General features: G+C 66.5%; 120 protein-coding genes and 1 other RNA gene (2 of these 121 running past the window's edge). 37 read left to right on the top strand and 84 right to left on the bottom strand.

The window, feature by feature from the left end:
* The 6 genes in view from VQ065_RS15105 to VQ065_RS15080 are tightly spaced (at most 42 nt apart) and all read left to right on the top strand, a layout consistent with a single transcriptional unit that may run on beyond the window.
* Positions 1 to 717, top strand: the 3' end of a protein-coding gene (locus VQ065_RS15105) for a TonB-dependent receptor (RefSeq protein ID WP_003088172.1). It extends 1,698 nt beyond the left edge of the window; only the last 717 of its 2,415 coding nucleotides appear in the window; the start codon falls outside the window, past its left edge; its stop codon occupies positions 715 to 717.
* Positions 718 to 757: 40 nt separating this feature from the next.
* Complete coding sequence (locus VQ065_RS15100; RefSeq protein WP_003088170.1) at positions 758 to 1,909, top strand: PepSY-associated TM helix domain-containing protein; 1,152 nt, start codon at positions 758 to 760, stop codon at positions 1,907 to 1,909.
* Positions 1,906 to 2,094, top strand: coding sequence for a hypothetical protein (locus VQ065_RS15095; RefSeq protein ID WP_003088166.1), 189 nt, complete (start codon positions 1,906 to 1,908; stop codon positions 2,092 to 2,094). Before VQ065_RS15100 ends, VQ065_RS15095 begins: the two co-directional genes overlap by 4 nt.
* Before the next feature lies 1 nt (position 2,095).
* Entirely contained in the window at positions 2,096 to 3,307 is a 1,212-nt protein-coding gene (locus VQ065_RS15090) for an MFS transporter (RefSeq protein ID WP_014603727.1), read from the top strand.
* Positions 3,304 to 4,944, top strand: a complete 1,641-nt coding sequence (locus VQ065_RS15085) for an alpha/beta hydrolase family protein (RefSeq protein ID WP_003088160.1) — start codon at positions 3,304 to 3,306, stop codon at positions 4,942 to 4,944. Before VQ065_RS15090 ends, VQ065_RS15085 begins: the two co-directional genes overlap by 4 nt.
* A gap of 42 nt (positions 4,945 to 4,986) precedes the next feature.
* Complete coding sequence (locus VQ065_RS15080) at positions 4,987 to 5,523, top strand: HIT family protein (RefSeq protein WP_003088158.1); 537 nt, start codon at positions 4,987 to 4,989, stop codon at positions 5,521 to 5,523.
* 116 nt (positions 5,524 to 5,639) lie between these two features.
* Here the strand turns inward: VQ065_RS15080 and VQ065_RS15075 are convergent, their stop codons facing one another.
* The 55 genes from VQ065_RS15075 to VQ065_RS14810 all read right to left on the bottom strand — a co-directional run bounded on the left by VQ065_RS15075 (position 5,640) and on the right by VQ065_RS14810 (position 41,174).
* Positions 5,640 to 5,864 carry a DUF7364 domain-containing protein gene (locus tag VQ065_RS15075; RefSeq protein WP_015649550.1) on the bottom strand — a complete coding sequence of 75 codons (225 nt, stop codon included), beginning with the start codon at positions 5,862 to 5,864 and terminating at the stop codon, positions 5,640 to 5,642.
* Positions 5,865 to 5,942: 78 nt separating this feature from the next.
* Entirely contained in the window at positions 5,943 to 6,230 is a 288-nt protein-coding gene (locus VQ065_RS15070; RefSeq protein ID WP_021204930.1) for a hypothetical protein, read from the bottom strand.
* A complete protein-coding gene (locus VQ065_RS15065) occupies positions 6,227 to 7,375 on the bottom strand; it encodes a hypothetical protein (RefSeq protein WP_021204931.1) in 1,149 nt (382 codons plus the stop codon). Before VQ065_RS15065 ends, VQ065_RS15070 begins: the two co-directional genes overlap by 4 nt.
* A complete protein-coding gene (locus VQ065_RS15060) occupies positions 7,372 to 9,579 on the bottom strand; it encodes a phage tail protein (RefSeq protein ID WP_126117184.1) in 2,208 nt (735 codons plus the stop codon). Before VQ065_RS15060 ends, VQ065_RS15065 begins: the two co-directional genes overlap by 4 nt.
* On the bottom strand, positions 9,569 to 9,787 hold the full coding sequence (locus tag VQ065_RS15055; protein ID WP_119566247.1) for a hypothetical protein: 219 nt from the start codon (positions 9,785 to 9,787) through the stop codon (positions 9,569 to 9,571). The genes VQ065_RS15060 and VQ065_RS15055 overlap by 11 nt, the downstream gene beginning before the upstream one ends.
* Complete coding sequence (locus VQ065_RS15050) at positions 9,784 to 10,023, bottom strand: hypothetical protein (RefSeq protein ID WP_003094581.1); 240 nt, start codon at positions 10,021 to 10,023, stop codon at positions 9,784 to 9,786. The genes VQ065_RS15055 and VQ065_RS15050 overlap by 4 nt, the downstream gene beginning before the upstream one ends.
* An 8-nt stretch (positions 10,024 to 10,031) precedes the next feature.
* The gene (locus tag VQ065_RS15045; protein WP_340080421.1) at positions 10,032 to 10,853 is read right to left on the bottom strand and encodes a phage BR0599 family protein; all 822 of its coding nucleotides are present in this window, start codon (positions 10,851 to 10,853) and stop codon (positions 10,032 to 10,034) included.
* Positions 10,843 to 12,546, bottom strand: coding sequence for a hypothetical protein (locus VQ065_RS15040; RefSeq protein ID WP_015994828.1), 1,704 nt, complete (start codon positions 12,544 to 12,546; stop codon positions 10,843 to 10,845). The genes VQ065_RS15045 and VQ065_RS15040 overlap by 11 nt, the downstream gene beginning before the upstream one ends.
* Positions 12,546 to 13,469, bottom strand: coding sequence for a hypothetical protein (locus VQ065_RS15035; protein WP_015994827.1), 924 nt, complete (start codon positions 13,467 to 13,469; stop codon positions 12,546 to 12,548). The genes VQ065_RS15040 and VQ065_RS15035 overlap by 1 nt, the downstream gene beginning before the upstream one ends.
* 1 nt (position 13,470) lies before the next feature.
* Entirely contained in the window at positions 13,471 to 14,427 is a 957-nt protein-coding gene (locus VQ065_RS15030; RefSeq protein WP_015994826.1) for a hypothetical protein, read from the bottom strand.
* 7 nt (positions 14,428 to 14,434) lie between these two features.
* Positions 14,435 to 17,992 (bottom strand): phage tail tape measure protein, encoded by a 3,558-nt coding sequence (locus VQ065_RS15025; protein WP_015994825.1) that lies wholly within the window; start codon positions 17,990 to 17,992, stop codon positions 14,435 to 14,437.
* 2 nt (positions 17,993 to 17,994) lie between these two features.
* Positions 17,995 to 18,123: a hypothetical protein gene (locus VQ065_RS15020; RefSeq protein ID WP_015972878.1), complete on the bottom strand. Its 129-nt coding sequence runs from the start codon at positions 18,121 to 18,123 to the stop codon at positions 17,995 to 17,997.
* Positions 18,123 to 18,608 (bottom strand): DUF6631 family protein, encoded by a 486-nt coding sequence (locus tag VQ065_RS15015; protein WP_015994832.1) that lies wholly within the window; start codon positions 18,606 to 18,608, stop codon positions 18,123 to 18,125. The genes VQ065_RS15020 and VQ065_RS15015 overlap by 1 nt, the downstream gene beginning before the upstream one ends.
* 3 nt (positions 18,609 to 18,611) lie before the next feature.
* Positions 18,612 to 19,382, bottom strand: a complete 771-nt coding sequence (locus VQ065_RS15010) for a phage tail tube protein (protein ID WP_003137261.1) — start codon at positions 19,380 to 19,382, stop codon at positions 18,612 to 18,614.
* A 32-nt stretch (positions 19,383 to 19,414) separates the two neighbouring features.
* On the bottom strand, positions 19,415 to 19,594 hold the full coding sequence (locus VQ065_RS15005; RefSeq protein WP_003099460.1) for a DUF7210 family protein: 180 nt from the start codon (positions 19,592 to 19,594) through the stop codon (positions 19,415 to 19,417).
* Positions 19,582 to 20,061, bottom strand: coding sequence for a phage tail terminator protein (locus VQ065_RS15000; RefSeq protein WP_012613797.1), 480 nt, complete (start codon positions 20,059 to 20,061; stop codon positions 19,582 to 19,584). The genes VQ065_RS15005 and VQ065_RS15000 overlap by 13 nt, the downstream gene beginning before the upstream one ends.
* A complete protein-coding gene (locus tag VQ065_RS14995; RefSeq protein WP_015972874.1) occupies positions 20,058 to 20,474 on the bottom strand; it encodes a gp436 family protein in 417 nt (138 codons plus the stop codon). The genes VQ065_RS15000 and VQ065_RS14995 overlap by 4 nt, the downstream gene beginning before the upstream one ends.
* Positions 20,471 to 20,647 carry a hypothetical protein gene (locus VQ065_RS14990; protein WP_012613796.1) on the bottom strand — a complete coding sequence of 59 codons (177 nt, stop codon included), beginning with the start codon at positions 20,645 to 20,647 and terminating at the stop codon, positions 20,471 to 20,473. The genes VQ065_RS14995 and VQ065_RS14990 overlap by 4 nt, the downstream gene beginning before the upstream one ends.
* Positions 20,648 to 20,709: 62 nt before the next feature.
* The gene (locus VQ065_RS14985) at positions 20,710 to 21,012 is read right to left on the bottom strand and encodes an HI1506-related protein (RefSeq protein ID WP_015994824.1); all 303 of its coding nucleotides are present in this window, start codon (positions 21,010 to 21,012) and stop codon (positions 20,710 to 20,712) included.
* Positions 21,013 to 21,023: 11 nt separating this feature from the next.
* Complete coding sequence (locus VQ065_RS14980) at positions 21,024 to 21,932, bottom strand: Mu-like prophage major head subunit gpT family protein (RefSeq protein ID WP_015994823.1); 909 nt, start codon at positions 21,930 to 21,932, stop codon at positions 21,024 to 21,026.
* Positions 21,933 to 21,959: 27 nt separating this feature from the next.
* Positions 21,960 to 22,358 (bottom strand): hypothetical protein, encoded by a 399-nt coding sequence (locus VQ065_RS14975; RefSeq protein WP_012613793.1) that lies wholly within the window; start codon positions 22,356 to 22,358, stop codon positions 21,960 to 21,962.
* A gap of 9 nt (positions 22,359 to 22,367) precedes the next feature.
* Positions 22,368 to 23,474, bottom strand: coding sequence for a phage protease (locus tag VQ065_RS14970; protein WP_340080420.1), 1,107 nt, complete (start codon positions 23,472 to 23,474; stop codon positions 22,368 to 22,370).
* A gap of 219 nt (positions 23,475 to 23,693) precedes the next feature.
* On the bottom strand, positions 23,694 to 23,915 hold the full coding sequence (locus tag VQ065_RS14965; protein ID WP_031757297.1) for a winged helix-turn-helix domain-containing protein: 222 nt from the start codon (positions 23,913 to 23,915) through the stop codon (positions 23,694 to 23,696).
* Positions 23,905 to 24,180, bottom strand: coding sequence for an anti-CRISPR protein AcrF2 (acrF2, locus tag VQ065_RS14960; RefSeq protein WP_015994820.1), 276 nt, complete (start codon positions 24,178 to 24,180; stop codon positions 23,905 to 23,907). Before acrF2 ends, VQ065_RS14965 begins: the two co-directional genes overlap by 11 nt.
* A 130-nt stretch (positions 24,181 to 24,310) precedes the next feature.
* Positions 24,311 to 24,778, bottom strand: coding sequence for a phage virion morphogenesis protein (locus VQ065_RS14955; protein ID WP_015994819.1), 468 nt, complete (start codon positions 24,776 to 24,778; stop codon positions 24,311 to 24,313).
* Complete coding sequence (locus tag VQ065_RS14950) at positions 24,778 to 26,064, bottom strand: phage head morphogenesis protein (protein WP_015994818.1); 1,287 nt, start codon at positions 26,062 to 26,064, stop codon at positions 24,778 to 24,780. Before VQ065_RS14950 ends, VQ065_RS14955 begins: the two co-directional genes overlap by 1 nt.
* On the bottom strand, positions 26,064 to 27,650 hold the full coding sequence (locus VQ065_RS14945) for a DUF935 domain-containing protein (RefSeq protein WP_050396497.1): 1,587 nt from the start codon (positions 27,648 to 27,650) through the stop codon (positions 26,064 to 26,066). Before VQ065_RS14945 ends, VQ065_RS14950 begins: the two co-directional genes overlap by 1 nt.
* 11 nt (positions 27,651 to 27,661) lie before the next feature.
* Complete coding sequence (locus VQ065_RS14940; protein WP_124197820.1) at positions 27,662 to 29,437, bottom strand: hypothetical protein; 1,776 nt, start codon at positions 29,435 to 29,437, stop codon at positions 27,662 to 27,664.
* Positions 29,434 to 29,934, bottom strand: coding sequence for a DUF1804 family protein (locus VQ065_RS14935; RefSeq protein WP_015649660.1), 501 nt, complete (start codon positions 29,932 to 29,934; stop codon positions 29,434 to 29,436). Before VQ065_RS14935 ends, VQ065_RS14940 begins: the two co-directional genes overlap by 4 nt.
* Positions 29,935 to 29,942: 8 nt before the next feature.
* On the bottom strand, positions 29,943 to 30,131 hold the full coding sequence (locus VQ065_RS14930; protein ID WP_003094538.1) for a hypothetical protein: 189 nt from the start codon (positions 30,129 to 30,131) through the stop codon (positions 29,943 to 29,945).
* A 4-nt stretch (positions 30,132 to 30,135) separates the two neighbouring features.
* Complete coding sequence (locus tag VQ065_RS31985; RefSeq protein WP_418346330.1) at positions 30,136 to 30,306, bottom strand: hypothetical protein; 171 nt, start codon at positions 30,304 to 30,306, stop codon at positions 30,136 to 30,138.
* Positions 30,242 to 30,643, bottom strand: a complete 402-nt coding sequence (locus VQ065_RS14925) for a hypothetical protein (RefSeq protein ID WP_034065288.1) — start codon at positions 30,641 to 30,643, stop codon at positions 30,242 to 30,244. The genes VQ065_RS31985 and VQ065_RS14925 overlap by 65 nt, the downstream gene beginning before the upstream one ends.
* On the bottom strand, positions 30,640 to 30,882 hold the full coding sequence (locus tag VQ065_RS14920) for a hypothetical protein (protein WP_126117228.1): 243 nt from the start codon (positions 30,880 to 30,882) through the stop codon (positions 30,640 to 30,642). The genes VQ065_RS14925 and VQ065_RS14920 overlap by 4 nt, the downstream gene beginning before the upstream one ends.
* A complete protein-coding gene (locus tag VQ065_RS14915) occupies positions 30,882 to 31,298 on the bottom strand; it encodes a structural protein (protein WP_034051401.1) in 417 nt (138 codons plus the stop codon). The genes VQ065_RS14920 and VQ065_RS14915 overlap by 1 nt, the downstream gene beginning before the upstream one ends.
* Entirely contained in the window at positions 31,298 to 31,768 is a 471-nt protein-coding gene (locus VQ065_RS14910) for a hypothetical protein (protein ID WP_015649662.1), read from the bottom strand. Before VQ065_RS14910 ends, VQ065_RS14915 begins: the two co-directional genes overlap by 1 nt.
* Positions 31,713 to 32,060 (bottom strand): hypothetical protein, encoded by a 348-nt coding sequence (locus VQ065_RS14905; RefSeq protein ID WP_031670563.1) that lies wholly within the window; start codon positions 32,058 to 32,060, stop codon positions 31,713 to 31,715. Before VQ065_RS14905 ends, VQ065_RS14910 begins: the two co-directional genes overlap by 56 nt.
* Before the next feature lie 103 nt (positions 32,061 to 32,163).
* Positions 32,164 to 32,613 (bottom strand): Mor transcription activator family protein, encoded by a 450-nt coding sequence (locus VQ065_RS14900; protein ID WP_031670562.1) that lies wholly within the window; start codon positions 32,611 to 32,613, stop codon positions 32,164 to 32,166.
* Positions 32,600 to 33,007: a gp16 family protein gene (locus VQ065_RS14895; protein WP_003099430.1), complete on the bottom strand. Its 408-nt coding sequence runs from the start codon at positions 33,005 to 33,007 to the stop codon at positions 32,600 to 32,602. The genes VQ065_RS14900 and VQ065_RS14895 overlap by 14 nt, the downstream gene beginning before the upstream one ends.
* On the bottom strand, positions 33,004 to 33,300 hold the full coding sequence (locus tag VQ065_RS14890; protein WP_003099427.1) for a hypothetical protein: 297 nt from the start codon (positions 33,298 to 33,300) through the stop codon (positions 33,004 to 33,006). The genes VQ065_RS14895 and VQ065_RS14890 overlap by 4 nt, the downstream gene beginning before the upstream one ends.
* An RNA gene (locus VQ065_RS14885) (hammerhead ribozyme type II) lies at positions 33,301 to 33,372 on the bottom strand.
* Positions 33,371 to 33,640: a hypothetical protein gene (locus VQ065_RS14880; RefSeq protein ID WP_317938079.1), complete on the bottom strand. Its 270-nt coding sequence runs from the start codon at positions 33,638 to 33,640 to the stop codon at positions 33,371 to 33,373. The genes VQ065_RS14885 and VQ065_RS14880 overlap by 2 nt, the downstream gene beginning before the upstream one ends.
* Before the next feature lie 2 nt (positions 33,641 to 33,642).
* Entirely contained in the window at positions 33,643 to 33,849 is a 207-nt protein-coding gene (locus VQ065_RS14875) for a hypothetical protein (protein WP_003094506.1), read from the bottom strand.
* 1 nt (position 33,850) lies between these two features.
* Positions 33,851 to 34,132: a hypothetical protein gene (locus VQ065_RS14870; protein ID WP_003094504.1), complete on the bottom strand. Its 282-nt coding sequence runs from the start codon at positions 34,130 to 34,132 to the stop codon at positions 33,851 to 33,853.
* Between the two features lie 2 nt (positions 34,133 to 34,134).
* Positions 34,135 to 34,443 carry a hypothetical protein gene (locus VQ065_RS14865; protein ID WP_003094501.1) on the bottom strand — a complete coding sequence of 103 codons (309 nt, stop codon included), beginning with the start codon at positions 34,441 to 34,443 and terminating at the stop codon, positions 34,135 to 34,137.
* A gap of 1 nt (position 34,444) precedes the next feature.
* Positions 34,445 to 34,648: a hypothetical protein gene (locus VQ065_RS14860; protein WP_003099420.1), complete on the bottom strand. Its 204-nt coding sequence runs from the start codon at positions 34,646 to 34,648 to the stop codon at positions 34,445 to 34,447.
* The gene (locus VQ065_RS14855; RefSeq protein ID WP_016068554.1) at positions 34,648 to 35,166 is read right to left on the bottom strand and encodes a host-nuclease inhibitor Gam family protein; all 519 of its coding nucleotides are present in this window, start codon (positions 35,164 to 35,166) and stop codon (positions 34,648 to 34,650) included. Before VQ065_RS14855 ends, VQ065_RS14860 begins: the two co-directional genes overlap by 1 nt.
* A 16-nt stretch (positions 35,167 to 35,182) precedes the next feature.
* Positions 35,183 to 35,494 (bottom strand): hypothetical protein, encoded by a 312-nt coding sequence (locus tag VQ065_RS14850; RefSeq protein WP_020750458.1) that lies wholly within the window; start codon positions 35,492 to 35,494, stop codon positions 35,183 to 35,185.
* The gene (locus VQ065_RS14845) at positions 35,457 to 35,870 is read right to left on the bottom strand and encodes a hypothetical protein (RefSeq protein WP_012613773.1); all 414 of its coding nucleotides are present in this window, start codon (positions 35,868 to 35,870) and stop codon (positions 35,457 to 35,459) included. Before VQ065_RS14845 ends, VQ065_RS14850 begins: the two co-directional genes overlap by 38 nt.
* Positions 35,871 to 35,970: 100 nt before the next feature.
* Positions 35,971 to 36,606 (bottom strand): hypothetical protein, encoded by a 636-nt coding sequence (locus VQ065_RS14840; RefSeq protein ID WP_003099411.1) that lies wholly within the window; start codon positions 36,604 to 36,606, stop codon positions 35,971 to 35,973.
* Positions 36,607 to 36,677: 71 nt separating this feature from the next.
* A complete protein-coding gene (locus VQ065_RS14835) occupies positions 36,678 to 37,343 on the bottom strand; it encodes a hypothetical protein (protein WP_034004924.1) in 666 nt (221 codons plus the stop codon).
* The gene (locus VQ065_RS14830; RefSeq protein WP_010791922.1) at positions 37,340 to 38,092 is read right to left on the bottom strand and encodes an AAA family ATPase; all 753 of its coding nucleotides are present in this window, start codon (positions 38,090 to 38,092) and stop codon (positions 37,340 to 37,342) included. Before VQ065_RS14830 ends, VQ065_RS14835 begins: the two co-directional genes overlap by 4 nt.
* Positions 38,093 to 38,106: 14 nt before the next feature.
* Positions 38,107 to 40,179, bottom strand: a complete 2,073-nt coding sequence (locus tag VQ065_RS14825; protein WP_340080419.1) for a DNA-binding protein — start codon at positions 40,177 to 40,179, stop codon at positions 38,107 to 38,109.
* Positions 40,172 to 40,381 carry a hypothetical protein gene (locus VQ065_RS14820; protein ID WP_015649674.1) on the bottom strand — a complete coding sequence of 70 codons (210 nt, stop codon included), beginning with the start codon at positions 40,379 to 40,381 and terminating at the stop codon, positions 40,172 to 40,174. Before VQ065_RS14820 ends, VQ065_RS14825 begins: the two co-directional genes overlap by 8 nt.
* On the bottom strand, positions 40,381 to 40,815 hold the full coding sequence (locus VQ065_RS14815) for a hypothetical protein (RefSeq protein WP_015649675.1): 435 nt from the start codon (positions 40,813 to 40,815) through the stop codon (positions 40,381 to 40,383). The genes VQ065_RS14820 and VQ065_RS14815 overlap by 1 nt, the downstream gene beginning before the upstream one ends.
* Before the next feature lie 2 nt (positions 40,816 to 40,817).
* Positions 40,818 to 41,174: a helix-turn-helix domain-containing protein gene (locus VQ065_RS14810; protein ID WP_015649676.1), complete on the bottom strand. Its 357-nt coding sequence runs from the start codon at positions 41,172 to 41,174 to the stop codon at positions 40,818 to 40,820.
* A gap of 183 nt (positions 41,175 to 41,357) precedes the next feature.
* On the opposite strand from VQ065_RS14810, the gene VQ065_RS14805 reads away from it, so the two are divergent.
* Positions 41,358 to 42,068, top strand: coding sequence for an XRE family transcriptional regulator (locus VQ065_RS14805; protein WP_223193921.1), 711 nt, complete (start codon positions 41,358 to 41,360; stop codon positions 42,066 to 42,068).
* 291 nt (positions 42,069 to 42,359) lie between these two features.
* On the opposite strand, the gene phzG is transcribed toward VQ065_RS14805, so the two are convergent.
* The 8 genes from phzG to qscR all read right to left on the bottom strand — a co-directional run bounded on the left by phzG (position 42,360) and on the right by qscR (position 49,827).
* A complete protein-coding gene (phzG, locus tag VQ065_RS14800; RefSeq protein ID WP_123186623.1) occupies positions 42,360 to 43,004 on the bottom strand; it encodes a phenazine biosynthesis FMN-dependent oxidase PhzG in 645 nt (214 codons plus the stop codon).
* Positions 43,005 to 43,029: 25 nt separating this feature from the next.
* On the bottom strand, positions 43,030 to 43,866 hold the full coding sequence (phzF, locus tag VQ065_RS14795; protein WP_003093628.1) for a phenazine biosynthesis protein PhzF: 837 nt from the start codon (positions 43,864 to 43,866) through the stop codon (positions 43,030 to 43,032).
* Positions 43,867 to 43,879: 13 nt separating this feature from the next.
* Positions 43,880 to 45,763 carry a phenazine biosynthesis protein PhzE gene (gene phzE / locus VQ065_RS14790; RefSeq protein ID WP_003117653.1) on the bottom strand — a complete coding sequence of 628 codons (1,884 nt, stop codon included), beginning with the start codon at positions 45,761 to 45,763 and terminating at the stop codon, positions 43,880 to 43,882.
* A complete protein-coding gene (gene phzD / locus VQ065_RS14785; protein ID WP_003093625.1) occupies positions 45,760 to 46,383 on the bottom strand; it encodes a phenazine biosynthesis protein PhzD in 624 nt (207 codons plus the stop codon). The genes phzE and phzD overlap by 4 nt, the downstream gene beginning before the upstream one ends.
* Positions 46,380 to 47,597: a phenazine biosynthesis protein PhzC gene (gene phzC, locus VQ065_RS14780; RefSeq protein WP_003093621.1), complete on the bottom strand. Its 1,218-nt coding sequence runs from the start codon at positions 47,595 to 47,597 to the stop codon at positions 46,380 to 46,382. The genes phzD and phzC overlap by 4 nt, the downstream gene beginning before the upstream one ends.
* A 23-nt stretch (positions 47,598 to 47,620) precedes the next feature.
* The gene (gene phzB, locus VQ065_RS14775; protein ID WP_014603724.1) at positions 47,621 to 48,109 is read right to left on the bottom strand and encodes a phenazine biosynthesis protein PhzB; all 489 of its coding nucleotides are present in this window, start codon (positions 48,107 to 48,109) and stop codon (positions 47,621 to 47,623) included.
* Between the two features lie 35 nt (positions 48,110 to 48,144).
* Complete coding sequence (gene phzA, locus VQ065_RS14770; protein WP_003117657.1) at positions 48,145 to 48,633, bottom strand: phenazine biosynthesis protein PhzA; 489 nt, start codon at positions 48,631 to 48,633, stop codon at positions 48,145 to 48,147.
* Between the two features lie 480 nt (positions 48,634 to 49,113).
* Positions 49,114 to 49,827: a quorum-sensing transcriptional repressor QscR gene (gene qscR / locus VQ065_RS14765; RefSeq protein WP_003118960.1), complete on the bottom strand. Its 714-nt coding sequence runs from the start codon at positions 49,825 to 49,827 to the stop codon at positions 49,114 to 49,116.
* A 761-nt stretch (positions 49,828 to 50,588) separates the two neighbouring features.
* Here qscR and VQ065_RS14760 point away from each other — a divergent pair.
* The 8 genes from VQ065_RS14760 to VQ065_RS14725 all read left to right on the top strand — a co-directional run bounded on the left by VQ065_RS14760 (position 50,589) and on the right by VQ065_RS14725 (position 58,751).
* On the top strand, positions 50,589 to 51,356 hold the full coding sequence (locus VQ065_RS14760; RefSeq protein WP_003102692.1) for a sterol desaturase family protein: 768 nt from the start codon (positions 50,589 to 50,591) through the stop codon (positions 51,354 to 51,356).
* A 5-nt stretch (positions 51,357 to 51,361) separates the two neighbouring features.
* The gene (locus tag VQ065_RS14755; protein WP_003088150.1) at positions 51,362 to 52,531 is read left to right on the top strand and encodes a hypothetical protein; all 1,170 of its coding nucleotides are present in this window, start codon (positions 51,362 to 51,364) and stop codon (positions 52,529 to 52,531) included.
* A gap of 18 nt (positions 52,532 to 52,549) precedes the next feature.
* Positions 52,550 to 53,824: a fatty acid desaturase gene (locus VQ065_RS14750; protein WP_003088148.1), complete on the top strand. Its 1,275-nt coding sequence runs from the start codon at positions 52,550 to 52,552 to the stop codon at positions 53,822 to 53,824.
* A 16-nt stretch (positions 53,825 to 53,840) separates the two neighbouring features.
* Positions 53,841 to 54,464, top strand: a complete 624-nt coding sequence (locus VQ065_RS14745) for a 2OG-Fe(II) oxygenase (RefSeq protein WP_003088147.1) — start codon at positions 53,841 to 53,843, stop codon at positions 54,462 to 54,464.
* 25 nt (positions 54,465 to 54,489) lie between these two features.
* Positions 54,490 to 56,919: a penicillin acylase family protein gene (locus VQ065_RS14740; protein ID WP_003088146.1), complete on the top strand. Its 2,430-nt coding sequence runs from the start codon at positions 54,490 to 54,492 to the stop codon at positions 56,917 to 56,919.
* The gene (locus VQ065_RS14735) at positions 56,916 to 57,653 is read left to right on the top strand and encodes a hypothetical protein (RefSeq protein ID WP_003088145.1); all 738 of its coding nucleotides are present in this window, start codon (positions 56,916 to 56,918) and stop codon (positions 57,651 to 57,653) included. The genes VQ065_RS14740 and VQ065_RS14735 overlap by 4 nt, the downstream gene beginning before the upstream one ends.
* Entirely contained in the window at positions 57,650 to 58,039 is a 390-nt protein-coding gene (locus VQ065_RS14730; protein WP_003088144.1) for a hypothetical protein, read from the top strand. The genes VQ065_RS14735 and VQ065_RS14730 overlap by 4 nt, the downstream gene beginning before the upstream one ends.
* Before the next feature lie 88 nt (positions 58,040 to 58,127).
* Entirely contained in the window at positions 58,128 to 58,751 is a 624-nt protein-coding gene (locus VQ065_RS14725; protein ID WP_003088140.1) for a glutathione S-transferase family protein, read from the top strand.
* A gap of 13 nt (positions 58,752 to 58,764) precedes the next feature.
* Here the strand turns inward: VQ065_RS14725 and VQ065_RS14720 are convergent, their stop codons facing one another.
* Positions 58,765 to 59,151, bottom strand: a complete 387-nt coding sequence (locus VQ065_RS14720) for a hypothetical protein (RefSeq protein WP_003115740.1) — start codon at positions 59,149 to 59,151, stop codon at positions 58,765 to 58,767.
* A 165-nt stretch (positions 59,152 to 59,316) separates the two neighbouring features.
* Here VQ065_RS14720 and VQ065_RS14715 point away from each other — a divergent pair, with 165 nt between their 5' ends.
* From VQ065_RS14715 to VQ065_RS14705, 3 genes are all read left to right on the top strand, one after another.
* Entirely contained in the window at positions 59,317 to 59,604 is a 288-nt protein-coding gene (locus VQ065_RS14715; RefSeq protein ID WP_003088136.1) for a hypothetical protein, read from the top strand.
* Between the two features lie 373 nt (positions 59,605 to 59,977).
* Positions 59,978 to 61,387 carry an alpha/beta fold hydrolase gene (locus VQ065_RS14710; protein WP_003088133.1) on the top strand — a complete coding sequence of 470 codons (1,410 nt, stop codon included), beginning with the start codon at positions 59,978 to 59,980 and terminating at the stop codon, positions 61,385 to 61,387.
* Positions 61,371 to 62,039 carry a hypothetical protein gene (locus VQ065_RS14705; protein WP_003088131.1) on the top strand — a complete coding sequence of 223 codons (669 nt, stop codon included), beginning with the start codon at positions 61,371 to 61,373 and terminating at the stop codon, positions 62,037 to 62,039. The genes VQ065_RS14710 and VQ065_RS14705 overlap by 17 nt, the downstream gene beginning before the upstream one ends.
* Positions 62,040 to 62,042: 3 nt before the next feature.
* Here the strand turns inward: VQ065_RS14705 and VQ065_RS14700 are convergent, their stop codons facing one another.
* Positions 62,043 to 64,406, bottom strand: a complete 2,364-nt coding sequence (locus VQ065_RS14700) for a DNA polymerase II (RefSeq protein ID WP_340080524.1) — start codon at positions 64,404 to 64,406, stop codon at positions 62,043 to 62,045.
* 68 nt (positions 64,407 to 64,474) lie between these two features.
* The gene (locus tag VQ065_RS14695) at positions 64,475 to 65,008 is read right to left on the bottom strand and encodes a GNAT family N-acetyltransferase (RefSeq protein ID WP_003088128.1); all 534 of its coding nucleotides are present in this window, start codon (positions 65,006 to 65,008) and stop codon (positions 64,475 to 64,477) included.
* An 85-nt stretch (positions 65,009 to 65,093) separates the two neighbouring features.
* Here VQ065_RS14695 and VQ065_RS14690 point away from each other — a divergent pair, with 85 nt between their 5' ends.
* Entirely contained in the window at positions 65,094 to 65,645 is a 552-nt protein-coding gene (locus VQ065_RS14690) for a helix-turn-helix domain-containing protein (protein WP_023098678.1), read from the top strand.
* Here VQ065_RS14690 and ndhC read toward each other — a convergent pair.
* Positions 65,642 to 66,040: an NADH-quinone oxidoreductase subunit A gene (gene ndhC, locus VQ065_RS14685; protein ID WP_003088123.1), complete on the bottom strand. Its 399-nt coding sequence runs from the start codon at positions 66,038 to 66,040 to the stop codon at positions 65,642 to 65,644. The two genes, VQ065_RS14690 and ndhC, sit on opposite strands and share 4 nt — an antisense overlap.
* Positions 66,041 to 66,052: 12 nt before the next feature.
* Complete coding sequence (locus VQ065_RS14680; protein WP_003102734.1) at positions 66,053 to 66,376, bottom strand: DMT family transporter; 324 nt, start codon at positions 66,374 to 66,376, stop codon at positions 66,053 to 66,055.
* Between the two features lie 330 nt (positions 66,377 to 66,706).
* On the opposite strand from VQ065_RS14680, the gene VQ065_RS14675 reads away from it, so the two are divergent.
* From VQ065_RS14675 to VQ065_RS14660, 4 genes are all read left to right on the top strand, one after another.
* Positions 66,707 to 67,168, top strand: coding sequence for a (2Fe-2S)-binding protein (locus VQ065_RS14675; protein WP_003088117.1), 462 nt, complete (start codon positions 66,707 to 66,709; stop codon positions 67,166 to 67,168).
* Between the two features lie 4 nt (positions 67,169 to 67,172).
* Positions 67,173 to 69,368 (top strand): xanthine dehydrogenase family protein molybdopterin-binding subunit, encoded by a 2,196-nt coding sequence (locus tag VQ065_RS14670; protein WP_003088114.1) that lies wholly within the window; start codon positions 67,173 to 67,175, stop codon positions 69,366 to 69,368.
* Positions 69,369 to 69,525: 157 nt separating this feature from the next.
* Positions 69,526 to 70,080, top strand: a complete 555-nt coding sequence (locus tag VQ065_RS14665) for a helix-turn-helix domain-containing protein (protein WP_003088112.1) — start codon at positions 69,526 to 69,528, stop codon at positions 70,078 to 70,080.
* A gap of 88 nt (positions 70,081 to 70,168) precedes the next feature.
* The gene (locus VQ065_RS14660) at positions 70,169 to 70,747 is read left to right on the top strand and encodes an HD domain-containing protein (RefSeq protein WP_003088107.1); all 579 of its coding nucleotides are present in this window, start codon (positions 70,169 to 70,171) and stop codon (positions 70,745 to 70,747) included.
* A gap of 108 nt (positions 70,748 to 70,855) precedes the next feature.
* On the opposite strand, the gene VQ065_RS14655 is transcribed toward VQ065_RS14660, so the two are convergent.
* Genes VQ065_RS14655 through VQ065_RS14640 form a run of 4 tightly spaced genes read right to left on the bottom strand, consistent with a single transcriptional unit; the run spans position 70,856 to position 81,623 of the window.
* A complete protein-coding gene (locus tag VQ065_RS14655) occupies positions 70,856 to 72,043 on the bottom strand; it encodes an HlyD family efflux transporter periplasmic adaptor subunit (RefSeq protein WP_003088106.1) in 1,188 nt (395 codons plus the stop codon).
* The gene (locus tag VQ065_RS14650) at positions 72,033 to 74,204 is read right to left on the bottom strand and encodes a type I secretion system permease/ATPase (RefSeq protein WP_003088105.1); all 2,172 of its coding nucleotides are present in this window, start codon (positions 74,202 to 74,204) and stop codon (positions 72,033 to 72,035) included. Before VQ065_RS14650 ends, VQ065_RS14655 begins: the two co-directional genes overlap by 11 nt.
* On the bottom strand, positions 74,194 to 75,471 hold the full coding sequence (locus tag VQ065_RS14645) for a TolC family protein (RefSeq protein WP_003088104.1): 1,278 nt from the start codon (positions 75,469 to 75,471) through the stop codon (positions 74,194 to 74,196). The genes VQ065_RS14650 and VQ065_RS14645 overlap by 11 nt, the downstream gene beginning before the upstream one ends.
* A complete protein-coding gene (locus tag VQ065_RS14640) occupies positions 75,471 to 81,623 on the bottom strand; it encodes an Ig-like domain-containing protein (protein ID WP_003088102.1) in 6,153 nt (2,050 codons plus the stop codon). The genes VQ065_RS14645 and VQ065_RS14640 overlap by 1 nt, the downstream gene beginning before the upstream one ends.
* 500 nt (positions 81,624 to 82,123) lie before the next feature.
* Here VQ065_RS14640 and VQ065_RS14635 point away from each other — a divergent pair, with 500 nt between their 5' ends.
* Entirely contained in the window at positions 82,124 to 83,146 is a 1,023-nt protein-coding gene (locus VQ065_RS14635) for a transporter (protein ID WP_003088098.1), read from the top strand.
* A 60-nt stretch (positions 83,147 to 83,206) separates the two neighbouring features.
* Positions 83,207 to 83,998 carry an EcsC family protein gene (locus VQ065_RS14630; protein ID WP_003106675.1) on the top strand — a complete coding sequence of 264 codons (792 nt, stop codon included), beginning with the start codon at positions 83,207 to 83,209 and terminating at the stop codon, positions 83,996 to 83,998.
* Between the two features lie 126 nt (positions 83,999 to 84,124).
* On the opposite strand, the gene lasA is transcribed toward VQ065_RS14630, so the two are convergent.
* From lasA to fan1, 8 genes are all read right to left on the bottom strand, one after another.
* The gene (gene lasA, locus VQ065_RS14625; RefSeq protein ID WP_003088096.1) at positions 84,125 to 85,381 is read right to left on the bottom strand and encodes an elastinolytic metalloprotease LasA; all 1,257 of its coding nucleotides are present in this window, start codon (positions 85,379 to 85,381) and stop codon (positions 84,125 to 84,127) included.
* A 283-nt stretch (positions 85,382 to 85,664) separates the two neighbouring features.
* Complete coding sequence (locus VQ065_RS14620; RefSeq protein ID WP_003088094.1) at positions 85,665 to 86,090, bottom strand: hypothetical protein; 426 nt, start codon at positions 86,088 to 86,090, stop codon at positions 85,665 to 85,667.
* A 282-nt stretch (positions 86,091 to 86,372) separates the two neighbouring features.
* The gene (gene acpP, locus VQ065_RS14615) at positions 86,373 to 86,612 is read right to left on the bottom strand and encodes an acyl carrier protein (RefSeq protein WP_003132735.1); all 240 of its coding nucleotides are present in this window, start codon (positions 86,610 to 86,612) and stop codon (positions 86,373 to 86,375) included.
* A gap of 167 nt (positions 86,613 to 86,779) precedes the next feature.
* Positions 86,780 to 89,110, bottom strand: coding sequence for a type II secretion system secretin GspD (gene gspD, locus VQ065_RS14610; RefSeq protein WP_003088091.1), 2,331 nt, complete (start codon positions 89,108 to 89,110; stop codon positions 86,780 to 86,782).
* The gene (locus tag VQ065_RS14605; RefSeq protein WP_003113617.1) at positions 89,097 to 89,624 is read right to left on the bottom strand and encodes a type VI pilus biosynthesis protein; all 528 of its coding nucleotides are present in this window, start codon (positions 89,622 to 89,624) and stop codon (positions 89,097 to 89,099) included. The genes gspD and VQ065_RS14605 overlap by 14 nt, the downstream gene beginning before the upstream one ends.
* Before the next feature lie 141 nt (positions 89,625 to 89,765).
* Complete coding sequence (locus VQ065_RS14600; protein ID WP_003088087.1) at positions 89,766 to 89,975, bottom strand: hypothetical protein; 210 nt, start codon at positions 89,973 to 89,975, stop codon at positions 89,766 to 89,768.
* Positions 89,976 to 90,064: 89 nt separating this feature from the next.
* Positions 90,065 to 92,341 carry an ATP-dependent DNA helicase gene (locus VQ065_RS14595; protein ID WP_003088085.1) on the bottom strand — a complete coding sequence of 759 codons (2,277 nt, stop codon included), beginning with the start codon at positions 92,339 to 92,341 and terminating at the stop codon, positions 90,065 to 90,067.
* The gene (gene fan1 / locus VQ065_RS14590; protein ID WP_003088082.1) at positions 92,334 to 94,013 is read right to left on the bottom strand and encodes a nuclease Fan1; all 1,680 of its coding nucleotides are present in this window, start codon (positions 94,011 to 94,013) and stop codon (positions 92,334 to 92,336) included. Before fan1 ends, VQ065_RS14595 begins: the two co-directional genes overlap by 8 nt.
* Positions 94,014 to 94,146: 133 nt before the next feature.
* On the opposite strand from fan1, the gene VQ065_RS14585 reads away from it, so the two are divergent.
* The 4 genes from VQ065_RS14585 (at position 94,147) to modC (ending at position 97,454) form a co-directional block, all read left to right on the top strand.
* Entirely contained in the window at positions 94,147 to 94,797 is a 651-nt protein-coding gene (locus VQ065_RS14585) for a TetR/AcrR family transcriptional regulator (RefSeq protein WP_003088072.1), read from the top strand.
* 115 nt (positions 94,798 to 94,912) lie between these two features.
* Complete coding sequence (modA, locus tag VQ065_RS14580) at positions 94,913 to 95,668, top strand: molybdate ABC transporter substrate-binding protein (protein ID WP_003088070.1); 756 nt, start codon at positions 94,913 to 94,915, stop codon at positions 95,666 to 95,668.
* 12 nt (positions 95,669 to 95,680) lie between these two features.
* Positions 95,681 to 96,367: a molybdate ABC transporter permease subunit gene (gene modB / locus VQ065_RS14575; RefSeq protein WP_003088068.1), complete on the top strand. Its 687-nt coding sequence runs from the start codon at positions 95,681 to 95,683 to the stop codon at positions 96,365 to 96,367.
* Between the two features lies 1 nt (position 96,368).
* Positions 96,369 to 97,454 carry a molybdenum ABC transporter ATP-binding protein gene (modC, locus tag VQ065_RS14570; RefSeq protein ID WP_003088065.1) on the top strand — a complete coding sequence of 362 codons (1,086 nt, stop codon included), beginning with the start codon at positions 96,369 to 96,371 and terminating at the stop codon, positions 97,452 to 97,454.
* Positions 97,455 to 97,475: 21 nt separating this feature from the next.
* Here modC and VQ065_RS14565 read toward each other — a convergent pair whose 3' ends face one another.
* Positions 97,476 to 98,303 (bottom strand): class I SAM-dependent methyltransferase, encoded by an 828-nt coding sequence (locus tag VQ065_RS14565; RefSeq protein WP_003088063.1) that lies wholly within the window; start codon positions 98,301 to 98,303, stop codon positions 97,476 to 97,478.
* An 85-nt stretch (positions 98,304 to 98,388) separates the two neighbouring features.
* Here VQ065_RS14565 and VQ065_RS14560 point away from each other — a divergent pair, with 85 nt between their 5' ends.
* Positions 98,389 to 99,276 (top strand): LysR family transcriptional regulator, encoded by an 888-nt coding sequence (locus VQ065_RS14560; protein WP_003088060.1) that lies wholly within the window; start codon positions 98,389 to 98,391, stop codon positions 99,274 to 99,276.
* Between the two features lie 8 nt (positions 99,277 to 99,284).
* Positions 99,285 to 100,106, top strand: coding sequence for an aminoglycoside phosphotransferase family protein (locus tag VQ065_RS14555; RefSeq protein WP_003088058.1), 822 nt, complete (start codon positions 99,285 to 99,287; stop codon positions 100,104 to 100,106).
* Here the strand turns inward: VQ065_RS14555 and VQ065_RS14550 are convergent, their stop codons facing one another.
* Complete coding sequence (locus VQ065_RS14550) at positions 100,107 to 101,561, bottom strand: TrkH family potassium uptake protein (protein ID WP_003088056.1); 1,455 nt, start codon at positions 101,559 to 101,561, stop codon at positions 100,107 to 100,109.
* A 177-nt stretch (positions 101,562 to 101,738) separates the two neighbouring features.
* Here VQ065_RS14550 and VQ065_RS14545 point away from each other — a divergent pair, with 177 nt between their 5' ends.
* The 4 genes from VQ065_RS14545 (at position 101,739) to VQ065_RS14530 (ending at position 105,924) form a co-directional block, all read left to right on the top strand.
* Positions 101,739 to 102,662: a DUF808 domain-containing protein gene (locus VQ065_RS14545; protein ID WP_003088054.1), complete on the top strand. Its 924-nt coding sequence runs from the start codon at positions 101,739 to 101,741 to the stop codon at positions 102,660 to 102,662.
* Between the two features lie 346 nt (positions 102,663 to 103,008).
* The gene (gene ccoN / locus VQ065_RS14540; protein ID WP_003088051.1) at positions 103,009 to 104,451 is read left to right on the top strand and encodes a cytochrome-c oxidase, cbb3-type subunit I; all 1,443 of its coding nucleotides are present in this window, start codon (positions 103,009 to 103,011) and stop codon (positions 104,449 to 104,451) included.
* A 2-nt stretch (positions 104,452 to 104,453) separates the two neighbouring features.
* The gene (locus VQ065_RS14535; RefSeq protein WP_003088050.1) at positions 104,454 to 104,675 is read left to right on the top strand and encodes a hypothetical protein; all 222 of its coding nucleotides are present in this window, start codon (positions 104,454 to 104,456) and stop codon (positions 104,673 to 104,675) included.
* A 91-nt stretch (positions 104,676 to 104,766) separates the two neighbouring features.
* Complete coding sequence (locus VQ065_RS14530; protein ID WP_003088049.1) at positions 104,767 to 105,924, top strand: CBS domain-containing protein; 1,158 nt, start codon at positions 104,767 to 104,769, stop codon at positions 105,922 to 105,924.
* On the opposite strand, the gene VQ065_RS14525 is transcribed toward VQ065_RS14530, so the two are convergent.
* Positions 105,912 to 106,775, bottom strand: a complete 864-nt coding sequence (locus VQ065_RS14525) for a LysR family transcriptional regulator (protein ID WP_003088048.1) — start codon at positions 106,773 to 106,775, stop codon at positions 105,912 to 105,914. The two genes, VQ065_RS14530 and VQ065_RS14525, sit on opposite strands and share 13 nt — an antisense overlap.
* A gap of 284 nt (positions 106,776 to 107,059) precedes the next feature.
* On the opposite strand from VQ065_RS14525, the gene VQ065_RS14520 reads away from it, so the two are divergent.
* The gene (locus VQ065_RS14520) at positions 107,060 to 107,335 is read left to right on the top strand and encodes a hypothetical protein (protein ID WP_003098204.1); all 276 of its coding nucleotides are present in this window, start codon (positions 107,060 to 107,062) and stop codon (positions 107,333 to 107,335) included.
* 49 nt (positions 107,336 to 107,384) lie between these two features.
* Here VQ065_RS14520 and VQ065_RS14515 read toward each other — a convergent pair whose 3' ends face one another.
* Entirely contained in the window at positions 107,385 to 108,590 is a 1,206-nt protein-coding gene (locus VQ065_RS14515; RefSeq protein ID WP_340080415.1) for a GGDEF domain-containing protein, read from the bottom strand.
* A 248-nt stretch (positions 108,591 to 108,838) separates the two neighbouring features.
* On the opposite strand from VQ065_RS14515, the gene VQ065_RS14510 reads away from it, so the two are divergent.
* Positions 108,839 to 108,874 carry the 5' end (the start) of a GlxA family transcriptional regulator gene (locus VQ065_RS14510; protein WP_003088040.1) on the top strand. The gene runs 969 nt beyond the window's last position, so the window shows 36 of its 1,005 coding nt (coding positions 1-36); its start codon is at positions 108,839 to 108,841; its stop codon lies off the right edge, out of view.

The raw sequence follows: 108,874 nt of genomic DNA, 5'->3' as shown, positions 1-108,874 counted from the left end.
CGGCACGTGTGGACGCCGATGGCCAGCGTGCTGGTCAAGCCGCTGCAGGACCTGTCGCTGTACGCCAACTACATCCAGGGCCTCAGCCAGGGCGAGGCGGCGCCGATGACCGCGGCCAACGCCGGCCAGGTGCTGGCACCATACAAGGCCGAGCAATACGAGATCGGCGCCAAGTACGACCTGGGCGGCTTCACCACCACCCTGGCGCTGTTCGAGATCAGGAAACCGAACGCCTATACCGACGCCAGCAACGTCTTCCGCGCCGACGGCGAGCAACGCAACCGCGGCGTGGAGCTGAGCCTCTATGGCGAACCCCTGGACGGCGTGCGGGTGATGGCCGGCGCCACCTACATCAAGCCCGAGCAGAACAAGACCGGCGACCCTGCCAGCGAAGGCAAGGACGCGCCCGGCGTGGCCCGTCGCCAGGCCAACCTGGGGGTCAGCTGGGACACCCCGTTCGTCGACGGACTGACCCTCGACAGCCGCTGGATCTACACCGGCTCGGCCTATGTGGACAGCGCCAACGCCCTCTCCGTGCCGCACTGGAACCGCGTCGACCTCGGCGCCGCCTACGCCTTCCAGGTCGCCGGCAAGCCGCTGGTGGCGCGCGCCAACCTGGAGAACGCGCTGGGCAAGGACTACTGGACCGCAGCCAACGGCTACCTGTCGATCAGCTCGCCGCGCACCCTTTCCCTTTCCCTCACGGCGGACTTCTGAGTCCGCCCCACCATAACCAGAAACCGCCGATGACCAGCCTATGACCGCGAAAACCCTGCGCACCTGGTACCTGGTGCACAAATGGACCAGCCTGATCTCCACGATCTTCCTGCTGATGCTTTGCCTCACCGGGTTGCCGCTGATCTTCCACGAGGAGATCGAGCACTACTTCGAGCCGCATCCGCAGCTCGAGCCGCTCACCGCCGAGTCGCCGCGCATCGACTACGACGACGTGATCGCCCGCGCCCTGGCCGCCCGGCCGGGCGAAGTGGTGCGCTTCCTGGTATTCGAAAAGGACGACCCGCTGGGCCTGGTGATCAGCGCGCCGAGCCTGGTACCGCCGCCGGAGAACGGCCACATGCAGCCGTTCGACGCGCGTACCGGGGAATTCTTCGACGCGCTGCCGCCGCCGGGCGGCTTCATGTACCTGATGCTGAAGCTGCACACCGACCTGTTCCTCGGCCTGCCCGGCTACCTGTTCCTCGGCCTGATGGGCCTGCTGCTGGTGGCCTCGCTGGTGTCCGGGGTGGTGGTATACACGCCGTTCATGCGCAAGCTGGACTTCGCCACGGTACGCGCCGAACGCAGCCGTCGTCTGAAGTGGCTGGACCTGCACAACCTGCTGGGCATCGTCACCCTGTCCTGGGTACTGGTGGTCGGCGTGACCGGGGTGATCAACACCCTGGCCCTGCCGATCCTGATGCTCTGGCAAGGCGGGCAGTTGGCGGAAATGACCGCGCCCTACAAGGACGCGCCACCGCTACAGCGCCTCGGCTCGCTCGACGCGGCCCTGGCCACGGCACGCCGGGCGGCGCCGGACATGGAGGTCAGCTTCGTCGGCTTCCCCGGCACCCAGTTCAGCAGCCAGCATCACTATGCGGTGTTCATGCGCGGCAACACGCCGCTCACCGAGCGCCTGCTGAAGCCGGCACTGATCGACGCGCAGAGCGGCGAACTCACCGACATGCGCGAGATGCCGCTGTACGTGAAGACGCTCCTGCTGTCGCAGCCGCTGCACTTTGGCGACTACGGCGGCATGCCGCTGAAGATCGTCTGGGCGCTGCTCGACCTCGTCAGCATCGTCATCCTCGCCAGCGGTCTCTACCTCTGGCTCGGCCGACGCAAGACGCCATTGGAGAAGCGCCTGGCGGAACTGCCGGACGGCAGCCTGGCGACGGAGGGCAAGGCATGAGGCGCGGTCTCTGGATGATCTTCCGCTGGCCCCTGCTACTGGCCCTGCTCGGCCTCTTCGGGCTGCTCTCGGCGCTGCTCGGCGACGGCCTCTACGACCTGCTCTCCTGGCTCGCCCTGGGCACTCCGCTGGTGCTGGTCGGCTGGGTCTGGCTGCGCCTGCCGCGAACCCGAAGGAACCCCTGAGATGACCACCTCGCCGCCCTCCACCAACACCCTGGACCTGCGTCCGCTGATGTTCGAGACCTTCGTCTGCACCCTCGCGGTGATGTCCTTCGTCGCCCTGGTCGGCCCGCTCGCCCGCAAGCTCGGCCTGGCGCCCTGGCAGGCCGGCGCCGCGGTGACCGTCGGCGGCATCGCCTGGATGCTCGCGGCGCGGCCCTGGGGCATCGCCAGCGACCGGCATGGGCGACGGCGGATACTGCTCGGCGGGCTGGCCGGCTTCGTCCTCTCCTACGCCTCGCTCTGCCTGTTCATCGTGCTCGCCCTGCACTGGACGTTGCCGACCCTGCTCGCCTTCGCCGGTATCGTTCTCCTGCGCGGCCTCGCCGGCGGTTTCTACGCCGCGGTGCCAGCCTGCACGGCGGCACTGGTGGCCGATCACGTCGAGGCGCAACGACGCGCCGCGGCGCTGGCCGGACTCGGCGCGGCCAGCGCGATAGGCATGGTGATCGGGCCGGGGCTGGCCGGACTGCTGGCGACTCACGGGTTGGTCCTGCCGTTGCTGGTCACCGGCGCGCTGCCCCTGGTCGCCCTGCTGGCGCTCTGGCGCTGGCTGCCGCGCGAGGAGCGTCGCCAGCCGAACCGCGGCGCCGCCCTGGCGATCGGCGACCGCCGCCTGCGGCGGCCGCTGGCGGTGGGCTTCGTGGCGATGTTCAGCGTCACCGTGGCGCAGATCACCGTGGGCTTCTTCGCCCTCGACCGGCTGCGCCTGGATTCCGCCGACGCCGCGCGGGTGGCCGGCATCGCCCTGACCGCCGTGGGCGTCGCGCTGATCCTGGCCCAGCTCCTGGTGCGCCGCCTGGACTGGCCACCGCCGCGACTGATCCGGGTCGGCGGGCTGGTCGCCGCCATCGGTTTCGCCGCCGTGTGCTTCGCCGACTCGCCGCCGCTGCTCTGGCTGGCCTTCTTCGTCGCCGCGGCGGGCATGGGTTGGGTGTTCCCGGCAGTCTCGGCGCTCAACGCCAATGCCGTGCGCGCCGAGGAACAGGGTGCCGCCGCCGGCACCCTGGTGGCCGTACATGGCTTCGGCCTGATCAGCGGGCCGCTGCTCGGCGCGCTGCTCCACCAATTGGACAGCCGCGCCCCCTACGCGCTGGTCGGTCTGCTGCTGGCGCTGGCGGCGTTCTGGCCGAGCCAACCGACGCGCCCCGTGGAAACGAGGAGCGAAGCACCATGACCGCTGTCGACCTGCTGCTGGTCGCGACCCTGCTGGCGGCCCTGCTCGCCTGGTGGATACCCGCCCTGCCCGGCCGCCGTGGCCTGCTGGCGCTCGCCTCGACGCTGGCGCTCGGCGCCGGCCTGTACGCTGCATGGGACGACCGCTGGCAAGCCTCCGTCGGCGCCTTCGCCGGTTTCTCCCTGCTGCTCGGCGCCTGCCTGCGCCGGAAGCCCGTGCGCGGCCTGCCGTTCCGGACCGGTTCGCTGTACGGCCTGCTGGTGCTGCTGGCAATCGCCGCGCTGTACCTGTTCCCGGTCGCGCCGCTGCCGGCGCCGAGCGGCCCCTATGCGGTCGGCGTGCGCGATTTCGAACTGGACGACCCCAGCCGACCCGGCCTGCTCGGCGCCCCGGCCGGACAACCGCGGCGCCTGCTGGTACGCGCCTGGTACCCGGCACGCCCGATCGCCGGCGCCGCGCCGCGTCACTATTTCGATCCAGGCGAGGCGCGCAGCACCGCGCGAGGCTTCGGTGAAATACTCGGCTTTCCGCCGTTGCTCGCCTACCTCAAGCACCTGCGCACCAATTCCTATCCGGACGCCCCGCTGCGCGACGATTCCGCTCGCCTGCCGGTGGTGTTCTACAGTCATGGCTACAGCGCCTTCGCCGGCGGCAACTGGACCCTGATGGAAGAACTGGCCAGCCACGGCTACGCGGTCTACGCCATTCAGCACAGCGGCGACGCGTCGCCGACCCGCCTGCCCGACGGCACGCTGCTGCCCATGGACCCCGGGCTGGTCGAACACCTGCGTCGGGCCGCCCACGACGGCTTGCCGCAGGCCATGCGCCAGGGCTATGTCAGCGACGATCTCGACCAGCGCCTCGACGGCCAGTTGCACACCGCCCTCGACCTGCCCGCCCCGGCCAACCGCGCCGTCAACCTCAGCGCGCCGGTATGGCTGGCCGACCGCCTGTTCGTCCATGACCGCCTGCAGGCCGGCGAGGTCCCGGACAGGGTCGCCGACCTGGTGGCCGCCAGCGACTTCGCGCACACCGGCGAGATGGGCATGTCCTTCGGCGGCTCGACCACCGGCGCGGTCTGCATGGTCGACCGACGCTGCGCGGCGGCCGTCAACCTCGACGGCGGCGACTTCGACTTCGCGCCCTTCGATAGCGATTTCCCGGCGCCGCTGCTGATGCTGCACGCCGACCTTGGCAACTTCTACCGGCTGTTCGGTATCGAAGCGCCGGCCCGCCCGAGAAGCTTCAACGACTTTTCCTACGAACGCTTCGAGCACGCCGGCCAGCGCCAGGACATTCATCGCCTGGTACTGCGCGATTCGGCCCATGCCGGGCTTACCGACAATCCGCTGTTCATCCGCCGGCCGCTGCGCGACGGGCTGCTCGGCTCGGCACCGACGGAAGTCCTCATCCAGGCTCCCAATGCCCTGGTGCTGGGTTTCTTCGATCACTACCTGCGCGGCCGCGCCAACGACTTTCCGCAAGCGCAGATGGCGCGCTTCCCCGCCTGGCTGACGCGCTACGACAACTCGGCGGTGCGCGACTGGTGGCTGGCCAAGCCGGAAGCCCAGCGCCTGGCGCTGCGACAACGCATCGACGATATGAAACGGCGCAAGACCGGGCTGGATCTTCCCTGACGACGGGTTACAGTGGGCGCCCCATCTGCGGAGCGCCGCCCCATGCATATCCCGCCCGAGCTGATCATCCACCAGACCCGCCACTGGACGCTGAACCAGCGGATCGACTCGGCCCTGCCCGGCTACTGCATGCTCGGCTCGCGGCAACCGGCGACGGCCTTCCACCAACTGCCGGAACAAGCCCTCGCCGAATTCGGGCCGCTGCTGGCCAGGGTCGAGCGCGAAATGGACGCGCTGCTGCGGCCGCGACGCATCTATGTCGGCCGCTACGGCCACATGCCCGGCCTGCCGGTGCATTTCCACCTGATTCCACTGTACGACTGGGTCGAGGAACTGTTCTGGGAGGACACGCGCTACCGGACGCTCCAGCAGTTCGGCGTGCCGACCGCCGAACCCCTTACCGATGGCGCCGAGCTGACCCTGTTCGTCTGGCGCGAGTTCTGCGAACGCGCCGATCCGCCGGCCGTGCGCGGCATGGATCGGCAACAGGCGATCGCCGGATTGCGCCGGGCCTTCGGCTACGGCGTCCAACCCCGAACATCGCCTGGGCCGGACTCCGAGCCCGCGCAGGGCGCATGACCGCATGCGGTTATCCACCGTGAAACGGATGTAGCGCGGCGCGAAATTTGGCGCGGATTTGCGCAATAAATGACGCGCCCTAACCGTTTCGCCAGCGGCAAAAGAATTTCAAAAGTTCAGCACAGGACGACGATATCGCCATCGGCTACCCGCTCAGACAGAGCGGTCAGCTTGCCGATGCCCTCCCGTAGGAATCGGCTCAGCTGTTCGAAGCATTCCTGCTGATCCTGCGAGAGGCTGAATTCGGACGCCATGGTATCCATCAGGTCAAGGCAGCACTGGTTTAGGAAACCGACCTCTAGCAGCTCCGCCCGCAGTCTCCGTCTAAGCATCTCGTTCATACCAACATCCCTATCTACTCCGCACATCAGCGGGGGACCGTAGCAAAAAGGAGACGTTGGTCACAATTATCAAAACGCTTAGGACTGGGGGAGCGGATAGCGCTCTTTGATCGCCTTGACAGCTGCGACCCAGGCCGACAGGTCCGGCGCTGTGCCGGTAGCGATGGCGTCATACTCGGCCTCCAGGCGCAGCGGGTCTGCCTCGTCCCGGTATGCCTGCCGGCGCAGTTCCTGGACCTCCGCCAGCGCGTCATCCGGGTGGAACGCGAGATCGTCCATGCTCACTCCGGCAGTTTCAGCGATGGCCGCCAGCGGGCCGTCCCACTCAGTGAAGAACGCCCCTTTGTAGAGAACCCGCTTCATCATGCGCTTGCTCCGTTGATGGTCAGGATGGGTGCGACGTGGATGCCTGGATCGACGAGACCACCGAACCACGCCGGGCATGCGAACGCGATCTGAGCCCCTGCGGATGCGTAGATGTACGGACACGCGTTGTCATAGCCGTTGTATGACTGCATCGAGAACCGCAGATGCACCCATTGGTTCGCAGGCAGCACCACGCCAGGAGCAGCGACAGCGCCATTGATCCAAAGCCGATGGGTCGTATAAGGCGCCGACGAGATATGAGCCGAGCCGCTTTCGACCCGCAACCACATGACGACCGTCGCCCACGCGCCCGCGTTGAAAACGGTCTTACTGCCGTTGGAACAGCACAGATACCGCGTAACCCCATCCGCGCCGGCCGAGCCGGTAGTTGTCTGCGATCCCGCTGTCAGCACCGTGGTGAAGAACTCGACCCCGTATCGGGACACTGACGTCCACGTCCGGCCCATTGCCGCAAGCAGCGCCTGCACCCGAGCATTGAGCGCCGGCCCCGCCCCGCCGTTCGTGCTGTTGTCGAAGGCGAACTTGCCCCCATCTGCGAGGGTCGCGCCGTTCCAGCCATTGATGAAAGTGCTTGGAGTCCATGACGTTGTGAACATCGTATTCAGCGGATTGGCTGCGGTCCCCGCGAAGCGACCCATGTCGGGCATCAGGTTCATGAACGGCAGAACGTTGAGCGCCGATTTCGCTGCCGATCCCAACTCCGCCCAAGCGCCGCTTTCGCGGGCATATGGCTTTCCGTCGCTCGGCGCGTCGGCCATCCCGCCCACCAGTTCCATCCAGCCACTGGCCCCGAACTCATATGTCTTGACCTGGCCAGCAGGCGTGGCCTCGTTCGCCACCTGCACCCGCCAGCCCAGCCTGGGCGGCATGTACTCCCAAATGGGCGTGGTCGCGCCAGTCGCCCACCAGCGGGCCAGGCGGTTCTGGTTCGCCCCGGCCCCGGTGAAAATGTATGTGTCACCCTCGGCCTGGCCGCTGGTCGGCAGCGTTGCGACCCGCCCCTTGACGACCGGCTGGCGAAGGAAGTCGTCCCAGCGCCACATCCGAATCAGATCGCTGTAATGCCCTTCTCCCGGCAAGCCATTGATCAGCAGGCCGGTATTCGGCCCCATATAGAGAGTCATGCGGAAACGCCTCCAAGGTCTTCGCCCAAGCGGAAGCCCAGGCCGTGTCGTTCGATGGTGATGTCGTGTTGCTGCCAGGATTGGATGCCGTCGCGGACGCTGCGCAGGACCAGGCGCACGTCCTGGAGCGGGCCGTCAGCGACGTCTTCGGCCACCGGATAGGACCAGTTACTGGATGTGAGGCCGGCATAGGTGCGCTTCAGCGTCGTGCCGCTGTAGACCTGGAGCGTCACCGTCGCCCCATCTTCGGGTCCGATGTTGCCGACAGTGGTATCGATCAACTGGTCGGCCTGGCCGATCCGGTCGCGCTTCGCCCAGCTCACCGACAGCACCCCGTAGACCTTGGCCGGGTACGCGCTGCCGTTAATGCGGAACTGGCCGGGCGGGTACGGCTTACCTTGGCGCCCGGTCAGCGTCAGGCTGTCAGTGGCGGCCAGCGCCGGGGCCAGTTGGCCCTCGCTGGTGTTGGTCAGCAGCCGGGCCTGGAGCGTCACGCCCTGGCTGTATACCGTCTCGTCCACCGCTTCGAACGCGTCGTAGAACCAGACTCGAGCCCCGGCCAAGTGCTTGGCCGGCACGGTATCGGCGCAGCCGCGCGCCAGGGTGACAGTACCGCTGGCGTAGTTGACCGCATCGACCCGGACGATTTCGTCATCCACCACGGCCGCCTGGCCGACAGTGACGTCCTCCAGCCGGCTGGCGTTCGTCAACGTGACGACGTTCGGACCGGCCGCCAGCGGCAGCTCGGCGGCGAGCAGGCCGGTCGGGCACCAATCCCCGGTTCCGCGATCAACGAACGCGCCCGAACTGCCGACGCGGTCGGTCAAGGTGTAGCTCTGCGACAGGCTCGTCGGCGCCTCGGCCAAGGCGGCAAGATACGAGGCGGACACGTCCAGGAGCTGGAGATTCGCAGGATCGATCACGCCGGCTAGTTCGCGATATGGCGCCTCGATCAGTCGGCGCACGGTGACCGCCCGAGGCGTCCGGTCGGGCGGGGTCCAGCCCGGTGGCGGTGGTGCCACGCCGGTAGTCGCCGGCAGATTGAACTGGTCCTGGACGACGGTCAGGGTGATCTTGCCGTCGCCGAGGAAGTTGTCCTCGATCCGGCCGACCCGGACGACGGTTTCAGGGATGCCGCGCCGGGTCGAACGGATGCGGAACGGCTGGCCTGGGTTCAGGCTACGGGCACGGCGGTCGAATACGCCCTTATAGCGCTTCAGGCCGGTGGTCTTCAGACGCATTTCCCGCTCACCGACTCGCCCGGCCAGCTCGCCAGTCGGCACGCCCAGGAACTCGACTTCCTCGGACGACCGCCGCCCCTGCGACGCGGCGACCGCGTTGTTGTTGACGATGACTTGGCGCTGCGCACCGTCAGTCTGGTCGATGTACTTCACGATAAGCTGGCTCGGCGCGAGCGACGTCGAGCCGGTCTTCTCCTGGGTGATCTCCAGGAGGCCGCTGTCTTCGTCGAACAGCGGCAGGTCAGCAACGTTGTAGTCGTCACGCAGGAGCCGGATGCTGATCTGCCCAGTCTGGCGGTTCGGGTAGACCTCGGCTCCGATATGCGATTTCACCGTCTCGCAGAAGTTGGCGAACGTGTCGGACCTGGTCCATTCAAAGCACAGCCCGAAACCCTCGGCATACAGCTTGTCGGCAGCGACCCGCCAGCTCGCCTCGTCCATCCGCGTGCGGGCCAGCCCCCGGAAGTCCCGGCCGGTGTAGACGAGATAAAGGATGTGCGCCGGGTTCATCGCTTTGATCTGACCGTCCGCGAGCCAGATAAATTGCTTTTCGGGATACCAGGGGTTGCCGTCCCACAGGCGGTTGCCACCTCGGCGCAGAATCTCCCAGGTCTTCGGGTAGGGGTTCATGGCGGTGACTAGGCCGGAATAGAAGCACGTGGTAACGCCCCGGAAAGCCGGCACCAGGCCGCCGAGCATGGCCGCCAAGCGAGGCAGGACGCCCTGGTCCTCTTCGCCAAACAGCACGTCAAGCGTTCCGTCGAGGCCGCCTTCGCCCTTTTTCCCACCAAACAGGTCCGGCGCATTGATTCGAACCTGGCCGTTACTTGTGATCGAGCCCTTCCATGCGGTCTTTCCGCTCGCCCGGATTGCACAGACCTCGTCGATCTTCTTACCCAGGGCGAAATGGATGTCAAAAAAGTATTCGAACCCGACCGTTTGCGCCTTCGGTTTAGCGCCCATCGGCCACCTCCAGGCGTGCATGTTCAACCAATTTGAGCGCGAGCGCGTCGCCGGTCGCGACAAGCACGTCGGCCTCGATGCCGTCCCGTAGGAAAGCCATCCAATCCAGGCCATGGCGCTTGAAGAAGTCTCGCGCCTGCCGGTGGCAGTAGCCCTGCCGAGTGGTCCAGGTCGGCACGGTATGCAGGTGCTGAGCCGTAACGATCATTTCTTGCTCCCTTTGGTCTTGATCGCCTTTGTTCTGTAGTTGCCCACGGTCAGCACCATCCAGCTCTTCGACCAGCACTGACCGAAGACGGCGACCTGTTCGTCGCCCTCGTCACAGCGCGGGAAATCGATGTCTTCAAAGGCGGTCGGCTTGGGCTTCTGCGGCTTCGGCGCCAAGACCTTGGATAGGATGAACGACGCCGCCAAGATGACGAGATTGATTGTGATCGGGTCCATGGCCTACCTCACCAGACCTGATCGCCATCGAACGGCGACTTGCCTTGCATCGCGTTAAACCCCCTGAAGTTGGGGAGGTTGCTGAACTTGTCGTTGCAGGTCTGCGCGAGCCCGTCGCAACCTGGATAAACCCGCAGTTGGCCACCTGCCGGAATGCCCTCGGTGCCGCCCAGGATGTAAAGATCGGGTCCGGCGTGCCGCTCGATGTAGCGGCTATCGTAGTTGTCGCCGTCCACCTGCCACTCGACGTAGCCCCCGGTAAACCAGCCATCGGCATAACCGGCGACCACGCCGCTGGAGATCACCCAGCCGCTGATGCTCTGCGGCGTCAGCGTCACGCGATACGGAACGAGGTTGACCTTGCAGCGGTGGTCGCCAACAACTGCCGTGCAGGTGCGGCAGTAGGTGTCGATCAGGCCGGGCTGGTCCATCAGTTCATCTTCGGACACGCACGTTATGCGGCAGCTATCCACGGTCGGCCAGTCCACATCGCCAATCTGGCCTACCCAGGAAACCGCTGCCTCGGCGTCGCCGTAGTGCATGTCGTAGACGACCAAGTCGATGGCACCACTCGGCGACCGGGTCTTGTACAGCAGCGCGACATCGAGGTCGGCCGGGGCGGTGATGACGAACTGGTCGGACTGCGGATCGCCGGAACAGATAATCCCGTTGTCGGTGATGCCGCCCGGCACCGTGCGGAAAATCTGGTTCTGGTAGGTGATGTCCCGGTCGCTGCTGTTGTAGCTCCAGCGGATCGCGCCACGGCTGAACTGGTACAGCCGCACCGGCTGCCCATCCGCGAGCGAGCTTTCGCGGCTGTTAAAACTCATCGTCACGAACCCCTTTGAACGTCAGGGCGGCAGTTGCTACGCCCTCGCTATCAGTGACGTGCTCGATCTCGACCACGTCGGTGGCGGCGCTACAGAGCGCCATGAAACAAATGCGCGCCACGTCACCAGGCTCGACCAGCCGGCCCAGGGCGGCGTCGATGGCCAGGCGCTCGGTGTCGGCGTCCAGCTCGGTGCTGGTGAGGATGCGGCGGTGATAGACCGTGCCGTCGTACAGCTCGATGCGGATGTCGCGACGGCCCGGCCGGCCGTTGGCGAAACGGGCATAGCCGATATTGCGCACGTCCAGCGCGGTGGCCAGCTGGGACACGGTTCCGACAAGCGTCAGGTCGTCGGCGTGGGTCGGCACCCATAGCGGCTTCTGCTGGCCGCGCAGCGCATAGACCAGGCTACGGAACGCCGACCGCTCGGCTCGGCCCATGCCGATCCAGCGATGCCCCAAGACCGGCAGCGCCATCCCGGCGACGTCAGTCACGCGCGGAATGGCGCTGCCGTTGTCCAGGGTGGACAGCAGGCGCTGATAGCTAGAGGTGAGGTCTTCGCTTTCGTCCGGGCGCTGTTCCAGGACAGGACGCCCCCGGTACATCGTCGCCGGCATCACCTCGGGCCAACTGCTGGGTTCCATCACAAGGAACGACACCCGCGCAGACTGCGCGGTATCGGTCAGCCGGGTCAGCGTGGGCTGTTCGGTCAGCTGCGCGGTGCGTACCGGGTACAGTCGCGAGCCAGTTCCCCAGGCGGCCTGGACGGGGCGGACCAGGTCCAGGCCGGCGGCGGCCACCGTCTTGACCTCGACGACCTCATAGTTGAAGGCGTCCTCGCCGCGCAGCATCGCTAGACCGCCGTCGCGGAAGTCGAGGCCGACCGTGTCGCACGGAATGCTCAGCGAGCCGGCCGCCAACGGCTGCTGGAGCAGCTGGATATCAGGCCAGATCGGCAGCGCCCAAATGCGCGCGCCCCAGCCGAACAGCGTCATGTCCAGCAGCTGCCGCTCGCGGTCCACCGCGTACATGTTCGCGTCGAACTCCCGGCGCGGCGCCAGGCGCATGGCTCGGCGCTGGGTCACGGCCGATTCGCTTTGCAGGATATTTGTCGAGGCGCTGAGGCGCTCGACGATGCTGTCGCCCCAGTCCGGGGCGAACGTCCAGGCGATGATCCGATTGCCGGTGATGACCAGCACCAGGTCCGGCTCGCCCTGGAGCTTCCAGACGATCCGCGCATTGACCACGGGCGGGCCGTCGGTGCCGATGCTGACCGTCCAGGTGCGTTCTTCCAAGGCGGCAAAACCCAGCGGCGGCGACGACTGGCCGGATAGCGTGATGCCGTCTGCATCTTCCCGCTCGATGGCAGTCAGCGTGCGCGGACTGAAATATGCGTTCCAGACAGATGCCGGTCGTATCTGGGTGCTGACGACGTTGCCCAGTTCCATTGCGGTCGGAATCAACCAGAGGCGGTTGTAGTAGTTCTCTTCCAGAGCGCTTTGGTGGACAGCCTGGTAGGTCGAATGGATCACCTCTACCGGCTGATGCGCCCCATAGGCGCCGGCCCAAGTCGAGGCCGCGACCGCTGCAAGGCTGATGTCCTGGTTCAGCTCCAGGGCGTCGATATTCGGCGTGATGCCAGCAACGATCCCCTCCACAGGCTTCGGCACCTGGAACCCCGGAAACGTCGCCATCACTCGACCACCCGGAAGCAATAGCCGACCCAGGCGCTGGTGCTGTCGAAGTCGGTAGCGGTTCCGCGTTGGAGCAACGGATAGACGCGCCAAGTGTCGCTACCGACGACAAGCGGATCACCAGGCGCGAGGAAGGCCATGTTGCACATGCCAAAGTCCGGCACTTCGCCCACGTAGCGCGAGCGCTGCTGAGCGCCGAACGCATAGATGGCGCACGGCACAGTGGTGGTCGAGCTGTTCAGCTCGTTTGCGCTGGCGTCGATCAGTCCGACGTCAGGATGGTACTGATTCCTGTAGTTTCCGCGACCGGGGCCGACGACGCGCCGGGGGACGTTCGTTGTGTAGTCGAACGGCAGCCAGTCGGGCGAGGGGCCGCCATCCAAGCCATCCAGGCGCAGTACGCAACCACCGTCGCTATAGCGAACGTGATAGCCGTCGAACGGATGACAGGACCAGCTCGATGTCAGCATCTGGCCTGACTGATAGATTACGGAGCCGCATACGTACTGGCCGCCGCTGTATTCGACTCCGCGCTTGTTGAGCGAGCCAATCATCACCGGCCGGAACTGGCCTGCCGCGATCTCGACGTGCAGGTGCAGATAGGCCGCCGTGGCAAACAGGTGGTAACGGGTGAACGGCCCACCGCTCAGCTGTGCGACGGTCGGTCCCTTCGACGAATAAGGGTTGTTCTGCACCGAGTTACCGGGCTGCGCGTTCCACGCCAGCCCGTTGTCGAACCCCGTATTGCCCGCGATCTGAAACTGATTGGCTCCGGCATTGAATGACCAGTACCCATCAGCGTTGTGACAGAGCCATTCCGATGCCGAGGCGCGGTCGGTGACCCAGCCGAGCGACTCAGCGTGGACGCGTAGCTTGGCGAGCAAGTCAGACGGGTTGTTCGCAGTACCGGTGAAATAGGCCATGTCAGTCCTTTCTGATTGCGTAGAGCCAGGGGTTGCCCGAGCGCCAGGCGGTTTGGAAAACAACGTGGTCCACTCCGTCCTCGACAATCACGTCCTCGGCGCCGGAGTTGAGCGTTGGCACGTAGAAAGCGCCGTCGAAGTCGCCCAGGTTTCGGCGCCCCTCGGTTTCGCGGGTGACGAACGACAGCGCCTTGAGCGGGAACTTCCCGAATGAATCCCGCAGTTGTTTGACCACGGTGTCACTGCTGCCCGCATAACGGCCGCAGCCCAGCGGGAGGAGCGTCCGATTGTTGTAGTCGGACTCGTTGGCAGCCCCTCCGTCTACAGTGAAACCGAGCCAGCGCCCGGCGGGATCGCGGAGATAGCAGCTTCGCTCGTAGGGGCTGCTGATGCCTCGGTGCCGGTCACTCACATCGGACCAGCGCACAGCGACGTCCCCGCGATACGACCCGACTACAGCGAGTGGGTACGGGTACTGCGACGGTGGACAGGGTGGCAGGATGAAGCCGGCGCCGGCCGACTCGTAGATCGTGCTGACCTTGACGACCATCCAGAACCGGCGACCATTGGCAAAGAACCAGTACGGCATGGGCTGGTTCCACAGCAGCGCCTGAACCCGCGGGCTGTAGTTAGCAAACGCGGTCCAGTAGTCTCCGCCAGGCGGGATTGCTCCAGGATTGAACGCCGTGCCGCCCATCAGGCGAAGGTTGTAGTAGTCCAGGGCGGTATCGCCGTAGCTCTGAATCCCCATGTAGATGCTATCGGTGCCGCCCAGGCCTGGGGCGCGCAGTGTCACCTGGCGCACGGCTATCGCAGTGCCGGACGCGGGGATGGTGTTGTCGAAAACCTTCTCGTAGGCCTGCCCAGCCGCGACCAGGTCTGGGTGCGCGGTGAGGAACTGGACGAGGCGCTCGACAAGGTCAGCATGGTTCGTGGCGGTGCCGAATTCGGTGGCCATGGGACTCCTATCCGATAATCTGCTTGACGAGCTGGCGGTTCTTGTTCAGCCAGACGATGTAATGGTCGCCGCCCTTGCCGGCCCACATGTCGGCCGCCATCTGGTCGGGGTCTTGAACGGCATGGAGGTGGACCGCGTTGTTCACTGCGGTGCTGAAATTCTTGGACGGCTCCTGTATCTGAGCGGCGCCCATGCTTGGGCGTGGCAGGGATGGCGCGGGAATGCCGGCGACGCCTCCGGTGGCGTGGCGGACGGCTCCCGCCCAGTCATGGAGCGCAGCCCATCCGCGTTGGTTGATGTCCAGCAGCAGCGGAGTAAGCCCTGGCTGCATGGCGGATGCCGACCGGATTACGACCTCATTGTTGGATAGCCAGGCCGGTATGCTGTCGCTGGTGGGGGTGCCTGGTCCCTGGACCTGGCCACCACCCGCGAAGCCGAAAATGCTGGTGATCGAAGACAACCAGCCACTCCCGCCACCAGCCACTCCAGCGGCCCCGGCAGCTCCCGCAGCGCCGGTCACCCCACTGACACCATTGGCGGCGGCCAGCGAGGCGGCAGCGGCCTGGATAGCGGCGGCGCCGCTCAGGAGCGTGCCGCCAGCAGTCGCCAGGGCGCCGGCCGAGGCGGATACAGCCGAGGCGCCGACCGTCAGCCCCTGGGCGCCGCCATCGGTGCCACCACCCAGGCCAAACCCGGAAAGCAGAGACGCCCCCAGCTGGCGGGTCGCCATCCTGGCCAGGTCGCCAATCATGGTGCGGACGAAGTCATCCAGCGACGCCTTGCCAGTCGTCACAAAGGTAACGACGGCATCCTCCAGACCGGAGAAGGCGTTACTAAACAGTTCGTAGGTCTGACCCGCGACGTCCCTGGCGGAGTCGATGTAATCAGCGAACGCCGACGTCGCCCCGTTGACCCAGTTGCCCTGGGCGGCCTGGAGGTCGGCGTAGTTGCGTTGCAGCTGCTGGGTCATCGCGGCATGGTTAGCTTCCAGCGCCTTGAGCTTGTCGTTGTACTCGTCGAGGCTCATGCCTCGCGAGCCGTCACCGTACTGGCTCGCTAGGTCCAGGCGCTGCTGCGCGAATCGGTCGTCAAGGCTGCCACGCTGATCGAACAAGCGGCGCTGTTGCGCGCCCATGCCCACGGCAGCGGCGGCACGTTGACCCTGGAGGGCCAGCGCATCCTGTTGTTGCTGGAGCGCGTCGCTGTAGGCCTTGACTGCCTGGGCCTGTTTCTTCAGGCGGCCCTGTTCGTTGAGCTGGAGGACTTCCAGGTCGGCGTCGGCCTTCTTCTGTGCCTTGACCATGTTGTTCCTGGCCTCGGCGATCTTCTGGTCCAGGCTGATGCGCTGGGCCGCCGTGGTGGAACTTTTGTCGCGCAGCGCCTCCAGCGCCTGGATTTCCCCCTCATAGGCTGCGGTGACCTGGTCCTTGTTCTGGCTGATCAGTTCGCCGCGCTGCGCGACATAGTCCGCATAGCTCAGTAGGCCGGCGCGCTGCTGCGCCTGGAGCTTCTGCTCGGCGTTCCTGAAATCGGTTTGCAACTGGTCCAGGCGGTTCTTCGCCTCGGTGACGCTGGACTGGTCGAGGGGCGTAGACGGTCCTTTCGGGGTTTTCGGGTCTTTGTACTTCTGATCGATGGCCTTGCGAGCGGCGGCGATATTTTCCGGCCGCAGGCGTTCGTCGTTCGGGTTAGCCGCCTGGATCGCGGCAATGCTCCGGTCCAGCTCCCTGTTGAGCTTGTCGCGCTTTTCCTTGTTGGTGCGCACCGACTCCAGCAGCTTGTCCATGCTCTGCTGGCCGCGTATTGCCTCGTCCTCCAGGTAGCGATCCAGGCGCGCCTTCTGCGCCTTCTCGCCCTCGTCCTGGATTTCCTGGAGGGCATCGGTGAATTGCTTCCCGCGCTCGTCGTCCGACATCGAGCTGCGCTGATACGCCTTGCGTAGCTCGTTGAACCAGCCCAAGGGGCCGAAGACAGCCCCGCTGGCCACAGCGCGCCCCGGCTGGAAGGCCTGCCCCTTGGTCAGTTGCTCCAGGCGTTCCTCGGGCGTCTCCGTCCGGCCCACGCCGAGCATTTCGTCCCAGGCGCCCTTGGCCACCCCGGCAACGGTCTTCCAAGCGGTTTCCAGGGTGCCCAGGTTCTCGACGATCTGGCTCGCCCGCTCGTCCATTGCCTGGCTATAGGCATCCATGGCCAGCTGGGCGGCACCCAGCGAATCGCCTTGCTGATCGAGGGCGGCTATCTGCTCGTAAACCGAGGCGGTCAGGTAGTGATATTTCTCGTTGAGCTGCTGCGAGGCTTTGACCGGTTCGTCGGCCAGCTTGGAGAACTCGGCGACCGTATCCGAAACAGCCTTGCCGGTCGCTTCCTGCATCGCGATGGAGGTAGTGGCAACCTGCTCGATCTGGTCAACCGTGAACTTGCCGGTCGCGGTGATTTCCGACAGTACCGCCACGGCCTCATACTGAGTGCCGTTCGCCCTGGCGAGTGACGCCGCCATGGCGGACAGTTGCCCGGCGGTGGTGCCGGCATAGTTGCCGGTCAGGACGATGGCCTTGTTCAGCTCGTCCGCCTCTGAGCTGCCTTTCTCATATGCCAGAGCCAGCGCCACGCCCGCAGCGGCCACCGCCGCGCCGATGACTATAAAGGCGCTACCTGCTCCGCTGAGGCCTACCATAGCCGTCTTGGCGTTGTTGGCCGACGCTGCGGCAGCGTCCGCCCCTCGGGCGATGTCGTCCAGGCCGTCGCTAGCGTTACTCGCGATCCCGAAGAACGATTTGACCTGGTCGCCCAGCGCTTGGAACGTCGCGCCGACGCCACCGAAACTGTCCTTGATCTGCCCGCCTTGCTGGATGGCAACCATCCACAGCGGCATCCCGCTAGCCAGGCTGGTGACAACGTCGGTGATCTGCGCCGGCAACTGCCGCATGGCCTGGCGGTACTGACCTGCCGAAATGCCGGCCACGGCCATGGCGTCAGACGTGCCGAGCAGGCGGTCCCGTTGCTCCTGGAGCTTGGCGTTGTAGGTCGTAAAGACGTCCGGGTCGATACCTCGACCCTTGGCAGCATTCAGGCGCGCCTGGAGGCTGTCGAGCTTCTCCAGCTCGCGAGTGACCGGGTCGATGGCCGCGAGCAGTTTGCCCAGCTCGGCCTGCTGCCGGTCGAACTCGGCGGTCGCTTTCGCCGCTGCCTCGGCCGCTCGTTGCTCGGCTGCAACCTGCTGTTCGCGGGCGCGCTCGGCGTTGTGGTAGGCATTCATCGACGCCGATTGAGCGCGGGCGCTTTCCTGCCATCCGCTGGTGGCTGCCCGCGTGGCGGTGTTCATCCGATCTGAACTTTCCGCCAGCGCGTCCAGCGCTTCCCGCTGTTGCAGGGACGCGGCGACCATCGCCTTGATCCGGGCCGCCTGCTGGTCGGCCGTCTCCCCCAAACCGGACAGCTCCCGGCCAGCCTGGCTGGCATGGTCACCAGCGGCCTGGATCGAGTTGGACAGTTCCTCGACCTGGTCCGCACCCTGCTGAAGGTCAGCGCGGATGCGCAGGGCTAATACAAGGTCCTGGTCGGCCACGTTCAATTACTCATGAGCTGATCATAGGCGGCAATCGCTACAGAGCCCCCGGCGAAGCCATGGTTGACCGCCATCAGCTCGCGGGCTTGCTGGCGGCCCTTTTCTGCCTCGGCTTCGCGGAAGAACAGCATTAGCTGTCGCTCGGTGTAGCGGCCGAGCTGGTCGCGCTGGTGTCCTGCTGCGACGAGGCAGGCGAAGACTCGACCCCACGTTGTTGGCGGGCTTGAGCCACTACTATCGGGCGCCACAGGCGGCGGGCGAAAAAACCCTGGTTGGCTGCCCACCAGACCAGCATCAGGGACTCACCGTCGCTTGGACGGAGCGACCGGACCCAGCCATCCGCCTTGCCACAGCTCACGGCAATCAACGGTAGAACGAGCTTCCAGTGCTCCGTCAGCACGTCCAGCGCAATGGTCGCGCCCTCGACTCCTTCGAGGTGTTCACGCGGCACCTGGAGAAACGCCTCGGCAATGGCCTTGAGGGCCGCGTGGTGGGTGAGCTGCTCTTCGAAGGTCAGCTCGCGGACAACCAGGTCCTCGCCCCCGACCGTCAAACGGCGGTCGGGGAACAGAACTTCCAGGCTGTCATCGACGGGGGTGTCGTTCGGCTTCTTCATGACTCACCCCAGCTGAATAATGCGGCCGAAGCGGCCAAGGTCGCCGGTATCCGGCTTGCTGGTGTCCAGCAGGATTCCGCCGCTGATCTGCATGCCGGCGACGGTGTTGCCGTCGCTGATCAATGCCAGCTCCTGGAGCGGGTCGGTCGCGACCTTGTACAGCTCGACGATGACCGGCGCGCCGCCTTCGGCCAAGTTGATGCCCTTATAGCGCAGGGCAACGGTCGGCTGCGGCGCGGTGAACATGCCCACCTGCTTGGTGGCGGCGTACTCATAGGCCGCTTTGAACGGCTGGGTCGGGGCCGGCGTCGGCAGACCCAGCAGTTGGACCTCGCCGTAGGCGCCATCGGCTCGCAGGGCGTAATACTGCGGGTCGAGGGGCGCCGGGCTGCTCGCGCTGTCGGTGATGACCAGTTCGCTGACGCCGAAATTGGCCAAGCGGATCACATCGCCAGCCACCAGGTCGGCGGGGAGTACCTCGCCCGTCACGGAGCCCGCCGCCTTGGCCACGACCTTGCCATAGAGGGTAAGCGCCAGGTTGTCCGGGCCGATGCTGTGCAGGGTGATGTTGACGGTGGCGGTCTTGCCGATAGGGAAGCTGCGTACCAGGGCTTTCTGGCCACTGTAGCTTTCCTTGTGCTCGACCTTCTCGACTGCGAGCTGGATGCTCATGGCCGAGACATCTTGAATCCAGCGCCATTTGCCGAGAACGCCGTTGACGATAGGCGCGGCGTCAATCTCACCTTGCCCGTAGAAATACGTTTCCTGTGCCATGTGAGGCCTCCGTAGGAATCAGATGTTGCGCGTTACTTGTCGCGTTTCTCGTCGGCCTTGGGCTCGGCGGGAATCTTGGTGATCAATTGACGGCGCAGCAGAAACTCGGCATCGGCGCGACTGACTTCGATCTCGTCGCCCTGCGCCACCGGCTTGCCGGCATGGGTGTGATTGGGTTTCTCGGCGGTGATGGTGACTTTTACGGTTTCCATGACTTGAGCCTCGGGAAGACAAAGTTGGCGGTGAACACCAGCGGGAAATAGAAGAACCCGTTGCTGTAGCTGACTGGCGAAGCCTGCGGGCTGCGGGCCAGCGGGCTGACGCCCTGATCAGGAACCCAGCCGGTCAGTGCCTTGAGCAGCTGGCCGAGCAGCGGGCCGGCTTCGCGCCGGGCGCCCTGGCCGTCGCCCTGGGCGTCGGCGTAGTACAACGTCAGCACGGCTGCCCAGTGCTGGGTGACCGTCTGAATCGCCCGACTGCCGCCCTGGTGCGACGCCCCGGTGCCGATCTCGTCGCCCAGGTAGACGACATAGACGCAAGGCGAGCCCTGGCGCTGTTCGTCGAGGGTGGCCAGATCGGGGATGCCCGAAACGTCCTGAAGGCCGGGCACCTCGGCGCGGATGCGCTCGACCAGGAGCGTCTCCAGGAACAGGTAATCGAACGGCTCGGCAGTGCTCACCAGGTGCCCCCGAAATCGTTGCGTTGCGAACTGATTTGAACGGTATTGGCAATGGGCGCCGGGGTGCCGGAGCTGGTCAAGGCCAGGCTGAGCTTCCCGGAGGAAATGCCGCCCAGCAGCTTCCGCTTGCGCTCGGCATCCAGGATCGCGGGGTGGTCGTCCTTGACCTGGGTGTGCAGGTTGGCAAATGCCAGCACGCACGCTACGCGCTTCAGCACCACAGGCACCTGGGCCAGCGGCAGCTGGTAGCGGGCGTGCAGGTGGAGATCGATCTCCGCGTCCGCATCGGCGATAGCCTGGGCCACGACCGCCGGATCGATGGTCGTGGCGGGTTTATTGACGCGGTCGCTCAGCTGGCGGATGGACGCCTCGCCGTACTGCTCGACCAGGTCGGCCTGGGTGCAATAGCTCACTGTTGCTGCTCCTGGTGCTCCAGGACGTCGATGGCGCTATGGCACTCGGCAGCGACCCGGCGATCCAGCTCGGCCTGGGCGAGGTCGCCCTGGGCTTCGATGATCGGAGCATTGTGCTCGGCGTTCTGCGCGGCGATGGTCAGTTGACTGATGGCCAGGGTGTGGTCGCTCATGTCGAACTCCTGATGAATAGGTGGCCATCCGTGGCCAGGGGCGGTCCCTCTGCTGGGGTGGGTTATTCCTGGGTGTCGTTGTCCGACGCGGGCGGCTCACCCTCGCCGCCGACGTCGTCCGGCAGGAACTCGCAGGACTCGACGCGCAGCTGGGGCTCTTCCTTGAGGGCCTTGAGCTGCGCCTCGGTCAGGGCGGACAGGGCGATTCCGATTCCTTCGCTGGTGAACGCGAAGCCAGCACGCCGGAAGGTCGGCGGATAGCTGCGCACGAAGATGCCCTCGACGCTCTGCTGGGCTTCATCGCCCGCCGCCTGGCGGGCCAGCCTGGCGGTCGGCTTGGCGGTAGTTGCGGCTTTGCGTGCCATGAGCTGCCCCCTTATGCGCCAGTGCCGGTGGAGCCATAGGCCAGCTGCCAGAAGCCGTAACCGGCAGCAGCGCGGGCTTCGGCGCCGAACTTCAGCTTGCGCAGGTTGAAGACGTCATCCGAATCCAGGTTGACCTGGGAAACGAATTCCGGCTGCTTCCTGGGCTGGAAGATGAACGGTTTTACCGGCTTGGTGGTGTCCAGCAGGAACCAGGCGGTGTCGGACTCGATACGCCCGTCCACTACCAGCTCAGCAGTGCCGACGTAGGGGTTCGGGGTGTTGTCCGCGAGCTTCGGGTTGGTGAGCAGCATCTTCGCCACGTCTTCCAGCGCCGGGCCGACCAGGAGCACGTTGGGGGAGACGTTGAGGGAACGTCCTTCCTCGTCTTTGAACTTCTTCATCGCAGTGCGAGCAGCGCCATAACCTGCCTTCGCCGCCGCCTGGCTGGCGTTGGAAAGCGGAGCGGTGCCCTTGTTGCTCACCGAGGCATCACCGACAGGGTGATCCGTGTCGATGAAATACTGGCCGTCGAAACAGGGCTTGGTGAAGGCGCCGTTGACCGCTTCATAGACCAGCTCGTCCGGGAGCTGAGCCGCCGAGTAACCGGCCATCTTCGCCTGGGGCGAGTAGATGCCGATTTGGTCGTCCTCGATGTCGTTGCGGTCCACCTCGACGGTGGCCTCGAAGTCCTCGTTCTCGACAACGTACTTGTAGGCTTTCAGGTTCTTGATCACCTTCGCGCCGATCCAGCGGCGCATCTTCGGAAAGGTGCTCAACCACTTGTAATCGTTGCTGCTGGTGTTGCTCGGCACTTCCATGGCGATCTTCTGCCAGGTGGTGGGGGCCGCCGCGAAGGCGTTGTTGAAGATGGTTTTGATCGCGACGAATGCCGCGTTGAGACTCTGCTTGTTGATCAGCATGTGTCCGGTTCTCCGTTGGTGAGCCTGTTATTCCACCCACACGCCGTCCGGTTCGACGCCGATGATGCGGCCGGCCGGGGAGCGGGTTTCGGTGCCGTCCGTGGCGGCGACGGTCTGGTCGTCCACGATGTAGGCGGGTTTCATCAGGTGCGCCTGGGTGACGCTGCCGTCGTTCGCCCACTTGAAGGCGTTCAGGCGGCGCACACGGACGACCTTGGCGCCGTCCGCGCCATTGCGGTTGTCCACGTATTCCTCAGCGCGACCCAGGTAGGTCAGGCCGGTGGCGGTGCTGCCGCCTACGGCGAACCCGGTAGCGTTCGCCACGACGATGGCGCCGGCGAAGACCTGGACGTTAGCCGCTACCGGCACGCCAATGACTTCGGCGTCCTGGAGCGGGGTGTTGCGGTCGGTGGTCAGGGCGGTCATAGCGCCTCCTTACTGGCCTTTCAGGGTCTTGAGGTAATCCTCCGGCTTGATCTGCATAGCCGAGCAAACCGCGAGGGCGGCCTCGTCCAGCTGGTCAACCGAGGTAGGCACCGAGGTACGCCCGGCGCTCTGCTGTTGGGTCAGGGCGGCGATGGGCTTGGCCTGGCCCAGGTAGCTCTTCAAGCCGGCCAAGTCCTTGGCGCCGTATTCACGCGCCCAGGGCTCCATGGACGGAATGAGTCGGCCCTCCTGGATAGCGCTGTTGATCAGGCCGTCCAGCTCGCCGCCGTTGAGGCGAGAGGTCAGCGCCGCGACCTGGCCCTGGAGCTGGGTGACAGCTTCAACGGGCGCCCACTTCGCCGGGTCGGGGTTACCGGGGGCGGCGACCTTCAGCTGGGCGGTGGCGGCGGCGATCTGCTCGACGTCCGCGTCCTGGGCCAGGCCGAGGGTTTCGCGCAGCTTGGCCAGGTTGGTCGCTTGGGCGTCTAGGGCCGGCTTCAGGGCGGTCAGGGCCGCAATGGCCTCTGCCTCGGTCGTGCCTTCTTTCAGCGACAGGGCCGCGATGATGGCTTTCAGGAGTTCATCCACAGGGGTTTCCTCGTCGGGGTGGTAGAGGCCAAAGGTCGCGGCCGCTCGGCGTGCGAGGGGCTCCAGACCGTCGATGGCGGGGTCATTTGTCATTGCGCCCATGAGGATGGAGAGGACCGTGCCGTCCGGGGCGTAGCTGAAGACGGGGCTGAAGTAGAGGTACTCGCCGTCCTCGATCAGCTTCGCGGCGCGGGCGGTGTATTCGACACGCCCCCACAGGCCGGAGCCTTCGCGCCATTCGAAGTCCAGGAAACGGCCGGCAGCGGGCGCGGGCTGGCCGTTCTGCTCTTTCTTTAGGGTCTGGTGCTCGTAGTCCAGGACGGGCGGAGTCTTGCGCGACCGTGCGCGCTCGATCACTGCGGCGGCACTGTCGGCATCGATCCGCCAGCCCGGCACATCCATAGGGCGCCCATCCATGGGCCAGAACTCACCGGCAGGCGTAACTTGAATCCAGGCGCTGCCGTCCTCCAGCTTGGGGAGCTGGAACGAGCAGGCGGCGATGGCGACGTGTAGGCGGTTCTTCTTCATGCCGCCAATGGTGGCGACGGTCGAGCGCGGCGGTTACGGGAAGGGGTTCAACGACTGCGGAAACCGTCCGGCACCATCTTCTGGCCAAGCCCTGGCACGCGGATGGCGATGGAACGATTTCTAACGGGGTTCTAACGGGGTTAACGCACCGACTCTGATGCGAGGTAGCGGCTAACCCCGTTTCGGCACGTGTAGCGCGTTTGCGGGCGGATCAGGTGATCACGCAGATGGCGGGTCGCTCGCCAGGCACTCCAGGGCGAACTGGACGGTATACGGCGCGGGACGGTAGCCCTCCTTGACGTCCTCGCTCAGGTAATAGCGCATAACCCTGTCACTGAGGCCGAGCAGCTCGGCTGCGCGCCGCTGGCTGATGCCGGCTTTCTTGAGCAGCCCGCGCAGGTAGCGCGGGTCTGGATTGTGGTTGGAGGCGTCAGGCTTCATCTTCGACCGCTTCGAGCAGGCGCTTGATTTCTGAATCTTCTGCGGTGCGAGCTTCGTCGTCCAGCCAGTCCGCATAGCCTTTGATGCTGTCTGCGTCGTCGGCATCCATCGCGTACTGAGTAGTGCCCGACTGGATCAGAACGCTGTTGTCGTCGAACGTGTACTTGGTATAGCCCTCGCCATCCCAGACCTGATCTTTTGCGATAGCGATGGCTTCGGCGGCTTCGCACGCTGCGACAGTATCTTTGTGCTGCTGAGCGATCATTTGTGCGGTCTTAGTCATGGTGTCTCTCCTTGGGTTCGCCTCGCCGTTGTGGCTGGCATGACGCTAGATTAGGCACATTGTGCCTAATCCGCAATAGGCACAATGTGCCGCTTGTCCGAATTCATTTCCCCTAACGCCCCTGGGATAGAGCAGCTAGAAGGACGTCCAGGACCGCATCGCGGGCGCTTGGCTTGAGCTGGCCGTTTCTGAGGACCGGCAGATACGGGCGCGCTGGGATTGTCACCTTACGGCCTCGTCCAGCCTGGCCGCCCAGCTGCTGGATAGCTGCGTAGGTCAGATTGGAGCCGATCTGCGCCTGGTCACGGTCGGCGCGGGTTGTGATCGAGCGCGCCAGGGCGTTGGTGACCTGGAGAATCGGATGCGCGCCGCGCCCCTTCGCCGCTCGCGCTGCAACGGTAACGGGGCTCAACTGGGGCCATCCCGGCCCCTCGTCCATGAATGCAAACTCCGTCTCGGCCAGCAGCTCAGCAGCGATGCCGCGCATCAGCGGCAGGGTGTCGGTTACTGCCGCGTAGAGCGCCGCCAGGCGCTCCTGGACCTCGCGGTCCACCAGTTCCAGCTCGATGCGATTGGCCATTAGCGAACCCTCCTGTAACGGCCCAGGGCGAGCCCGTCGTCGATGCTTTCCATCGTCACCTCAGTAACCTGGCTGATGTTCTCCATTTGGCCCGGCCCATAGATGCCACCGCGCAGCCGAACCGCCAGGGTAGAGTCGCCATCCTGGACGACATAGACCAGCGACTCGCTGCCACGCTCCCACAGCACCATAGCGGGCTGGGCCAGGCGCTGCGGCAGGTTCGCCAGCTGCTCGCGAGCGACCGAGCTGTTACGAATCACGGTGTCGCTGGCCGATACCACGCCAGCCTGGAGCTGGGCACCCTGGGCAGCCGCATAGGTGATGTCGGTCGGATCGAGGACGCCGACCGACATCGTCTGTCCCTGGGGCGACGTGGAGCGGTCCACAAACGCCTGCCAGGCGCGCTGGCGTACCGGGTCCAGGAGCACGTCCTGGACCTCGCCGAGGGCGGCAGGCGCTCCCAGGGTGCGCTCGGCCTTGTTGTACAGCACCTGGTCCATCAGGGCGCTCTGTATCGGGCTGCCGTCGAACCCGGCATCGGGGCGAAATTGGATCTTCCGACCGGCCCGGTCGGTCGTCTCCAGGGTGGTCAAGGTCTGCTCCCGAATCTCCCCCGTCCGCTTGTCTACGCCCGTCTCGACGGTCACTTGGCCGGTCTTGCCGACGCTGGATTCGACCGTCAGACCACGGCGACGCACAGCGGCCGCCGTCAACGGAACGATTCGGCACCGGCAGTTGTAGCCATTCGGCGGCATGATGTGCTGCCAGATCGGGTCGTCCCAGCGGAACACCTTGCCATGTAGCGCCGCATGGCTGGGCCGGGTGACGCTGTCCATGACGGCCACATACATCCAGTAAGGGTGAGTTTCCCTGGCCTCGTATGCGGCGGCATAGCGCCCGGCCATGTAGGCCGACTGCATGTTGGTCTGGTAGATCGTTTCCAGCCGGCGCGGGCTGCCGAGCTGGGCGACCTCGGCGCCGCCGTCCGGCGCAACCACTATCTGGCGTCCCCACCAGCCCTTGGCCTCCAGGATCGGGCGCAGGTTGCGCTGGAAGTCGCGCAGCGTTCCGCCACGTTCCAGGTTATCGACCAGGGCGTCGCGGATGTCTTGGAGCACGTCCAGGCGTGCCGCCTTGGCCACCGTCAGCGCTCGGGCATGGGTGGCCGCGTCAACATCGTGCCAGTTCCAGGTAATGGCGAATCCCTTGCGCTCCAGGTACTCGATAGCGGCCTCCGGCCGCATGGCGAAGATGGCCCGCAGATCGGCCTCGGTTGGCGTTGCCATCAGTCGATCCGATCCAGAGTGCCGTTGAGCCGGCCCCAGGTGTCGGCTACGAACAGCAGCCGGTGGAGGGCATCCGCCAGGGCGCTGTCGTCCATATCCGGGAATGCCTCGGCCAGGGCGCCGAGCAGCTCTGCCTCGCTACCTCCGCGGCTGATCACATCCAGGAGCGGCGCGACCAGGCTATCGGCCTGGTTTTGCATGTCCTGGGCCGGCAGGCTGGCCAGCACCTGGTCCAGCGCTTCCTGATCGCGGTAGCGTGGTCCAATCACCTGGGCCAGCGCAGCGACGCGAGGACCAGGGCGCCGGCTCAGTTGGGCGATGCCTGCGCCGGCCTGATCGACCAGGACTGCCTCGCCCTTGGCCGGCAGCGGGATTCCCAGTTGCTCCTGGACCCAGTTGACCGGAACCTGGACGCCCAGCTTGACCAGGGGCGGTAATGACGTTGCCATGGCGGCCAGGTCGGCCCGGTCCTTGAGGTCGAACACCAGGCGGGGGGCGCGGCGTGCGTCGAGGTTGCCGGAGCGGTTGAGGACCAGGAGGGGCCAGAGTAGGTCTCGGCTCAGCGTGGCGGCGAGCTGTCGGGCATCCGCCGCCAGAAGGTCATGGCGCACCTCGTTATGGACCTGCCCCAGGGCATAGGCACCACCGCCCGACTCGCTGGTCTGGCTGGTGAGCGTGCCGCCCAGGATGGCCTTCGACATTGAGTCATCGCACCAGCGCATCATGGCCATGAACGGCTCGGCCGAGCCTTTCGACGCTTCCTGGAACTCGATGGACATACTCTCGGGGATGATGCCTGCTGCGGCATGGCCGAGGCCGGTCACGGCCCGCAGCAGGGTCACCTTCTCTTCGTCCGGCGTGCCGGGCGGGTACTTCCCGAGCCGGATCGGCAGACCGTAGATTTCGAGCATTTCCGCCAGGTCGGCCGTGGAGTAGTGCTTGAACAGGTACGGCCAGGCCAGCACCCGGAATAACCCGCTACGCGCCACGTATCCCGAGCGCGAACGCGGCTTGTGCATGATCCAGCCGAACGGCTGGAGCACCTCGCCCGCGATGCTGTTATCGCGCAGGCGCAGCTCGTCCTGGTCGTCCGGGCTCAGTTGAAACCAGCTCTGAGGCCGGTGGTCGAAGGCCTGCGGCAGCCACTCCCGTCCCTGGAGGGACCAGTCCAGCTCGATAGCGCTATAGCCGTGGCCGACGCCATCCATGCAATCGAGCATGAGGTCTTCAATGCCCTCCAGGTCGAGCAGCAGCTCGTGGAGATACTCCGCGTCGGCCTTCTCTGCGGCCGAGGCGTTGCGCGGCGGCTCGATGGTCCAGTCCAGGCCGAGGACAGCGCGCTTGCGCTTGCTCATTTCGGCGAACAGGTGGGCGTCGCGTTCCTCCATGTCCATGAACAGCTCGGCCTGAGCCTGGAGTTGACCCTGCTCGGCCTCGATCAAGATGCGAGCCAACTTAGCTGGGGTCAGCCCCTTGGCCGGGTGGTTGGCGAACTCTTTGGCCAGTCCCGTCAGGTGCGCGGTCTGCTGCTTGCGCAGCTGCTGGGTTCGAAGGGGGTTGCCGTAAATATCCACGATGGTGGCCATCGTTGCGTCTCCTACCAGTCGCCGCCCATGCGGCCACCTATGTCAAAAGAGTCTTTGAACTCACTGGAACCCGCAGAGCTGCGACGGCCAGGCACCGGGGTGAATTCATAGGAACCAGCGCGGGTGCTAGCGATCATCCAGAGGATCGACAGGGCGCAAAGGCCGTCGTAGTGGTGCCCGGTCTGCGGTTCTGGCCAGCTGTCCAGCTCGTCGAGCAGGGCGACCAATCCAGGCGAAAACAGAATCCGTGGCGCAAATGCGTCGTTGATGAACGGCTCCATGGCATCGATTCGAACGGACTGGTCCGCCATGCTGGTAACACCGACCAGAGGGAGCGCTACGCGCTGCATCAGCGCAGCCTTGGCGATGTTCTGCCGCTGGATTTCGAATGCCCCGTTGTTCTCGAAACCGATAGCGCGCATCTGGTACTCCCTCTGCGCTGCGATCAGGTCGGCTTCCAGTTTCGAGGGGACGCGCCGCTTGATGGCCGCCTCTATGACGTTGAGTACCTGTTTCTCGGTGTCCCAGCCCCCCACGATGATTGCCGACGGGTCGGACTGTGCGCTCGCCCCGACAGAGGGGTCGCAGGCGCCAAACATCTGCCAACGGCCGGAGCGCATGACCCAAAAGCGCGGGTTGGTAAACGTCTTGTCTTCATCGGATCGCGGGTCGCCTTGCAGCTCGGTCGCGAACGCGGCTTTGTTCTTCGCCCGCTGACGCATCAGCCAGTAGAGCGACCGGACACCTGGCCAACTGGTGACGGCCCCCAGCTCCATCTGCTCGCGGTTGTCCTGGTAGAACTGAAACGACGGCAGAGCGCTATCGGGCGCGACGCTACCGCGCTCGGCGTATTGTTCCATCACGGGCTTATCGTCGTTGAGCATCACCTCTTCGCAGTGTGCCCATAGGTCCATGTGGGTGGGGAACGTCTCGATAGCGCGGAAGTGGTGGACCAGGTGCCCGACCGTGCGTTTGGCTCGGCTGATCGGATCGTCCTTATTCAGCACTGTGCCCACGCCTAGATATTTGACAGAGCCATCCGGTGGGCCGAGGTAGTCGATAGCCTTTTCCAGCCAGTCCCATCGGTTGTTGCGCTCGGTCGGGGACTTGGCCTCTTTGTCGGTGATCAGGTCATCGCCCAGGAGCAGCTTGGGACGGCTCGCGCCGTGGAATGTGCCCCGGATCGCCTGTTCAGCGCCGAAGGCCTCCAGCTTGACCCCGGAGAGGGAAACAAACTCGCCGATCTTCCAGACGCTTCCCTTGCCGCAGACTTCGGGGAAGTCCAGGGACAGGGAGGCGTTTACCAGTAGCTCGGTCTTGACTACTTCCAGGAGCTTGGTGGGCAAGCGCGTTTCGGCGCCTAGGAGCGTGATGTAGTCGACGAAGTACGGCGCCGGGCCGGTCATGCCCAGTTCGGCCCGAATCTCCGGTCGCTGGAGCAGCCCCTGGACAACGACATAGCACGGCCCGACCTTGGTCAGCAGTGAGGACTTCGCCTCGCCACGCGGAGCTACCCACCATTCCTTGAGGCCGCTGGAGCTACTGATGAGCTGGGGAAAGCGCTTGAAGAAATGCGCATGGAACAACGAGGCAGGCGGCCGGATGTGGTGCGGGAAGTAGGTATACGCGAAGAACTCGAAATCGCGATCTACCAGTACGCGACGGCGCCGCTCGGCCCGAGCTTCCGGGGAGCTATCGAGGCCGACCTGTTGCGCCTCGATGTCGCGGCGCAGCTGCTGCGCCATGGCGGATAGTTCCCGTAGGAACTCTTTTTCCTCGGCGTTCATTTCAGCCCCTTGGCGATTACTTCCCCGAACGGCTCCAGAATCTCGGCGAAGGCCTGGACGTGCTGCGGGAATTGTTCACGGATGAAGGCCGCCAGGCGCTGGATGACTTCCATTGCGGTGGCCAGGCTGGAGGTTTCCGGTAGTACCCGCTTCGATGCGCTGATCGACTTGTTATAGGCGTCGGCCAGGCTGGCGAGCATCTGCACCTTGACCGCTGGCGTGATCGCGCTGTCCACCTGGATCGCCTCCATGGTGGCCTGGAACTGGGTCACCAGGCCGGCCAGCACCTGGCGCGCCACGTCCTCCAGCCCACCACCGGCCAGCAACTGCGCCGATTGCGCCTTGTCCCAGTCGTCCCCCTCGGCTTCCGCCTGCTGTTTCCAGCGGCGGGCGGTGCCGTAGGAGACGCCGAACATGGCGGCCGCGACCTCTAGGGACTGGCGGTCGAGGACGTAGGCGCGGCGCAGGGCGTCGCGGGTTTCCTTCGGGTGCGCCATGGGCTACCTCAGATACCGAGCTTGATACGCGCCGCGAGCAGGCCGCAGGCAACCAGGCCACCCGCCAGCGCGCCGGCCGCCGAGCCGTACAGCACGGCCTTACGTTCGATCTGCGGGAATCGGTCCTCGAAGCGCTCCAGGCGGCCGTCGATGCGTTGCAGCAGTTCGAACTCGGGAGAGGCTTTCTTTTCGGTCATCGGATCAGTCCTTTTGAAGGTGCCGCACGGTGTCCCAGTGCAGGCCGGCGCAAACGCCGTATTGGTCGTAGAGTTGTTTGAGGGCAATTGCGGCGGCATCGGGGCTGTCATCAGTCACCGCCACCGGGGTCGGGCACGGTTGAGCCAAGGCCGCCGGTAGTGGCCTGGGCGGCACGTTGACGGGCGGTTTCGAGCTGCTGCATGACGCCAGCAGGAAAGCGGCAGGCAGCGCGATCAGCAGCGGTTTCGGCCAGGGCATGGCGAAGCTCCCGAGTAGTTTGTTGGTCGCTGTCGGCCCGCTGGGCCAGGCGCTGGAAAAGAGCCGCGCTGGTGTCCTGGACCGTCTTCAGTTGTGCCGCCGATTGCTCCAGGACGTCGCGATATGCGCGGGTCTGTGCGTCGGCGCAGGCGGCGCGCCCATCGGCCAGCCCAGCCTCGCGACCGCCCCACCAGCCGGCCGTCCAGACCATCACCAGGAGCACAAAGACAACCAGGCCGACGCGCCAGGTCATGGCGATTTCTCGACGCTGAGCTGGACCTGGTAGGACGCAACGGTCTGCATGAAGCCGTAGGCGAACGCCCCGCCCAGGCCATAGGCGAGGCCTGCGGCACCAATTGCCATGAAGGCCAGAATCACGACGCGGGCCAGCAGGTCGCGGAGATAGAGGCGTATCCAGAGCCATCGGTTGGCCGGGGCTTCACGGCAGATCGCGAACAGATCGCTGAGGCTGATTCCGCTGGGGCGCTGCATCACAGCACCTCCCGCACGGCCTGGGCGATCTGCTCGGCGCTGTAGGGCTGCTGCCCGTTTTCCTGGTGAATGATGGCGGTCACCAGAGCGACCAGGGTGGCCTGGTCCAGGTGCAGGCTGGCCTGCGGCGGAACTCCCATCGCTCGGGCCACGGCCGAGGCATACGCGCGGGTGTTGTTCTCGTTCGACGGCGCCCAGCGTGCGATCAGCGATTCGACGGTGCGCAGGCCATAGACCTTGCGATAGTTCAGCAGCAGCTTTGCCAGGGCGCGGATGCCGTTATGCGCGGTGTCGAAGCGGGCGAAACGCGGCTCAACCTTCGGGTTGTGCGGGAGCTGGCCCTGCCAGTTGTTGCGTGCTGACCAGACGATGTTGCCGGGGTTGTTGTTGCGGATACCGCGAGGTTGAAGGGCCATCAGTTGTTCTCCAGTTTGCGTTTTACCCACTGGGCGAACGCGCCCAGCCATGAATCGCCGTCCCGCTCAAACAGGCGCAGGGCCGCACCGATCAGCCACCAGGCAGGCAGACCGGCAATCACCAGGAGCGGAGCGGAAACGAACAGCAGGCCGACCGCTGGCTCCAGTTGGTAGAGCCCGGCCACCACCTGGGCGGACTCGAACAGCTCGGGGCGGTTGGAGTGCAGGTAAACCACCAGGATTGGGCCGAAGACGCTGGACGCGACGATGGTGCAGAACAGCCGGGCGAACCCCTCTTTCATGGTTCGGGGCCACAGGACCAGGAAGCCCAGGGCGGCAGCCAGGGCGCCCGCGCTTATGTGGATGCCGAACATTTTCAGCAGCGCGGCGCTGCCGGCCGAGGTGGATGCGGGATCAGGCATTTGGTGCTTCCGTTGCGAGCGCTGCCCGAATTGCGGATAGGTGCGCATTGCCTACCTCCGGGGCGGACTTGGTGTAGTTGGATATGCGGAAATCGGTGTCGGTGACGCGGGGAGCAGCAGGCGGGCCGCGCCGGATCGACTCGGCGCGGTGGTCCATCATCTGGCGATACGCCTTGACCTTCGCGAAGGCGTCCTCGACGTGTGCCCGAACGAGCGGCTGCCAGTTGACCGGGCAGGCTTCCAGCAGAGCGTTACGACGCTCGCGGCTGGGCTCGGCCAGGATGGCGGCGGCGTAGTCGCGGGGGCTGCGCGGTGGATGCGGGGCGTTGAACTCTTTCATGCCGCCATCGTGGCGGCGACATGCTAGGGGGAATTAGATGATTGACTTCGACGGCTGAGACAGGATCGGCGTGGAGACGCCGGCCGGGGCGTTGCGCCCCGGCTTAGTGGAACAGGGTGGATTGCTGCGGTGCCGGCTCGCTCGGCCGGTTGACAATCTCCCATATCCAGCGGTCGGACAGGTTGTACTTGCGGGCAAGATCGCTGAGCAGGCTACGGGCGGTTTGCCCATCACGCAAGCCCTGCTCGAAGCGCTCGACGATCTCCAGGTCGCGCCACCGTACCAGCGCCTTGTGGCAGCGAGCCACGTAAATTTCTTCGCCCCGATAGTGCGTGTGGAGCTGCTCCTCGATGTCGCTGCCCACTAGTTCGGCCAGCGCAGCCCGGCGCGCTTCGCCCCTCCGCGCCCGGCCCTCGGCTATCCGCCAGGACGTGCCGCCGAGTTGCTCGACCACCACCAGGGTGGCCGGCAGTCCTATGCGTCCGGCCATGTCGCGGACGGTATCCGGCAGCATGTCCTGGACCTCCCGAAGATCCACCTCAGACCTGGCCATGGCGGCTCCTATCGATGATAAGCGCCTGCATCAGCCGGTAGAGCTGGCTGTCGTCCAGCCACTCGACCCGCTCGACCTGGAACATGCGCCGGGCCATGTGGTCGGCGTAGCTCCAGGGGCGATGGGCGCTGGCCAGGAGCGCGGTGATTTTACGCAGCACGGTTTGCCGGTTTTGAGGTACTTTTGGCGTCGCCCGGCCCTGCCGGTTGCTCTTCGGTTTCCAGCCCAGGCGCTGGAGTTCGACCAGTACGTGGTCGATCTGGCGCGGCCCTAGGTCCTTGGCCGAGCGCACGCCCGCGACGCGAGCCAGCAATGCGCGATAGGTGTCATCGTCCATGCCCAGCTGGGCCTTGGCGATGTGGATTTTTGCGAGGTTGACGGCGCGTAGGCTCATCGCTTGGTCCTCCCTGGATGGCTTCTCTTTTGGATCAATTCGGCAAAACGTGACGCGTCACGCTCTGCAATTTCGGCAACGTTGTGTAGGAGCAAGGTGACCGCCTCGGCCGGCTCGGCGAAGCCCCCGGCCGCGCAGATCAGATCGAGTGCATCCGCCGTTCCCTGGTACATGTCCATGTTGAAGCGGCGACCGCCCAGCGCAGCGCGGCGCAGGGCATCGCGCTCGCGCTTCGCCCGTTGGCGTTCCCGCGCCAGGCGGCGCTGGCGGTCTGTCTTGGTTTCGTTCGTCATGGGTGGCTGCTCATCAGTACCGGACCACCACGTCCGGCAGACCGCCCCGGCCAGGCCGGGGCGGTTTCGCTCAGTGGACGGTGCGGTTCTTAGCCGTGGTGTAGTGGATTTCCTGTTGCGGTTCCTCGCCGCGAGCGCGGCGTGCCAGGCACTCGTCGCAGGCGCAGGAAACGGCGTTGCCAACTCCGTTCAGCTTGGCGAGTTCCCGGCCAATGGACTTCGAGGCCTCCATGAGGGCATAGGCCAGTTTCGAAGCTTCGGAATCGTGCAACTGCGGGCCTTTCATGCCGAAGAGGACGCCGCCCTCGGTGTCGCTGATGGTGATGGTGTATACGGCCATGGTTATGCCTCCTTCTGTGCGGATGCCTGCTTTTCCAGCTGGCGGATGCGGGTGCGAATTTTCTGCTCGACGATCTTCTGGAGGCCGGTGACCGCGAGCGCGGCGCGGCATTGCTCCAGGTCGAAGCCGGCAACGGCGCGGAGTCGGCTATCGACGTCTACGGCGCCGTAGCTCTGTCCGGGGTGATTGAAGGGGTTGGACTGCTGCATTTCACACCCCCAGCGCACGGAAGCCGGGCCGATCCTGCTGGCCCAGGGTCTGGATGTAGCGGGCGATGGAGCCCAGGTTTTCGCGGTCGGTGGCGTCGGGGCTCACACCCGGCACGCGCCGGGCGACTTTCTTGCCGACCTGGTGCGGCTCAGCGGTTGCAAAGACCGCCGCCCGCACGCTGGCCAAGTCGCCCACGGCAAGGGCGAAGTAGCCCTCGCCTGGGTGTTCCTCCCGCAGCTCGATCAGGCCGTCGATGCGGCACATGGCGAACGTCTTGGTCATGATCAGAGCCCCTCCAGCAGCCGAATGGCATCGTGCGTGACCTGGGCCGGAGACTTCCGGCGAGCGCGTGGTGTAGCTGGGGCCGGCTCGGCCTGCGGCATGACCAATTGACTGGGGCGTACTATCGTCAACTCGACTTCCGGCACTTCGCCGACGGTGTACTTGAACCCAGCTCCAGAGGCGTAGTCGGCCTGAACCTCTGCGGCTCGACTCATGATGTCTATCAGCTTGAGTGCATCAGCCTGGGGTAACAGGAAGCGCTGATAGTCCAAGGTGACGATGCACAGCTGTTGCGCGCGGTTGCGGGCCATGTCACACGTCCTTGGAGCGCAGCCGCTCCAGCAGTTCGGCGGCATTGGCCGCTTTCTCCCCAGTGATCACAGCCACCAGGTAGTCCCGGCCGCTGTTCAACTCCAGATGGACGACGTCGAACAGGTCCACGTCGAGCCGCTCGGCGTCGTTCAGCAAGTCCAGCAGTGTGGTTTTCGGCCACTTCATTTCGGTCAGGACGCCCATTACTGCACCTCCGCTTCGAAAGGCACGATGGCGAAGTCTTCGATGCCGGAGTTCACGGTCAGCCCCGGAAGCCCCTGGACGGCCTCGGGTTCGTTGAGGATCGCTTCCTTGTTCACCTCTTCCTTGGTGCGGATGAAGCGGATAAGCCCTTTGCTGCGCAGCAGCTCCAGGACCGCATCGGCGCCGCGCACAGTCACGGACGGGGGACGGATGCGCCACTGGACCTCGCCGGTGGTGAGGTTCGCGTACTTGACCTTGTTGTTGTCGGTCAGCTCGGCACGGTTGGCCTCGCACCAGGACTGGACTCCGCCCTGGAGGACCGCCAGGCGCTTCTTCAGGTCTTCGGCCGGCTCCGAATAGCGCTCGGTGATCTGGCCGATTTCATCGTTCATTGCGGTTTCCAGTCGGGCCAGCTCGCGCTGGAGGTCGCCGATGTTCTTGATATCGCTGATGACTTGTTCGCGGGTCTGCGGGACGTAGACGGCGGCAGCGGATTTCAGACGTTTCTTCGGTGCCATGTTGGCGTTCTCCTGTTCAGTGAATTACGGGGTTGCTGCCGGCGAAGTCGCGGTAGCTGATCGGTTCGCTCCAGGCCAGGGTGATGCCCTGGAAGCGGGTGATGTAACGGGTGCTGCCGGCCGAGGCGTCGCGCTGGAAGCCCATCAGGTAGCCTTTCTCCAAGAGCTGGCGGGCGTCATCTGCGGCGATGGTCACGCGCCCCTCTGCCGGCTCCAGGCGATGAAGGCGGACCCCCATGCGCTGGAGCAGCCGGGCGGCGTCGTTGAAGGTGCGCAGGCTCCGGGCCAGGTCAGGCGTCAAGACTTTCAAGGGCAATGCGGTTCTCATGGCCTTGTTCCTCTCGTTTCATGGGGGCGGTATGCGGGTTGCGTGGACAGGCGCGGCACGCTTTCCAGCAGCGCATCGCGACGGGGTTGTTCAGCGGCGCCGGCCGCTGGAGGTACTCGCTGCACTCGACCGAGGTCACCGCCTCGCCCAAGGCCGGGCATTCAATACGGCTCAGCGCGGCCAGGACGCGGCGCTCGACGCGGATCGTCGAGGGCGACGGGTAGCGGTTGGCGAGGATGGTGCTGACGGTCGAACGGCTCATGCCGATTGCCTCGCCGGCCTTCGTCTGGCTGCTGCGGGCCACCTCAGCGGCGAGCAGCTGGACGAAGACGGGCGGACGCTCGCCCCAGGCCGACAGATCGATTGCGCGGTCCATTAGCACCCCCACTGCCAGGCAATGAGGCGACGGATCGGCAGCAGGGCATCACCGACCAGGACCAGTAGCAGGCCGAGGGCCAGGAAGATGCCGATGGGGATCAGTGTTCGGCGCATGGCGGCACCTCCTGGCTCAGCAGTGAGGCCGCTCGGTCCAGGCGCTCCCCCTGAACGCGTTCCTGCATTGCAGCGGTTTGACGCTCAAGGTGATTGATAGCCCCCCGGTGCGCCTCCTGTTTCCAGGGATGGCTATCAGCGATCTTCCTTCCACAAGGATCGCTGCGCACGGAGGCAAGGGCCTGCTCCAGAGGCATTCCCTTGGCCAACCGCATGCGCACGGTGGCGGCGGTGACCTGGCCGAACTGGCTCACCAGCTCCGGCAAGGTGGCTGTTACACCAAACGCGGTGTAGCGGGTGTGTTTTGCCCTCGCGGCGCGCCTCGCCGCGACAATCGAGCGCAGACGCCCCTCTGTCATCGGACACTTGCGTCCCTTCTTCTCCTGGTCAGCGCGCAGGCGGTCCCACGACTGACAAGGAGGCACCCAGTCCATTTCTGGCAGGAGTTCCAGGAGTTCCTTGAACTTCCGCGACTGCATACCCAGGGCCTTACTCACGGCCCGACGACTGAACCCACGGCTCGCCATGTCGCGGATGTACTCCTCAATGTTCGTAGTGCCGCGAAAGTGGCTTGTGCTAGCCTTCGCGGCGCTACCGCCTTGCTGTGCATGCATTTGCATGGCTCCTCTCCTTCCGGGTGGTGGTAGGTGTCGAGGGGCGGCCACCCCTCGGCACCGTCTTCATCAGGGCCTCAGCCGCCTGATTCGTTGTTCTCTTCGGTATCCGCCACGCCAGCCTGGGCAGCGCCCCGCGAACGACTCCGGTTGTGTTGGTACTCGCCGTGCGAACTCCACATGACCTGATCCAGGTTCGGGTCGTAGACCTGACGGCGCGTCTCGCGCTGGACAATGGGCGGCCGTGGACCGGTGTAGCGGCCCGGCTTGAGGGCGTAGTGGCGGCCGTTGCGGGTCAGGTATCCGGCGTTTTGGAGGTCGATGAAGTAGCGCTGAACGGTGCTGGGCGACACGGGCGTGCCCGAGGCCGCCACCGATGCGGCGATCTGCTCCGGGGTCGCTGGACCGAGGATGCGCAACGTCCGCCAGACCGCCTCGGTGGTGTATCCCTGCTGGGATGGCTTGCCATCGGCGTTCAGGTTCGGTGCCTCGACGCCGTTGTCGCGGACCAGCTGGAAAACGACCTCTTCGCCGCGCTTGAATCCGCGAATCGCCTCGACGTAGCCGCCCAGGCGCAGGCAGGCGACATACTTCTCGACGGTCTTGTCGTGCTGATTGGACCGGCGCGCCACACGGTAGACGGTGAACTCTTCGCGGTTGGCCCGGATGACTTCCCACATCTGCTGGCGGGGGCTCTTGCCCCCGACCATGCAGAGGTGAGCCGGGTTCTTGCCGAGGCTCATTTCGAAGTCCTCGGGTTCGGGGCCGCGCCGGTATACAGCTCCAGGTTCAGGCGCTGGAGGTCGGCCAGTTCCAGCTCGCGCCGGCCCTGAACGGTGGCGGCCTCGGCCAACTGCTCCAGGTTCACCGCGACGCGACGGACAGAGCCCAGGGATTTCTTCACCAGGTGCGCGAGCAGATCGTCAGCGATAGCCACTCCGGGGCTGTAGACCGGCGCCAGGTTGCGGGCGTCTTCCAGGGACACTGGCTGGGCCGGAACCCAGCTGAGAACGCGGCCATGGAAGCGTTCGTACTTCTTGAGCTTGGTCGGCAGCATTTCCTCGCCGATCAGCAAGATGGAGGCTTGGCTGGACTCGTACAGATCACGAATCAGTTCGACCTGGCCAGCGGCGACCAGATGGTCCATTTCGTCGATGATCAGCGGGCGGCCGCTGGCGGCCAGTTCCTCGGCGATCTGGTCGGCCATTTCCGGGATGGTCCCGGCCGGCTTGATGCCCATTTCCCCCAGGATCGACTTCAGCGTGTGCTTGCGGGTCCAGACGCTTTTGGCTTGGACGTAGTAGGCGCGGCGGCGATTGGCGACCCAGGCGGCCGAAACGGATTTGCCGAAGCCGGACGGGCCGTAGAAGCAGACCAGGCCGGGCAAGGTTGAGGTACGCGACAGCGCTTTCTCCAGGGCGATATCGCAAAGGGCGATGTTGGCGATGTCGGCCATGCCGCTGGCCAGTTGGGTGGTTTTCGGGGTGGTCATGAATACAGCTCCTTTCATGCTTGCCGCTGCTGGGCGGCGAATTCTTTGGATTTGGGGTAAACCTCGAACCACTGGGCGGCGTCCGGCTCGATGGGTTGGCCGGAGCGCTGCCGCTCGGCCAGCTCGCACCACTGCCGGTAGCGCTGGGCGGGAGCGGTCGGCAGGGTGAAGACCTGGGCGGTGGTGGCTTGGGCGGTGGCTGCGGCCGGGCGCGGTTCGTCGATCCGTTCGGCCTGCATTTCGAGGGTCGCGGCGCTGCGCGACCGGAGTTGCTCAGGGGTGATCGTGCCGAGGCCGGGGATGGACAGCGGCGCATCCATTTCCAGGGCATACCCGCCGTCACGCTCGGCGCGAATCTCGTCGAGGTGCGCCAGGGCGCGCTTCTCGCGGGCCTCTGCGCGTTTCTCGCGGGCACGCTCGACATACGAAGCCGGCATGTAGTCGCGGCTGTTGCCGTTCAGCTCTGCTGTGCAGAGGAAGCGGCCCTCGCCGTCGTAGACCCACACCCGGCTGGCGTCGTGGATGTCGTAGCCCACGGCCACCTGGTCGCCGTGGAATTCCTCCAGCTCGCGGGCGAAGTAGCGGTTGCCGATGAACTCCAGTTCGCAGCGGCGGACGGTGCGCAGCACCTGGGGTCGGAACAGCGGCCGGGCCTCGTCGTCGGTGACCCGCATCGGGCTGAAGCCATCGGCTTCGTGGAGCGCCCACGCTTCGTTGGGGGTCATGTGCCGGCGACGACCGGTGTTCGGGTCAACGATGCGCGGCAAGCTGCTGTGCGGCCGGTCGTTGTACTCGGCAATCTGCTGTTCGCAGAACGCGACAAAAGATTCCCAAGACATCAGCGGCATGGTGCCGCCCTTGGCAATGGCCCGGCGAGTCAGCTTGAAGGTGGCCAGCTTGGCCTGGCGGTCCATGTCGGCGCCGATGTAGCCGGGCAGTTCCTTGGCGGCCCGAATCCACAGGCTCTGGTGGACGCGCTCAATCACGCCCCGCGCCTGGCTGTTGTAGGGCAGGCTGTTTTTCATGTCGATGCCCAGGCGGCCCATAAGGCCGACCGCCTCGTCGCGCATCATGTGGTTTACGTAGCCTGAGCCGTTGTCCACGTAGAAGATGGCCGGAATGCCGCCCTTGGTGCAGGCGTCGCGCAGGGCATCGACCACCACCAGGGCCGACTCGGCCAGGCCGGTGGACCATCCCGGAATTCGACGGGTACGGATGTCGATGATGGTGGTGATTTCCGGCCGGAAGGGCCGGCCGTGCATCGGGTGCTGGACCTCGGCGTCGAACGTGTGGCCGTCGCAGGAATAGACGTCGGTCGGGAGTAGCTTGGTGAAGTCGCGGCGAATGAACGGGCGCAGCGCCTTGATTTCATGCTCACCCATGCGCCCGACCTCGCGGCTGACGTTGCCGACCTTGCGCAGGAACGCATAGACCTGGTCCAGGCTGGGCATTTGCCCCTGCCAGTGCTTCTCCAGCAGTGCATGGGCAGCGCGGGCGCTGCGCTTCTCCGGCCCTTGGTAGATCGTCATGAAGGCAGGCGCCCAGTCGGGAACGCTCATGTCCGGGCGGCGGACCTTCGGCACCAGGGCGCCACGCTCGGCCTGGTCCAGGAAGCGCTCCAGGCTACGCACGCTCGGCAGGCCATCCGCGCTCGGGCGGCCGCGAGGATCGCGGGCCATCTTGAGCATGGCGAGCAGCTGCGGCTCGACCTGGCCGAGGCGCGCCATGTCCAGCATCAGGGTGATGGAGCGTTTCCGGCTGTAGCCGGTGCGGGCCATCATCAGGTCCAGGGCGTGCAGCACCCCCTGGCGGGCGTCGGCGACCAGCTGCTGGCGGTTGGTTTCGACCAGGGCCAGCTGCGTCTCCTGGCGGACCACCTTGGTGGCCACCTCGCCCAGGGCGGCGTTCAGCAGCGCGGCGCGGGTTTCCTCGGGGAGGCTGGAAATGTGGTATTCACGCCCACCGCCTCTACCCATGTGCTTTCTTTGCTGCCAGGAGTCACGGGTGGCGCGACTATTGATGCCTTGAACCGTGCCAGGCAGTCCGGGCAGGCCGGCCAGCTTCTGTGCGGAGAACCATTCACTCATGGTCGCCCCCGACAGCTTTGCGCTGGGCGATCAGGGCGTCACCGAGGGCCAAGGCCGCCGATTCGAGCCAGTCCAGTGCGTCCCGATAGGAACGGTTGTGAACGGTGCTTTCGTCCGTAGCGCTGGCCTCTTTGACTAGGTTCCAGAACTCGGTGGCGTTCCGCAGGTTGTCGAGCAGCGGTTTGAGGTCGGTGTTTGTCATCACGGCTCCCCCAGGATTCGTTTCAGCTCACGCGCCTGCCGACCCGCTTCCTCGCGGGTCCGCTCCAGGCGGCCCAGTTCGGCGAGCAGTGCGTCTCGGCCATAGGCCACGCGACCACCCCGCACATCGACCAGCCAGTTGGTCAGCAGGTGGCTCGCGCAGACGTCCTCCAGGAGGGCGGCGCGGTAAAAAGGCAAGTTGTGATCAACTCGGGCGGGACTCGACCAGGCGTCGAGCATGTTCTTGCTCACGTCATCGCCGGAGAGGCGCGACATGCGGGCGGCAATCTCGTAACGGTCGAGGTTGGCGGCCTTCAGTATTTCGCTGACCAGCTCGCTGACCTGGGCGGCGTAGTTGCACTCACCGGGTATAGCGCGAGCTGGCTGCGGAACATCGAAGATGTCCAGGGTGCGGTCGTCTTTGCGGCGGGCCATGTTCAAGCCCCCGCGTCGGCTTTACGCTGCGCTTGGTCAGCGTATCTGTTATTTTTCCCGGATCGGCATATGACACTGTCATATGCCTTGAGGGTTTCCGAACGATTGGGCCGTTGCCGCTTCGGATTCTCGTCGTCGAGCCAGCGCTCAGGCCACAGCACCAGGGGGCTGAGGTCGAGTACAGCAGCGATGGCGCGCTCTACCCGAGGGTAGGGATTCAGCTTGGCGTTTTTGACTGCCGGGCTGGAGACGTCGAGGGAGCGGGCCACCTCGGCCAGGGACGACCCCCTGGCGCGGAGCTGGTATTTGATCCACTCCCAGCGGACGTTGTTGTCGCGGGGTATTTCGGTTCTGTTCATGCCTACGTTCCATCTCAACCACCGTGCCGGGTGGTTTTTTAGGGGTGTCTAACGTGACTTAGGGCATAAACATAGCGCTATAGAAGTTGAAAAACAAGCTCTATAGCGGTTTTCAAGTTCTATAGGATGTGGTTTTCGATCTCTATAGAATTAATATCAATTAAATCAAATAGTTAGGTCTACATGAAAACGCGTAGCGAGCGCACCGCCAGCCTTTCAAGTTCCGCAACCGAACCTGAAAATGACGCTGCTTTCATCGAAAGGCTGCGCTCCATTGTCGCTATAGCAGGGAGCGCAAGTGCTTTAGCGAGGAATGCTGGAATCTCCCAAGGCGGGTTGCAGAGGTACCTGAAAGGCGGGGAACCCACCCGGAGAGTGCTAATTTCCTTGGCGAAGGCGGCAGGCGTGAGCCTGGGCTGGCTTATGACCGGCGAGGGCAGCCAGAAGTCGGAAGAGCGGGAGGCTACGGGGTCGGACCAATACGTCTACGTCCCCCTGTATGACGCAAGGGTCAGCGCGGGACATGGAAGCTGGAGCGAAGGCGCGCACGTTATTACGCAGCTTGCCTTTACGCGCTACAGCTTGAGTAAGAAGGGGTTAGAGCCAACCAGGATGTCGGCAGTAAGGGTCGGGGGCGACTCCATGGAGCCCCTCCTGTCGGATGGCGACGCCGTTGTTATCGACCATGACCTCAGAACCGTGCGGGATGAAGCGATCTATGTGATTCGGGTCGGGGATCAGCTCTACGCCAAGCGCTTACAACGACAGTTCGATGGCTCTATCGCGATCATCAGCGAAAACAAGGCGTATAAGGACATGGTCGTCCCCAAGGACCAGCTTTCTGACTTGGATATCATTGGCCGCGTTGTCTGGCTTGGTCGATGGATGGTTTAGCGCTCATTCCGTGCCAATTAACGATCAATATTTTGCAGTCCTTGCTCAATCCTGATCGATTTTTTCCAAACTGTCCCACAGTGCCTGTCCGGCTGGAGCCCTAGTGCTATAGGGGCTCTGGCCTATCCCTCCCTCTTTTGGCATGTGTCAAAACAGTCACCTCCCCACAACGGATGGGTTCCAAGGCCGTGAGGGATGAATACCCGCCATGAAACGGGTGGGCTTCGAGGCCGCGTAGGGCGAATAACCGCGTGCGGTTATCCGCCATGAAACGCCGGCGCAGCGGTGTCGTCACGGTTGCAGGTAGCGGTGCTTCCAGCCTCCTTCGTCGCGGTCGTAGCGCAGGCGCTCGTGCAGCCGCTCGGTGCCGTTGCCCCAGAACTCCACCGACTCCAGGCACAGTTCGAACAGGCAGTAGCCCGGCGGGCGCGGCAGCGGGCCATCGGTTTCCGCCAGGCGCCGGGCTTCGGCGCGCAGGGCGTGGATGTCGGCGAGGGTTTCGCTCTGCCGCGAGGCGATCGACATCGGGTGGGTCTGGTACGGGCGGCTCAGCCACTGGGCGTCGGCACGCTCGTCGGGCAGGCGTTCGGCGCGGCCGTTGAGGATGATCTGCTGGCTGCTCTCGCGCCAGTACAGCACCCCCGAGGCCCAGGGGTTCTGCGCCAGTTCGCGGCCCTTCTGGCTATCGGCGTGGGTGGCGAACACCACCCCGCGCTCGCCCAGCTCGGCGATCACCACGATCCGCGTCGACGGCCGGCCCAGCCCGTCGACCGTGGCCAGGGCCAGTGCCCGCGGCTCGCGCACGCCATAGCGGCGGGCGCGTTCCAGCCAGTTGCGCAGCACCTCCATGGGGTTCGCCGGCGGCGCCTCGAACTCCGGGAAAGGGGCTTCGATGGTCCCGGTGAGGGACTCGGAAATGTTCGCGTTGACGCCCATCATGGCGTTCCTCCGTTCTGCCCGTTCACAGGTAGGCCCGGCCTTCGGCGAAGGCCGCGCCGTTGCCCGACACTTCCACCGCCGAGACCCGCTCGCCGGCGCCCTCGGCGCGGGCGTACATGCGCGACGGCCGGCCGATCTCGACGCCCTGGAGGATCTCGATCTGCTGCCCGTAGGGGATCTGCCGGTGGCGCGCCAGGTGGATCGCCAGCGGCCCGGCGGCGGAACCGGTGGCGGCGTCCTCGACCACGCCATAGGCCGGCGAGAACATGCGGCTGCGCCAGTGCCGCCCGGCGCCGGCGAAGCAGTTCACCGCCAGGTCCGGGAAGTCGCACAGCGCGCGGTGGTCGGGGTGCAGCGCGGACAGCGCGGCGACGCTCTCCAGGCCGACGAACACGTGGCGCGGGCCGTTGCGGTAGACCTCGATGGGAAAGGTCGAGCCCTTCAGGCCGAGGGCGGCGAGCAGCTCGGCCGGGCGGCTGAAGTGCTCCCAGGTGGGGATCGGCTGCTGCATGCTGCAGGCCACCACCTTGCCGTCCTGGCGCTCCAGGGCGAAGGGCACGGTGCCCATCCTGGTCTCCAGGAACAGCCTGTCCTTGTCGGTCTCGGCGCCCAGGGCGATGGCGGTGCCCAGCAGCGGGTGGCCGGCGAACGGCAGTTCGTTGACCGGGGTGAAGATGCGGATGCGCGCGTCGCCGTCCTGTTGCGGGCGGAGCACGAAGGTGCTCTCCGACAGGTTCATCTCCCGCGCCATGCGCTGCATGCGCTCGCCGCTGAGGTCGTCGCAGTCGAAGAACACCGCCACCGGGTTGCCTTGCAGCGGTTCGCTGGCGAAGGCGTCTATCACGACATATCTGTGCATGGGCTCTCCTGGCTCAGGGCCGCCGCTCGACCAGCGCGTGGCGCAGCAGGTCGGCGATGATGCGCGGACCCTCGCGGGTCAGCACCGATTCGGGGTGGAATTGCATGGAGGCGAAGCGCGGCCCGCGCAGGGCATGGACCTCGCCGGTCTCGCGGTCGCGGCTGATCTCGATCGGGCCGACCTCGGGGATCTCGATGCGGTCCTGCAGGGCGCGCGCGGCGAAGGTGTTGTAGAAGCCGACACGCTCGGCGGCGCCGAACAGGTCGATCTGTTTCTGCACGCCCTGGTTGGGCTCCTGCCGGCGTTGCAGGTCCAGGCCCAGGCACAGGCTCAGCACCTGGTGGCTCAGGCACACGGCGAGGAACGGCCGGCGCTCGCTGAGCAGCGAACGGATGGCCAGGTGCAGGTGGCCGATCTTCGGCTGGCCGATCTCGGTGGGGTTGCCCGGGCCGGGGCCCATGATCACCAGGTCGTAGCCGTCGAACGAGTACGGCTCCTGGAAGCCGCGCACGGTCACCGTCAGGCCCAGCGACTTGAGCTGCTTGGCGATCATCGAGGTGAAGGTGTCCTCGGCGTCGACGATCAGCACCTCGCGTCCGGACAGGTCGGCCTGCAACTGCTGGCGCTCGCTGGCGCCGCGCAGCCAGAAGTCGGCGATCGGCGCGTTGCGGCTGGCCAGCGCCGCCACTACGTGCGGGTGCGAGCCCAGGCGCTGCGGCGCCTGGCTCTTCAGCGCGGCGATCAGCCCGGAAGCCTTGGCCCGGCTTTCCGCCGCCTCGCCCAGGGGATCGGAGTGACGCACGATGGTCGAGCCGACGCCGATGCGCAGGCGGCCGTCGCCCTCGATCTCGGCGGTGCGGATCAGGATTGCCGAGTCCAGCGTGCGCCCGCCCTGGCCGTCGCCGCCGATCAGCGCCGCCACCCCGCTGTAGTAGCCGCGACCCTGCGGCTCGTAGCGGCGGATCACCCGGCAGGCGCTTTCCAGCGGGCTGCCGGTGACGGTCGGGGCGAACAGCGTCTCGCGCAGCACCTCGCGCACGTCGCGGCTGGTCTGGCCCTCGATGAAGTACTCGGTGTGCGCCAGGTGCGCCATCTCCTTGAGGTAGGGACCGAGCACCCGGCCGCCGTCCTCGCAGATCCGCGCCATCATCTTCAGCTCCTCGTCCACCACCATGTACAGCTCGTCGGCTTCCTTGCGGTTGTCGAGGAATTCCATGACCTCGGCCAGGTTCGGCCCGGCCGGCGGGTAGCGGTAGGTGCCGCTGATCGGGTTCATCACCGCCAGGCCGTCGCGCACGCTGATGTGCCGCTCGGGCGAGGCGCCGACCAGGGTACGTTCGCCGGTGTGGACGATGAAGGTCCAGTAGGCGCCCTTCTCGCGCAGCAGCAACTGGCGGAAGAAACTCAGCGCGCTGGCCGTGGCGTAGCCGTCGATGCGCGCCTGGAAGCGCCGCTTGATCACGAAGTTGGCGCCTTCGCCGCGACCGATCTCGTCGGCGATGACCCGCCCGACCACTTCGGCGTAGGCCTCGTCGTCGAGGTCGAAAGCTTCCTCGCTCAGTTCCAGCGCCTGGTTCGGCAGCAGCGCCAGGGCCTGCTCCAGCGGCAGCAGTTCCTGCTCCAGAACCTTCAGCGCCAGCAGCGGCGTACCGTCGTCGAGCGCCTCGAAGCCGCGCTCGGCGATCTGCCGGTAGGGAATCAGCGCCAGCAGGTCATGGCGCGGCAGGCCCGGGCCGGGCTCGTCCAGCGGCAGGTCGGCCAGGCCGTGCAGTTCGAGCGCCTCGCCGCGGATCACGTCGAGCAGGCCCGGGCCATTGCTTTCCGGGCGGTAGAGCAAGGCGAACGGCGCCGGCCGTTCGAGCAGGCGCTGCAACAGCGATGTGGGCAGGGCGTTCATTCCAGCACCTCGTCGGTGGTGACCACCATCGCGCAGCGGCTGGCGGCGTATTCCAGGGCCATGCGGTGGTGCGCCTCGCTGAAGTCGGCGATGGCGTCGGCCACCAGGAACGGCTGGATGTCGTTGGAGTAGGCGTCGACCGTGGAGATCAGCACCCCGACGTGGGCGTACACGCCGCACAGCACCAGTTGGTCGCGGCCGGCGGCGCGCATCCGCTGGAGCAGGTCGGAGTGGAAGAAGGCGCTGTAGCGCCACTTGGTCAGCAGCCAGTCGTCCGGCCCCGGCGCCAGCTCCTCGACCACCTCGCGGTCGGCCGGACTGGCGCGCATGCCCGGCCCCCAGAAGTCCTTGAGCAGACCGCGCTGCTCCTCGGTCATGCTGCCCGGCTGGGCGGTGTAGGCGATCTGCACGCCCTGCTCGACGCACCAGCGGCGCAGCCGCGCGGCGTTGGCCACCAGCCCGGCGCGCAGGCTCTCGGGCAGCGGGCGCAGGAAGTAGCGCTGCATGTCGTGCACCAGCAGCACCGCGCGCCGCGGCTCCAGGCTCCAGCGCGCCAGGTTGGCCGGCAGCTGCTGGGCGGTCGGCAAGGGATAGGCGGTGATTTCGGGAATGCCGCTCATGCCACGGTCTCCAGGGGGAAGGTTGCGCTCGGGATCGCTTCTGCGCCGGACCAGGCCATCACCGCGCTGAGCGCCTGCCAGGGGTTCAGCCGCGGATCGCAGAGGCTGGTGTAGTGCCGGCTGACCTGGTGCAGGCCGCTGGAATCGGCGACGCACTCGGTGACGTCGTCCGGGGTGGTCTCCAGGTGCAGCCCGGCGGCCACGCCGCCGGAGCCGGACACCGCCAGGCGGAACGCCGCCACCTCCTCGGCGATGCTGCGCACCAGGCGGGTCTTGTTGCCGCAGGGCGCGACGATGGTGTTGCCGTGCATCGGGTCGCTCAGCCAGATCACCGGGTGGCCGGCCGCGCGCACCGCTTCCACCAGCGGCGGCAGGCGCTCGCCGACCTTCTGCGCGCCCATCCGCGCGATCAGCGTCAGGCGCCCCGGCTCGCGGCGCGGGTCGAGGCGCTCGCAGAGCGCCAGCAACTGGTCGCGGCCGATCTCCGGACCGACCTTGCAGGCCACCGGGTTGAGCACCTCGGCCAGCAGCGCCACATGGGCGCCGTCGACCTGGCGGGTGCGCTCGCCGATCCACGGCCAGTGGGTCGAACCGAGATAGACCCGGCGCTGCTCGTCCTCGCGCAGCATCGACAGCTCGTAGTCGAGCAGCAGCATCTCGTGGCTGGTCCAGACCGGCGAGGCATTCGCCTCCTGCCCGGACGCGGCGTCCCAGCCCAGGTGGCGCATGATGTTGCGCGCCGCCGCGTAGCCCTTGAGGATCCGCTGCGGATCGGCCCGGCGCTGCTCGGCATGGGCCTCGCGGCCGTTGACCATGTCGCCGCGATAGACCGGCAGAGTCTGCTCGCCGACCTGCTCGTGCGGCTTGGAACGCGGCTTGGCGTACTGCCCGGCGATGCGCCCGACGCGGATCACCGGCCGCCGGCCGGCCAGGCGCAGGGCGCCGGCCAGCAGTTCCAGCACGGCGGCCTTGCGCGCCACGTTCTCGGCATGGTGGTCGTCCATGTCCTCGGCGCAGTCGCCGCACTGCACCACCAGCGCCTCGCCGCGGGCGACCCGCGCCAGGGTCGCGCGCAGGGCCAGTATGTCGCCGGCGCGGATCAGCGCCGGACTGCCGCGCAGGTACGCCTGCACGTCGCGCAGGCGCGACGGATCGCCCCATTCGGGTTGCTGCAGCGCTTCGCAGCGCCGTACGCGTTGCAATAGATCGTCCATAGTTCACCCCTTCCAGGATGGCCTCAGGTGGGAATGCCTTCGCGTTTGATCTGCGGGACCGGAATGCTCAGGGCGCGCAATTGCTGGAAGACGTTCATGAATTCGCGGTTGCGCTTGATCTTGCCGTCGTCCAGCTCGAAGGAATGCAGGAAGTGGTTCTCGTAGTAACCCTCGGGATACCCGGGGAAGAGGATCTTGCCGTGGCCGTCGCACTCGACCCAGAAGTGGTTGGGATCGTCGGTCTCGAAGACCTTGATGTTGTACCACTCCCAATCCGGGAAGCATTTCAGCGACCACCCCGCGTGCTGGGCCAGCTTGTCCTTGCCACGAATGACGATGGGCGAGCCGGTATCGGTGGTCCATAAACCGCCACAGCCGTCCTCGACGAAAAGTTCATGGCGGCGCAGGCGATCCTGGCCTTTGGTGTTCATATACTTGACCACCGTCTCGCGATTCTTCCTGCGCAACTCCACGGCGTCTTCGAAACCTTGGGGAATAGCATTATCGAGCATCGTCATATCTCCTCTTGAATTGGAATAATCATTAATCAGGTGGGAATGCCGTCACGTTTTATTTGCGGAACGGCTATTCCCAATGCACGCAATTTCTGCATCGGGTTCATGAACTCGCGATTGCGTTTTATCCGGCCGTTCTCGAGTTCGAAGGAATGGATGTAGTGGTTCTCGCAATAGCCCTGCGGATACCCCGGGACCAGCGCCTTGCCGCGCCCGTCGCACTCGACCCAGAAGTGGTTCGGATCCTCGGTCTCGAAGATCCGCACGTTGTGCCACTCCCAGTCGGGGAAGCAGCGCTCGAGCCACTCTGCGAGCCGCCTGAGGCTCTCATGGCCCCGGAAAACCAGGGGTTCGCCGCTTTCCGTGGTCCAGTTGCCGGCGCAGCCGTCCTCGACGAACAGGCTGTGCCGCTGCAACCGTTCGGCCCCCTTCATGCGCATGTAGTGCTCGACCGTGGCACGGTTGCGCCGCCGTAATTCCAGGTTGTCGGTAAACCCTTTCAACCGTTGGTACTCTCGCATGGTGCGAATCTCCGCCAGTTCGAATCGACTGGCATCCATACCGGAAAGAAGACATCGGGATGACAGGCCGGAGAAATTGCCGTGAAACTTTTTCCGGGCAAAAGTTGCCCACTTCGGAGCGTCTCCAAAGTTTCAACTAATGCCGAATTGCCATGACCGAATGTTTCGCCTGAAACCCAGTTGTAACCAGATTTGACAGGGGACAAACTTATAAACGCTTTTTTGCAATAGCCATAACCCCTTAAAAATTACAGGTGTGGGGCATCGATTCCGTTCTATTCTTTGGCCGGTTTGCCAAGCGTCCGGAAAGTTGCACTAGCGTGCCGGACAACAGGAGGACGGGCGCAATGGCGAAGGGGCAGCGGGGAAACGCTGCCGGTGGGAAGGCTGCGCTCAGGCAACCGGCGCAAACGCTATCCGGCCATTCGGTGAATGGCCGGACGCTTGCGTGGCGGCCTCGCTAGGCGACGAGGCGTCGATTCAGTTGAGCAGGCCGATGGCGTAGGCCTTCATGGTGGCCTCCGCCTTGTTGCTGGAGTTGAGCTTGCGCATCGCATTGACGATATGGAATTTCACCGTGCGCTGGTCGATCGACAGGATCAGGCCGATCTCGCCGTAGGTCTTGCCCACCGCGGTCCACTTGAGCATCTCGGTTTCCCTGGCGGTCAGGCGCACATTGCTTTCCGGAACGATGCGCGGCGCCAGCAGGTCGCCGAAGGTAGCCTGCAGCATGCTGGTGATCCAGAGCAGGAAGGATTCCTTCTCCAGGATTTCCGTAGCGGCGATGCTCTCGCTGGAACGCACCAGGGACAGCATGCTGATCAGCCCGTACTTGCCGCGGACCGGGATCGACCAGCCGTGACGGATGCCGTGATGCAGCGCTTCCTCCCAGAAGAAACGGTTCTCCTGGAAGTCTTCGCCATTCCAGATCAGCGGGGTGTATTCCAGGAGACCATGGCGCACGATCGGGTCGATGGATGTGTAGTCTTCGGAGATATATCTGCTTTTCCATTCCCCTGGGTAATTGGACAAGAAATGATATTTAGGCGCGGTCAGCGGGAAAGGCGCCCGCGCACCGAATGAAAAGAATTCGAATCCATAATTACCGCATATCTCGAGAACCAGGGAGAAGAACTCTTCCTCGGTTGTTATTCTTGACAAAATCTCGAGATATCCCTCTCTCTCATCATGCATGCCAGCTTCACCAGTCAACAATCGATCCCGGCAGGATTCGGTTCTTCAGCGTTTTTATTCTTTTTTGTTTCCGTCTTATCCACTCATGACAATTCCCTTTATCAAGCCGGACCTGGAAGTACATATCGCCGCCGGCCCTGTGCGGGTGTTCCGGACGAGGTCGAGCCCATTCGCCGCCCGCCGGGCGACGACGAAACGAGGCTGAAGAGAATTTCTCGATGAGCACGGACACGAGGCGCCGCGCAGGAACTGCGCTGTGCTGGAGGGGACGGCGCCCCGGATCTTTGCGGAAACCGTAGAACGGCTCTCCGATGGGCCTCACGGCGGTCTTTCTCATTGTTCTTCTCGCACGCTCCATCGTCGTCGGGAGGGCCTCCCGACAACAAACCTTGGCCCATGGCGGGCCTCGTCGACGAGGCTCCCCGGGGACCAGAAATGGCAACTACATACTTCCCCCCCTATCTCTCCGCAGATACCTGCCCGGAAGGGCAGGTTGTCCCTGCCGGGCTGTGACAATTTAATTCGACCAGGCATTTCATTGTCCGTGCCGATTTTCACGAAGCGCATTCTGAGGCAATTAAAAAGAGCGCTCCATTCGACCATGGACAAGCTATCCACGCCTGACCGAGATCGCCTTCCGAATATAGCGAAGCGATAACCGCAGCCTGCCGAGAAGTGCTTCAGACAATAAACAGGACGCTGGCCTTTCGTATCGATGAAAGTTCCGCATGGCGTCCGCCCCTAAGGAAGAGGAGATAAATATGATTTATTACTTGATCGGAGTGGCGCTATTCATCTTCATGCTGGAACAGTTGGTTCCCGGCTGGAAATTGCCCAAGGTGAGCACCTGGGTGGCCCGGGTGATCTTCCTCAACATCGTCCAGGTGTCGATCGCCCTGCTCGCCGGCATCACCTGGAACAAATGGATGATGGGGCACAGCCTGCTGCACACCTCGGATGCCCTGCCACCACTGCTGGCCGGCTTCGCCGCCTACTTCGTCAACACCTTCGTCACCTACTGGTGGCATCGCGCGCGCCACGCCAACGACACGCTCTGGCGGCTGTTCCACCAGTTGCACCACGCGCCGCAACGCATCGAGGTATTCACCTCCTTCTACAAGCATCCGACCGAGATGGTCTTCAACTCGCTGCTGGGCAGCTTCGTCGCCTACGTGGTGATGGGCATCAGCATCGAGGCCGGCGCCTACTACATCATGTTCGCTGCGCTCGGCGAGATGTTCTACCACTCGAACCTGCGCACCCCGCACGTCCTCGGCTACCTGTTCCAGCGCCCGGAGATGCACCGCATCCACCACCAGCGCGACCGTCACGAGTGCAACTACAGCGACTTCCCGATCTGGGACATGTTGTTCGGCACCTACGAGAACCCCCGCCGCATCGACGAGCCGCAGGGCTTCGCCGGCGACAAGGAGCAGCAGTTCGTCGACATGCTGCTGTTCCGCGACGTGCACAGCCTCCCCGGAAAAACCCAGCCCGCTCCCGTCCTGGTCAAGCCCGACGTCAGGTGAACGCCATGATTCCAGACATCGATTCCCGTCTCAGCCGGAACATATTGAAATCCATCTCGTATGGCCTCCCCCTCGCCGAAGTGGTCCCCGACCATACCTATGCGCAACTGGAAACGCGCCTCGGCGAACTGAAACGCAGGTATCTGGAGCTGCGCATCTCCCACGGCGCGCGCGAGCTGCCGTTCAGCAACTACCTGTTCTACCTGATCCTCCAGTCGCGCCACCAGGAATTCGACTTCAAGCTGCGCCAGGGCAACTCGGTGGTCACCAACATCCACCGCTTCAAGAGCAAGGGACGCATCCCGTCCCTGACCACCCTGCTCCTGGCCGATGCGGTCAACGCCAAGAGCGAGCTGGAACTCAAGCATCCGGACATCCCGCAGCTCGACCGCCACGCCCGCGACATCGAGCGCTGGCTGGCCGCCGGCAACGTCATGCCGCCCAGCGAGCGGGCCCTGCGCGGCCTGGTTGAGGCGCTGGAGCGCGCCGCTGGCGAAGGCCGTCCGTTGCACCTGGTGAGCGCGGTATGCCCGGACTACTCGCACTCCAGCGATGCCGAGGGCAAGCCGCGCTACACCTTCGAGCGAGTCGGCGACCAGCCCGGCCTGGCCGGCGCCAAGCTGGTCAGCGCCGGGCAGGCGGTGGCGGAGCTGGCCAGGGCGCGCCAGGTGGAGATCCGCCACGCGATCCTCGGCGGCGAGTTCGAATACCTGTCGTTCAACCGCAACCCCGCCACCGGCGAGACCCGCGAGGGTTTCCTCGGCAAGGTCGAGCGCCAGCTCGAGCGGATCGCCGGGGCCCTGCCCTGCCCGGCCGCGACCTGCTCGTTCTTCGAGATGTGCGGCGGCGAGGACGGCTGGCACCGGGCCCACGGCGAGATCGTCCAGCGCCTGGAACAGGGCGACTACGGCCAGACCGGGCTGGACTACCCGGCCCTGGAATCGATCTTCCTGTCGCGCCTGCCGCTCTACGAAAAATGGTTCGCCAGCCAGTCGCGCGAGCAGATCTGGGCCAGCTTCGTCTCCCAGGCCGCCGAGTACGCATTGATGGGAAAACTCTTCGGCGAGCGCTTCGACAACTTCGTCGTGCTGGCCGTCGATCACTACCGGATGGAGCCGTTCTACTCGTTCTTCGCGACCGTCCCGACGCTCTACATCCGAACCGACTACCTGTAACCAGGGAGCGCCTGCGCCATGCAAGATGAACTGTTCAAGACCCGATACTCCAAGTACGGATACGGCATCGACGTGCGCCGTACCTACAAGGACCTGCCCTGCCAGCCGTTCTGGACCTGGGTCACCGGCAAGTCGCTGAACGACCGCCCGCCGCGGCGACCGAAAGACACCCTGCTCAAGCCCTGGCAGCTCTACCTGCACATCAGCTGGGGCTACGCGGTGTTCTTCCTCGCGGTGATCTACGGCCAGCAACTGCTCGCCTCGCAGAAGCCGCTGTGGCTGAAGTGCCTGCTGGGCGCGCTGATCATGTGCCTGGTGGTCAACCGCCAGCGCGGCTTCCTCCATACCTTCCACTACACCACCCATGGCGCCAGCCTGGAGAACAAGGCGCTGGCCCGCTTCACCTGCAAGTGGATCCTGTCGATCCCGATCCTGCACACCCCGCGCGACGAGTACGTGAAGCTGCACGTGAACGAACACCACAGCGTGCGCACCTTCAATACCGAGCACGACGTCGACCTGGTCTTCATGAAGCAGCACGGCTTCTACAAGGGCATGTCCGAGAGCGCCTTCTGGACCCGCCTGGTGCTCGCGCCCTTCCATCCGGCGCGGATCCTCGAGCACCTGAAATTCCGCTTCGACGTCAGCTTCGTCTCCGCCCCGCGCCACGAGCGCGTCAGCCGGGCGCTCTACTGGGCCGCGCTGCTCGGCCTGGTGTACGCCAGCGGCTACCTGGAGGCGTTCGCGCTGTTCTACCTGTTCCCGATCTTCATCCTCACCCAGTACTCGTCGTGGATCCAGCACGTCTCCGAGCACCTCTGGTTCGCCCGCAACGAGCACGGCCTGCCGCGCTTCCTGCACTACGGCTCGCTGAGCTGGGGACGCTTCCTCGGCCGCCCCTACCCGGCCGACAAGCAGGGCCTGGCCTTCGCCCTGGCGTTCGTTCGCTGGAGCCTGGGCGTGCTGCTGATCGACATCCCGCTGCGGGTGTTCTCCTTCATGCAGGACCTGCCCAGCCACGACTTCCACCACCGCAAGCCGGGGGTGAACTTCTGGCGCATCGCGCCGGAGCGCGCGGCCAACGAGGCGCGCCCCTCGAAGTTCGGCCCGATGACCGAGACCTGGGGCATGTGGGAGAACTTCCTGATCCTGCGCGACCACCTCTGCCGCGGCCAGTCGGACCCGTTCGGAATCGTCGACTGGTACCGCGAGAACCATGCCCGGCTCGCTCCGGAGACCGATGCCGCCAACCAGCCCCACACCAACCAACCCGCATCCCAGGCTACCGCCTGATCACACAGGAAACCCCATGAATACTCAGATTGCCCAGATCACCCAGAGCCTGGCAGCCAACGGCTGCGCCTATATCACCCCCAGCGACGCGCTCTACGACGAGCAGGACTGGGAACTGATGAACCAGGTCCTGGCCAACTCGACCCTGCCGTGGGAGAAGATCCTGATCGGCGACGCCGACGAGGAGAACGACCTCTACGTGGCCCGTTTCATGACCGACCGCGACCGTCCCACGGTGGTCAACCATGCGCTGTCGGAGCTGATCATCCCGCGCGTCTGCAACGACAACGTGATGAGCCTGTTCCGCAAGCTGATGGGCGACGACGCCTTCTACGTCCGGCGCATGCAGGTGAACCGGATGAAGGCCGGCTCGTTCATCGGCCGGCACCTGGATACCGACAGCAACCCGGACTACCAGTACTCCATCGTCCTGCAGCTCGGCACCTACTTCTCCGGCGGCCAGTTCGTGGTCTACGACCGCGACGGCAACCTGCGCAACGACATCAAGCCGGAGCCGCGCTCGGTGATCATCAGCGATTGCAGCTATCCCCACGAGGTCCAGCGGGTGACCGCCGGCGAGCGCGTCTCGCTGGTGTTCTTCGTCAGTCGCCATGCGGACCGGAACCGGCGGGTCTATTGACCCGTCGGCGTGGAGACTCGAAGCGATGTCGAAGAACGCACGTTACGCCTGGCGCCTGTCCCTCGGCGGCCTGCTGCTGGGGCTACTGGCCTGCGCGGTCTACCTGCTGGCCGTCCCGCTGGGCTTCAAGTACGGCGAGATCCAGGTCGGCCATGGCCTGGAACACGAGGGGCGGATCGCCTGGGACGCCGCCGGCGTCCCTCATATCCGCGCGCAGAGCCTGGAGGACGGCTATTTCCTGCTCGGCTACAGCCACGCCAGGGATCGCCTGTGGCAGATGGAGTTCGCCCGCCGCTATGCCGGCGGGACGCTCTCCGAAGTGTTCGGCGCCAAGACCCTGCCGATGGACAGGTTCGCCCGCACCCTGGGCTTCCGACGCACCGCCGAAGGCATCTACGCCAACCTGGACGCGCCCACGCGCGTCCTGCTGCAACGCTACAGCGACGGGATCAACGCCTACCTGGAGCTGGCCCCGGCGGCGCTGCCGCTGGAATTCAGCCTGGTGCGCCACGAGCGGCCGGGGCCCTGGGGGCCGGTGGACAGCCTGTCCCTGCACCTGCTCTATTCCTGGACCCTGAGCGCCAACCTGGGCATGCAGTTGCAGCGCCTGGCGCTGGCCGAGCACCTGGACCTGGCGCGGATCAACGAGGTGTTCGCCCCCTATCCGGGCGAGCGGCCGCCGGCCACCCGCGACTACGCCAGCCTGTACCGCTCCCTGCGCGGCACGCCGGACGCCGGCAAGCTGCTGGGGCAACTGCCCGGTTCCAACGTCGAAGGCATCGGTTCGAACAACTGGGTGGTCTCCGCCAGCCGCAGCGCCACCGGCAAGCCGCTGCTGGCCAACGATCCGCACCTGCGCCTGACCAACCCGGCGGCCTTCTACCTGGCCAGCCTGAAGATCCCCGGCCTGAGCCTCACCGGCGCCAACTTCGCCGGCGCCCCGCTGTTCGTCATCGGCCATAACCAGCGCATCGCCTGGGGCTACACCAATACCGGCTCGCACATCCAGGACGCCTACCTGGAGCGCGTCGATCCCCAGGACCCGCGGCGCTACCTGACCCCGGACGGCTACCGGCCCTTCGAGACGCGCCTGGAACGCATCGCCGTGCGCGACGGCGAGCCGGTCTCGCTGGAGGTCCGCAGCACCCGCCACGGCCCGGTGATCAGCGACATCTACGAACCGGCGCGGCTGCCGCAGGCGCAGCGCGACCGGCTGGTGATCGCCCTCGCCTGGACCGGCCTCGACCGTCACGACAAGACCTTCCCGAGCCTGCTGGCGATCAACCGGGCCGAAGGCTGGGAACAGTTCCTCGACGCCGCCGCCGACTTCGGCGTACCGCCGCAGAACATGGTCTATGCCGACGTCGAGGGCAACATCGGCTACGTCTCCGCCGGTCGCGTACCGCTCCGCGGCGCCGACGACGACCTCCATGGCCTGGCCCCCTCGCCCGGCTGGGAGAGCCGCTACGACTGGGTCGGCTACGTTCCGGAAAGCGCCAAGCCACGCAGCCTCAACCCGCGCGAAGGGTTCATCGCCACGGCGAACCAGCGCATCGTGCCGCCCGACAATGCCTTCGACTTCGGCCACGACTGGGTCCTGCCCTACCGCTACGACCGCATCCGCGAGTGGCTCGGCGGCCCCGGCCAGCGCACCCTGGAAGACAGCCTGGAGTTGCAGAACGACGAGTTCTCCAGCGTGATGGCGAGCCTGTTGCCGAAGATGCTGGAGCAGGTCAGCGACCCCGAACTGCGCGCCAGCGAGGCCTTCGCCCTGCTCCAGGGCTGGAACCACCAGGCCGCCGCCGACCTGGCCGCGCCACTGATCGCCGGCTACTGGGTACGCGCCTTCACCCGCGAGCTGCTGCAACCGAGGATCGGCACGCAGTTGCTGGCCAGCGGCTGGAACCAGCGCAACTACGACGGATTCCTCCGGCTGATCCTCGACGGCCAGGCCGACCTGCGCTTCTGGTGCGGCCAGGAACAAGGCTGCGACCTCAAGCTGAACCAGTCGTTGCGCAGCGCCCTCGACGAACTGCGAGCCGCCCACGGAAGCGCGCCGGACGGCTGGAAGTGGGGCGAGGCGCACGCCGCCCTCGCCGAGCACGTGCCCTTCCACAAGACCCCGTTGCGCACGCTGTTCGACCTGAAGAACAACAAGGGCGGCGACAACTTCAGCGTCAACGTCGGGCGCTTCGACTACAGCGACCCGGTCAACCCGTTCAACACCCGGATCGCCGCGACCCTGCGGATGGTCATCGACCTGGCGGACTTCGACAACTCGCGCTACGCGCTGTCCACCCGCAACTCCGGGCTGCCGTTCGACGGTGCCACCGACCTCAACGAACTCTGGGCCCGCGGCGCGTACATCCGTATCGCCGACGACGCCCCCGACGCGACGGACCGCCAGTTGGTCCTGCGCCCTTCAGCCCCTTCCTCCGGCGAGCCACGACCATGACCAGCGATCCGCAGAAAAACGCCTTCGACCTCGACTACTCCAGCCGCGAACGGCAGTTCCCCGAGGGCTTCAAGCGCAAGATAGTCGCCGACCTGCAAGAGGGAATGCCGCAGTTCGACGTGCTGCAATACTTCGGCAACCAGCCGGATATCTTCGAGACCTACGACCACCTGGTATTGGCGACCGACCCGGAGGGCGAACGGATCATTGGCATCCTGGGCGCGAAGGACTTCGTCCGCGGCTCGACGCGCTTCCTCTACCTGTGGACGGCGATGGTGGTCGACCGCTACCACCGCACCAGCCTGTTCAAGCGGATCAACCAGTTCTTCCTGCGCCAGGTCAGCGAGCGCAACGGCGGGCTGCCGCCGCTGATCGTGGCGAAGACCTACAACCCGGTGGTCTACAACATGTTCCGCGCCCTCAGCGCGCGGATCCCGGGAGCGACGCTGTACCCGGACCTGGAAGCGCCGCGCCAGAGCCCGGACATGGTCGACCTGGCCCTCGACGTGGTCGGCACGCTGTCCGCCAACCTGCGCCTGGATGCGGAAACCGGCCTGATACCCGGCGGGCAACGCAGCGTCGCCCCGGATTTCTTCCCGCGCATGGCGATGTCCAGCCACGCCAGGACCAACGACCACTTCGTCGCCCACGTCGGCAGCAGCGACCAGATCCTCTGCATGGTCCGCCTCGCGCCCGGTGCCGAACCCTACGTGCAGCAGAGGATCATCCGGTGAGCGGACTCGCGCAGCGCTCCGACGACCCGTGGCTGGCGGCGCTGCCGGCCGCGGTGCTCTACGGCGCCTGGGCGGCCTATGCCAACCAGGACGGCGGCCTGGCCGGGATGGGCGTCGCCGCCCTGCTCCAGGGCGCCGCGAGTCTCCTGGCGACGCGCTTCGGCCTGTACCTGTTGCAATGTCTCGGCCGCCGCCACGGCCTTGCGCAACGCCAGGCGCCCCTGCTGGTGGTGCTCCTGCTGACCGCGCCGATGGCCGCGCTGCACTGGCTCTCGGGCACGCCGCATCCATTGGCGAGCGTGGCGCCATCGTTCGTCATCGGCTGGCTCTACTTCGCCCTCTGGGCGCGCCGCCGCCCGGGTCGCCGGCAAGCCAGCGGCGCCTAACCGGCGCCCCCGCTCGAGCCGTTCCCCGTCGGCGGGATCGGCCCGTATACTCGGAGCCTTCCTATCCGCCCAAGGACGCGCCATCGCCATGCTGGAGATTCTCGGAAAGGCCTCTTCGATCAACGTGCGCAAGGTGCTCTGGACCTGCGCCGAACTGGACCTGCCCTACCGCCGCGAAGACTGGGGCAGCGGCTTCCGCGACACCCACGCGGCGGAGTTCCTCGCCCTCAACCCGAACGCCATGGTGCCGGTGCTGCGCGACGGCGAACTGGTGCTCTGGGAATCCAACAGCATCATCCGCTACCTGGCCAACCGCTATGCCGGCGAACGCCTCTATCCGCAGCAGGCGGCGCCGCGCGCGCGGGTCGACCAGTGGCTGGACTGGCAGGCCTCCGACCTCAACCGCTCGTGGAGCTATGCCTTCATGAGCCTGGTCCGGCAGTCGCCGGCGCACCGCGACGCGGCCCAGGTGGAGGCTTCGTTGCGCGGCTGGACGGGCTTCATGGAAATCCTCGAGGGACAACTGCTACGCACCGGCGCCTATGTCGCCGGCGAGACCTTCAGCCTGGCCGACATCGCCATCGGCCTGTCGGTCAACCGCTGGTACGAGACGCCGTTCGAGCATCCGTCGCTGCCAGCGGTGCGCGCCTATTACGAGCGCCTCGGCGCCCGTCCCGGCTTCCTCGCCCACGGCCGCAACGGCGTACCCTGAGCGAGGCGCGCGATCACTGGCCGAGTGCCTTGTTCAGGCGCTGCGCCAGGGCGGTGGTGTTGGCGCCGGCGGTATCCAGCAGCAGGTAGTCGTAGTCGGACTTGGCCACCGGGGCGATGCGATATTGCAGGACGCCCTCGACCACCTGCTGGCCGGCCGGCACGCTGAGGGTGCCGACACAGGACAGCACGCCGCTGTCGGGATCCTTCTCGAGGATCGCCACGTCGCGCAGCGCGCTGTCCTTGAACTCCGGCGAGCGCTCGGTGATCGCGCCCTGGAGGAAGATCCGCATCAGTTGGTCCTTCACGTCCGGCGAGGCACAGGCCTCGGCCTCCTTCTTCGCGCAGGCGCTCAACAGCAGCGCGGCGCCCAATACAGCGAGCACGGGTAGCTTCATCATCCCCTCGGGGGTTGGTTGGTGATGCGCAGTTGGACTGCGCCGCCGGCGAATGATTCCCAGGCCCCGCGCGGCGCCTACCGCAGCCAACACTGGCCAGCCGGCGCGTCTGCCAGTAGTCTGTCCGCCGCGCTGGCGACGCCGGCCCCACGCCAACTGGAGCAAGACATGTACCGAGACACCGTGACCCTCACCGTCAGCGCCGAGCAACGCGGCCGCGAAAGCGAGGCCGTGGACAACCCGAACGTCGCCATCGGCCTGGAAAGCGTCGAGCCGGGCGTGCTCAAGCTGCACTTCGAAGGCCAGCTGGACGCCCCGGAGAACGCTACCCACATCTGCTTCAGCCTGACCATCGGCCTCACCTACTACGGCCCGATCCTCGACGGCGCGGCCAGCGAGAACGGCGGCTGGATGACCTTCGAAAGCGACATGCTCGACCCGGCGCAACTGGCCTGATCGACTCTCCTTCGCAGCCATCCACCATGCGGAAGGCTGCGAAGTGGCACTTTGACACCCATCCCCCGGCGGTCTATAGACAGTTGCAGAACAGACACGGAAGTGGTGGTTCAGCATGTCAACGTCTTCGACAGTTCGCCCCACGACGAGCCTTTCCGGGATATCCCAGGCCCGCTTCCAGGGGACCCTGACACACGCCTCCCCAGCCTTTCGCGGGACGACCTCTCCGCCTGCGCTCTCCCATCCCCCATGACAGCACCCGGCCGGCGACACGGGCACCGACAGCGCCAGAGCGTACCGACCGGCCTGCGTAACGGGTAGCGACCGGTCGAGTTCTGGCGCGCCGGAAAAGAATCTCCACGCGGGAATCGTCATGAAAATACTCGCCCTTCTCGCAGCCTGCCTGCTGGCAGGCTGCGCCGCCAACGCCCCGCTGCGCGATGACAGCGAATCGACCTGCGCCGACATGCGGCCTTGCAGCGACAGCTACTACGAACGCCATCCGAACTACGAGATCGGCTTCGTCGAATACAGCGAGCGCGGCAACGACTTCGCGCCTGCCAGAACGCAACGCCTGATCGACCAGCTAAAGCGCTACTCCGCCCGGGAGGACATCGCCATGGTGGTGTTCATTCACGGTTGGAAGCACAACGCGGGACGGGACGACGGCAACGTCGCCAGCTTCAACAAGGCACTCGCCAATCTCGCCTCCTCCGGGGTGCTGGGCAAACGCAGGCTGGTCGGCCTCTATGTTGGCTGGCGGGGCAAGTCGATGCATGGCCTGTATAGCGAGAACCTGACCTACTGGGACAGGAAGGCCGTCGCCGAGGAAGTCGGCCGGGGTGGCGTCGCCGAGTTGCTCGCCCAGTTGGAACGGATCGATCGCAAGGACAGGAACTATCTGGTGATCGTCGGCCACAGCTTCGGCGGCGCAATCACCCTCGGCGCACTTCACGACCCGTTGCTCGAACGCCTGCTGGCTCTGCAGGACGGTCAGCGGATACGCGCCTTCGGCGACGCGGTAATCATGCTGAATCCGGCGATAGAGGCCAATCAGGGCCTGCTGCTCAAGGAGAACAGCCTCAAGGTCGGCGCCCTGGGAACCCAGCCGCCGCCGCTGCTGTACGTCATCAGTTCGCACGGCGACAGCGCCACCCACTTCGCCTTCCCGCTCGGCCAATGGGTCGGCGTCAACCTCACCTGGAGCCAGGTGGACCTGGACAGGACCTACAACGGAACCCGCTATCGCCTCCGGGAAGAAGACCTGGATACCACCGCCCTCGGCAACTACAGCCTGTATCGGACCGCCCTGCTGATCGACCGCGAGTGCCCGCTGCCGGATGGCAGCGACAACTGCGCGCCAAGACCGCCCGAACCACGGGTGATCGACGACACCGATATCGGCAAATGGCGCTTCAGGAGCTTCTGCAGCGCGGACGGCGGCAACGCCGATCCGGCGCTGCCGCGCATGCCCTGCTACAGCAACGAGCCGGTCAACTTCATCTACACCTCGCAGTCCTTCATCGCCGACCACAACGATATCTTCAACGACCAGGTGATCGCCTTCATGGCCACCGCCGTCAGCAAGGCCATCTACGAACGTACGGCTGGCGCCTCCTACTACCGGGAGTGCCACGACCCGGTGCGGAAGAACTTCTCGTTCGGCAAGTGCTTCGACTTCCACTACCTCAAAGCCACGGCCATGCACCGGCGGCTGCAACGGCAACTCTCGGAACCCGGCACCCGCAGCGAACAGGACGTCCTCTATGAAAACCCTCTCTAGCCTGCTCCTGATCGGCTTCGCCGTCGTTCTGCTCGCCCCGCGGATGGCGCCCGCCGCCAGCGCCGCCGAAGACAAGGCCACCTATTGCGGCTCCGGCTTCACCCAGTATCTGGTTCCGGACGACGTCGCGGGCTGCTCGCTCAGCGAGGCCTGCCGCCTGCACGATATCTGCTACGGCCGCTGCGACAAGGACGGCGACCTCTACGGCAGCGCCTACTGCGCGCAAAGCGAAAAGTCCGAAGCCCGCAACATGAGCAAGCAGCAGTGCGACGCCAGGCTGCAGGCCGACATCGCCGCACAGAACGGCAACAGCCGCCTGTGCCGCGCGGTGGGAGGCGTCTACCGGGTATTCGTGAAGCACCTGGGGCAAGGTCCGTTCAATGGCCGGGAGGCACTGGACATCTACCTGAAGGTCATGCAATCGGCGCCCAGCGCAGCCGACGCCGACGCCCGCCTCGAAGCCATCCATCAACTACAGAAGCAGGGCCTGACCGACGCCAAGGAAATCCGTTACGACGCCGAGCGTATCGTCATCCCACTCAACAGGCCCTTGGAATCGCCGTTGACCAACGGCTCGGACACTCTCGTCCTGCCGCGCAACCTCGACCGGGAACGGCTGCGCCAGCTGGACCAGCGGCTCATCCGCCAATGAGCCTCAGAACAGTGCCATCTGCCGGTCGACCAAAGTGGCGAAATCATCACCGACGAACGGCAGGATGGCGTCGGCCACCGGCTGCAACTGCTTGCCCACGTAGTGCTCGTAGTCGATGGCCGAACGCCGCGCCTCGAGCGGCTCGGGACCGGCGACGCTGATCACGTAGCTGATCCAGCCGCCGCTCTGGTACTGCCGCGGGCGCCCGCGCTCGAGGTTGTAGTCGTCGGCGATGCGCGCCGCGCGCACATGCGGCGGCACGTTGCGCTGGTAATCGTCGAGGCGCCGGCGCAGGCGCTTGCGGTAGACCAGCAGGTCGTCCAGCTCGCCGGCCAGGGTCCGTCGTACGTAATCGCGCACGTAGTCCTGGTAGGGCTGGCGATTGAAGATGCGCAGGTAGAGTTCCTGCTGGAAGCGCTGGGCCAGCGGCGACCAGTCGGTGCGCACGGTCTCCAGGCCCTTGAAGACCATCTCCTCGCCACCGTCGGCGCGGCGCACCAGGCCGGCGTAGCGTTTCTTGCTGCCCTCCTCGGCGCCGCGCACGGTGGGCATGAGAAAACGCCGGTAATGGGTCTCGAATTGCAGCTCGAGGGCGCTGTCGAGGCCGAATTCTTCTTTCAGGTGCTCGCGCCACCAGTCGTTGACCCGCGCCACCAGCGCCCGGCCGATGGCCGCGGCCTCCTCCTCGGCGCGGGGGCTGCCGAGCCAGACGAAGGTGGAGTCGGTATCGCCATAGATCACCGTATAGCCCTCGGCCTCGATCAGCTCGCGGGTACGGCGCATGATCCGATGCCCGCGCAGGGTGATGGACGAGGCCAGGCGCGGGTCGAAGAAGCGGCAGCCGCTGGAACCCAGCACCCCGTAGAAGGCGTTCATGATGATCTTCAACGCCTGCGAGAGCGGCTGGTTGCGTTCGCGCTTGGCCGCCTCGCGGCCCTCCCAGACCCGTGCGACGATGGCCGGCAGGCAATGCCGGGTACGCGAGAAGCGGGCGCCGCGAAAACCTTCCACCGAGTGCTCGTCGTCCGGCTGGCGCAGGCCTTCCACCAGGCCAACCGGGTCGATCAGGAAGGTACGGATGATCGACGGATACAGGCTCTTGTAGTCGAGCACCAGCACCGATTCGTAGAGGCCCGGCCGCGAGTCCATGACGAAGCCGCCGGGACTGGCTTCCGGACGCTTCTCGCCGAGGTTCGGGGCGACGAAGCCGGCGCGGTGCATCAACGGCATGTACAGGTGGGTGAAGGCCGCCACCGAGCCGCCGCTGCGGTCCGCCGGCAGGCCGGTGACGGTGGCCCGTTCGAGGAGGAAGTCGAGCAGTTCGGTACGGGCGAAGATCCGCGTCACCAATTCGCAGTCCTTCAGGTTGTAATGCGCGAGGGCCGGCTTGTCCTCGGCGAACATGCGATCGATCTCGTCCATCCGCTGGTATGGATTGTCGATCGCCTTGCCTTCGCCGAGCAGGGTCCGGGCGACGTTCTCCAGGCTGAACGAGGGGAAGCTCCAGGTCGCCGAGCGCAGCGCCTCGATGCCATCGATGATCAGGCGGCCGGCCGCCGCGGCGAAAAAGTGGTTGTTGCGGCTGCCGTGCTCGCGCCAGCCCATTTCGTCGCCGCCGCGCCCCAGGCGCAGCGGCACCTTCAGGCGCTGGGCATGCTCATGCAGGACGCGCAGGTCGAACTGCACCAGGTTCCAGCCGATGATGGCGTCGGGATCGTGCTCGGCCAGCCACTGGTTGAGACGTTCAAGCAGCCCGGCACGGCTGTCGCAATAGTCGAGGCGGAAATCCACGGCCGCGGCATCGCCGTTGGCCGGGCCGAGCATGTATACCTGGCGCTGGCCGCAGCCTTCCAGGGCGATGGAGTAGAGATCGCCGCGGGCGTTGGTCTCGATGTCCAGCGACACCAGGCGCAGGCGCGGGCGATAGTCCGGAGCCGGCTTCAGGCGCCGGGCGAGCAGGCTGCCGTCAGCCTCGACACTCGCCTCCAGGCTGACCGGCGCGGTGATGAAGCGCTCCGTCAGGTAGCGCTCCGGCGGCCGGATATCGGCCTCGAACACCTCGACGCCGGCCTGGCGCAAGCGTTTCTCCAGATTCATCAGCTGGCGATGCTGCTGGCAGTACAGGCCGAGCACCGGCCGCTGCTGGAAGTCGCGCAGCGCCAGCGGCCGCAGCTCGGCGCCAGTCTCCCCGGCGAGCAGGGACTCGACGCGCCCGCGCTGCTCGGCGAGGACGAACGCCACCGACGGCTGCGGCGGCAGCCGCACCTGCCGCGGGCCCTGCTCGGTGGCCAGCCAGAACGCGACTTCCGTGCCGGCCGGCGTATCGCGCCAGTGCCGGGTCAGGACGAACCCTTGCAGTAACTCCACCATCGACCCCGAATCTCTCGCATCCGCCGATTCTACCCGGCCTGCCTTGGGAACGCTGGCATCTTCGGTCAGCCGGCAGCAGCCAGGCGCTTGTAGAAATAGGTGGTGGGACAGGGCGTGCCGTCCGGCATCAGGGCGTAGTCCGGAATTTCCCCGACCCGTGTCCAGCCGGTCTTCAGGTACAGCTGTTCGGCGGCGCTGCCGCTGACCGTGTCCAGCACCAGCAGGGACTTGCCGCAGGCCCGGGCGAGCCGGTCCAGCTCGCCCATCAGCGCCTCGCCGATGCCGCGCCGACGCGCACGCCGGTGCACCAGCATCTTCGCCACGTCGGCGCGGTGCGGCTGGTTCGGCGGTTGGTCGAGGAGCAGTTGCACGGTACCGACGATCCGCCCCTCCGCTTCCGCCACCAGCAGCAGGCGTTCGTCGCCCGCCACGCTCTCGCCGACGCCGTGCCAGAAGGCCAGCGCCCGCTCCCGCGGCAACGGCCACATGAAGCTGACCGAAGCCCCACCTTCCACGCAGTCCAGCAGTACCTCGGCCAGTTCGTCCAGGCGCGCCAGGATCTCCTCGCCAGCCAGGCGGCGAATCGTCGGTTCGGTCATCGCGGGCAAGCTCCAATGCAAGGTCGAATTTCCAATATATTGGACAGTGACTATCATGGACGAGAAAAATCCGCCAGGGCCACTCATGGATATCGACGAACTGATTGCCCGACGCCTAGCCGCCCTGCGCAAGGAGCGCGAGCTGACCCTCGCCCAACTGGCCGAACGCTGCGCGGTGAGCAAGGCGATGATCTCGCGCATCGAGCGCAACCAAAGCAGCCCCACCGCCAGCGTCCTCGGCCGTCTCGCCAGCGGCCTGGGGATCGCCCTCTCCGAGCTGCTCGGCGACACGCAGGCGCCGGCAGAACCGCTCTGCCGGCGCGCGCAGCAGGAAGTGTGGGAAGACCCGGCCAGCGGCTACCGCCGCCGCCAGGTCGGCGCTCGCGATCCGCGCAGCGGCTGCGAGATGGTGGAAGTGGAGATCCCGGCGAACGCCCGCCTCGACTATCCCCGCTGGGGCGGCCGGCCCTACCGGCAGCGCCTGTGGCTGGTCGAGGGTGCGCTGCGGGTGGATTACGGCGAGCAGTCGTTCCACCTGCAACGCGGCGACCGCCTGGACTTCGGCGTCGACCGCGCGGTGACCTTCGCCACCGCCGGGCAAGCCTGCCGCTACCTGCTGGTGATCCTCCACGACTAGTCGTGCGGCTTTTTCCGCCGGCGCTCCGGCGACCAGTCGAGGGCGCCGACCCGGTGCAGGTAGAACAGTCCGACCAGCAGCAGGGAGACGAACAGCGTCGCCTCGACGAAACCCGCCCAGCCATTCTCCCGCAGCGACACCGCCCAGAGGTAGAGGAACGGCATCTCGATGCCGAAGATCACGAACAGCATGGCGACCAACGCGTACTTGACCGAGAAGCGCAAGCGCGACGAGCCGGTGGAATCAACCCCCGACTCGAACGGCAGGTTCTTCGCCCGGCCATGCGACCGGCCGCCCAGCACCCGGCCCAACCCCAGCATGAGCAGGCAAAGGGCGAGCGCGCCGAAGAGGTAGGCGAGCAAGGCCCAGGTCGCGGGAGCGAAGGATGCGTACATGATGGTCGCCCCTCAGCCCTGGCGGGTCGCCAGCTTGAGAATGACGATGCCGGCCACGATCAGCCCCACCGCCAGCAGCCGCAACGGGCTCGGGCTTTCGCCGAAGAGCAGGATGCCCAGGGCGAAGGCGCCGACCGCACCGATGCCGACCCAGATGGTATAGGCCGTGCCGAGGGGCAGGGTTTTCATGGAAACGGCCAGCAGGCCGAAGCTGAGGATCATGAACAGCAGGGTGACCAGGCTCGGCCACAGGCGGGTGAAGCCGGCCGACTCCTTCATGGCCGTGGCCCAGACGATTTCGAAGACACCGGCGAGCAAGAGATAGATCCACGCCATTTTCAGCCTCTCTGCAGGGTCGTCCCCGCGCAATGAAAGAGGGAAAACGGGTCGTCCCGCTTCCGGCTGAAAGTGCGTGCCGCCCGGGCGGGCGTCAGTCACCGACGGCAGCGATCCTAGCGCGTTGCCGATGGCGGGTGAACGCCTGCGCCGACGGAGTTGTTTCGCCGCGTTTCCGCGCCGCGCCCGCCGGGACGCTCGGCAGGATTGATCTAGACTTTCGCAGGATCGTGCAAGGCGTCCGTTTCGTCCTTCGCGCACACTTCGCCCGATGCATCCCTGCCTGATAAGAGATAACGCCCTGCCCGGGCCTTTCCGTGGAGAATCAGCATGCCCACCTCGCTCGTCCTGAACGGCAAGAACGTCACCCTCGACGTCGATCCCAACATGCCCCTGCTCTGGGCCATCCGGGAAAGCGCCGGCCTGCACGGCACCAAGTTCGGCTGCGGCATGGCCCAGTGCGGCGCCTGCACCGTGCAGCTGGACGGCACCGCGGTACGTTCCTGCGTGCTGCCGGTCTCCGCGGTCGCCGGCAAGCGCGTCACCACCATCGAGGGTATCCAGAGCAAGCCCGGCAAGGCCGTGCAGAACGCCTGGGTCAAGCTCCAGGTACCGCAGTGCGGCTACTGCCAGTCCGGCCAGATCATGTCCGCCACCGCGCTGCTGGAGCAGAACGCCAGCCCCAGCGACGCCGACATCGATGCCGCGATGAACGGCAACATCTGCCGCTGCGCCGCCTATGTGCGGATCCGCGCCGCCATCCACGAAGCCGCCGACACCCTGAAGGCCTGACGCCATGAACAGCAAGATCGATCTGAGCAACGCCCTGCCCGGCTCGCGCCGCGGCTTCCTCAAAGGCGCCGCGGTGGTCGGCCTGACCATCGGCTTCCAGTGGAGCGGAGCCCGGCGCGCCCTCGCCGCGGCCCTGCCGGACGCCGGCTTCGCGCCCAACGCCTTCCTGCGGATCGCCCCGGACGACAGTGTCACGGTGATCGCCAAGCACGTGGAGATGGGCCAGGGCGCCTATACCGGTATCGCCACCATCGTCGCCGAGGAACTCGACGCGGACTGGAGCAAGGTCCGCGTGGAAAGCGCGCCCGCCGACGCCAAACGCTACGCCAACCTGGCCTTCGGCACCATGCAGGGCACCGGCGGCAGTTCGGCGATGGCCAACTCCTGGATGCAATTGCGCGAGGCCGGGGCCAAGGCGCGCGCGATGCTGGTCGAGGCCGCCGCCCGCCAGTGGCAGATACCAGCCGCCGAACTGCGTACCCGCGACGGCTTCGTCGAACATCCGACCAGCCAGCGCAAGGCCAGCTACGGTTCGCTGGCCGCTGCGGCGGCGGAACTGCCGGTGCCGGAAAAAGTGCAATTGAAGGATCCCAAGGACTTCCGCCTGATCGGTCACCAGGCGCCGCGCGTCGACGTTCCCGGCAAGACCGACGGCAGTGCGCAATTCACCCTCGACGTCAGCCTGCCCGGCATGCTGGTCGCCCTGCTCCAGCGCCCGCCGCTGTTCGGCGCTACGGTGAAATCGTTCGACGCCACGGCGACCAGGGCGATTCCGGGGGTGGTCGAGGTGGTCCAGGTGCCGCACGGCGTGGCGGTGGTCGCCAAGGGCTTCTGGGCGGCGAAGCAAGGCCGCGACGCGCTCAAGGTCGAGTGGGACGAGAGCAAGGCCGAGAAGCGTGGTTCCGAGGCGCTGATGGCGGAGTACCGCAAGCTCGCCGAGCAACCCGGCAAGCCCGCGCGCAGGGACGGCGACGCCGCCAAGGCGGTGGCCGGGGCGACCCGCAGGATCGCCGCCAGCTACGAGTTCCCGTTCCTTGCCCATGCGCCGATGGAGCCGCTGGACGCAGTGGTCAGGCTGACCGCCGACAGCTGCGAGTTCTGGGCCGGCGACCAGTTCCAGACCGTCGACCAGGGCAACGCGGCGCGCACCGCCGGGCTGAAGCCGGAGCAGGTGAAGATCAATACGCTCTACGCCGGCGGCAGCTTCGGCCGGCGCGCCAACGCCTGGTCGGACTATATCGTCGAGGCGGTATCGATCGCCAAGGCGCTGGGCGCCAACGGCGTGCCGGTGAAGCTGCAATGGACCCGCGAGGACGACATCCACGGCGGCTTCTACCGGCCGATGTACTACCACCGGCTCGAAGCCGGGCTCGACGCCGACGGCAAACTGGTCGGCTGGCAACATCGCATCGTCGGCCAGTCGATCCTGGAAGGCACGCCGTTCGCCGCGGTGATGGTCAAGGACGGCGTCGACGCCACCTCGGTGGAAGGCGCCGCCAACCTGCCCTATGCGGTGCCCAATGTCTCGGTCGAGCTGAGCACCACCCAGGTCGGCGTGCCGGTCCTGTGGTGGCGGGTGGTCGGCAGCTCGCACACGGTCTACGCGGTGGAGGCGTTCATCGACGAGGCGGCGCAGGCCGCCGGCAAGGACCCCTATCTGTTCCGCCGCGACCTGCTGGCAGAGCAGCCGCGCCTGCGCGGCGTGCTCGAACTGGCCGCGGAAAAGGCCGGCTGGGACCCATCCAGGCCGCTGCCCGCCGGGCGCGGGCGCGGGATCGCGGTGACCGAGGCATTCAAGACCTTCGTCGCCCAGGTGGTCGAGGTCTCGGTGGACAAGGACGGCAAGCTGAAGGTCGAGCGGGTGGTCTGTGCGGTGGACTGTGGCATCCCGATCAACCCGGACGTGATCGCCGCGCAGATGGAGGGCGGCATCGGCTTCGGCCTCGGCGCGATCCTGCACAGCGCGATCACCCTGAAGGACGGCAAGGTCGAGCAGAACAACTTCGACGGCTACCAGGTGCTGCGGATCGCCGAGATGCCCAAGGTCGAAGTGCACATCGTGCCCTCCGGCGAAGCGCCCACCGGGGTCGGCGAACCCGGCGTGGCGCCCATCGGCCCTGCGCTGGCCAATGCGATCTTCGCCGCCACCGGGCAACGCCTGTACAACCTGCCCTTCCCCACCTCCTTCGCCAAGGCCTGAGCGAGACGCACGCCGGCAGCTCCACGGCTGCCGGCGCGGCGCGGGCGGCCCTCCGAGGATCGCCGCCGACCATACGGGTCCCCCCGGTGTCGCGCCGATTTGCCTCCGCCCGGCGTCGGGCGCAGACTTCAGCGTCCATTCGCCCGCGTAGCCAAGCATGACCGAGCCTCTCCCTTCTTCGTCCCTGGGCCCCGCCCTGCGTCGCTGGCGCCTGCTGCATCGGGTCAAGCAAACGCATGCCGCCGAATTGCTCGGCGTGGCGCAATCGACCATCTCGCGCTGGGAGTCCGGTACCCAGGCGCTGCTGGTGGAGGAACGGGCACGCCTGGAGCGTCTGCTCGGCGCCCGCCTGGAAGCCGCCGCCGACCAGGCACTGGCCCGCCTGGTCGAGGCCAACCCGCAACCCGTGCACCTGATCTGCGACCTCACCCATCGCCTGTTGGCCTGTTCGCCGGCACGCGCCGCGCAATTCGGCGTGCCTCTCGGCGAACTGCTCGACCGTTCGCTGTGGCCCTATTGCAGCGAGGAAATCCTCCGCCAGGAAGCCACCCTCGAGGAACTCGGCTGGCGCGAACTGCTGGCACCGCCGGCGCTGGAGTTCGCCAGCGGAGCGAACGCCTCGGCCATCGTGCCGATCCGACGCAGCCGTTGCCGCTGGACCCGCATGACCCTCTCGGATGGACGCGCGGTACGCCTGGTGGAAACCCTCTGAACGTCGCCGCGGATATTTTATCCATGGACCTTCAGCACCGCCGCGCCTAGGCTTGCAGGCTCGTTTCACCGGTAGCGGAGCCCGCGCCATGTCCCTCGAACTGCTGAGCAACCGCCTCGAATTCCTCCGCGAAGCCGAACGCCTGAAAGACGTCCTGCGCTCCGCGCACACCTCCTCCGGCCGCCCGGAAAGCACCGCCGAACATAGCTGGCGGCTTTGCCTGATGGCACTGGCCTTCGAGGACCAACTGGCCGGCCTGGACCTCGGCAAGGTTCTGCGCATGTGCGTGGTCCACGACCTCGGCGAAGCGATCCACGGCGACATCCCCGCCGTCGAGCAAGCGGCGCACCCGGACAAGGGCGAACAGGAACGCGCCGACCTGTTGCAGCTGACCCGTCATCTGGACACGCCGCTGCGCGATCGCCTGCTCGCCCTGTGGGACGAATACGAGCGCGGCGAGACCGCCGAAGCCCTGGCAGTGAAAGCGCTGGACAAGCTGGAAACCCTGCTCCAGCACACCCAGGGCGACAATCCGGCGGACTTCGACTATGCCTTCAACCTCGACTACGGCCGTCGCTATACCGACCGCGCACCGCTGTTCAAGACCCTGCGCGAGCTACTCGACGCCAAGACCCGACAGCGCCTCGCAGCTCGGCGCGACGCCTAGCGTGCGCCCGCCCGGGCAGCGTTACCAGCGCCACCGCCTACGTAGCTCGCCATGGCTACAGGGAAGCGGCTGGCACGTTTCCACCGACCGGGGCCTGTCCTGCACGCCTCAGTAAAGGCGCGCCTTGATCAGCGGCCGCAGCAGGTAGTTGAGCACGCTGCGCTTGCCGCTGAGGATGTCCACCTCGGCGACCATCCCCGGAATGATCGGCAATACCTCCTCGCCGCGCTTCAGTTGGCTGCCATCGGTCTTGATCAGCACCTGGTAGTAGGACTCCTTGCCATGCGGGGTGTCCTCCTCGATGGTGTCGGCGCTGATCTGCTCCAGGGTGCCCTTGAGGTCGCCGTAGATGGTGTAGTCGTAGGCGGTGATCTTCACCTTGGCCGGCATGCCGGGAACGAGGAAGGCCACGTCGCGCGGCTTGATCTTCGCCTCCACCAGCAGGCGCTCCTCTACCGGGATCACTTCCATGATCGGCTCGCCGGGCTGGATCACCCCGCCGCGGGTGTTGATCAGCACGGTGTTCACCCGCCCGCGCACCGGCGACAGGATCTCGGTGCGGCGCAACTGGTCCTGGCGCTGCTGGACGATCGGTTCCAGGGCGCTGAGATCGGCCTTGCGCTGGGCGCGCTCGGTATAGGCATCCTGGAAATAGGTGCTTTTCAGCTCGGTCAGCTTGCCGCTGAGGGTGGCGATGTCCTGGCTCAGCTTGAGCGCCTCCATCTGGCTCACCGCACGCTTGGCCACCAGCGGGCGAACCAGGTCGAGCTGGCTCTGCGCCAGGTGGATCTGCCGCTGGATCGCCTGGGTGCCCTCCACCAGTTTGTCGCGGCGCGACTTGAACAGCTCGCGCTCGGAGCGCGCCAGCGGCCCCTCGGGATCGACGTCCGGCGGGAACTCGATGCTCTTCCTGCCGAGCACTTCGGCGTCGAGCCGGGCAATGGCCGCGCGCAGCACGCTGGCCTGGTTCGCCGACTCCTGGAAGTTGGTGAGGAAGCGCGTCTCGTCGAGGCGCACCAGCGGCTGGCCGACTTCCACCAGGTCGCCCTCCTTCACCAGCAGGCGGTCGAGGATGCCGCCCTCCAGGCTCTGGATCTTCTGGATGCGGCTGAACGGCACGACCCGACCGTCGCCGCGGGTCACCTCGTCCAGTTGCGCCCAGGCCGCCCAGCCGATGAACAGCAGCACGCAACCGAGCAGGGTCCAGAGCAGCGGCCGGTAGACCGGGTGGGTAGCCGCCAGCAACGGGTCGGCCAGCTGCCGGCGCAGGGCGGCGGCGTCGCGGTCAGAGTCCATGGTTGCCTCCTTCGGCGGCCTGCGGTGCCTGTACCTGGTTGCCCTGCACCACCTGCTCCAGCGGGCCGTCCATGATCACCCTGCCCTGGCGCAGGACCACCGCACGCTCGACCAGGGCGAGCATGCTTTTCTTGTGGGTGGTGATGACCAGGGTGCGCTTGCCCAACCATTGCTGCAGGTAGTCGATGACCTGTTTCTCGCTGCCCTGGTCGAAGGCCGCGGTCGGCTCGTCGAGCAGCAGGATCGGAGGGTCCTGTAGCAGCACCCGGGCCAGCCCGACGGCCTGGCGCTGGCCGCCGGACAGGCTGGCGTTGCCCTGGATCGGCATGTCCAGCCCCAGCGGGTGGCCGCGGACGAAGGCGCCCAGGCCGACCCCGTCGAGGGTCTCCAGCAGTTCCTCGTCGCCCAGCGCGGCGTTCTCCAGGTTGAGGTTGTCGCGCAGGCTGCCATGGAACAGCGCCACGTCCTGCGGCAGGTAGCCGATACCGCGCTGGCGGTCGGCTGGGTCGATCTGGGTCAGGCTGACGTCGTCCAGCAGCAGGCGTCCCGCCTGCGCGTCGAGCAGGCCGCTGAGCAGGCGCAACAGGGTCGACTTGCCGGCGCCGTTGCCGCCGAGCAGCGCCACCCGCTCGCCGGCGCGGATGTTCAGGGCCTGCACGTCGACCACCGGCGGGCTGTCGCCGTGGGCCAGGCGCACGCCCTCCAGGCGGTAATGTCCCTGCAGGCGCTCCTTGTGCACGAAGCGCTTGCCCTGGGGGCGCTCCTGCTCGGCGCTCATCAGTTGGTCGAGGCCTTCCATCGCCACCTTGGTGTGCTGCCAGCGACCGAGGATGCCGGCCGCCTGCGACAGCGGTGCGATGGCCCGCGAGGCGAGGATCGAGCAGGCCACCAGGCCGCCGACGGTCATCGCGCCCTCGCTGATCCGATAGACGCCGAAGACCACCACGCCGACGTAGCAGAGCTGCTGGACGATGCTCGCCGAGTAGCTCAGGGTCGAGGCCAGGGTATGGGTTTTCATCGCCGTGCCGGCCAGTTCGCCGGTCAGGGTTTCCCACTGGTGCAGGCAGCGGCCTTCGGCGCGAGTCGCCTTGACCGTCTCCAGGTGCTCGAAGGCTTCCAGCAGCACGCCGTTCTTCATCGCCCCTTCGCGCAGGTTCTGCCGCGACAGGTGGCCGAGCAGGCGCTGGGTCAGCAGCCCCGGCAGGATCATCAGCACGCAGGCCACCAGCGGCACCCAGACCACATGGCCGCCGATCACGGCGATGATCAGCAGGAAGATCGCCACGAACGGCAGGTCGCTGATCAGCGCCGCGCTGGACGAGGTGAAGAACTCGCGCACCGACTCGAACTCCCGCACCTGGGTACTGAAGGCGCCCATCGACGCCGGCTTGGCGGCGACCCGGGTGCTCAGCACGCGGGAGAACAGCAGGGTCGAGAGTTGCAGGTCGAGGCGCTTGCCGAGCACGTTGAGCAGGTGGCCGCGCATGATCCGCAGGACCCCGTCGAGGACGATCGCCAGGGCCACGCCGCTGGCGAGGATCCACAGGGTGTCGAACGCCGCGTTGGGCACCACGCGGTCGTAGACCTGCATGGCGAACAGTGCCGAGGCGACCGCCAGGACGTTGGCCACCAGCGCCGCGGCGGTGACCTCGGCGTAGGAACGCCAGAGCCGCTTGAGCGGGCCGAAGAACCAGTGCTCGGGCAAGGCGCTGGCGTAGTCGCCGACCCGCCCGTCCGGCCGGTAGCGACACTTGGCGAAGATCGCCGTGCCACTGTACAGCGCTTCCAGCTCGGCCAGCGGCATCCTCTGGCTTCCGCCGTCGCTCTGCGGCACCAGCACCTCGGCGTGCTCGCCGTCGTTGCCCACCAGCACCAGGGCGCGGCCGTCGTCGAGCAGCAGCAGGGCCGGCAGCAGGTAGCGGTCGATCCGGCGCAACGGCTGGCGGGTGACCTGGGCGGTGATGTCGGCGCGGCGCAACGCGCGGGCCACCAGGTGCAACGGCAGGCGACCGTGCTCCAGCGGCATGCCGTCCACCAGTTCGGCGTCGCCGAGTGGCCGGCCGAGCTGCCGGCAGAGCAGCAGCAGGCCCTGGCGCAACGGGTCGACGATGGGGTCGTGGTTGAGGATCACGACGTTATCCGGGGTTTTCTCAGCTTCCATGATTCAGCCGGTTCTCCAATAGCGGGCCCAACAGGCCGACTTGCGCGGCCGCCCGATACTCGATGCGCTTGCGTTCGATCCGCAGGTTGATCAGTTGCCGCTCTGCCTCGAACCGCTCGCGCTGCACGTTGAGCAGGTCGATCACGTCGCGCCGGCCAACCTCGAACTGTTCGCGATACAACTCGCCGACCTGCTCCGACTCGGTCACCTGCTGGGTCAGCGACTGTTCCCGCCAGCGCAGCGTGTCGCCGTTGTCGAAGAGGTTCTGCAGTTGCCGGCGGATGTCGCGCTGCATCGCGTCGGCGCTCCATTTCGCCGATTCCAGGCGCTGCTGCGCGGCGGTCGGCCGGCGGAAGTTGGAAAGCCCCTGGAAGGTGTCCATGCGGAAGCGCAGGGATACCACCGAGTCGCTTTCCGGATGCCCGCCGATCTCCCGGCGCAGCGCGCTGGCCTCCAGGTTCAGTTGCGGCAGCAGCGACGCCTTGGCCTCGCGGACCTCTGCCTCGGCGACATTGGCGTCCTCCAGGGCCTTGCGCTGCAAAGGCGATTCGCGGATCACCCGCGCCATATCGCTGGCCGCCAGGTAGCGTTGCAGCGACATCGGCTCGGGCTCCACCAGGTCGGCGGGCTCCTGGCCGACCAGGATCGCGTACTGGTTGCGCGCGTCCTGCAGGTTGCCCTTCTCCAGCGACAACTGCTCCTGGGCCCGCGACAGTTCCAGATTGGCGCGATCCAGCTCGCTGCGGTCGGCGTAGCCGTCGCCGCCGCGCGCCTGGGTCATCTCGCGGATGCCGTCGAGGCGCTGGATGTGTTCGCGCACCACCTCCACCCGGCGCTCCGAGGCGAGCACGTCGAGGTAGGTCTCGACGATATCCAGCGCCGCGTCGTCGCGCGCCACCAGCACCGCCTCGGACAGCTTGCGCTGGGTCGCGCTGGCGCTGTCGACCTTGCTCGTCACCCGCCCCCAGTCGTACAGCATCTGCGACGCGGTGAGATCGTAGACGATCTCGCCGAAGTCGAACTCCTGCGGCCCTCCGGACATCGTCACGGAGGGGTAGTACCCCCCTTTGGCCATCTCCACCTCGGTGCCTGCGCGGTCCGCTTCGGCCATCGCGGATCGTACTTCCGGGTGGATCGCCAGCCCTGCCCTGACCGCCTGGTCGAGGGGCATGGCCGACGCGAACATCGGCAGGCCCAGGGAAAGGAGCCAGATGGCTCCCTTCCCATGCCGCCGTCCCTTGCGCGCGTACTGCCTGCGCCCGCGCATCAGACCACGACCTGTACCGTGTTGTCCTCGATCAGCAGGGTGGTACTGCCGAAGGTGTAGACGTCGTAGGTAATGCCGTTGATCAGTTGCGTGGTACCGGTATTCACCGCACCCACCACGTTCAGGGTGTCGTTGTTCTCGCCGGTGATCTGCAACGTGTTGTTGGCATCGGTGATGGCATCCACCTCCGCCGCGGTCAGGGTCAGCACGCTACCCGAATCGCCCTTGCCGAGGTCGATGCGCTCGAGGTTGCTGAGCGTGCCGACGCCGACGGCGTTGTAGTCGAGGTCGATGCCGTTGGCCAGGACCAGGGTGTCGAACCCGGCGCCGCCATCGATGCTGACGAAATCGGTCGCGGTGATCTGGATGGTGTCGTTGCCGTTGCCGGCCACCACGTGATCGCCGGTGCCCACGTTGAAGATCAGGTCGCTGCCGTCGCCGCCGTTGATGTGCTCCGAACTGCCGTTGGCGCCGGACAGCACGTCGTCGCCGGAAGTACCGTTGACATCGATCTGGCCGATATTGAGCGACAGTCCGTTGGGGGTCAGGGTGATCCCGTAGGCGGCGCTGTCGTTGCCATTGGAGTCGGTGGACACCAGGTTGAACGAGATCTGCGAGCCGAGGTTGAGGATGTCGGTGATGTTCAGCCCCAACTGGGTGAGGATGGTCGGGCTCAGCAGGTTCAGCGAGAAGTTGCCGGACGAGTCCGCCTGGATCGGCAGCAATTCGACGTTCAACGCCGGGGTGATGACCCGGATCACCACGCTGGAGTTGGGCTCGGTGGTGCCGCTGAAACCGAAACGCGGGTTCAGCGGGTTGAGGCTGACGTCGAGGCCGAAGTTACCGATGGTCACCGGTTGCTCGATGCTGGTGCCGATGCCGATGCTCGCCGTGTTGCTCGGGTTGCCGGCCGGGTCGCGACCGACCACCGACACCTGGGCATTGAGCAACTGGTCCCAACTGAAGTCGACGTCCAGATCGGTGAGCAGGTTCAGCGACGCCAGCCCGCTGTTGTCGGCGGTCACCGTGGCGGTGGCGGTCGCCCCGCCGATGTCGACGGTGACCGTCAGCTCGGTGCCCGGCTCCGCCGAAATGGTCAGGATGTTGCCGGCCAGGGACAGCACCGGGGTCGCCGGCGGAATGGTGTCGATGGTGAACGGCACCGGGGTCGACGCGGTGCCGCCGTTGATGTCGGCGGTGACGGTCGAGGCGCCCTCCGGGAACGGGCCCATGCCGCCGGGAGGCGTCAGGGTCAGGGTCAGGTTGCCGGCGGCGATGTCGCCGGCGGTGAGGGTATGGCTGACCTCGGCCTCGTAGCCGTTCTGCCCGGCGAACTTGACCGTGACCACCTGGCCGACCTGCATGGTCGGACGGACCGTCACATCGACCTGGATGCCGTCGCCGATCTCCGCGGCGTTGATCCAGGTATCGGCGGCTTCCGGCACGCTGATGGTCGGCGGCGCCAGGTCCGGCGCGTTGATGGTGGCCGGCCCGCTGACGTTGCCGGCGGCGTCCACGGCGACCCCGGCGATCAGTTCGCCGGTGATCAGCGGCGGCGCGAACGGCAGGCTGAAGTTGCCGGCGCCGTCGACGGTGACCGTGATCGGGTTGGCGGTGTCGCCGTTGACCACGATACGCACCTGGCTGTTCGGCTCGGCGGTGCCGGTCAGCAGCGCGCCGTCGGCGCTGATGCTCAGCAGCGGAGCGGACGGCGCCACCGAGTCCACCGTGGTGCTGGCCGGACCGCTGGCGTTGCCCGCGGCGTCCTCGGCGACGGCGTTGATCACCGTACCGTTGGCCAGCGGCGTGCCGGGGGTGAAGGTCCAGTTGCCACTGCCGTCGGCGGTGGTCTCGCCGATCGGGTTGCCGTTGCCATCGGTGAGGATCACCTTGGCGCCGACCTCGGCGGTCCCGGTGATCACGCTGCCGTTGCTGGCATTGATCACCGGCGTGGCCGGAGCCACCGTGTCCACCGTGGTGCTGGCCGGGCCGCTGGTATTGCCGGCCGGGTCCTGGGCCACGGCGTTGACCACCGTGCCGTTGGCCAGCGGCGTGCCCGGCGTGAAGCTCCAGTTGCCGCTGCCGTCGGCAAGGGTCTGGCCGATCGGGTTGCCATTGCCATCGGTGAGGATCACCCGGACGCCGGGTTCGGCGGTGCCGCTGAGTTCGACACCATTGCTCGGGTCGATCACCGGGGTGGCCGGGGCCACAGCGTCCACCGTGGTGCTGACCGGGCCGCTGGTGTTGCCGGCGGCGTCCTGGGCCACCGCATTGATCACCGAGCCGTTGGCCAGCGGCGTGCCCGGGGTGAAGCTCCAGTTGCCGCTGCCATCGGCGGTGGCCTGCCCTATCGGGTTGCCGCCGCCATCGGTGAGGATCACCGTGGCGCCGGCTTCGGCGGTACCGCTGATCACCGTACCGTTGCTCGGATCGAGCACCGGGGTGGCCGGGGCTACCGAGTCCACCGTGGTGCTGGCCGGGCCGCTGGTGTTGCCGGCGGCGTCCTGGGCCACCGCATTGACCACCGAGCCGTTGGCCAGCGGTGTGCCCGGGGTGAAGCTCCAGTTGCCGCTGCCATCGGCAGTGGCCTGGCCGATCGGGTTGCCGCCGCCGTCGGTGAGGATCACCGTGGCGCCGGCTTCCGCGGTACCGGCGATCACGCTGCCGTTGCTCGGGTTGACCACCGGGGTGGCCGGGGCCACCGCGTCCACCGTGGTGCTGGCCGGACCGCTGGTGTTGCCGGCTGGGTCCTGGGCCACCGCATTGATCACGGTGCCGTTGGCCAGCGGGGTGCCCGGGGTGAACGTCCAGTTGCCGCTGCCGTCGGCGGTGGCCTGGCCGATCGGGTTGCCGCCGCCATCGGTGAGGATCACCGTCGCGCCAGCTTCCGCGGTACCGCTTATCTCGGTGCCGTTGCTCGGATCGATCACCGGCGCCGCCGGGGCCACGCCATCCACCGTGATCACCGCCGGCGCACTGTCGACATTGCTTGGGCTGCGCGCCACCACGTTGACCACCGTGCCATCCGGCAGCGGGATGCCTGGAGTGAAGGACCAGTTGCCGCTGCCGTCGGCGGTGACCTGGCCGATCGGGTTGCCGTTGCCATCGGTGATGATGATGGTGTTGCCGGCGTCGGCGGTGCCGCTGATCACCGAGCCGTTGCTCGGATCCACCTGCGGGATCGACGGCAGTGAGGAATCCACCGTCGTGGTAGCGGGAGGGCTGGTATTGCCGGCGGCGTCGCTCGCGGTCACGTTGACCACGGTGCCGTTGGGCAGTTGCGAGCCGGGCGTGAAGCTCCAGTTGCCGCTGCCATCGGCGGTGGTCTGGCCGATCGGGTTGCCGTTGCCGTCGGTCAAGGTCACGGTGCTGCCCGGCTCGGCGGTACCGTTGAGCAGGTTGCCGTTGCTCGGATTGACCACAGGCGTGTTCGGCGCCACCGCGTCCACGGTAGTGCTGCCCTGCGGGCCGGTATTGCCCGCAGGGTCCTGGGCCACGGCGTTGACCACCGTGCCGTTGGCCAGCGGCGTGGCGGGCGTGAAGGTCCAGTTGCCGCTGCCGTCGGCGGTGGTTTCGCCGATCGGGTTGCCGTTGCCGTCGGTGAGGATCACCTTGGCCCCGGCCTCCGCGGTGCCGCTGATGGTCGTGCCGTTGCTCGGATCGATCACCGGCGCCGGCGGCGCCACCGCGTCCACCGTGGTGGCGGCCTGCGGGCCGGTATTGCCGGTCGGGTCGGTGGCCGTGGCGACGATCACCGTGCCGTTGGCCAGCGGCGTGCCCGGCGTGAAGCTCCAGTTGCCGCTGCCGTCGGCGGTGACCTGCCCTATCGGGTTGCCGCCGGCATCGGTGAGGGTCACGGTGGCACCGGCCTCGGCGGTGCCGCTGATGACGACGCCATTGCTCGGGTTGATCACCGGCGCCGGCGGCGCGCTGGAATCGACGGTCACCGTCGCCGGCGGGCTGCTGTTACCGGCGGCGTCCTCGGCCACCACGTTGACCACAGTACCGTTGGCGATCGGCGTGGACGGGGTGTAGGTCCAGTTGCCGCTGCCGTCGGCGGTGACCTCGGCGATCGGATTGCCGTTGCCGTCGGTGAGAATCACCGTGCTGCCCGGCTCGGCGGTGCCGCTGAGGCTGCTGCCATTGCTCAGGTTGACGGTCGGCGTGGCCGGCGCGATGGCGTCCACGGTGGTGCTGCCCTGGCCGCCGGTATTGCCGGCCGGGTCGGTAGCGGTGGCGTTGACCACGGTTCCATCCGCCAGCGGCGTGGACGGGGTGAAGCTCCAGTTGCCGCTGCCGTCGGCAGTGACCTGCCCGATGGGATTGCCGCTGCCATCGGTCAGGGTCACCGTGGCGCCCGGTTCGGCGGTGCCGCTGATCTCCGCGCCGTTGCTCGGATTGACCACCGGCGCGGCCGGCGCCACCGAGTCCACGGTGGTGCTGGCCGGAGCGCTGGTATTGCCGGTCGGGTCGCTGGCCGTGGCGTTGACCACGGTGCCGTTGGCCAGCGGCGTGCCCGGTGTGAAGCTCCAGTTGCCGCTGCCATCGGCGGTGACCTGCCCTATCGGGTTGCCGTTGCCGTCGGTCAGGGTCACGGTAGCGCCCGGCTCGGCGGTGCCGCTGAGCGTGGTGCCGTTGCTCGGGTTGACCACTGGCGTGGCCGGTGCCACGGCGTCCACGGTGACGCTGGCCGGCGAACTGGCGTTGCCGGACGGGTCGGTAGCCGTGGCGTTGACCACCGTGCCGTTGGGCAACGGTGTGCTCGGGGTGAAGGTCCAGTTGCCGCTGCCGTCGGCGGTGACCTGCCCTATCGGGTTACCGTTGCCGTCGGTCAGGGTCACGCTACTGCCCGGCTCGGCGGTGCCGCTGAGGGTCGTACCGTTGCTCGGATCGACGGTGGGCGTGGCCGGCGCGACGGCATCCACGGTAACGCTGGCCGGCGGACTGCTGTTGCCGGCGGCATCTCTGGCCACCACGTTGACCACGGTACCGTCCGGCAGCGGGGTGGACGGCGTGAAAGACCAGTTGCCGTTGGCATCGGCGGTGGTCTGGCCGATCGGATTGCCATTGCCGTCGGTCAGGGTCACGCTGCTGCCCGGTTCGGCAGTCCCGCTGAGTTCGCTGCCGTTGCTCGGCTCGACCACCGGCGCGCTCGGCGCCACGCCGTCGACGGTGATGGAGGTCGCCGGGCTGCTGTTGCCGGCGGCGTCCCTGGCCACCACATTGACCACGGTGCCATCCGGCAGTTGGCTACCGGGGGTGAAGCTCCAGTTGCCGTTGGCATCGGCGCTGGTCTGGCCGATCGGATTGCCGTTGCCGTCGGTGATCACGATGGTCACGCCCGCTTCCGCCGTACCACTGAGGACGCTGCCGTTGCTGGCATTGACCTGGGGCGCGTCGGGGAAGTCAGGGGCTTCGGCGGTGACCGGGGTGCTGCTGTTGCCGGCCGGGTCGGTAACGATCACCGTCACCGTCTCGCCATTGGTCAGCGGCGGGTTCAGCGGAGCGGTGAAATTGCCGTTGGCATCGGCGATCACGGTGAGGTCCGGCTTGCCGTCGCCATTGGTATCGATGCCGACGCTCGCGCCGGCCTCGGCCTGGCCGCTGATGCTGCTGCCGTCAGGCGCTATCTTCAGGCCGCTGGCCGCCTTCGGCGGAGTGGTGTCCGGGGGCACCGAAGAACCGCCGCCGCCACCGCCGCCGCTGCTGTTGGAAATAGCCACCCCGGCGCCGATGGCCGCCGCACCGACCAGCAGCGCAGTCCCTGCGCTCATGCCACCGAGCACACCGGCGCCGGTCAGCGACTCGAAACCGGCCAGGCTTTCCTGCGGGATGTAGCCGGCCATCAGCGGCCCGTCGGCAGCGACCGGCGGCAGATCTACCGCCACCAGCTTGTCCTTGTCGGCCAGGAACAGTTGGCTGGAAGGCTGGCCTTCCGCATAGAAGTTGGCGATCCGGACGCTTTCCCCGGTCTTCAGCTGGACGATCAGGTCCGAACCGCTCTTCGAGTATCCCGCCACCGACTCCGGTGCGACATCGAGCGCGATATTACTGCTCTGGGAGAGTTTGAGTATCCCGTTTTCCGGAACCTCGACGGCAGCCGCAGAAGAAATACTCTGATCGATAGGGGTAACTTTCGCCTGGATCGACATTTCCGACATTCCTCTTGTCAAGCAGCGACCGAACGGCCGCACCATGTAATCCAGAAATAGCAGCTTTTAAATAAAAGGCGAGTCTGACTTTATATATAACGACTAAGAAAACCCCTATGAAAAATTCAATTTAGATAACCCCTGGAAAACATGCAGCCATTTAGCCATCACACGCCTATCTAATTGATAAACAATATATAATCAAAAAGTTATAATACTTTATAAACAACCCCCATCACCTGGCACGGCAAATCGACTAAATAACCCAGCGGGCAAATATCAGAACTCTACGATGCGTATTTCATAAAAAACCGGGAGAAATGAAATAGCACTTCCCGGCACCTCGTAGTTCGTCGGCGCGAGGCGACGGCAAGACGCCCCCGACAGTTCCAACGGAAAGCATCGCCGGGCATCCCGCGAAGCGGCCTTCATCGTCCTGCAATCAAAGCGTCATCGTCACGATGCCAAGTTATCCAACCGATCCTCTCCCGCGAGCGACCATGCATCACGGTATCTCCCCGCCCCAGGACGCCGACCTGTTCGGCCTGATCTACGGTTTCCGTTTCCGCCCCGGCGAAGCGGGGCGGGAAATCGACTCGGCTACCGCCCTCGCCTGCCTGCGGCAGGCTCGCGAGGAGGCGCCGGACGAGTTCCTCTGGCTGCACCTGAACCTCGCCCATGCCGCCTGCGAGCGCTGGATGAAGAAGCATCTGGAACTGCCGGAGTATTTCTTCGAAAGCCTGCGCGAAGGGTCGCGCTCGACGCGCATCGAACACGTCGACTCGGCGCTGCTGGCAGTGGTCAACGACGTGGTCTTCAACTTCGGCCTGGTTTCCTCGGACGTGGCCACCCTGTGGGTCTGCGCCCGCGGCCGGCTGCTGGTCAGTGCACGAGCGCAACCGCTGCGCTCGGTGGACAAGCTGCGCTCTTCGGTGAAGCATGGCGAACCTTTCCGTTCACCCCTGCAGTTGCTGATCCACCTGTTGCGCGACCAGGGCGACGTGCTGACCCAGATCGTCCGCGAAACCAGCGTCGCAGTGGACCGCATCGAGGACCAGCTACTGGCCCTGCGCCTCTCCGCCAACCGCGCCGACCTCGGCGCCATGCGGCGCGTGCTGGTACGCCTGCAACGCCTGCTGGCGCTGGAGCCCGGTTCGCTGCTGCGCCTGCTCAACCGACCGCCGGAATGGCTACAGGATGCCGACCTGCGTGAGCTGCGCGAAGCCACCGAGGAGTTCTCCCTGGTGATCAGCGACCTGACCGCCCTGGGCGAACGGATCAAGCTGCTGCAGGAAGAGATCGCGGCCAAGCTCAACGAACAGAACAACCGCATCCTCTTCACCCTGACCATGGTCACGGTGCTGGCCCTGCCGATCAACATCGTCGCCGGCTTCTTCGGCATGAACGTCGGCGGGATTCCCTTCGCCGACGATCCTGAAGGCTTCTGGATCATGCTCGTGCTGGTCGCCAGCTTCACCTTCCTCGCCGGCCGCTGGGCCTTCCGCAAGCGCGGCGACTATTGAGCGTGGACAACGCCGGCGGACAGTGGTTAGGTTGACCGACCACCGTCAGCCGGACCTTCCATGAGCCTTTCCCCCGCCGATCTCAAGCAACTCCAGGCCGCCAAGAACCTGCTGGAGAACCCTGGACTCACCGCGCAACTCACCAGCCTGCTGGGCACGCCGATCGAATACGGCCTGAAGAAGCTGCCGCGGAAGGTCAACGAGAAGCTCGGTTCGGTGATCGAGGGAGCGCTGCTGAAAGTCGCCCGCTCGGCCACCGCCACTCTCCAGGAAAACGCCAGCGGTCAACCGGCGAACCGCCTGCATACCCTCGGCGCCGCCGTTTCCGGTGGCGTCGGCGGCTTCTTCGGGCCGCTGGCGATGCTGGTCGAGGTGCCGGTCACCACCGGCATCATCTTCCGTTCCATCGCCGACATCGCGCGCAGCGAGGGCGAGTCGATCAGGGACATGGACACCCTGATGGCCTGTATCGAAGTCTTCGCCCTCGGCGGCAAATCCGCCTCGGACGACGCGTCGGAGTCCGGCTACTACGCGGTGCGTACGGCGCTGGCCCAGCAGGTCAAGGCGGCCGCCGACTTCCTCGGCAAGGACGCCGGCAGCAAGAAGGCCGCGCCCATGCTCCTGGCCCTGGTGCGCAAGGTCGCCGAGCGCCTGGGCGTGCAGTATTCGGAAAAGCTCGCGGCGCAGATCGTGCCCATCGTCGGCGCCCTCGGCGGCGCGGCGATCAACACGGTGTTCATGAACCATTTCCAGGCCATGGCGCGCGGTCACTTCGTCGTCCGCCGCCTGGAGCGCCACTACGGCAAGGATGTGGTTCGCGACGCCTACGCCCTGCTGCCACGGCGCGGCTGAGCATGCCGGCCCACGCGGTCAGCCTGGCGCCGGGCGCGGCGGCAGCGACGCGCCAGGTGTTCAGCGCCGTTTCGCTCGCGGCGGAGCCTCGCGCGGAGCCCGGCTGGAGCCGGGCCCCGCGCCGACTCAGAGCGCCAGGCCGGGGTTGTACAACGGGCGGAAAGCGCAATGGGTGGTGCCGGCGCTCTGGTTGTAGAAATAGTAGCGGCGACAATCGTTGTCGTAGTTGCTGGTGCCGACGTTGATCCGGTACGGACCGAAGCTGGCTCCCTGCAGGGAAACGAAGGCGCCGTTGTAGAGCAGCGAGAAATGCAGGTGCGGTCCGGTGGAGCTGCCACCCTCGCAGAGCGCGGTGTTGATGTTGCTGGCATAGACGCCGAGCTTGGTGTCGGCGCTGACCTGCTGGCCGTTGCTCACCTGGATCTGGTCCATGTGGTAGTAGTTGGTCGCCCAGCCGCTGGGGTGGGTCACCCGTACCTGGCAGCGCGACAACACCCGTACCGTGCCGGCGTGGGCGGCGACCACGCTGTAGGTCGCACTGCCCCAGCGCGGCCAGTCGTAGGACGCATCGAAGGACGAGTACGGATAGCCCGAGCCGGAGTTCGAATGCGCTCCGTTGGGCTGCCAGGAATAGCCCTGGCGCCAGGGCAATTGCATCAGGTTGGATGGCGGCGCCAGCGCGGCCTTCGCCTGGAGTTGCCGGGCCACGCGGTTGCGCGGCTGCAGGAGTTCCGCGGCCGGGGTGCCGAACAGGCGCTGGAAGGTCTGCGCGTAGGCGCCGAGCGGATTGCCGCCTTGCACGGCGGAGGCCTTCGCCCCCTCTCGCAACAGACCGAGCAGCGCGGCCGATGCCGCGTTCAGGCCGTCCTCGCCGACGGCCTTGCGCGCAGCCGCCTGGCGCAACTGGTATTCCTCGAAACCGTAGTAGCGCCGCGACAACTGCTGCAACACGTCGCGTACCTGGGCATCGAAGCCGCGTTTCGCCGACAGCCGCCCCAGCGGCGCCGCCAAGGCGCGCTCGTCCGGCGCACCCAACGGCCCGGACTGCATGACCATCAGGGTCAACAACACTTTCGGGTTGATGCTGTAGTAGCCGCTCCAGTGCTCCAGGTATTCGCTTTTGTCGCGCAGCGCCGGCGCGTTCAAGGCCAGGTAGGCCTCGAGGTCGAACGCCTCGGCGTCGCGACCGTAGAGGAACAGTTCGTCATTCAGCGGCAGGGCCACGCTGGGCAATTGCAACTGGCCGAGTAGCTCCGCCGAATAGCGGAAGGCCGGCAGGCCATCGTCATGGGCGTTGGCCGTGCCGCCCACGGCGAGCGCCAGCAGGGCGAAGAGGAACGGCGAGCGCGGGCTCGCCAGGGCGCGGGATCTTTTGTGCTGCATGGGTAGCTCCTGGTCATCGAAGGGAAACCTTGAAAGCCAGCAGCCCGGCGACATCGCCTCCGACGGGATAGCCTGGTCCGCTCCGCCGGTATTTCGCCCAGGCCGGGTTGCACGCCGCAGGACCGTGCAACGCCGTCACCCGGGAAGACAACTATCAGCTTTTGCAGTAAATCCGGTGCCCCGCTCCATCCGGCGGTAAAGCGTGCGGCAGCGCACCACAACCGAGCCGAATCGATCACAGAACGCCAGGCGCCGGAAATACTTCGATACAGTCTGCGCGCGCTCAGCGTTCCTCGGTGGAGGAGCCGTCGAGCGGATCGCGACGTGCCAGCTCGGCTTCGTCAAGGCCGTGGCCAGCGCCGATCTCGTTGCCATGCACAACCCTCAGGCGCTTGTCCGCGGGCGATTCGCCACCGCGCTCGGCCGGCGAGCGGGCGCCGCTTTCGTCGATCAGGGTCTCCGGCGCCAGATCGTCCATGCCGACGTTATCCTGGTAACCGTCGTCCTCGTCCGGCTGCCCGCCGGCGTGGCCCGCCTCGCGTACCCGCCGCGGGGAAAACTCGGCTTCCACCTCGGCCTCGGGCCGCTCGTCGCCGATCCGTGCCTTGCGCGCCTGGCGGCGCTCGTCGAAATCGAGTTCGCGTATCGAACCCATGCGGTCCTGAATGTCGTCGATTTCCTGGGGTGTGGTTTTCCGTCGTGTAGCCATGGCGACCTCCGTTACGAATGGCGAGCGCGCACCGCGAATGGCGCAACGCCCCTGTCCGGTCGACCGGCGAGGCGCCGGAAGATTCAGGAAATCCAACCGACGGCGGCTGCCTCGCTACCACGGTGGCGGGCAAAAAAAAGCCGGATCGGCCCGGGGCGGGCTGGACGATCCGGCGTAATCGAAGCGCGGGACGTCGCGCACCTTGCCGCCGGCACGGGCGGGAGGTGGCGCACAGCGTTTCGCAGGGAATGACCACGGCATCGGCCGGTGGTCCAGGGGGAGTCAGGTCGGCACGGCTTCCTCGAGATAGTCGATGGCCTGGCGCACGGTCTCGATCCGTTCCGCATCGTCATCGGCGATCTCGACGCCGAACTCCGCTTCCAGGGCCATGACCAGTTCGACCACCTCGAGCGACTCGGCACCGAAGTCGTTACGGAAATCGCTGTCCAGCCGGATGTCGCATTCCTCCACGCCGAGCCGGGCGGCTACCAGCTTCCTCACTCTGGTCTCGATGTCGTCCATGCATTGCGGTCCCACTGCCCGGCCCTGGAAAAAAGTGCGGCTACTAAAGCCTCCGTCCCCGCCAGCGACAACTGCCAGATCTGGCAGTGGCGCTGCGCCGGAGCGCGGCCGCCGCAGCGCGCCGCTCAATCCGGTGGACGAAGCGCGACGCAAGGATTCGAAGTCCGTCACAGGGCGCTTCCCGGCGTATGCGCAATCACCCGCGCCTTCCCTCGCGGCAGGCTTTCGGGCAGTTCCGCCAGGGCCCGGCGTGCCTGCTCCGGGTCGAGGTAGTCGCCCCGCTCCACCGCGAACAGCTCCTGGCCATCGCGCAGTTCGCGGCGCAAACGCAACGACAGGCCCGGATGCCGCTCGATCAGCGCGCGCATGAAGGCTTCGCTGCTGCCCTCGACCAATCGCACGGCGTAGCGCTGGGGTGACGGCGGCTGCGGCGCGTGCGTGCCCTGGCGAACCTCCAGCACCTCGCCGCCGCGACCGTCGCCCAGGGACGCCGGGTCCGCCAGGCGCGGCTTCTCCATCAGCACCGGGGCTGGAGCCGGATAGCTGCGCGGCGAGCCAATAGGTGCCGGTGCGACCTGGGCGGCGGGACGCAGGTCGATGGCGCCGGCATCCTCGAACAGCGGGCGTACCGGTTCGCCGGCAGCACCGCGCAGCAACTGGATGGAACGGTAACGGCCATGGCTGATGCGCTCCAGGCCGGCGGCATCGCGGACGATGCTCGGTCGCAGGAAGACCATCAGGTTGCGCTTCACCCGGGTCTCGCGGGACGAGCGGAACAGCCGGCCGACGCCGGGGATGTCGCCCAGCAGCGGTACCCGCGAATCGCTGCGCAGCAGGTCGTCCTGGATCAGTCCGCCGAGGACGATGACCTGGCCGTCGTCGGCCAGTACGGTGCTCTTGATCGAGCGCTTGTTGGTCACCAAGTCCACCGCCTTCGCCGCCAGGGTGGCGGTTGGCGCGATGGAGGATATTTCCTGCTCGATCTCCAGGCGCAGCATGCGGTCCTCGCCGATGTGCGGCGTGACCTTGAGGGTCACCCCGATATCCTTGCGCTCGACAGTGGTGAACGGATTGCTCGAACCGCTGGCGCTGGTGGTGTAGCTGCCGGTCTGGAACGGCACGTTCTGGCCGACCAGGATTTCCGCCTTCTGGTTGTCCAGGGTCAGCAGGCTCGGCGTCGACAGCAGGTTGCTGCGGCTATTGCGGCTCAGCGCGGTGACCAGTGCGCCGAAATCGCGACTGCCGAGGCCGACTATCGCACCGTCGGGCAGCTCTGCCGGCGGCTTGCCGGCCTGCAACGCGCCTAGCAGAGTGCCGATGGACAACCCGCTGTCGGCGAAGCCAGCGCCGCCGGCGACATGCCCGCTACGCAGCGCCCATTGCACCCCGAGGGCGTCGCCGATCTCGCCGGACAGCTCGACGATCGCCGCCTCCACCAACAGTTGCGCACGCGGCACGTCGAGCTGGCGGACGATGTCCTCGAGCAGACCGACATCCTCCGGGTCGGCGAGGATCACCAGGGCATTCAGCGATTCGTCGGCGCGCACCAGCAGGCCGCGCTTGCCGCTTCCCCGGCCATCCTGGCCCCGCTCGCCGTGCAGCGATTCGCCGATCTCCCCGAGGGTGGCGGCGAGGGTCTTGGCGTCGCCATGGCGCAGGCGGATCACCCGGCTGTTCGCCGACCGCGACGAGGGGACGTCGAGCGACTGCGCCAGCCGCAGCAAGCGCGCTCGCGCCTGCGGCGGCCCGAGCAGGACCAGGCGGTTGCTGCGGCTGTCGGCGAGGACCTGGACGGTGGCGGCGCTCTTCCCGGCGGCCGGGGTGACGCTGCGATCGAGCACCTCGGCGATTTCCGCGACCCAGGCATGGCGCATGTCGTAGATGCTGTAGTCATGTTCGCCGGCCCGGTCGAGGCTGCGCACGATCGCCTCGATGCGCTCGATGTTGGCGCGGCGGTCGCTGACGATCAGCGCGTTGGCCGACGGCACGGCGGCCAGATGGCCATGGGCCGGGACCAGCGGCCGGATCATCGGGATCAGTTCCGCCACCGAGGTCTGCTGCGCCTGGACCACCCGCGTCTCCAGGCTGCCCGGCCCATCGCGGACGGTCTTCTGCGCGGCGTCCTGGCGTGCCTCCATGTTCGGCACGATACGCGCCTGGTCGCCCTGCGGCAGCACCGCGTAGCCATGGGTGGCGAGCACCGAAAGGAACAGTTGGTAGACCTCCGCCAGGCTGAGCCGCGCCTGGGATACCACCGTGACCCGTCCCTTCACCCGCGGATCGACGACGAAGGTCTGGCCGCTGATGCTCGATACCTGCTCGATGAAGTCGCCGATCTCGGCATCCTTCATGTTGATCGTCCACTGCTCTTCCTCTTGCGCGGCGGCAGTCGCGGCAGGTGCCGGATGGACCGGCGGCGCCAGGCCGAGGACGGCCAGCGACAGGACCAGGAACAGCGGAGACAGGCGCTGGGCGGAACGGGTACTACAACGTGGCATGGGTGGTTTCTGCCCCTTCGGCTTTGGGGAAATACAGACGTTCTTCATAACCCTGGTCGCGCAGCACCACATGGTCGCGATGAACCGCCAGCAGCACGGTGCCGGGGCGCACTTCGGCGCCCGGTAGGAAGCGCTGCGAGCGCCCGGCCACCGCGATCAGCGCCGCCGAGCGGTCCTCGCGACGCGCCAGGAAGCAGGCCAGCAGGCGTAATTGCAGACGCTCGCCCGCCGTCGCGCCGCGCGGCGACGGAGCGCCACCGAACAAGCCGGCTAACGCCGCGCGCGGGGCCGCTGAAGGGTTAGCTGGCGGCGCCGGGGCCGCTGCGGCGGGCAATTCCGCCAGCTCGCGGCGCAGCGAGCGCGTCTGGCTGGCCAGGCTGGCGCTGAGCAACGCCAGCAGCAGCACGCAAAGCACAGCGGGCGCATGCCCGGCCAGGCTGCGCAGGGAAACGAAAGACGATGGAAGGTGACGCGACATGCAGCAGGCGGATTCCGGCAAACGGGCGCGCTGCATCGACGCGGCTCGCCCAGGGGCGGCGAGCATAAGGGATGGGGCTGCGACCTACGGCCGCGAAAGGGCAAAACTGTTAAGGCTGCCCGCTTTGATCCTTCGTGGCGGGAACTGGCCCACAAAACGCCAGGCGCGGGAAAGGCCTCAGCGCTTGCCCATCGAACGACGGGTACCGCGCGGCGCCATGCCGGGACGCTGGCCCTTGTCGTGGATCTTCCGCTGCGGATAGAGCTGGGCCTGGTTCTTCTTCGCCAGGGCGGCCTTCAGCAACGCGCTGGCGTCGCTCGGCGCGGCCTGGGCCGGAGCGTCGTCGGAGGAAAGGGCCTGGGGAAGAGCGTCGGGAGCGGAAGCCATGGCGTATCCGGATCGGGGGAAATCGTGGGGACGCGATTATACATGGCTGCCCGGCTGTCCGGCAGCACCTGCCGGCGTATCGCCACCGGTCAACGCAGTTGCCACCAGCCCGGTAGCAACCGGCGTACCCTGGCCTGAGCGAAACGGTCGTCGATCAGGTGCACCACGCCGCGATCGCTGCGGCTGCGGATCACCCTCCCGGCGGCCTGGACCACCTTCTGCAGTCCCGGATACAGGTAGGTGTAGTCGTAGCCGTCACCGAACAGGCGCTGCATGCGCAGGCGGATCTGCTCGTTCACCGGATTCACCTGGGGCAACCCGAGGGTGGCGATGAAGGCGCCGATCAGGCGCTCTCCAGGCAGGTCGATGCCTTCGCCGAAGGCACCGCCGAGCACGGCGAAGCCGATGCCCTCGCCGCCCGCGACGAAGCGTTCGAGGAAGGCCCGGCGCTCCGCCTCGTCCATCCGTCGCGTCTGGCTCCAGCACGGCACCCACGGGTATGCCTGGCGGAAGACGTCCAGCGTCTGCTGCAAGTAATCGAAGCTGCTGAAGAAGGCCAGGTAGTTGCCCGGCCGCTGGCGAAACTGCTCGCCGAGAATCGCCGCGATGGGCGCCAGGGAGGCCTGACGCTGCGCATAGCGCGTGGAAACCCGACGCTGTATGTGCACCTCCAGTTGCTCGGCGCTGAATGGCGAGTCCACTTCCAGCCAGGGCGTGCCCGCCGGCAGGCCAAGCAGGTCGGCGTAATAGTCGCGCGGCCCGAGGGTAGCGGAGAACAGCACGGTGGAGCGGCTGGCGGCGAAGCGCTCGGCGAGAAACGCCGCCGGCACCACGTTGCGCAGGCACAGCCGGGCCAGGCTGCGGCCGTTGCGGCCTGGGCGCTTCTCGATGTCGAACAGCGAATGCTCGCCGAACAGCTCGGCGAGACGGCCGAACTGCAGGATCGCGAAGTAGAACTCCTGCAACGCCGGCTCCAGCGCCTGCGGTTGCTCGGCGAGCAGGTCGTTGATCGCCGCCACCGCGTTCTGCAAGGCCAGGAGCAGCTTCTGCGGTGGCTCGTCGTAGGCCTGGTAGTCGTCCGCCTGGGTCTTGCCCAGTTCGTTCCAGGCACGCTGGATGCGCTCCAGCGGTTTCCTCAGGGCCTCCGGGGCGGTCTTGCGCACACCGAGGAAATCGCCCTGGTCGAGTTCGGCGGAATACATCCGCCGGCCGCGCTCCACCAGGTTGTGCGCCTCGTCCACCAGTACCGCCACCCGCCACTGGTTGACCTGGGCCAGGCCATGGAGCATGGCGCCGAGGTCGAAGTAGTAGTTGTAGTCGCCCACCGCCAGGTCGCACCAGCGCGCCAGTTCCTGGCCCAGGTAGTAGGGACAGACCCGGTGCGCCAGCGCCACCTCGCGCAACCGCGCCTGGTCCAGCCAGCGCGCCTCCACGGCGGCGGCGCGGGCCGCCGGCAGGCGTTCGTAGAAGCCCTGGGCCAGGGGACAGGATTCGCCGTGGCAGGCCTTGTCCGGGTGCTCGCAGGCCTTGTCCCGCGCCACCAGTTCCAGCACCCGCACCGGCAGTCCGCCGGTCTCCCCTTCCAGGCTGCGCAGGGCATGCAGCGCGAGGGCCCGGCCCGGGGTCTTGGCGGCCAGGAAGAACAGCCGGTCCAGGCGCTGCCCGGGCATCGCCTTGAGTTGCGGGAACAGCGTGCCGATGGTCTTGCCGATCCCGGTCGGCGCCTGGGCCATCAGGCAACAACCGGCGGAGGCGGCCTTGTACACCGCCTCCGCCAGTTGCCGCTGGCCGTGGCGGAATTCGGCGTGGGGAAAGCGTAACGCGGCCAGTTCGCGGTCGCGCCGCTGGCGGTGCGCCAGTTCCTGCTCGGCCCAGGCGAGAAACGCCTGGCACTGGCTCTCGAAGAACAGCCGCAGCTCGTCGGCCCGCACCCGCTCGACGAAGCGGGTCTCCTTCTGGCTGCCGACCTCCAGGTAGACCAGCGCCAGTTCGACTTCCTCCAGCTTCCGTTCGGCGCAGAGCAGCCAGCCGTAGACCCTGGCCTGGGCCCAGTGCAGGTGCCGGTGGTTGGCCGGTTGCAGGGCGAGGTCGCCGCGGTGGGTCTTGATTTCCTCCAGGCAGTTCGCCTGCGGATCGTAGCCATCCGCCCGGCCGCGCACCTGCAAGTGACGGTAGCGTCCGTCCAGCGCCACCTCGCGCTGGTAGTGAGCGGGGCGCCGGGAGGTCACCAGGGTATGTCCGGCGATGCCTTCCAGGGCGCTGGGCGACGGGGTGAAGCGCAGGTCGAGGTCGCCGCGCTTGGCGCTGAACTCGCAAAGCGCGCGCACCGCCACCTGGTACAGCGCCTCGCCGCCCTGCTCAGTCATCGACATGCCAGCGCACGTAGCAGACCGCCACCGGCATCTCCCGCTCGCGGCAGAATTGCAGCCAGCGCAACTGGTTGTCCTGCAGGCGGTCGCCCGGTCCCTTGACCTCGACCATCCGGTAGCGACGCTGCGCCGGCCAGAACTGGATCAGGTCCGGCAGGCCGGCGCGGTTGCCCGGGATATCCTCCAGCAGGCGTTCGAACCAGGCGCGCAGGTGGGCCGCCGGCAGGCAATCGAGCGCCTGTTCGAGCAGTTCCTCGCCAAGCAGCTCCCAGTAGACGAAGGGCGACTGCAGGCCGAACTTGTCGCGGTAGCGACAGCGGATCGCGTCGCGGTAGCTGCCGTCCTCCAGCCGCCCCAGGCAGGCCTCGAACAGGGCGGCGCGGCGCTGGCGGAAGTCGGCGCTGTGCAGGTCCGCCGGCGCGCTGTGGAAGGGATGGAAGAACGCCCCGGGAATGGCGGCGAAGATCGCCTCCCAGCAGAACAGCCCGAACAGCGAATTGATCAGGCCGTTCTCGACGTAGTGCACCGCGCAACCGGGCTCTTCCAGGTGCTCGCGGACCGCCCACTCGACGCTACAGGGTTCGCTCGGGAACGCCAGGCACAGGTCCAGGCGTTCGATTTCCGGAGCCGCCGCCCGCGCCTGTCGCGGCAGGCCGAGCTTGCCTTGCAGGCGCGGCAGCAATCGGGCCAGGCCCTGGCGTTCGGCGTCGCTTTCCGGCGCACAGCTGGCCTCCCGCGCCAATGCATGGGCTTCGGCGAAGCGCTCGCCACGTTCCAGGCTGCGAATCGCCCGCAGGCGCGCGCCGGGGTGGCTGGATTGGCGATAGAGCCGCTGGGCCAGGTCGAAATCCCGCTGCTTTTCGCAGTGCTGGGCGAACTGGAACAGCAGCTTGACCCGCCGCCCTTCCAGCCAGGGATTGGCGTAGGGTTCGCCCGGCAGGCCGGCGAGCAGTTCCTCCAGCGGCTCGCCGAGGTCGAAGCGCTGGCGGCAGTCGAACAGGTGGAGATAGGCGTCGACGTCGGCACGCAGGCGAAAGCCGCGGGAATCGGCGGAAAACTCGACGCTTTCGTAACGATAGATACCCAGGTCGGCAAGGACGAACTCCGACCAGTCCTGCCACAGATTGCCGAAATACATCAACCGCAAGCGGTCGCAGAGCGCCATGCAGCGCAACTCGTAGACCGGTTCGGCGAAGTCGGCCTGCCACTCGGCGAGCCGCCGCGCCTCGGGGAACAACGGCTGGAGCCGTTCCAGCAGCGCATCCTTGCGCAGGTTCGCGCGCCCGAGATGGTCCCTGAACAGCTGCGACAACTCATCCTTCTTCAGCAAGCCGAACAGTTGCGCCAGTTCCAGGGCCGGCTGCGCGTCCACCCAGCCCAGTGCCAACAGCGGTTGCACGGCGGCGCGCGTGTCACCGATCTCGGCATAGGCCAGCTTGCCTTCGCGGAACAGCGTGCCCTTGCGCATCACCATGCGCACCAGCAGGGCTTGGCTGGCCTCGGGCAATTCGGCGAACGCGGCGATGAAGGCACGTTCCTGATCGTCGAGCAGATCGGCATAGCGTTCGCCGATCCAGGCGAGTACCGCGCGGAAGTTGTGCAGGTAGTAGAAGGGTTCGGGAAGCGCTGGGGAATTCACGGGAAGCGGAGCCTGGTACTGTTCATGCATACAGATACCAGCGCCCCTACGGCTTGGCAATGCGCATCCGATCAAGCGTCGCCGGCCTGGCGACGACTATCCAGGCACAAGGCATTCGTTATATAAAAATATTAACAACGAAACCTGCCCCGTATCGGTCCCGATGAAGAAGATCCGCCAACGCAACCTGCAACTGATCCTCGACGCCGCCTGCGAAGTCTTCGCCGACTGCGGCTTCAGCGCCGCCCGGCTCAGCGACGTCGCCGAGCGCGCCGGCGTGGCGAAGGCCAACGTGCTCTATTACTACCGCTCCAAGGCGCAACTCTACGAGGCGGTGCTGGACAGCATCGTCGAGCCTCTGCTGGAAGCCTCCCGGCCATTCGCCGGTGACCAGCCGCCCGCCGAGGCGCTACGCGCCTACGTCGACAACAAGATGCGCATCGGCGCCGAGCGGCCGCACGCGGCCAGGGTCTTCTCCTGCGAGATCATGCGCGGCGCGCCGCGCATGCCGGCGGCGCTGCTGGAACGCCTCGACGCCCAGGCGGAACGCAACGCCGAGCGCATCCGCCAGTGGATCGACGAAGGCCTGCTGGCGCCGCTGGATCCGTACCACCTGCTGCTCAACCTGTGGGCGATGACCGAGTCCTATGCCCTTGGCGGCTGGCAACTGGCGCGCCTCACCGGCCAGGCCGGGCTGGACGCGAGCGACTACCGGCAGGCGGCGGAAAACATCGTCCGCCTGGTCTGCGCCGGCTGCCTGGCACTCCCCGGCGAGGCCGCGCCGCGTCGGCGTTTCCGCGCGCTGGCCGGCTGAGCAACTTGCGCCAGATCAATTTCCGCGTAGCGCTATATTCCAAAAGCCATAGCGAACCCCTAAGCTTGCGCCAGCCCCGTCCGCCAACTTCGTTCGCCCCCCACAGGAGCACTCCATGACCACCCGCCTGCCCCAGCTGTTGCTCGCCCTCCTCGCCAGCGCCGTATCCCTGGCCGCCAGCGCCGACGAGGTGCAGGTCGCCGTCGCGGCCAACTTCACCGCGCCGATCCAGGCCATCGCCAAGGAATTCGAGAAAGACACCGGGCACAGGCTGGTCGCCGCCTACGGCGCCACCGGCCAGTTCTATACGCAGATCAAGAACGGCGCGCCGTTCCAGGTGTTCCTCTCCGCCGACGACAGCACTCCGGCGAAACTGGAGCAGGAAGGCGAGGTCGTGCCCGGCTCGCGCTTCACCTATGCCATCGGCACCCTGGCACTCTGGTCGCCCAAGGCCGGCTACGTCGACGCCAAGGGCGAGGTGCTGAAGAGCGGTAGCTTCAGGCACCTGTCCATCGCCAACCCGAAGACCGCGCCCTACGGCCTCGCCGCCACCCAGGCGATGGACAAGCTCGGCCTCGCCGCCACGCTCGGGCCGAAGCTGGTGGAAGGCCAGAACATCAGCCAGGCCTACCAGTTCGTTTCCAGCGGCAACGCCGAACTGGGCTTCGTCGCCCTGTCGCAGATCTACAAGGATGGTAAAGTCGCAACCGGCTCGGCCTGGATCGTTCCCGCCGAGCTGCACGACCCGATCCGCCAGGACGCGGTCATCCTCAACAAAGGCAAGGACAACGCCGCCGCCAAGGCCCTGGTCGACTACCTGAAGGGCGCCAAGGCCGCCGCGCTGATCAAGTCCTACGGCTACGAACTCTAAGGCGGGACCTGCATGGCGTTGCCACTCGACAGTACGGACCTGGCGGCCATCTGGCTGACCATCGAGCTGGCTTCGCTCACCACCCTCCTCCTGCTGCTGATCGGCACGCCCATCGCCTGGTGGCTGGCGCGCACCCGCTCCTGGCTGAAGGGGCCGATCGGCGCGGTGGTGGCCCTGCCGCTGGTGCTGCCGCCGACGGTGATCGGCTTCTACCTGCTGGTCAGCATGGGTCCCAACGGTTTCATCGGCCAGCTCACCCAGAGCCTCGGTCTCGGCACCCTGCCCTTCACCTTCGCCGGCCTGGTGGTCGGCTCGGTGTTCTACTCGCTGCCCTTCGTCGTGCAACCGTTGCAGAACGCCTTCGAGGCGATCGGCGAAAAACCGCTGGAGGCTGCCGCGACCCTGCGCGCGAGCCCCGTCGACCGTTTCTTCAGCGTGGTCCTGCCGCTGGCCCGGCCGGGTTTCGTCACCGCCGCGATCCTCGGCTTCGCCCATACCGTCGGCGAGTTCGGCGTGGTGCTGATGATCGGCGGCAACATCCCGGAGAAAACCCGCGTGGTCTCGGTGCAGATATTCGATCACGTCGAAGCCATGGAATACGCCCAGGCCCACTGGCTGGCCGGCGGCATGGTGGCGTTCTCCTTCGTCGTCCTCCTCGCCCTCTATTCGGGCCGGCGCCGCCGGCCGGGCTGGGCCTGAGATGGACGGCCTGCGCCTGCGCTTCCGCCGCGCCTACCCCGGCTTCGAACTGGACATCGACCTGGCTCTTCCCGGTCGTGGCGTGACCGCTCTGTTCGGCCATTCAGGCTCCGGCAAGAGCACTTGCCTGCGCTGTATCGCCGGCCTGGAAAAGGCCGCCGAGGGCGAGGTGACGATCAACGGCGAGACCTGGCAGGACAGCCGCCGCAACCTCTTCGTCGCGCCCCACCGACGTGCCCTCGGCTACGTGTTCCAGGATGCCAACCTGTTCCGCCACCTGACGGTGCGGCGCAACCTGGCCTTCGGTCTCAAGCGCATCGCCGCCGCCGAACGCCGCGTCGAGCTGGAACAGGCCTGCGCCCTGCTGGGCATCGAGCACTTGCTGGAACGCATGCCGGAACGCCTCTCCGGCGGCGAGCAGCAACGCGTCGGCATCGCCCGGGCCCTGCTCACCAGCCCGCGCCTGCTGCTGATGGACGAGCCGCTGGCATCCCTCGACCTGAAGCGCAAGGGCGAGATCCTGCCCTATCTCGAACGCCTGCACGAGGAACTGGACATCCCGGTGCTCTATGTCAGCCACTCGCCGGACGAAGTGGCGCGCCTGGCCGATCACCTGGTGCTGCTGGAGAACGGCAAGGTCCGCGCCAGCGGGCCGATCGGCGAAACCCTGGCGCGAGTCGACCTGCCGCTGGCGCTGGACGACGACGCCGGTGTGGTGATCGAGGGCACGGTCAGCGACCACGAGCCGGCCTACGGCCTGCTGACCCTGGTCCTGCCCGGCAGCGCGCTGCAAATGCGCGTCGCCCACGCCCCGCTGGCCCCCGGCAAGCGCCTGCGCTTCAAGGTACAGGCGCGCGACGTCAGCCTGAACCTGCGCGACGACGCCCAGAGCAGCATCCTCAACCGCCTGCCGGTACGGGTTCTGGAATTGGTCGATACCGACACCGCGGCCCACGTACTGGTGCGCCTGGATGCCGGCGGCAATCCGCTGCTGGCGCGGATCACCCGTTACTCGCGGGACCAGTTGCAACTACGACCCGGCCAGCTGTTGTGGGCGCAGATCAAGTCGGTGGCGGTGCTCGCCTGACCCCGGCCTCGCCTGCGGCGCCTAGACCCTGGGCCAACGGTAGCGGATCAGCCGGCCCATCCGCCGCAGGAAGGCGAAGCCGTTGTAGATCGGCAGCATCAGCCGCGACGACTGCGGCAGCTTGGCAACGTCCTGCGGGTCGTAGTCGGTGACCTCCTCGATGAAGCGCAGGGCCGGATGCCACCGCTCGAGTTCGCGCGGGTCGTCGATGCTCCAGTGCACCTGCGCCCCGGTCTCGCGCAGCGGCGGATACAGGCGCAGCAGCATGATGCCGAGGCGGCCGTAGCCGTCGAACAGCAGCTCGCCGCTACCCAGGTGGTCGACCAGGCGTTCCACCAGGCGTCGCACCTGGGACTCCCGCAGATAAGGCATCAGCCCCTCGGCCAGGACCAGGGCGGGCCGCTCGCGCGGCACCCCTTGCAGCCAGCCGTCGTCGTCCACCGAGTGGCGCAGCGCCCGATAGGCGCCGGCGCGCGGCGGGTAGAGTCGCTCGCGCAGGTCCATGACTTCCGGGTAGTCGAGGTCGAACCAGGGCAGCTCGGCCGGCGGATCGACCCGGTAGATACGGCTGTCCAGGCCGCAACCGAGGTTGAGCACCTGCCCCTCGGGATGGCGGCCGAGGAAGTCGCGGCAGGCCTGGTCGAAGTAATGCGAGCGCATGGCCAGGGCCCGTTCGTTGCCCTTGCCGAGGGCGACCCTGGAGAAGTCGAAGTCGATCTGCCGCACCGCCTCCTCGGCGAAACGGTCATGGAGGATGGAATCGTCCAGGCGGCTATCCAGCGCCTTGGCGTAGAGGGTGATCAGGAGCGTCTGCTTTTCTCCGGTGAGGGTGATGCGGTGGCCGGGCATGAAAACCTCCTGCGGGCACGCGTGCCTCTTCAGTCCTTGCCGAAAACATCGCTATGCTTCGGCAATGATTGCCCTGGAGTCACGAATGAAAGCCAACTCCGATGAACTGCAAAGCTTCGTCAGTGTAGTCGACAGCGGTTCCATCAGCGCCGCCGCGGAACAGATGGGACTGACCGCCTCGGCCGTCAGCCGGACCCTCTCGCGCCTCGAGCACAAGCTCGGCACCACCCTGCTCAACCGCACCACCCGGCGCATGGAGCTGACCGAGGAAGGCCGCTACTTCCTCGATCAGGCACGGCAGATCCTGCAGCAGATGGAGGCGCTCGAGGAACGCCTGGCCCTGCGCCGGCAGAGCCCCGCCGGGCGCCTGCGGATCAACGCCGCCTCGCCCTTCATGCTGCACGCGGTGGTGCCGCACATCGGCGAGTTCCGCCGGCTGTACCCGAACATCCAGCTCGAACTCAACACCAACGACCTGATCATCGACCTGTTGGAGCAACGCACCGACGTGGCGATCCGCATCGGCGCGCTCAGCGACTCCACCCTGCACGCGCGGCCGCTGGGCGCCAGCCGCCTGCACATCCTCGCCAGCCCGGAGTACCTGGCCCGCCACGGCATGCCGACGAGCATCGAGGGGCTGCGAGGGCACACCCTGCTCGGCTTCACCCAGCCCGAGCACCTCAACCGCTGGCCGGTGGTGCACGCCGACGGCGATCGCCTGGAGATCCAGCCGGATATCTCTGCCTCCAGCGGCGAGACCCTCCGCCAGCTGGCCCTGAGCCACCAGGGGATCGCCTGCCTGGCCAGCTTCATGACCGACCGCGATATCCAGGACGGGCGCCTGGTGCCGCTGTTCGCCGAACAGATGAGCGAATACCGGCAACCGATCCACGCCGTCTACTACCGCAACTCGCAACTGGCGCTGCGCATCCAGTGCTTCCTCGACTTCATCCAGCAGCGCCTGGGCGCCTGAGACCGACCGTGAACGAATCCCTCGACTTCTCGCCCTACCTCGAGCGCTGGGCGTTGCAACCCGACGGCGAGCCCTTCGCCACCCACAGCAGCCGCCTGCTGCCGGTGCGCCATCGCGGCGCAGCGGCGATGCTGAAGATATCCAGTGCCGAGGAAGAGCGTTTCGGCCACGTACTGCTCAACTGGTGGGACGGCCAGGGCGCGGCCAGGGTGCTGGCCTACGACCACCAGGCGCTGCTGATGGAGCGTGCCACCGGCGGGCGCTCGCTGCTGGAGATGGTCAAGCGCGGCGACGACGACGAGGCTACGCGTATCCTCTGCCAGGCCATCGAACGCATCCATGCCCCGCGCCCGGGTCCGTTGCCGGAACTGACCCCGCTGGAGCGCTGGTTCGACTCGCTGTATGCCGCCGAGCGCCGCTACGGCGGGCTCTACGTCGACTGCGCGAACGCCGCCCGCTACCTGCTGGAGACCGCTCGCGAACAGCGCCCGCTGCATGGCGACATCCACCACGGCAATGTGCTCGACTTCGGCGAGCGCGGCTGGCAAGTCATCGACCCCAAGCGGCTCTACGGCGAGCGCGGCTACGACTACGCCAACCTGTTCACCAATCCCGACGCGAAGACCGCCCAGGCGCCCGGCCGTTTCGAGCGCCAGCTGGAGATCGTCGTCGCCGCCAGCGGCCTGCAACGCCGCCGCCTGCTGCTGTGGATCCTGGCCTGGACCGGACTCTCGGCGGCCTGGTTCGACGAGGACGGCAGCCGCGAGGAGACCGACGCCGAGCTGGCCATCGCCCGCCTGGCCCTCGCCAGCCTGTCTCGCGAAGGCTGATCAGAAGCGCCAGAACGCGCGGGTGCACAGCACCAGTACGGTGAGAATCTCTAGCCGACCAAGCAGCATGCCGAGGGTCAGCAGCCACTTGGCCATGTCCGGCAGGCTGGAAAAGTTTCCCGCCGGTCCGATAATCGGCCCGAGCCCGGGCCCGACGTTGCACACGGCGGTCGCGGCACCGGTGAACGCGGAGACCCAGTCGAGGCCGAGCATGGTCAACCCCAGTGCGATCACGCCGATGGTGATGGTGAAGAAGAAGGAAAAGGTGATCAGCGAGCGGACGATTTCCTCGTCCAGCGGATGGCCGTTGTAGCTTTGCCGGATGGTCGCCCGCGGATGCACGAGGTTCTGCAGGTTGGCCCTGAGCAACACGAAGGCCACCTGGAAGCGGAAGATCTTCAACCCGCCGGCGGTGGAGCCCGAGCAACCGCCGACGAAGGTGAGGTAGAAGAACAGCATGACCGCGAAGGTTCCCCAGGTGGTGTAGTCGGTCAGGGCGAAACCGGTGGTGGTCACCACCGACGTCACATTGACCGCCACCAGGCGCAGCGCATCCCACCAGCCGTAATCGGAATTCAGCCAGAGCCAGAAGGCGAAAACCAGCCAGGTCACCGCCAGGAAGCCGATGAAGCCATGCACCTGGTGGTCCTTGAGCAAGGCCAGGCGATGGCCGCGCAGGGTCGCGACATAGAGGGTGAACGGCAGGCTGCCGAGGATCATGAACAACACGGCGACCCAGTGCACCGCCGGTTGCGGCCAGTGCGCGAGGGAAGCGTCGGAGGTGGAGAAGCCGCCCGTGGAGATGGCGGCCATCGAATGGTTGAACGCCTCGAAGGGGGTCATGCCCGCCCACCAGAAGCACAGCACGCCCAGCAGCGTAAGCGCAACGTAGACGCCGAGGATGTACTTGGCCGCCATGTGCGAGCGTGGCATCACCTTCTCGCCCCAGTCGGAGGATTCGGTCTGGAACAGGCGCATGCCGCCGACACGCAGCAGCGGCAGGATCGCCACCGCCATGCCGATGAAACCGATGCCGCCGAGCCAGTGCAACAACGAGCGCCAGATGAGGATGCCCGGCGACATCTGGTCCAGCCCGCTGAACACGGTGGAGCCAGTGGTGGTGATGCCCGACATGGTCTCGAAGAACGCATCGGTGTAGCTGATGTGCCGAGCCATCACCATCGGCAGCGCGGCGAAGGCGCAGACCACCACCCAACTGGCGGTGGTCAGGAAATACATGTGCCGGGCACGAAAATGCACGTGAGCCGGCCGTCCCGGCAAGACCAGCGCGAGGCCGGCAGCCGCGGTGAGCAGGCTCGACCAGAGGAAGGCGTCGAAATCGTCGTAGCGCTGGAAGAGCGCCAGCGTCAGCATCGGGATCAGCATGCTGGCCGCCAGGGTGACCAGGAAAAGCCCGAGGATGAATCCCACCAGGCGGAGCAGGGAAAAGCTCATTCCGTAACGACCTGTTTCAGCAGAGGCGGACAGCCGCGTATTCTAGCCGCCCACGGGGCGGCTTCGGAACCATCTCAGGGGATCGCCTATCCCAGGAATCGAAGGTTCTCTGTTCGCTGACACCGTTCCATTGTCAAATAGGCGTCTCGCGCCCCCTACCAGTAAGGAAACCCAAACATGGCCGGAGCCAGCCTCCTCACCCTCCTCGACGATATCGCCGCGGTGCTCGACGACGTCTCGCTGATGACCAAGGTCGCCGCGAAGAAGACCGCCGGCGTTCTCGGCGACGACCTGGCGCTGAACGCCCAGCAGGTCACCGGGGTCAACGCCGACCGCGAACTGCCGGTGGTCTGGGCGGTGGCCAAGGGCTCGCTGCGGAACAAGGCGATCCTCGTTCCCGCCGCCCTGCTGATCAGCGCCTTCGCGCCCTGGGCGGTGATCCCGCTGCTGATGCTCGGCGGCGCCTACCTGTGCTTCGAGGGCTTCGAGAAGATCGCCCACAAGTACCTGCCCCATGACGACGAGCACGCCGACGAGGCAGCGCTGGCGGCCAATGTCGACGTGGCTGCCCTGGAAAAGCAGAAGATCGGCGGCGCGATCCGTACCGACTTCATCCTCTCCGCGGAAATCATCGCCATCACCCTCGGTACCGTCGCCGAATCCAGCTTCACCACCCAGGTGCTGGTGCTGGTCGGCATCGCCCTGGTGATGACCATCGGCGTCTACGGCCTGGTCGCCGGCATCGTCAAGCTGGACGACGCCGGCCTCTATCTGTCCAAGCGCGACAGCGGCTTCGCCCAAGGGCTCGGCGGCGCCATCCTGCGCACCGCGCCGTACCTGATGAAAGGCCTGTCGGTGGTCGGCATGGCGGCGATGTTCATGGTCGGCGGCGGCATCCTCACCCACGGTATCCCGGTGGTGCACCACGCCATCGAACAGGCCGCGCAGAGCGTCGCCGGCATCGCCACGCTGGGCCCGTTGCTGGCGGCGATCACCCCAACCCTGCTGAACTTCCTGTTCGGCATCGTCGCCGGCGCCGTGGTGCTGGCGGGGGTGCTGCTGGTCAAGCGCCTGCTGCCGAAGAAGAAAAAGACTGGCTGAGCCTGCCATCGCCGGCAGCACCATCGCGGAGGGCGGATAGCCGCCCTGGCGCACATCCCACGAAGCGGTTGTGCGCCCTGCCCCGGAAGTCCCCCTCCGTTTCAATTCAATAATTTTGCACTGTAATAGCAACATTATTCGTTGGAGACGAATAAAGCTCCCCTCCTAGAATGTCCACCAGTGCCATGAGCCGTCTGTTCCGAGCCTTCCAGACGAAGATCCGACCTCCGCACTCCATCGACCCGGCAACGGGATACCCAGAAAAATACCGATAACCCAACGAGGACCCGAGGGTCGCGCCTGCTCGCCAGCCGGCCGGACCCCGGGGCCCGGCGTGCCAGCGACCATGAACGATACGGATAGCAGAAAAGATCCGGACGGCTACAACTACGACGTCGTCCGCCAGTTCACCCTGATGACCCTGGTCTGGGGCATCCTCGGCATGGGCCTGGGGGTGTTCATCGCCGCCCAGTTGGTCTGGCCGGCGCTCAACCTCGACCTGCCCTGGACCAGCTTCGGCCGCATCCGCCCGATCCACACCAGCCTGGTGATCTTCGCCTTCGGCGGCAGCGCGTTGTTCGCCACCTCCTTCTACGTGGTGCAGCGCACCAGCGGCGTGCGGCTGATTTCCGACGTCCTGGCGCGCTTCGTGTTCTGGGGCTGGCAGGCGGCGATCGTGGGGATGATCGTCAGCTACCCGCTGGGCTACACCACCTCCAAGGAATACGCCGAGATGGAATGGCCACTGACGCTGTGGATGGCCATCGTCTGGGTGGTCTATGCCTACCTGTTCTTCGGCACCATCGCCCGCCGCAAGGTGAAGCACATCTACGTCGGCAACTGGTTCTACGGCGCCTTCATCATCGTCACCGCGATGGTCCATATCGTGAACCACGCATTGCTGCCGGTGAGCCTGGGCAAGTCCTACTCGGCCTATTCCGGCGCCACCGACGCGATGATCCAGTGGTGGTACGGGCACAGTGTGGTCGGCTTCATCCTCTCGGTCGGCTTCCTCGGCATGATGTACTACTTCGTGCCCAAGCAGGCCGGGCGACCGATCTACTCCTATCGCCTGTCCATCGTGCATTTCTGGGCGATCATCTCGATCTACATCTGGGCCGGTCCGCACCACCTGCACTACACCGCGCTGCCGGACTGGGCGCAGTCGCTGGGCATGGTGATGTCGCTGATCCTCCTGGCACCAAGCTGGGGCGGCATGATCAACGGCATGATGACCCTCTCCGGGGCCTGGCATAAGTTGCGCGACGACCCGATCCTGCGCTTCCTGGTGGTGTCCCTGGCGTTCTACGGCATGTCCACCTTCGAAGGCCCGATGATGGCGATCAAGACGGTCAACTCGCTGTCCCACTACACCGACTGGACCATCGGCCACGTGCACGCCGGCGCCCTCGGCTGGGTGGCGATGATCTCCATCGGCACGCTCTACCACATGATCCCGAAACTCTGGGGCCGCGAGCGGATGCACAGCGTCGGCCTGATCAACGCGCACTTCTGGCTGGCCACCATCGGCACCGTGCTGTACATCGCCTCGATGTGGGTCAATGGCATCACCCAGGGCCTGATGTGGCGGGCGATCAACGAGGACGGCACGCTCACCTACTCGTTCGTCGAGGCGCTGGTGGCCAGCCATCCGGGCTACGTGGTGCGCCTGCTCGGCGGCGCCACCTTCGCCAGCGGCATGCTGCTGATGGCCTACAACACCTGGCGGACCCTGCGCAGCGCGCAGGAGCAGCGGCAGCCGGTCCTGGCGGCCGGCCAGGGGGCCTGAACATGCTGTTGTCCCTGCTGTGCCTCTCCACCCTGGTGCTTGGCCTCGCGCTCAGCCTCACCGGCAGTACCCGCGAGGAACGCGAGCAGACCGCCCTGCTGCCGTTCGCCGACGATCCCGAGGCCGCCCGCCGGGTCGCCCGGGATACCGGCAAGATCTGCCGGCAGGTGGTCCGCCCCCTCGAGGAATCCCGCGAGGCCGCCGGCCCGCCGTTCCTCGCCTGAACCGACTCCATCATCCAGGGATGGATGCCTCCAGCACGAAAGTGCCTTGCGGGGCCGGCAACGGCCCCTTTCTTTCGCTTCGAAGAGTTCCATGAACGACTCCCCCAGCACCGCCGTACGCACCTGGCTGAAAGGCTTCCGCCCCCTGACCCTGAACGCTCGACCGCGCGACTGCCTGCGCGCCGGACTCGGTGCCTGCATCGGCGCGCTCGCCGCGGTATTCGCCTGCCAGGCGTTGTTCGGCAGCGAACTGGCGCTGCGCCTGGCAGCGCCGCTGGGCGCATCCGCCGTACTACTGTTCGCCCTCGCCTCCAGCCCCCTGGCGCAACCCTGGTCGATGCTCGGCGGCAACCTGGTCGCCGCCCTGGCCGGCGGCCTCAGCGCCTACTGGTTCGGGCACGAACTGGCCCCGGCCCTGGTCGGCATGGCCCTCGGCATGCTGCTGATGTTCGCCCTGCGCTGCCTGCATCCGCCGAGCTGCGCGCTGGCCCTGAGCGTGGCCCTCAACCCATCCCTGAGCGAACTCGGCATCGACGTGGTCTGGCCGATCCTGCTCTCCACCCTGGTGCTGATCGGCTGCGCGCTGCTCTACAACAACCTGATGCGCTCTCCCTACCCGCGCCCCTACCAGCCGCCGCGGGCCAATCTCCATGGCACCCGCGACCTGGCGCCGAGCGCGCGGACGGACTTCTCCGCCCGGGACCTGGACCAGGCGCTGCAAGACTTCGGCGAATACGTCGACATCACCCGCGACGACCTCGAGCGACTGATCCACCATACCGAGCGCTACGCCTTGCGCCGGCGCATGGGCGAGCTGACCGCGGCACGAATCATGTCCCGCGACGTGCAGACCGCCAGCACCGAGACCTTCATCGACGACGCCTGGAAGCAGTTGCAGGAACACCGCCTGAAGGCCCTGCCGGTGCTCGACGAGCATCGGCGGCTGGCCGGCATCGTCACCCAGAGCGACCTGCTCAAGCACTTCCGCCCCGACGGCAGCCCGTTCAAGCGCCTGCGCTTCCTGCGCGGGACCAAGCTGAAGACGATCATGACCACCCCGGTGGTCTGCGTACAGGCCGACACCCACGCCGTCGAGCTGGTCTCGCTGCTATCCGACGAAGGCCTGCACTGCCTGCCGGTGCTCAACGAAGCCGGCTACCTGGTCGGCATCGTCAGCCAGACCGACCTGATCGCCGCGCTCTACCGCAACTGGCTGCAGCACCTGGGCCAGGCCGATCAGATCACGTAGTCCCAGCGCTGCGACCAGTCGCTGTCCTCGCGGACCATTTCGCGCAACAACTGGAACGCATGGCGCAGGGTCGGCGACAGGCGCTCGCGGGAGTACACCAGGTAGGTCGGGTAGGCGAACTCCGGCGCCTGCTCGACCCGTTGCAGGGTGCCGCGATCCAGGTAGCTGCTCACCACCCGGGTACGAAAATAGCCGCTACCGCCGTTCTGCATGATGTACTGCAGGGCCAGCGGCCCGAGGTTGCAGGCCAGCGCGGCCTTGGCCCGGTCCGGCAGCGCGGCATCGTGCTGGCTGCGGAAATCCGGGCCCCAGTCGACATACAGATAAGGCTCCGCGGATAGCACGGAACGCACCATCACCAGCTTCTCCTCCAGCAACTGCTCGACCTGCAGCCCTGGCCAGTATTCCGGCTGGTAGACCAGCGCGGCGTCCAGCGCGCCCTGCTCCAGTTGCTTGAGCAGGTCGGCGCCCTGGCCGATCTCGACCCGCACGGCGTGGCCGGGAATCGCCTCGCGCAGGCGCCGCATCCAGTTCAGCAGCAACGGATTGCACAGACTGAGCTCGCCACCGAGGTTGAGCAGGTTGCGGAAGCCGTCCGGCAGCGGCAGGTCGCGTCGCGCCGCATCCCAGGTCTGCACCAGTTGGCTGGCGTAGCCGAGGAAGTGTTCGCCGTCGGCGGTCAGGCGCGCGCCCGCGCGGTTGCGCACGAACAGCCGGCAGCCGAGTTGCCCTTCGAGGTTCTGGATGCGCGCGGTGACGGCCGTCTGGGTCAAGTGCAGGCGTTCCGCGGCAGCGACGAAACTACCGCTGCGGGCGATCTCCAGGAAGGTACGGGCGAGGTCGATATCCATGCGAAGCGGTCCGCTGCCACAGGTGGGCCGCCATTCTAGGCTGTGCAGGCGCGGGCGGCGAGCGCAAGGCGGCCTGGCCGCCCTCTTGGAAATCTGCGACAAAACACCGCGCCTAACCGCTTCGGCACGCCTAAACCCTTCGAAAAAGCGACAACCTGTTGCGCAAACGCGCCACGCCGTGACTTTTTCGCTTTCGAAAGCATCAGTTAGCGTGACCGAACACGGTGGAGCCGGGAAGCGCCACCCATGTTCCACACAGACATGAACGAGAGAGACCGACTCCCATGAACGCTACGCTCCGTTTCAACGAGGCTTTGCTGATCACCGGGCGCGCCTTCCAGCCATACCAGTGCGTTGCCTGGTCCGAGCTAGGCAGTGACGGCGGCCTGAGCCTGTCCGTAGTCGATCGCACCGGCACCCGCCTGCTGGGCCGTGCGCGCATTCCGAGCTCCGCCTACTCCGATCCGGAGCAGCTTGCCGGCCTGCTGCAACAGGCACGCGAAGAACTCAGCCACAACGGCTACAACCTGCAGGACTGGAGTATGCCCAGCCAAGGCTGAGCCGCTCCATACGACGAAAGGCGCCCACGGGCGCCTTTTTTCGTTTCCTCTATTCGAGGCGGTCGTGCTGCCGGAACGCCACGCGCACCGCGTTGCGCCCTGCATCCTTGGCCTCGTAGAGCGCGCGATCGGCCTCGCGATAGAGCGCGTCCAGGCCCATGCCTGAGGTCGAATAGGCCACCCCCAGGCTGATGGTCAGGCAGGGGCCGGCGCTGGAGCCCAGGTGCTCGATGCCCAGCGCCTCCACCGCCTGCCGCAGGCGCTCGGCGATGGCCAGGGTGTTGCCCTCCTCGCTGTCGTAGAGCAACACGGCGAACTCCTCCCCGCCCAGGCGCGCGGCGATATCCAGCGGCCGCCGCGCGCCCTGCCGGAGCACGACGCCAAGCTGGCGCAGGGCGGCATCGCCGGCCGGATGCCCGTAGTGGTCGTTGTAGGCCTTGAAGTCGTCGACATCCACCAGGATCAGCGCCACCCCCTTTTCCTCGCGGGCGCCCTGCTCCAGGGCCCGCTGGGCGAGCAGCTCGTGGTAGCGCCGGTTGACCAGGCCGGTGAGGCTGTCCTGTTCGGCCATCATGCCCAGCAGCCGCCGGCCGAGGAACTGCTCGCGCTGGGCGTAGTCCTGCAGGTACAGGGCGAACGAACAGATCAGCACCACCAGGCCGTTGTAGAGCGTATTCAGCAGGTTGGTGCGCAGGTTCTCTTCGCCGCCGAACAGCAGGAATACCGCCAGGTTCAGGGCCAGGCACAGCAACGCCAGGCGCACGCAGGCCCAGAACGCCAGGCCGAGTGGGAAGAACACCGCGAGGATGCCCAGGGTCGCGCCCAGTTGGGTGAAGCGCGGCACCCCATGCCACTCGAACAGCACGTCGCAGGCCAGCACCGCCAGGTTGATCAGCAGCAGGCAGTAGGGGGCGATGGCATCGCCGACCTTGCGCAGGCTGGGCAGGAAGGCCGCCGGCCAGACCACCAGCAGCAGGCCGATCATTCCCAGGCGCACGCCCAGCAGTTGCTCGAACAGGCTGGGGTGCAGGCGGATGTCCACCATCATCCAGTCGGCCACGATGAACAGCGCCCAGATCAGGAACGCCACCCCGATGGCAGCACGCCGCTGCATCAGCGAGTTCCAACTGAGAAACTCGCGAAACTCGTTTTCCAGCTCCTTTTCGAACCGCAACCAACGAAAACCGTTGCGCAACTGGCGCGCATACGGATTATCCGGCAGACCAGCCTGTACCAGGCCGTCGCGTGCAAGCATGCTGACTCCCCTACCTCGGACCGAACGCTGGAACAGGCCTGGACGACAATACCCTGGCGCCTCTACAGCGATGAGTCAAAAAGCCATCACCCGTTACCAGACAATAGGGCATGCGGCGTGCCGAGGCGATACCAGCCATCGGCGCAGCGGGACGCCCCGGCGAGCGAATGGCAAGATCCGTGGGCCAACTGGCATTGCGGCCAGGTCCGAAGGACGCCAGACTGCCGCCATCGCCATGAGGTCATGCCATGCCCGAACCACGCCTGATTGCCTGCCTGATCTAT

The organism is Pseudomonas sp. KBN10P06128 (assembly GCF_037574945.1).
Lineage (GTDB): Bacteria > Pseudomonadota > Gammaproteobacteria > Pseudomonadales > Pseudomonadaceae > Pseudomonas > Pseudomonas aeruginosa.
The sequence above is the reverse complement of the archived record's forward strand: the minus strand, read 5'-3'. Positions and strand labels throughout refer to the sequence as shown.

Bases quoted from the DNA above. Each gene is read 5' to 3' on its own strand.
- VQ065_RS14810 (WP_015649676.1), bottom strand. From the start codon at position 41,174: ATGAACAGAACCGAAATACCCCGCGACAACAACGTCCGCTGGGAGTGG.
- phzA (WP_003117657.1), bottom strand. From the start codon at position 48,633: ATGCGAGAGTACCAACGGTTGAAAGGGTTTACCGACAACCTGGAATTA.
- phzF (WP_003093628.1), bottom strand. From the start codon at position 43,866: ATGCACAGATATGTCGTGATAGACGCCTTCGCCAGCGAACCGCTGCAA.
- VQ065_RS14535 (WP_003088050.1), top strand. From the start codon at position 104,454: ATGCTGTTGTCCCTGCTGTGCCTCTCCACCCTGGTGCTTGGCCTCGCG.
- VQ065_RS15095 (WP_003088166.1), top strand. From the start codon at position 1,906: ATGAGGCGCGGTCTCTGGATGATCTTCCGCTGGCCCCTGCTACTGGCC.
- VQ065_RS14920 (WP_126117228.1), bottom strand. From the start codon at position 30,882: ATGCAGCGCCCCAGCGGAATCAGCCTCAGCGATCTGTTCGCGATCTGC.
- modA (WP_003088070.1), top strand. From the start codon at position 94,913: ATGACCACCCGCCTGCCCCAGCTGTTGCTCGCCCTCCTCGCCAGCGCC.
- VQ065_RS14645 (WP_003088104.1), bottom strand. From the start codon at position 75,471: ATGCGCGGGCGCAGGCAGTACGCGCGCAAGGGACGGCGGCATGGGAAG.
- VQ065_RS14855 (WP_016068554.1), bottom strand. From the start codon at position 35,166: ATGGCACCGAAGAAACGTCTGAAATCCGCTGCCGCCGTCTACGTCCCG.
- VQ065_RS14805 (WP_223193921.1), top strand. From the start codon at position 41,358: ATGAAAACGCGTAGCGAGCGCACCGCCAGCCTTTCAAGTTCCGCAACC.
- phzB (WP_014603724.1), bottom strand. From the start codon at position 48,109: ATGCTCGATAATGCTATTCCCCAAGGTTTCGAAGACGCCGTGGAGTTG.
- VQ065_RS14975 (WP_012613793.1), bottom strand. From the start codon at position 22,358: ATGACCGCCCTGACCACCGACCGCAACACCCCGCTCCAGGACGCCGAA.
- VQ065_RS15035 (WP_015994827.1), bottom strand. From the start codon at position 13,469: ATGGCCTATTTCACCGGTACTGCGAACAACCCGTCTGACTTGCTCGCC.
- VQ065_RS14660 (WP_003088107.1), top strand. From the start codon at position 70,169: ATGTCCCTCGAACTGCTGAGCAACCGCCTCGAATTCCTCCGCGAAGCC.
- VQ065_RS14720 (WP_003115740.1), bottom strand. From the start codon at position 59,151: ATGATGAAGCTACCCGTGCTCGCTGTATTGGGCGCCGCGCTGCTGTTG.
- VQ065_RS14875 (WP_003094506.1), bottom strand. From the start codon at position 33,849: ATGCAGCAGTCCAACCCCTTCAATCACCCCGGACAGAGCTACGGCGCC.
- phzE (WP_003117653.1), bottom strand. From the start codon at position 45,763: ATGAACGCCCTGCCCACATCGCTGTTGCAGCGCCTGCTCGAACGGCCG.
- VQ065_RS14725 (WP_003088140.1), top strand. From the start codon at position 58,128: ATGCTGGAGATTCTCGGAAAGGCCTCTTCGATCAACGTGCGCAAGGTG.
- VQ065_RS14650 (WP_003088105.1), bottom strand. From the start codon at position 74,204: ATGGAAGCTGAGAAAACCCCGGATAACGTCGTGATCCTCAACCACGAC.
- VQ065_RS14945 (WP_050396497.1), bottom strand. From the start codon at position 27,650: ATGGCCACCATCGTGGATATTTACGGCAACCCCCTTCGAACCCAGCAG.
- VQ065_RS14675 (WP_003088117.1), top strand. From the start codon at position 66,707: ATGCCCACCTCGCTCGTCCTGAACGGCAAGAACGTCACCCTCGACGTC.
- VQ065_RS14865 (WP_003094501.1), bottom strand. From the start codon at position 34,443: ATGGCCCGCAACCGCGCGCAACAGCTGTGCATCGTCACCTTGGACTAT.
- VQ065_RS14655 (WP_003088106.1), bottom strand. From the start codon at position 72,043: ATGGACTCTGACCGCGACGCCGCCGCCCTGCGCCGGCAGCTGGCCGAC.
- VQ065_RS14915 (WP_034051401.1), bottom strand. From the start codon at position 31,298: ATGGCCCTTCAACCTCGCGGTATCCGCAACAACAACCCCGGCAACATC.
- VQ065_RS15070 (WP_021204930.1), bottom strand. From the start codon at position 6,230: ATGATGAAGCGGGTTCTCTACAAAGGGGCGTTCTTCACTGAGTGGGAC.
- VQ065_RS14910 (WP_015649662.1), bottom strand. From the start codon at position 31,768: ATGCGCACCTATCCGCAATTCGGGCAGCGCTCGCAACGGAAGCACCAA.
- VQ065_RS14980 (WP_015994823.1), bottom strand. From the start codon at position 21,932: ATGCTGATCAACAAGCAGAGTCTCAACGCGGCATTCGTCGCGATCAAA.
- VQ065_RS14545 (WP_003088054.1), top strand. From the start codon at position 101,739: ATGGCCGGAGCCAGCCTCCTCACCCTCCTCGACGATATCGCCGCGGTG.
- VQ065_RS15090 (WP_014603727.1), top strand. From the start codon at position 2,096: ATGACCACCTCGCCGCCCTCCACCAACACCCTGGACCTGCGTCCGCTG.
- VQ065_RS15100 (WP_003088170.1), top strand. From the start codon at position 758: ATGACCGCGAAAACCCTGCGCACCTGGTACCTGGTGCACAAATGGACC.
- VQ065_RS14840 (WP_003099411.1), bottom strand. From the start codon at position 36,606: ATGCAAATGCATGCACAGCAAGGCGGTAGCGCCGCGAAGGCTAGCACA.
- qscR (WP_003118960.1), bottom strand. From the start codon at position 49,827: ATGCATGATGAGAGAGAGGGATATCTCGAGATTTTGTCAAGAATAACA.
- ccoN (WP_003088051.1), top strand. From the start codon at position 103,009: ATGAACGATACGGATAGCAGAAAAGATCCGGACGGCTACAACTACGAC.
- modB (WP_003088068.1), top strand. From the start codon at position 95,681: ATGGCGTTGCCACTCGACAGTACGGACCTGGCGGCCATCTGGCTGACC.
- phzD (WP_003093625.1), bottom strand. From the start codon at position 46,383: ATGAGCGGCATTCCCGAAATCACCGCCTATCCCTTGCCGACCGCCCAG.
- VQ065_RS15055 (WP_119566247.1), bottom strand. From the start codon at position 9,787: ATGATCGTTACGGCTCAGCACCTGCATACCGTGCCGACCTGGACCACT.
- VQ065_RS14600 (WP_003088087.1), bottom strand. From the start codon at position 89,975: ATGGCTTCCGCTCCCGACGCTCTTCCCCAGGCCCTTTCCTCCGACGAC.
- VQ065_RS15080 (WP_003088158.1), top strand. From the start codon at position 4,987: ATGCATATCCCGCCCGAGCTGATCATCCACCAGACCCGCCACTGGACG.
- VQ065_RS14905 (WP_031670563.1), bottom strand. From the start codon at position 32,060: ATGAAAGAGTTCAACGCCCCGCATCCACCGCGCAGCCCCCGCGACTAC.
- VQ065_RS14550 (WP_003088056.1), bottom strand. From the start codon at position 101,561: ATGAGCTTTTCCCTGCTCCGCCTGGTGGGATTCATCCTCGGGCTTTTC.
- VQ065_RS15075 (WP_015649550.1), bottom strand. From the start codon at position 5,864: ATGAACGAGATGCTTAGACGGAGACTGCGGGCGGAGCTGCTAGAGGTC.
- VQ065_RS14970 (WP_340080420.1), bottom strand. From the start codon at position 23,474: ATGAAGAAGAACCGCCTACACGTCGCCATCGCCGCCTGCTCGTTCCAG.
- VQ065_RS14760 (WP_003102692.1), top strand. From the start codon at position 50,589: ATGATTTATTACTTGATCGGAGTGGCGCTATTCATCTTCATGCTGGAA.
- VQ065_RS14665 (WP_003088112.1), top strand. From the start codon at position 69,526: ATGACCGAGCCTCTCCCTTCTTCGTCCCTGGGCCCCGCCCTGCGTCGC.
- VQ065_RS14670 (WP_003088114.1), top strand. From the start codon at position 67,173: ATGAACAGCAAGATCGATCTGAGCAACGCCCTGCCCGGCTCGCGCCGC.
- gspD (WP_003088091.1), bottom strand. From the start codon at position 89,110: ATGCCACGTTGTAGTACCCGTTCCGCCCAGCGCCTGTCTCCGCTGTTC.
- VQ065_RS14950 (WP_015994818.1), bottom strand. From the start codon at position 26,064: ATGGCAACGCCAACCGAGGCCGATCTGCGGGCCATCTTCGCCATGCGG.
- VQ065_RS14710 (WP_003088133.1), top strand. From the start codon at position 59,978: ATGAAAATACTCGCCCTTCTCGCAGCCTGCCTGCTGGCAGGCTGCGCC.
- VQ065_RS14895 (WP_003099430.1), bottom strand. From the start codon at position 33,007: ATGAGCCTACGCGCCGTCAACCTCGCAAAAATCCACATCGCCAAGGCC.
- VQ065_RS14620 (WP_003088094.1), bottom strand. From the start codon at position 86,090: ATGGCTACACGACGGAAAACCACACCCCAGGAAATCGACGACATTCAG.
- fan1 (WP_003088082.1), bottom strand. From the start codon at position 94,013: ATGCATGAACAGTACCAGGCTCCGCTTCCCGTGAATTCCCCAGCGCTT.
- VQ065_RS14825 (WP_340080419.1), bottom strand. From the start codon at position 40,179: ATGAGTGAATGGTTCTCCGCACAGAAGCTGGCCGGCCTGCCCGGACTG.
- VQ065_RS14965 (WP_031757297.1), bottom strand. From the start codon at position 23,915: ATGAAGCCTGACGCCTCCAACCACAATCCAGACCCGCGCTACCTGCGC.
- acrF2 (WP_015994820.1), bottom strand. From the start codon at position 24,180: ATGATCGCTCAGCAGCACAAAGATACTGTCGCAGCGTGCGAAGCCGCC.
- VQ065_RS14820 (WP_015649674.1), bottom strand. From the start codon at position 40,381: ATGACAAACACCGACCTCAAACCGCTGCTCGACAACCTGCGGAACGCC.
- VQ065_RS14690 (WP_023098678.1), top strand. From the start codon at position 65,094: ATGGATATCGACGAACTGATTGCCCGACGCCTAGCCGCCCTGCGCAAG.
- VQ065_RS14740 (WP_003088146.1), top strand. From the start codon at position 54,490: ATGTCGAAGAACGCACGTTACGCCTGGCGCCTGTCCCTCGGCGGCCTG.
- VQ065_RS15020 (WP_015972878.1), bottom strand. From the start codon at position 18,123: ATGCTGTTCTTCCGCGAAGCCGAGGCAGAAAAGGGCCGCCAGCAAGCC.
- VQ065_RS14890 (WP_003099427.1), bottom strand. From the start codon at position 33,300: ATGACGAACGAAACCAAGACAGACCGCCAGCGCCGCCTGGCGCGGGAA.
- VQ065_RS15045 (WP_340080421.1), bottom strand. From the start codon at position 10,853: ATGAGTTTTAACAGCCGCGAAAGCTCGCTCGCGGATGGGCAGCCGGTG.
- VQ065_RS14520 (WP_003098204.1), top strand. From the start codon at position 107,060: ATGAACGCTACGCTCCGTTTCAACGAGGCTTTGCTGATCACCGGGCGC.
- VQ065_RS15085 (WP_003088160.1), top strand. From the start codon at position 3,304: ATGACCGCTGTCGACCTGCTGCTGGTCGCGACCCTGCTGGCGGCCCTG.
- VQ065_RS14815 (WP_015649675.1), bottom strand. From the start codon at position 40,815: ATGGCCCGCCGCAAAGACGACCGCACCCTGGACATCTTCGATGTTCCG.
- VQ065_RS14935 (WP_015649660.1), bottom strand. From the start codon at position 29,934: ATGGCGCACCCGAAGGAAACCCGCGACGCCCTGCGCCGCGCCTACGTC.
- VQ065_RS14900 (WP_031670562.1), bottom strand. From the start codon at position 32,613: ATGGCCAGGTCTGAGGTGGATCTTCGGGAGGTCCAGGACATGCTGCCG.
- VQ065_RS14560 (WP_003088060.1), top strand. From the start codon at position 98,389: ATGAAAGCCAACTCCGATGAACTGCAAAGCTTCGTCAGTGTAGTCGAC.
- VQ065_RS14990 (WP_012613796.1), bottom strand. From the start codon at position 20,647: ATGAGCGACCACACCCTGGCCATCAGTCAACTGACCATCGCCGCGCAG.
- VQ065_RS14605 (WP_003113617.1), bottom strand. From the start codon at position 89,624: ATGCAGCGCGCCCGTTTGCCGGAATCCGCCTGCTGCATGTCGCGTCAC.
- lasA (WP_003088096.1), bottom strand. From the start codon at position 85,381: ATGCAGCACAAAAGATCCCGCGCCCTGGCGAGCCCGCGCTCGCCGTTC.
- VQ065_RS15010 (WP_003137261.1), bottom strand. From the start codon at position 19,382: ATGGCACAGGAAACGTATTTCTACGGGCAAGGTGAGATTGACGCCGCG.
- acpP (WP_003132735.1), bottom strand. From the start codon at position 86,612: ATGGACGACATCGAGACCAGAGTGAGGAAGCTGGTAGCCGCCCGGCTC.
- VQ065_RS14755 (WP_003088150.1), top strand. From the start codon at position 51,362: ATGATTCCAGACATCGATTCCCGTCTCAGCCGGAACATATTGAAATCC.
- VQ065_RS14940 (WP_124197820.1), bottom strand. From the start codon at position 29,437: ATGAACGCCGAGGAAAAAGAGTTCCTACGGGAACTATCCGCCATGGCG.
- VQ065_RS14515 (WP_340080415.1), bottom strand. From the start codon at position 108,590: ATGCTTGCACGCGACGGCCTGGTACAGGCTGGTCTGCCGGATAATCCG.
- VQ065_RS14640 (WP_003088102.1), bottom strand. From the start codon at position 81,623: ATGTCGATCCAGGCGAAAGTTACCCCTATCGATCAGAGTATTTCTTCT.
- VQ065_RS14860 (WP_003099420.1), bottom strand. From the start codon at position 34,648: ATGGGCGTCCTGACCGAAATGAAGTGGCCGAAAACCACACTGCTGGAC.
- VQ065_RS14635 (WP_003088098.1), top strand. From the start codon at position 82,124: ATGCATCACGGTATCTCCCCGCCCCAGGACGCCGACCTGTTCGGCCTG.
- VQ065_RS14680 (WP_003102734.1), bottom strand. From the start codon at position 66,376: ATGGCGTGGATCTATCTCTTGCTCGCCGGTGTCTTCGAAATCGTCTGG.
- VQ065_RS15015 (WP_015994832.1), bottom strand. From the start codon at position 18,608: ATGAAGAAGCCGAACGACACCCCCGTCGATGACAGCCTGGAAGTTCTG.
- VQ065_RS15040 (WP_015994828.1), bottom strand. From the start codon at position 12,546: ATGGCGACGTTTCCGGGGTTCCAGGTGCCGAAGCCTGTGGAGGGGATC.
- VQ065_RS14695 (WP_003088128.1), bottom strand. From the start codon at position 65,008: ATGACCGAACCGACGATTCGCCGCCTGGCTGGCGAGGAGATCCTGGCG.
- modC (WP_003088065.1), top strand. From the start codon at position 96,369: ATGGACGGCCTGCGCCTGCGCTTCCGCCGCGCCTACCCCGGCTTCGAA.
- VQ065_RS15060 (WP_126117184.1), bottom strand. From the start codon at position 9,579: ATGGGCGCTAAACCGAAGGCGCAAACGGTCGGGTTCGAATACTTTTTT.
- VQ065_RS14880 (WP_317938079.1), bottom strand. From the start codon at position 33,640: ATGGCCGTATACACCATCACCATCAGCGACACCGAGGGCGGCGTCCTC.
- VQ065_RS14930 (WP_003094538.1), bottom strand. From the start codon at position 30,131: ATGACCGAAAAGAAAGCCTCTCCCGAGTTCGAACTGCTGCAACGCATC.
- VQ065_RS14985 (WP_015994824.1), bottom strand. From the start codon at position 21,012: ATGGCACGCAAAGCCGCAACTACCGCCAAGCCGACCGCCAGGCTGGCC.
- VQ065_RS14735 (WP_003088145.1), top strand. From the start codon at position 56,916: ATGACCAGCGATCCGCAGAAAAACGCCTTCGACCTCGACTACTCCAGC.
- VQ065_RS14955 (WP_015994819.1), bottom strand. From the start codon at position 24,778: ATGGCCAATCGCATCGAGCTGGAACTGGTGGACCGCGAGGTCCAGGAG.
- VQ065_RS14745 (WP_003088147.1), top strand. From the start codon at position 53,841: ATGAATACTCAGATTGCCCAGATCACCCAGAGCCTGGCAGCCAACGGC.
- VQ065_RS15005 (WP_003099460.1), bottom strand. From the start codon at position 19,594: ATGGAAACCGTAAAAGTCACCATCACCGCCGAGAAACCCAATCACACC.
- phzC (WP_003093621.1), bottom strand. From the start codon at position 47,597: ATGGACGATCTATTGCAACGCGTACGGCGCTGCGAAGCGCTGCAGCAA.
- VQ065_RS14705 (WP_003088131.1), top strand. From the start codon at position 61,371: ATGAAAACCCTCTCTAGCCTGCTCCTGATCGGCTTCGCCGTCGTTCTG.
- VQ065_RS14850 (WP_020750458.1), bottom strand. From the start codon at position 35,494: ATGAGAACCGCATTGCCCTTGAAAGTCTTGACGCCTGACCTGGCCCGG.
- VQ065_RS15050 (WP_003094581.1), bottom strand. From the start codon at position 10,023: ATGGACCCGATCACAATCAATCTCGTCATCTTGGCGGCGTCGTTCATC.
- ndhC (WP_003088123.1), bottom strand. From the start codon at position 66,040: ATGTACGCATCCTTCGCTCCCGCGACCTGGGCCTTGCTCGCCTACCTC.
- VQ065_RS14830 (WP_010791922.1), bottom strand. From the start codon at position 38,092: ATGACCACCCCGAAAACCACCCAACTGGCCAGCGGCATGGCCGACATC.
- VQ065_RS14715 (WP_003088136.1), top strand. From the start codon at position 59,317: ATGTACCGAGACACCGTGACCCTCACCGTCAGCGCCGAGCAACGCGGC.
- VQ065_RS14925 (WP_034065288.1), bottom strand. From the start codon at position 30,643: ATGACCTGGCGCGTCGGCCTGGTTGTCTTTGTGCTCCTGGTGATGGTC.
- VQ065_RS14870 (WP_003094504.1), bottom strand. From the start codon at position 34,132: ATGACCAAGACGTTCGCCATGTGCCGCATCGACGGCCTGATCGAGCTG.
- phzG (WP_123186623.1), bottom strand. From the start codon at position 43,004: ATGGGCGTCAACGCGAACATTTCCGAGTCCCTCACCGGGACCATCGAA.
- VQ065_RS14845 (WP_012613773.1), bottom strand. From the start codon at position 35,870: ATGGACCGCGCAATCGATCTGTCGGCCTGGGGCGAGCGTCCGCCCGTC.
- VQ065_RS14585 (WP_003088072.1), top strand. From the start codon at position 94,147: ATGAAGAAGATCCGCCAACGCAACCTGCAACTGATCCTCGACGCCGCC.
- VQ065_RS15030 (WP_015994826.1), bottom strand. From the start codon at position 14,427: ATGGCCACCGAATTCGGCACCGCCACGAACCATGCTGACCTTGTCGAG.
- VQ065_RS14630 (WP_003106675.1), top strand. From the start codon at position 83,207: ATGAGCCTTTCCCCCGCCGATCTCAAGCAACTCCAGGCCGCCAAGAAC.
- VQ065_RS14595 (WP_003088085.1), bottom strand. From the start codon at position 92,341: ATGACTGAGCAGGGCGGCGAGGCGCTGTACCAGGTGGCGGTGCGCGCG.
- VQ065_RS14525 (WP_003088048.1), bottom strand. From the start codon at position 106,775: ATGGATATCGACCTCGCCCGTACCTTCCTGGAGATCGCCCGCAGCGGT.
- VQ065_RS14835 (WP_034004924.1), bottom strand. From the start codon at position 37,343: ATGAGCCTCGGCAAGAACCCGGCTCACCTCTGCATGGTCGGGGGCAAG.
- VQ065_RS14530 (WP_003088049.1), top strand. From the start codon at position 104,767: ATGAACGACTCCCCCAGCACCGCCGTACGCACCTGGCTGAAAGGCTTC.
- VQ065_RS14750 (WP_003088148.1), top strand. From the start codon at position 52,550: ATGCAAGATGAACTGTTCAAGACCCGATACTCCAAGTACGGATACGGC.
- VQ065_RS15065 (WP_021204931.1), bottom strand. From the start codon at position 7,375: ATGACTCTCTATATGGGGCCGAATACCGGCCTGCTGATCAATGGCTTG.
- VQ065_RS14565 (WP_003088063.1), bottom strand. From the start codon at position 98,303: ATGCCCGGCCACCGCATCACCCTCACCGGAGAAAAGCAGACGCTCCTG.